The sequence below is a fragment of the Streptomyces sp. AC1-42W genome, from assembly GCF_003248355.1.
Lineage (GTDB): Bacteria > Actinomycetota > Actinomycetes > Streptomycetales > Streptomycetaceae > Streptomyces.
Genome location: NZ_QKWY01000003.1, coordinates 1 through 112,077, shown reverse-complemented (window position 1 = coordinate 112,077; position 112,077 = coordinate 1). Strand labels below are relative to the sequence as shown.

General features: G+C 71.6%; 107 protein-coding genes and 8 pseudogenes (1 of these 115 only partly in view). 61 read left to right on the top strand and 54 right to left on the bottom strand.

The genetic code is table 11. The annotated features are described in order from the left end of the window. The 5 genes from DNK56_RS33360 to DNK56_RS33340 all read left to right on the top strand — a co-directional run. Window positions 1-456, top strand: partial view of a hypothetical protein gene (locus DNK56_RS33360; protein ID WP_241990219.1) — the 3' portion only. The gene continues 99 nt to the left of window position 1, outside the view; the window shows 456 of its 555 coding nt (coding positions 100-555); its start codon lies off the left edge, out of view; its stop codon occupies window positions 454-456. A 191-nt stretch (window positions 457-647) separates the two neighbouring features. Next, window positions 648-995, top strand: coding sequence for a hypothetical protein (locus DNK56_RS33355; protein WP_111339802.1), 348 nt, complete (start codon window positions 648-650; stop codon window positions 993-995). A 127-nt stretch (window positions 996-1,122) separates the two neighbouring features. Next, on the top strand, window positions 1,123-1,968 hold the full coding sequence (locus DNK56_RS33350; RefSeq protein ID WP_111339801.1) for a hypothetical protein: 846 nt from the start codon (window positions 1,123-1,125) through the stop codon (window positions 1,966-1,968). 50 nt (window positions 1,969-2,018) lie between these two features. After that, complete coding sequence (gene fahA / locus DNK56_RS33345) at window positions 2,019-3,251, top strand: fumarylacetoacetase (protein WP_111339800.1); 1,233 nt, start codon at window positions 2,019-2,021, stop codon at window positions 3,249-3,251. Next, a complete protein-coding gene (locus DNK56_RS33340) occupies window positions 3,248-3,937 on the top strand; it encodes an IclR family transcriptional regulator (RefSeq protein WP_111339799.1) in 690 nt (229 codons plus the stop codon). The genes fahA and DNK56_RS33340 overlap by 4 nt, the downstream gene beginning before the upstream one ends. Before the next feature lie 43 nt (window positions 3,938-3,980). Here DNK56_RS33340 and DNK56_RS33335 read toward each other — a convergent pair whose 3' ends face one another. From DNK56_RS33335 to DNK56_RS33325, 3 genes are all read right to left on the bottom strand, one after another. Then, entirely contained in the window at window positions 3,981-5,141 is a 1,161-nt protein-coding gene (locus tag DNK56_RS33335; protein WP_111339798.1) for an aromatic ring-hydroxylating oxygenase subunit alpha, read from the bottom strand. A gap of 169 nt (window positions 5,142-5,310) precedes the next feature. Beyond that, window positions 5,311-6,894, bottom strand: a complete 1,584-nt coding sequence (locus DNK56_RS33330; RefSeq protein ID WP_111339797.1) for an alpha/beta hydrolase — start codon at window positions 6,892-6,894, stop codon at window positions 5,311-5,313. A 27-nt stretch (window positions 6,895-6,921) separates the two neighbouring features. Then, window positions 6,922-7,308, bottom strand: coding sequence for a DUF4190 domain-containing protein (locus DNK56_RS33325; RefSeq protein WP_241990218.1), 387 nt, complete (start codon window positions 7,306-7,308; stop codon window positions 6,922-6,924). Between the two features lie 144 nt (window positions 7,309-7,452). Here DNK56_RS33325 and DNK56_RS33320 point away from each other — a divergent pair, with 144 nt between their 5' ends. Continuing rightward, window positions 7,453-8,682, top strand: a complete 1,230-nt coding sequence (locus tag DNK56_RS33320; RefSeq protein WP_111339796.1) for a sensor histidine kinase — start codon at window positions 7,453-7,455, stop codon at window positions 8,680-8,682. Further along, complete coding sequence (locus DNK56_RS33315) at window positions 8,679-9,371, top strand: response regulator transcription factor (protein ID WP_111339795.1); 693 nt, start codon at window positions 8,679-8,681, stop codon at window positions 9,369-9,371. Before DNK56_RS33320 ends, DNK56_RS33315 begins: the two co-directional genes overlap by 4 nt. Window positions 9,372-9,395: 24 nt before the next feature. Here DNK56_RS33315 and DNK56_RS33310 read toward each other — a convergent pair whose 3' ends face one another. After that, window positions 9,396-9,926 (bottom strand): pyridoxamine 5'-phosphate oxidase family protein, encoded by a 531-nt coding sequence (locus tag DNK56_RS33310; protein WP_111339794.1) that lies wholly within the window; start codon window positions 9,924-9,926, stop codon window positions 9,396-9,398. A 44-nt stretch (window positions 9,927-9,970) separates the two neighbouring features. Continuing rightward, entirely contained in the window at window positions 9,971-11,428 is a 1,458-nt protein-coding gene (locus DNK56_RS33305; RefSeq protein ID WP_111339793.1) for an MFS transporter, read from the bottom strand. A 136-nt stretch (window positions 11,429-11,564) separates the two neighbouring features. Between DNK56_RS33305 and DNK56_RS33300 the strand changes: the two genes are divergently transcribed. Next, entirely contained in the window at window positions 11,565-12,455 is an 891-nt protein-coding gene (locus DNK56_RS33300; protein WP_111339792.1) for a LysR family transcriptional regulator, read from the top strand. 100 nt (window positions 12,456-12,555) lie between these two features. Further along, the gene (locus DNK56_RS33295) at window positions 12,556-13,020 is read left to right on the top strand and encodes a MarR family winged helix-turn-helix transcriptional regulator (protein ID WP_111339791.1); all 465 of its coding nucleotides are present in this window, start codon (window positions 12,556-12,558) and stop codon (window positions 13,018-13,020) included. Between the two features lie 313 nt (window positions 13,021-13,333). Here DNK56_RS33295 and DNK56_RS33290 read toward each other — a convergent pair whose 3' ends face one another. Beyond that, on the bottom strand, window positions 13,334-13,663 hold the full coding sequence (locus DNK56_RS33290) for a hypothetical protein (protein ID WP_111330414.1): 330 nt from the start codon (window positions 13,661-13,663) through the stop codon (window positions 13,334-13,336). Between the two features lie 87 nt (window positions 13,664-13,750). Between DNK56_RS33290 and DNK56_RS33285 the strand changes: the two genes are divergently transcribed. Together DNK56_RS33285 and DNK56_RS33280 are read left to right on the top strand one after the other, a co-directional pair. After that, a complete protein-coding gene (locus DNK56_RS33285; RefSeq protein ID WP_241989748.1) occupies window positions 13,751-14,917 on the top strand; it encodes an IS630 family transposase in 1,167 nt (388 codons plus the stop codon). After that, window positions 14,914-15,558: pseudogene (locus DNK56_RS33280) on the top strand (phosphatase PAP2 family protein); the annotation flags it as partial. The gene DNK56_RS33285 and the pseudogene DNK56_RS33280, both read left to right, overlap by 4 nt. 84 nt (window positions 15,559-15,642) lie before the next feature. Here DNK56_RS33280 and DNK56_RS33275 read toward each other — a convergent pair. Together DNK56_RS33275 and DNK56_RS33270 are read right to left on the bottom strand one after the other, a co-directional pair. After that, on the bottom strand, window positions 15,643-16,323 hold the full coding sequence (locus tag DNK56_RS33275; protein WP_111339790.1) for a response regulator: 681 nt from the start codon (window positions 16,321-16,323) through the stop codon (window positions 15,643-15,645). Window positions 16,324-16,330: 7 nt separating this feature from the next. After that, complete coding sequence (locus tag DNK56_RS33270) at window positions 16,331-17,731, bottom strand: sensor histidine kinase (RefSeq protein WP_446750455.1); 1,401 nt, start codon at window positions 17,729-17,731, stop codon at window positions 16,331-16,333. 138 nt (window positions 17,732-17,869) lie between these two features. Between DNK56_RS33270 and DNK56_RS33265 the strand changes: the two genes are divergently transcribed. From DNK56_RS33265 to DNK56_RS33220, 10 genes and pseudogenes are all read left to right on the top strand, one after another. After that, window positions 17,870-18,247, top strand: coding sequence for a hypothetical protein (locus tag DNK56_RS33265; protein WP_111339936.1), 378 nt, complete (start codon window positions 17,870-17,872; stop codon window positions 18,245-18,247). A gap of 155 nt (window positions 18,248-18,402) precedes the next feature. Next, a complete protein-coding gene (locus DNK56_RS33260) occupies window positions 18,403-19,803 on the top strand; it encodes an MBL fold metallo-hydrolase (protein ID WP_111339789.1) in 1,401 nt (466 codons plus the stop codon). 38 nt (window positions 19,804-19,841) lie between these two features. After that, a complete protein-coding gene (locus tag DNK56_RS33255) occupies window positions 19,842-20,417 on the top strand; it encodes a rhodanese-like domain-containing protein (protein WP_111339788.1) in 576 nt (191 codons plus the stop codon). A 144-nt stretch (window positions 20,418-20,561) separates the two neighbouring features. Further along, window positions 20,562-21,920: an MBL fold metallo-hydrolase gene (locus tag DNK56_RS33250; protein WP_111339787.1), complete on the top strand. Its 1,359-nt coding sequence runs from the start codon at window positions 20,562-20,564 to the stop codon at window positions 21,918-21,920. Window positions 21,921-22,023: 103 nt separating this feature from the next. Beyond that, complete coding sequence (locus DNK56_RS33245; protein ID WP_111339786.1) at window positions 22,024-22,443, top strand: rhodanese-like domain-containing protein; 420 nt, start codon at window positions 22,024-22,026, stop codon at window positions 22,441-22,443. After that, the gene (locus DNK56_RS33240) at window positions 22,440-23,183 is read left to right on the top strand and encodes a sulfite exporter TauE/SafE family protein (protein ID WP_111339785.1); all 744 of its coding nucleotides are present in this window, start codon (window positions 22,440-22,442) and stop codon (window positions 23,181-23,183) included. Before DNK56_RS33245 ends, DNK56_RS33240 begins: the two co-directional genes overlap by 4 nt. Before the next feature lie 125 nt (window positions 23,184-23,308). Next, complete coding sequence (locus DNK56_RS33235) at window positions 23,309-24,352, top strand: ABC transporter substrate-binding protein (protein WP_111339784.1); 1,044 nt, start codon at window positions 23,309-23,311, stop codon at window positions 24,350-24,352. Between the two features lie 29 nt (window positions 24,353-24,381). After that, complete coding sequence (locus DNK56_RS33230; protein ID WP_111339783.1) at window positions 24,382-25,392, top strand: FecCD family ABC transporter permease; 1,011 nt, start codon at window positions 24,382-24,384, stop codon at window positions 25,390-25,392. Further along, window positions 25,389-26,467 (top strand): annotated as a pseudogene (locus tag DNK56_RS33225) (FecCD family ABC transporter permease). Before DNK56_RS33230 ends, DNK56_RS33225 begins: the two are co-directional and overlap by 4 nt. Beyond that, the gene (locus DNK56_RS33220) at window positions 26,464-27,324 is read left to right on the top strand and encodes an ABC transporter ATP-binding protein (RefSeq protein WP_111339782.1); all 861 of its coding nucleotides are present in this window, start codon (window positions 26,464-26,466) and stop codon (window positions 27,322-27,324) included. The pseudogene DNK56_RS33225 and the gene DNK56_RS33220 overlap by 4 nt, the downstream one beginning before the upstream one ends. 37 nt (window positions 27,325-27,361) lie before the next feature. Here the strand turns inward: DNK56_RS33220 and DNK56_RS33215 are convergent. Further along, window positions 27,362-27,790: pseudogene (locus DNK56_RS33215) on the bottom strand (helix-turn-helix domain-containing protein); the annotation flags it as partial. A 389-nt stretch (window positions 27,791-28,179) separates the two neighbouring features. Here DNK56_RS33215 and DNK56_RS33210 point away from each other — a divergent pair. From DNK56_RS33210 to DNK56_RS33195, 4 genes are all read left to right on the top strand, one after another. Next, window positions 28,180-29,391 (top strand): helix-turn-helix domain-containing protein, encoded by a 1,212-nt coding sequence (locus DNK56_RS33210; RefSeq protein ID WP_111339781.1) that lies wholly within the window; start codon window positions 28,180-28,182, stop codon window positions 29,389-29,391. A 95-nt stretch (window positions 29,392-29,486) separates the two neighbouring features. Beyond that, the gene (locus DNK56_RS33205) at window positions 29,487-29,975 is read left to right on the top strand and encodes a hypothetical protein (RefSeq protein WP_111339780.1); all 489 of its coding nucleotides are present in this window, start codon (window positions 29,487-29,489) and stop codon (window positions 29,973-29,975) included. A 761-nt stretch (window positions 29,976-30,736) separates the two neighbouring features. Next, window positions 30,737-30,877 carry a hypothetical protein gene (locus DNK56_RS35145; RefSeq protein ID WP_158558566.1) on the top strand — a complete coding sequence of 47 codons (141 nt, stop codon included), beginning with the start codon at window positions 30,737-30,739 and terminating at the stop codon, window positions 30,875-30,877. A gap of 6 nt (window positions 30,878-30,883) precedes the next feature. Beyond that, a complete protein-coding gene (locus DNK56_RS33195) occupies window positions 30,884-32,068 on the top strand; it encodes a methyltransferase domain-containing protein (RefSeq protein ID WP_199563953.1) in 1,185 nt (394 codons plus the stop codon). A gap of 133 nt (window positions 32,069-32,201) precedes the next feature. On the opposite strand, the gene DNK56_RS33190 is transcribed toward DNK56_RS33195, so the two are convergent. The 3 genes from DNK56_RS33190 to DNK56_RS33180 form a co-directional block, all read right to left on the bottom strand. Then, window positions 32,202-32,543: a hypothetical protein gene (locus tag DNK56_RS33190; protein ID WP_111339779.1), complete on the bottom strand. Its 342-nt coding sequence runs from the start codon at window positions 32,541-32,543 to the stop codon at window positions 32,202-32,204. Next, entirely contained in the window at window positions 32,540-32,776 is a 237-nt protein-coding gene (locus DNK56_RS33185; protein ID WP_111339778.1) for a hypothetical protein, read from the bottom strand. The genes DNK56_RS33190 and DNK56_RS33185 overlap by 4 nt, the downstream gene beginning before the upstream one ends. Window positions 32,777-32,842: 66 nt before the next feature. Continuing rightward, window positions 32,843-33,193: a hypothetical protein gene (locus DNK56_RS33180; protein WP_111339777.1), complete on the bottom strand. Its 351-nt coding sequence runs from the start codon at window positions 33,191-33,193 to the stop codon at window positions 32,843-32,845. A 100-nt stretch (window positions 33,194-33,293) separates the two neighbouring features. On the opposite strand from DNK56_RS33180, the gene DNK56_RS33175 reads away from it, so the two are divergent. Continuing rightward, window positions 33,294-34,052: an alpha/beta fold hydrolase gene (locus tag DNK56_RS33175; RefSeq protein WP_111339776.1), complete on the top strand. Its 759-nt coding sequence runs from the start codon at window positions 33,294-33,296 to the stop codon at window positions 34,050-34,052. Window positions 34,053-34,105: 53 nt separating this feature from the next. Here DNK56_RS33175 and DNK56_RS33170 read toward each other — a convergent pair whose 3' ends face one another. The 3 genes from DNK56_RS33170 to DNK56_RS33160 all read right to left on the bottom strand — a co-directional run bounded on the left by DNK56_RS33170 (window position 34,106) and on the right by DNK56_RS33160 (window position 37,249). Next, entirely contained in the window at window positions 34,106-34,474 is a 369-nt protein-coding gene (locus tag DNK56_RS33170) for a hypothetical protein (protein WP_111339775.1), read from the bottom strand. A gap of 182 nt (window positions 34,475-34,656) precedes the next feature. After that, complete coding sequence (locus DNK56_RS33165) at window positions 34,657-36,279, bottom strand: carbohydrate binding domain-containing protein (protein ID WP_111339774.1); 1,623 nt, start codon at window positions 36,277-36,279, stop codon at window positions 34,657-34,659. A 211-nt stretch (window positions 36,280-36,490) separates the two neighbouring features. Beyond that, complete coding sequence (locus DNK56_RS33160; RefSeq protein ID WP_111339773.1) at window positions 36,491-37,249, bottom strand: lytic polysaccharide monooxygenase; 759 nt, start codon at window positions 37,247-37,249, stop codon at window positions 36,491-36,493. 303 nt (window positions 37,250-37,552) lie between these two features. Between DNK56_RS33160 and DNK56_RS33155 the strand changes: the two genes are divergently transcribed. From DNK56_RS33155 to DNK56_RS33140, 4 genes are all read left to right on the top strand, one after another. Further along, window positions 37,553-39,139, top strand: coding sequence for an amidase family protein (locus DNK56_RS33155; protein ID WP_111339772.1), 1,587 nt, complete (start codon window positions 37,553-37,555; stop codon window positions 39,137-39,139). A gap of 144 nt (window positions 39,140-39,283) precedes the next feature. Next, complete coding sequence (locus DNK56_RS33150; protein WP_241990216.1) at window positions 39,284-39,652, top strand: hypothetical protein; 369 nt, start codon at window positions 39,284-39,286, stop codon at window positions 39,650-39,652. A 121-nt stretch (window positions 39,653-39,773) separates the two neighbouring features. After that, complete coding sequence (locus DNK56_RS36370) at window positions 39,774-40,238, top strand: RidA family protein (RefSeq protein ID WP_241990215.1); 465 nt, start codon at window positions 39,774-39,776, stop codon at window positions 40,236-40,238. A 30-nt stretch (window positions 40,239-40,268) separates the two neighbouring features. Further along, a complete protein-coding gene (locus tag DNK56_RS33140; RefSeq protein ID WP_111339771.1) occupies window positions 40,269-40,568 on the top strand; it encodes a hypothetical protein in 300 nt (99 codons plus the stop codon). 90 nt (window positions 40,569-40,658) lie between these two features. Here the strand turns inward: DNK56_RS33140 and DNK56_RS33135 are convergent, their stop codons facing one another. The 5 genes from DNK56_RS33135 to DNK56_RS33115 all read right to left on the bottom strand — a co-directional run bounded on the left by DNK56_RS33135 (window position 40,659) and on the right by DNK56_RS33115 (window position 43,321). Further along, a complete protein-coding gene (locus DNK56_RS33135) occupies window positions 40,659-41,021 on the bottom strand; it encodes a hypothetical protein (RefSeq protein WP_111339770.1) in 363 nt (120 codons plus the stop codon). Further along, entirely contained in the window at window positions 41,018-41,443 is a 426-nt protein-coding gene (locus DNK56_RS33130) for a hypothetical protein (protein ID WP_146610543.1), read from the bottom strand. The genes DNK56_RS33135 and DNK56_RS33130 overlap by 4 nt, the downstream gene beginning before the upstream one ends. Before the next feature lie 232 nt (window positions 41,444-41,675). Further along, window positions 41,676-42,296, bottom strand: coding sequence for a GTP cyclohydrolase I FolE (gene folE, locus DNK56_RS33125; RefSeq protein WP_241990214.1), 621 nt, complete (start codon window positions 42,294-42,296; stop codon window positions 41,676-41,678). 1 nt (window position 42,297) lies between these two features. Continuing rightward, window positions 42,298-42,732: a hypothetical protein gene (locus DNK56_RS33120; protein ID WP_111339768.1), complete on the bottom strand. Its 435-nt coding sequence runs from the start codon at window positions 42,730-42,732 to the stop codon at window positions 42,298-42,300. Between the two features lie 64 nt (window positions 42,733-42,796). Beyond that, on the bottom strand, window positions 42,797-43,321 hold the full coding sequence (locus DNK56_RS33115; protein ID WP_111339767.1) for a DUF2231 domain-containing protein: 525 nt from the start codon (window positions 43,319-43,321) through the stop codon (window positions 42,797-42,799). A gap of 122 nt (window positions 43,322-43,443) precedes the next feature. Here DNK56_RS33115 and DNK56_RS33110 point away from each other — a divergent pair, with 122 nt between their 5' ends. Together DNK56_RS33110 and DNK56_RS33105 are read left to right on the top strand one after the other, a co-directional pair. Beyond that, window positions 43,444-44,199, top strand: coding sequence for a helix-turn-helix transcriptional regulator (locus tag DNK56_RS33110; RefSeq protein WP_342211080.1), 756 nt, complete (start codon window positions 43,444-43,446; stop codon window positions 44,197-44,199). Then, complete coding sequence (locus tag DNK56_RS33105; RefSeq protein WP_111339766.1) at window positions 44,196-45,353, top strand: threonine synthase; 1,158 nt, start codon at window positions 44,196-44,198, stop codon at window positions 45,351-45,353. Before DNK56_RS33110 ends, DNK56_RS33105 begins: the two co-directional genes overlap by 4 nt. A 21-nt stretch (window positions 45,354-45,374) precedes the next feature. On the opposite strand, the gene DNK56_RS35140 is transcribed toward DNK56_RS33105, so the two are convergent. Beyond that, window positions 45,375-45,878 (bottom strand): DUF1877 family protein, encoded by a 504-nt coding sequence (locus DNK56_RS35140; protein ID WP_158558567.1) that lies wholly within the window; start codon window positions 45,876-45,878, stop codon window positions 45,375-45,377. Window positions 45,879-46,218: 340 nt separating this feature from the next. On the opposite strand from DNK56_RS35140, the gene DNK56_RS33095 reads away from it, so the two are divergent. Then, window positions 46,219-47,460 carry an MFS transporter gene (locus DNK56_RS33095; RefSeq protein ID WP_111339764.1) on the top strand — a complete coding sequence of 414 codons (1,242 nt, stop codon included), beginning with the start codon at window positions 46,219-46,221 and terminating at the stop codon, window positions 47,458-47,460. A gap of 23 nt (window positions 47,461-47,483) precedes the next feature. Here DNK56_RS33095 and DNK56_RS33090 read toward each other — a convergent pair whose 3' ends face one another. Next, window positions 47,484-48,209 (bottom strand): dienelactone hydrolase family protein, encoded by a 726-nt coding sequence (locus DNK56_RS33090; RefSeq protein ID WP_111339763.1) that lies wholly within the window; start codon window positions 48,207-48,209, stop codon window positions 47,484-47,486. 146 nt (window positions 48,210-48,355) lie between these two features. Here DNK56_RS33090 and DNK56_RS33085 point away from each other — a divergent pair, with 146 nt between their 5' ends. Further along, entirely contained in the window at window positions 48,356-50,308 is a 1,953-nt protein-coding gene (locus DNK56_RS33085) for an APC family permease (protein ID WP_199563954.1), read from the top strand. Window positions 50,309-50,325: 17 nt separating this feature from the next. Here DNK56_RS33085 and DNK56_RS33080 read toward each other — a convergent pair whose 3' ends face one another. Further along, window positions 50,326-53,439: an FG-GAP repeat domain-containing protein gene (locus DNK56_RS33080; protein WP_146610544.1), complete on the bottom strand. Its 3,114-nt coding sequence runs from the start codon at window positions 53,437-53,439 to the stop codon at window positions 50,326-50,328. A 312-nt stretch (window positions 53,440-53,751) separates the two neighbouring features. On the opposite strand from DNK56_RS33080, the gene DNK56_RS33075 reads away from it, so the two are divergent. The 5 genes and pseudogenes from DNK56_RS33075 to DNK56_RS33055 form a co-directional block, all read left to right on the top strand. Further along, window positions 53,752-55,692, top strand: a complete 1,941-nt coding sequence (locus tag DNK56_RS33075) for a flavin monoamine oxidase family protein (RefSeq protein ID WP_111339761.1) — start codon at window positions 53,752-53,754, stop codon at window positions 55,690-55,692. 115 nt (window positions 55,693-55,807) lie between these two features. Continuing rightward, entirely contained in the window at window positions 55,808-56,533 is a 726-nt protein-coding gene (locus DNK56_RS33070) for a class I SAM-dependent methyltransferase (RefSeq protein ID WP_111339760.1), read from the top strand. A gap of 130 nt (window positions 56,534-56,663) precedes the next feature. Beyond that, window positions 56,664-57,464: an endonuclease/exonuclease/phosphatase family protein gene (locus tag DNK56_RS33065; protein WP_199563964.1), complete on the top strand. Its 801-nt coding sequence runs from the start codon at window positions 56,664-56,666 to the stop codon at window positions 57,462-57,464. Window positions 57,465-57,733: 269 nt separating this feature from the next. Next, window positions 57,734-58,390 (top strand): 50S ribosomal protein L11 methyltransferase, encoded by a 657-nt coding sequence (locus tag DNK56_RS33060; protein WP_111339758.1) that lies wholly within the window; start codon window positions 57,734-57,736, stop codon window positions 58,388-58,390. 26 nt (window positions 58,391-58,416) lie between these two features. Continuing rightward, window positions 58,417-58,539 (top strand): annotated as a pseudogene (locus DNK56_RS33055) (IS21-like element helper ATPase IstB); the annotation flags it as partial. A gap of 55 nt (window positions 58,540-58,594) precedes the next feature. On the opposite strand, the gene DNK56_RS33050 reads toward DNK56_RS33055, so the two are convergent. From DNK56_RS33050 to DNK56_RS33025, 6 genes and pseudogenes are all read right to left on the bottom strand, one after another. Beyond that, a complete protein-coding gene (locus DNK56_RS33050; RefSeq protein ID WP_111339757.1) occupies window positions 58,595-59,371 on the bottom strand; it encodes a class I SAM-dependent methyltransferase in 777 nt (258 codons plus the stop codon). Between the two features lie 167 nt (window positions 59,372-59,538). Beyond that, window positions 59,539-59,958: a DUF4259 domain-containing protein gene (locus DNK56_RS33045; protein WP_111339756.1), complete on the bottom strand. Its 420-nt coding sequence runs from the start codon at window positions 59,956-59,958 to the stop codon at window positions 59,539-59,541. 62 nt (window positions 59,959-60,020) lie between these two features. After that, window positions 60,021-60,485: pseudogene (locus DNK56_RS33040) on the bottom strand (ISL3 family transposase); the annotation flags it as partial. A 162-nt stretch (window positions 60,486-60,647) separates the two neighbouring features. Continuing rightward, window positions 60,648-60,845, bottom strand: coding sequence for a hypothetical protein (locus DNK56_RS33035; RefSeq protein ID WP_111339754.1), 198 nt, complete (start codon window positions 60,843-60,845; stop codon window positions 60,648-60,650). Window positions 60,846-60,848: 3 nt separating this feature from the next. Continuing rightward, a complete protein-coding gene (locus DNK56_RS33030) occupies window positions 60,849-61,001 on the bottom strand; it encodes a DUF6192 family protein (protein WP_241990213.1) in 153 nt (50 codons plus the stop codon). Between the two features lie 210 nt (window positions 61,002-61,211). Further along, window positions 61,212-61,823: a TetR/AcrR family transcriptional regulator gene (locus tag DNK56_RS33025; RefSeq protein WP_111339753.1), complete on the bottom strand. Its 612-nt coding sequence runs from the start codon at window positions 61,821-61,823 to the stop codon at window positions 61,212-61,214. Window positions 61,824-61,985: 162 nt separating this feature from the next. Between DNK56_RS33025 and DNK56_RS33020 the strand changes: the two genes are divergently transcribed. Further along, window positions 61,986-63,164, top strand: a complete 1,179-nt coding sequence (locus DNK56_RS33020) for an FAD-dependent oxidoreductase (RefSeq protein ID WP_111339752.1) — start codon at window positions 61,986-61,988, stop codon at window positions 63,162-63,164. Window positions 63,165-63,233: 69 nt separating this feature from the next. Here DNK56_RS33020 and DNK56_RS33015 read toward each other — a convergent pair whose 3' ends face one another. Then, on the bottom strand, window positions 63,234-64,307 hold the full coding sequence (locus DNK56_RS33015; protein WP_111339751.1) for an alkene reductase: 1,074 nt from the start codon (window positions 64,305-64,307) through the stop codon (window positions 63,234-63,236). A 156-nt stretch (window positions 64,308-64,463) separates the two neighbouring features. Here DNK56_RS33015 and DNK56_RS33010 point away from each other — a divergent pair, with 156 nt between their 5' ends. The 4 genes from DNK56_RS33010 to DNK56_RS32995 all read left to right on the top strand — a co-directional run bounded on the left by DNK56_RS33010 (window position 64,464) and on the right by DNK56_RS32995 (window position 67,880). Next, a complete protein-coding gene (locus tag DNK56_RS33010; RefSeq protein ID WP_111339750.1) occupies window positions 64,464-64,862 on the top strand; it encodes a MerR family transcriptional regulator in 399 nt (132 codons plus the stop codon). Window positions 64,863-65,042: 180 nt separating this feature from the next. Further along, entirely contained in the window at window positions 65,043-65,924 is an 882-nt protein-coding gene (locus DNK56_RS33005) for a CPBP family intramembrane glutamic endopeptidase (RefSeq protein WP_111339749.1), read from the top strand. Between the two features lie 31 nt (window positions 65,925-65,955). Next, window positions 65,956-67,182: a sensor histidine kinase gene (locus DNK56_RS33000; protein ID WP_111339748.1), complete on the top strand. Its 1,227-nt coding sequence runs from the start codon at window positions 65,956-65,958 to the stop codon at window positions 67,180-67,182. Window positions 67,183-67,187: 5 nt separating this feature from the next. Then, window positions 67,188-67,880 (top strand): response regulator, encoded by a 693-nt coding sequence (locus DNK56_RS32995; protein WP_111339747.1) that lies wholly within the window; start codon window positions 67,188-67,190, stop codon window positions 67,878-67,880. A 190-nt stretch (window positions 67,881-68,070) separates the two neighbouring features. Here the strand turns inward: DNK56_RS32995 and DNK56_RS32990 are convergent, their stop codons facing one another. From DNK56_RS32990 to DNK56_RS32970, 5 genes are read right to left on the bottom strand one after another with little or no spacing between them, the layout of a single operon-like run. Further along, window positions 68,071-69,279 (bottom strand): MFS transporter, encoded by a 1,209-nt coding sequence (locus tag DNK56_RS32990; RefSeq protein WP_111339746.1) that lies wholly within the window; start codon window positions 69,277-69,279, stop codon window positions 68,071-68,073. Window position 69,280: 1 nt separating this feature from the next. Continuing rightward, window positions 69,281-69,826, bottom strand: coding sequence for a GNAT family N-acetyltransferase (locus DNK56_RS32985; RefSeq protein ID WP_241990212.1), 546 nt, complete (start codon window positions 69,824-69,826; stop codon window positions 69,281-69,283). Beyond that, complete coding sequence (locus DNK56_RS32980; protein WP_111339745.1) at window positions 69,823-71,025, bottom strand: type III PLP-dependent enzyme; 1,203 nt, start codon at window positions 71,023-71,025, stop codon at window positions 69,823-69,825. The genes DNK56_RS32985 and DNK56_RS32980 overlap by 4 nt, the downstream gene beginning before the upstream one ends. Then, window positions 71,022-72,347, bottom strand: a complete 1,326-nt coding sequence (locus tag DNK56_RS32975; RefSeq protein WP_111339744.1) for a DUF6271 family protein — start codon at window positions 72,345-72,347, stop codon at window positions 71,022-71,024. The genes DNK56_RS32980 and DNK56_RS32975 overlap by 4 nt, the downstream gene beginning before the upstream one ends. Beyond that, window positions 72,329-73,384 carry a phytanoyl-CoA dioxygenase family protein gene (locus tag DNK56_RS32970; RefSeq protein WP_111339743.1) on the bottom strand — a complete coding sequence of 352 codons (1,056 nt, stop codon included), beginning with the start codon at window positions 73,382-73,384 and terminating at the stop codon, window positions 72,329-72,331. Before DNK56_RS32970 ends, DNK56_RS32975 begins: the two co-directional genes overlap by 19 nt. Window positions 73,385-73,779: 395 nt before the next feature. Here DNK56_RS32970 and DNK56_RS32965 point away from each other — a divergent pair, with 395 nt between their 5' ends. The 3 genes from DNK56_RS32965 (at window position 73,780) to DNK56_RS32955 (ending at window position 78,561) form a co-directional block, all read left to right on the top strand. Further along, a complete protein-coding gene (locus tag DNK56_RS32965; RefSeq protein ID WP_241990211.1) occupies window positions 73,780-76,113 on the top strand; it encodes an ATP-binding protein in 2,334 nt (777 codons plus the stop codon). Window positions 76,114-76,276: 163 nt separating this feature from the next. Then, window positions 76,277-77,704, top strand: a complete 1,428-nt coding sequence (locus DNK56_RS32960; protein WP_111339741.1) for an MFS transporter — start codon at window positions 76,277-76,279, stop codon at window positions 77,702-77,704. A 20-nt stretch (window positions 77,705-77,724) separates the two neighbouring features. Continuing rightward, window positions 77,725-78,561 carry a helix-turn-helix transcriptional regulator gene (locus DNK56_RS32955; protein WP_241990210.1) on the top strand — a complete coding sequence of 279 codons (837 nt, stop codon included), beginning with the start codon at window positions 77,725-77,727 and terminating at the stop codon, window positions 78,559-78,561. Here the strand turns inward: DNK56_RS32955 and DNK56_RS32950 are convergent. The 12 genes from DNK56_RS32950 to DNK56_RS32895 form a co-directional block, all read right to left on the bottom strand. Further along, on the bottom strand, window positions 78,555-79,853 hold the full coding sequence (locus DNK56_RS32950; protein WP_111339739.1) for a sulfate adenylyltransferase subunit 1: 1,299 nt from the start codon (window positions 79,851-79,853) through the stop codon (window positions 78,555-78,557). The two genes, DNK56_RS32955 and DNK56_RS32950, sit on opposite strands and share 7 nt — an antisense overlap. Before the next feature lies 1 nt (window position 79,854). After that, a complete protein-coding gene (cysD, locus tag DNK56_RS32945; protein WP_111339738.1) occupies window positions 79,855-80,787 on the bottom strand; it encodes a sulfate adenylyltransferase subunit CysD in 933 nt (310 codons plus the stop codon). After that, entirely contained in the window at window positions 80,784-81,359 is a 576-nt protein-coding gene (cysC, locus tag DNK56_RS32940; protein WP_241990209.1) for an adenylyl-sulfate kinase, read from the bottom strand. Before cysC ends, cysD begins: the two co-directional genes overlap by 4 nt. Before the next feature lie 61 nt (window positions 81,360-81,420). Next, complete coding sequence (locus DNK56_RS32935) at window positions 81,421-82,722, bottom strand: condensation domain-containing protein (protein ID WP_111339737.1); 1,302 nt, start codon at window positions 82,720-82,722, stop codon at window positions 81,421-81,423. Continuing rightward, entirely contained in the window at window positions 82,722-84,248 is a 1,527-nt protein-coding gene (locus DNK56_RS32930) for an AMP-binding protein (RefSeq protein WP_158558569.1), read from the bottom strand. The genes DNK56_RS32935 and DNK56_RS32930 overlap by 1 nt, the downstream gene beginning before the upstream one ends. Next, window positions 84,245-84,520 (bottom strand): phosphopantetheine-binding protein, encoded by a 276-nt coding sequence (locus tag DNK56_RS32925; RefSeq protein ID WP_158558570.1) that lies wholly within the window; start codon window positions 84,518-84,520, stop codon window positions 84,245-84,247. The genes DNK56_RS32930 and DNK56_RS32925 overlap by 4 nt, the downstream gene beginning before the upstream one ends. A gap of 68 nt (window positions 84,521-84,588) precedes the next feature. Continuing rightward, window positions 84,589-85,839 carry an MFS transporter gene (locus DNK56_RS32920; RefSeq protein ID WP_111339734.1) on the bottom strand — a complete coding sequence of 417 codons (1,251 nt, stop codon included), beginning with the start codon at window positions 85,837-85,839 and terminating at the stop codon, window positions 84,589-84,591. Window positions 85,840-85,914: 75 nt separating this feature from the next. Next, window positions 85,915-86,643 carry a sulfotransferase family protein gene (locus DNK56_RS32915; protein ID WP_111339733.1) on the bottom strand — a complete coding sequence of 243 codons (729 nt, stop codon included), beginning with the start codon at window positions 86,641-86,643 and terminating at the stop codon, window positions 85,915-85,917. Further along, window positions 86,640-87,728, bottom strand: coding sequence for a M20/M25/M40 family metallo-hydrolase (locus DNK56_RS32910; RefSeq protein ID WP_158558571.1), 1,089 nt, complete (start codon window positions 87,726-87,728; stop codon window positions 86,640-86,642). The genes DNK56_RS32915 and DNK56_RS32910 overlap by 4 nt, the downstream gene beginning before the upstream one ends. Beyond that, a complete protein-coding gene (locus DNK56_RS32905) occupies window positions 87,725-88,552 on the bottom strand; it encodes a [LysW]-aminoadipate kinase (protein ID WP_111339731.1) in 828 nt (275 codons plus the stop codon). Before DNK56_RS32905 ends, DNK56_RS32910 begins: the two co-directional genes overlap by 4 nt. Beyond that, entirely contained in the window at window positions 88,549-89,559 is a 1,011-nt protein-coding gene (argC, locus tag DNK56_RS32900) for an N-acetyl-gamma-glutamyl-phosphate reductase (RefSeq protein ID WP_111339730.1), read from the bottom strand. The genes DNK56_RS32905 and argC overlap by 4 nt, the downstream gene beginning before the upstream one ends. Next, window positions 89,556-90,416, bottom strand: coding sequence for a RimK family alpha-L-glutamate ligase (locus DNK56_RS32895; protein WP_111339729.1), 861 nt, complete (start codon window positions 90,414-90,416; stop codon window positions 89,556-89,558). The genes argC and DNK56_RS32895 overlap by 4 nt, the downstream gene beginning before the upstream one ends. A gap of 28 nt (window positions 90,417-90,444) precedes the next feature. Between DNK56_RS32895 and DNK56_RS32890 the strand changes: the two genes are divergently transcribed. Together DNK56_RS32890 and DNK56_RS32885 are read left to right on the top strand one after the other, a co-directional pair. Further along, entirely contained in the window at window positions 90,445-91,245 is an 801-nt protein-coding gene (locus DNK56_RS32890) for an ABC transporter substrate-binding protein (RefSeq protein WP_111339728.1), read from the top strand. A 6-nt stretch (window positions 91,246-91,251) separates the two neighbouring features. After that, entirely contained in the window at window positions 91,252-93,372 is a 2,121-nt protein-coding gene (locus tag DNK56_RS32885; protein ID WP_111339727.1) for a bifunctional serine/threonine-protein kinase/ABC transporter substrate-binding protein, read from the top strand. A 547-nt stretch (window positions 93,373-93,919) separates the two neighbouring features. Here the strand turns inward: DNK56_RS32885 and DNK56_RS32880 are convergent. Continuing rightward, the gene (locus DNK56_RS32880) at window positions 93,920-94,435 is read right to left on the bottom strand and encodes a hypothetical protein (RefSeq protein WP_111339726.1); all 516 of its coding nucleotides are present in this window, start codon (window positions 94,433-94,435) and stop codon (window positions 93,920-93,922) included. Between the two features lie 208 nt (window positions 94,436-94,643). Between DNK56_RS32880 and DNK56_RS32875 the strand changes: the two genes are divergently transcribed. Both DNK56_RS32875 and tcmP read left to right on the top strand, forming a co-directional pair. After that, entirely contained in the window at window positions 94,644-94,988 is a 345-nt protein-coding gene (locus tag DNK56_RS32875; protein WP_111339725.1) for a hypothetical protein, read from the top strand. Window positions 94,989-95,420: 432 nt separating this feature from the next. Continuing rightward, a complete protein-coding gene (tcmP, locus tag DNK56_RS32870) occupies window positions 95,421-96,587 on the top strand; it encodes a three-Cys-motif partner protein TcmP (protein WP_111339928.1) in 1,167 nt (388 codons plus the stop codon). A 48-nt stretch (window positions 96,588-96,635) separates the two neighbouring features. On the opposite strand, the gene DNK56_RS32865 is transcribed toward tcmP, so the two are convergent. Then, window positions 96,636-97,382, bottom strand: a complete 747-nt coding sequence (locus DNK56_RS32865; protein WP_111339724.1) for a DUF5131 family protein — start codon at window positions 97,380-97,382, stop codon at window positions 96,636-96,638. 589 nt (window positions 97,383-97,971) lie between these two features. Between DNK56_RS32865 and DNK56_RS32860 the strand changes: the two genes are divergently transcribed. Next, window positions 97,972-98,190: a hypothetical protein gene (locus DNK56_RS32860; protein ID WP_241990208.1), complete on the top strand. Its 219-nt coding sequence runs from the start codon at window positions 97,972-97,974 to the stop codon at window positions 98,188-98,190. A gap of 18 nt (window positions 98,191-98,208) precedes the next feature. On the opposite strand, the gene DNK56_RS32855 is transcribed toward DNK56_RS32860, so the two are convergent. After that, complete coding sequence (locus DNK56_RS32855; protein WP_446750456.1) at window positions 98,209-99,411, bottom strand: IS110 family transposase; 1,203 nt, start codon at window positions 99,409-99,411, stop codon at window positions 98,209-98,211. 269 nt (window positions 99,412-99,680) lie between these two features. Here DNK56_RS32855 and DNK56_RS32850 point away from each other — a divergent pair, with 269 nt between their 5' ends. Beyond that, window positions 99,681-100,055: a hypothetical protein gene (locus DNK56_RS32850; RefSeq protein ID WP_199563956.1), complete on the top strand. Its 375-nt coding sequence runs from the start codon at window positions 99,681-99,683 to the stop codon at window positions 100,053-100,055. Window positions 100,056-100,090: 35 nt separating this feature from the next. Here the strand turns inward: DNK56_RS32850 and istB are convergent, their stop codons facing one another. The 3 genes from istB to DNK56_RS32830 form a co-directional block, all read right to left on the bottom strand. Further along, complete coding sequence (gene istB / locus DNK56_RS32845; protein ID WP_111339722.1) at window positions 100,091-100,861, bottom strand: IS21-like element helper ATPase IstB; 771 nt, start codon at window positions 100,859-100,861, stop codon at window positions 100,091-100,093. 350 nt (window positions 100,862-101,211) lie between these two features. Beyond that, a complete protein-coding gene (locus tag DNK56_RS32835) occupies window positions 101,212-102,207 on the bottom strand; it encodes an IS3 family transposase (protein WP_274578715.1) in 996 nt (331 codons plus the stop codon). A 29-nt stretch (window positions 102,208-102,236) separates the two neighbouring features. Further along, entirely contained in the window at window positions 102,237-102,620 is a 384-nt protein-coding gene (locus DNK56_RS32830; RefSeq protein WP_111332239.1) for a transposase, read from the bottom strand. Window positions 102,621-103,402: 782 nt separating this feature from the next. Here DNK56_RS32830 and DNK56_RS32820 point away from each other — a divergent pair. From DNK56_RS32820 to DNK56_RS32805, 4 genes and pseudogenes are all read left to right on the top strand, one after another. Continuing rightward, entirely contained in the window at window positions 103,403-103,666 is a 264-nt protein-coding gene (locus DNK56_RS32820) for a helix-turn-helix transcriptional regulator (RefSeq protein WP_111339720.1), read from the top strand. A gap of 187 nt (window positions 103,667-103,853) precedes the next feature. Further along, window positions 103,854-104,105, top strand: coding sequence for a DUF6083 domain-containing protein (locus tag DNK56_RS36360; protein ID WP_342211094.1), 252 nt, complete (start codon window positions 103,854-103,856; stop codon window positions 104,103-104,105). A 711-nt stretch (window positions 104,106-104,816) separates the two neighbouring features. Next, window positions 104,817-106,254: pseudogene (locus DNK56_RS32810) on the top strand (UvrD-helicase domain-containing protein). A 156-nt stretch (window positions 106,255-106,410) separates the two neighbouring features. Next, window positions 106,411-106,638 (top strand): annotated as a pseudogene (locus DNK56_RS32805) (thiamine pyrophosphate-binding protein); the annotation flags it as partial. A gap of 454 nt (window positions 106,639-107,092) precedes the next feature. Here the strand turns inward: DNK56_RS32805 and DNK56_RS32800 are convergent. Then, on the bottom strand, window positions 107,093-107,980 hold the full coding sequence (locus DNK56_RS32800; RefSeq protein WP_111339719.1) for a protelomerase family protein: 888 nt from the start codon (window positions 107,978-107,980) through the stop codon (window positions 107,093-107,095). Window positions 107,981-108,404: 424 nt separating this feature from the next. Here DNK56_RS32800 and DNK56_RS32795 point away from each other — a divergent pair, with 424 nt between their 5' ends. The 4 genes and pseudogenes from DNK56_RS32795 to DNK56_RS36355 all read left to right on the top strand — a co-directional run. Next, window positions 108,405-109,406 (top strand): 5'-nucleotidase, encoded by a 1,002-nt coding sequence (locus tag DNK56_RS32795; RefSeq protein ID WP_199563967.1) that lies wholly within the window; start codon window positions 108,405-108,407, stop codon window positions 109,404-109,406. Between the two features lie 402 nt (window positions 109,407-109,808). Beyond that, window positions 109,809-110,357 carry a hypothetical protein gene (locus DNK56_RS32790; RefSeq protein ID WP_199563957.1) on the top strand — a complete coding sequence of 183 codons (549 nt, stop codon included), beginning with the start codon at window positions 109,809-109,811 and terminating at the stop codon, window positions 110,355-110,357. Between the two features lie 12 nt (window positions 110,358-110,369). Then, entirely contained in the window at window positions 110,370-111,137 is a 768-nt protein-coding gene (locus DNK56_RS32785) for a transposase (protein ID WP_111334259.1), read from the top strand. A gap of 282 nt (window positions 111,138-111,419) precedes the next feature. Further along, window positions 111,420-112,077: pseudogene (locus DNK56_RS36355) on the top strand (IS1634 family transposase); the annotation flags it as partial.

The window sequence follows — 112,077 nt, the reverse complement described above, 5'->3', positions numbered from 1 at the left end:
GCCCCGAACCAGCAGCAGACCTACGCCGCACAGGCACGGGCCGCCGGTCTCACCGACCAGCAGGCCAGACAGCTCCAGCGGCAGGTGGACGCGATGCTCGCCCAGGAGCCCCGCGCCCGCCAGACCTCGGCGAACGCCCTCGACATCCCCGGCGGAACCGCCACGCTCCCCGTCCCCGGACAGACCGAAACCCGCAACCTGGCCTCCCCGAACGCGGCACTGGCCTGCGCCAACGGGCACCTGTGCATCAGGGACGGCCGCGGCGTCGACTACGACTACTACTACTGCGGCTACTACGACTTCGACGGTGTCGGCGACGGCACCTTCAACAACAACCAGACCTCGGGCACCCGCGCACGCTTCTACAACAGCGACGGCAGCGAACGCTGGTCCCACGTGGCCAAGGGCTCCGGCACCGCCTCCTGGACCCCGGTCTTCCACATCCGCCCCTGCTGAAACCCGCGGCTTCCCCCACCCCTCCCGGTGGTGGGGGAAGCCCCGATCCCGCGCGACAGGGCCGGTCGGGGGAATGTCGAGGATGCAGTGTCGTTTCCGCATCATGCGTACGAGTGACAACGGGCCGGTGGGGGCAGAGCCGCGGGGCAAGATCGGCGCGGCAATCATCCCGTCAGCAGAAAGACTTGGTCATGCGTCTGCGCTCCGGCCTCACCACCGTCCTCGGTGCCGCCCTGCTCGCCATCACCGTCTCCGCCGCACCCGCTTCGGCCGCCACGGGCCAGTTCCGCTACGACTACGTGACCGTCGAGGGCTACGAGGCGTCGGGCTTCCTGAACAACCCCGACGACGACGTGTGCCTCAACCTTCCCGGCGTCGGCGAGGACAACCCCGAGCCGGCCTACTCCCCGAAGAACCGCACCGACGCCTGGGCCACGGTGTTCAGCGAGGCGAACTGCCAGGGCGATGTGTTCCGGCTGCGCCCCTTCACGGGTGGCGCCAGTGAGCGGCTGAAGGTGCGCTCCGTCGTCTTCGGCTGACAGGCGACCCCGGCCGGCTCTCCCGGGAGCCGGCCCCTGCCCCGGCCCGCTGCCCCAAGAGAACGGCATGCCCGATAAAAGAACGGTGGCTGTTCTTATTGCGAAGGCGCTCCGCTAGGGTGCGGATGTGCCCCTACCTCTCGCCTTCCGCCGTCTCGTGGACGACGCCGCCATCTTCCCGCCCGGTCTGGCCCCGCTCCCGCAGGCCGTCGCCGCGCACGCCGAACACCTCGCGTCCGCCCACGCCGGGCTCGTCGGCCCCTTCGTCATCGGCGCGGACCGGCTCGGCGAGCTGACCGGGCTCGCCGGCCCCGACCTGTTCCCCGACGGCATGCGGGTGAGCGTGGTGGCCGGACCCGCCGCGATCCCCGCCGCCCTGGCCACCCTCGCCGCGAGCGACCGCCTCGTTCCCGCCGCGCTGGAGATCAAACCGGACCCCGCGCAGCCCCTGCGCCCCCAGATCGACGGTCTGGCCGCGCTCGACCTGCCCGGCGCGGTGTACATCGAGGCCCCGCGCCCCGGCGCACCCGCGTGGGAACAGGCCCTCGCCTCCGCCGTACGCCACGGCTTCCGGCTGAAGTTCCGTACCGGAGGCACCGAAGCCGCAGCCTTCCCCACCGAGGACGAGGTGGCGGTGTGGATTCGCGACACCGTCGCGGCGGGCATCGCCTTCAAGTGCACGGCCGGGCTCCACCACGCGGTCCGGCACACCGCCCCCGCCACCGGCTTCGAGCACCACGGCTATCTCAACGTGCTCCTTGCCACGGCGCGGGCCTGCGCCGGAGCGCCCCTGCCCGTCGTCCGGGCCGACCTCACCGAGCGCGACCCGGAGGCGCTGGCCCGCGCGGTCTCCGCGCTCCCACCCGCCGAGATCATCGCGGCACGGGCGGCCTTCACCTCGTACGGCTCCTGCAGCGTGCTCGAACCGCTGGAGGACCTGGCGGCCCTGGGCCTCCTCGACCCCACCGCCTGACAGCCGCCCGACCGCCGCAACCCGCTTCCCGTCACCGAAGGGCTCCACACATGCACGCTCACCCCGTCACCTGGGTCGATGCCGCGGCCGGCAGCGGTTACGACGTCGACAACCTCCCGTACGCCGTCTTCTCCACCACCGGCACCACCCCCCGCATCGGCGTCCGGATCGGCGACCACGTCCTCGACCTCGGCGCCGCGGCCACCGCCCTGCGCCCCGACTGGACGCCGATCCTCGACGCCCCCGCGCTCAACCCGCTCATGGCCGCCGGACCGGCGACCTGGGCCGAGGTCCGCGCCTGGGCCACCGAACTGCTCACCGACACCGCGCACCGCGACGACGTGCGGCTCGTGCCGCTGGCCGACGCGACCCTGCACCTGCCCTTCGAGGTCGGCGACTACGTCGACTACTACGCCTCCGTGGACCACGCCACCAACGTCGGCCGGATCTTCCGCCCCGACGGCGACGCGCTGATGCCCAACTGGCGCCACCTGCCGGTCGCGTACCACGGCCGCGCGGGCTCCATCGTCGTCTCCGGCACCCCCGTGCACCGCCCCGCCGGACAGCGCAAGGCCCCCACCGACCCGGCGCCCACCTTCGGCCCGTCGCTGCGCCTGGACATCGAGGCCGAACTCGGCTTCGTCGTCGGCCGCACCGTCCCGCTCGGGCAGCGCGTCAGCACCGCCGAGTTCACCGACACCGTCTTCGGCGTCACCGGCGTCAACGACTGGTCCTCGCGCGACATCCAGGCATGGGAGTACGTCCCGCTGGGCCCCAACCTCGGCAAGTCCTTCGCGACCACCGTCAGCGCCTGGGTCACCCCCCTCGCCGCCCTCGAACACGCCCGCACCGAACTGCCCGGACAGGAGCCCGCCGTCCTGCCCTACCTGCGGGAGCAGGGCCCGTCCGGCTACGACATCGACGTCGAGATCGAGGTCAACGGCACCGTCGTCTCGCGCCCCCCGTACGCCTCCATGTACTGGTCGCCCGCGCAGATGCTCGCCCACCTCACCGTCAACGGCGCCTCGCTGCGTGTCGGCGACTTCTACGCGTCGGGCACCATCTCCGGGCCGGAGAAGGAACAGCGCGGCTCGTTCCTCGAACTGTCCTGGGGCGGCCGGGAGACCTGGAAGGCCGACGGCGAGGAGCGCACCTTCCTCCAGGACGGCGACGAGGTCGTCCTGCGCTACTCGGCACCCGGCGCGCGCGGCCGCATCGGCCTGGGCGAGGTCCGCGGCACGATCCTCCCCACGATCCAGCCGCTGCCGGACGAGACCCCGTGACCCCACCGAACGAACCGGAGGGCGGCGGCTCGCAGACCCTGGAACGCGGACTCGCGATCCTCGTCGAACTGGGCCGCCACCCCGAGGGGCTGAACACCAGCCAGGTGGCGGCGGCGACGGGCTTCCACCGCTCCATCGCGCACCGGCTGCTCGTCTCCCTGCACCGGACCGGGTTCGCCGCACGCGACGACGACGGCCGCTACACGGTGGGCCCGGCCGTGCCCGGCCTCGTCGGCGCGCCGGGCCCCAGCCTGCGTACCGTCGCCGAACCCGTCCTCCAGCGCCTCGCCCGCCGACTGGACGCCACCGCCAGCCTGGTCGAGGCCATCGGCGCCGTCGCCGTCACCACGGTCGTCGCCGAACCCCCCACGGACGGCCCGCTGTTCTGGTACCGCAAGGGCAGCCGCGACCCCCTCGACCATGGTTCCGGCGGCCTGGCCGCCCTGGCCTCCGGCCCCCCGCGCGCCGCCGAACCCGACCGCGTCCAGGCCATCCGCGAGGCCGGCCACGTCATCACCCACGGCGAGGTCAACGCCGGCGCCCACGGCATCGCCGCACCCCTGCCCGGTTGGCCGGTCCGCGCCGCGATCAACGTCGTCACCTCGGACCCGGAACTCGCCGAACGAGCACTCCCGTACGTACGGGAGGCCGCCGAGGCCATCGGCACGCCGGGCGACCACCTCTGAGCCCATGAGCGGCGCGCGGCCTCTCCCCGCCTGGCCCGGTCCCTCAGCGTACGGGCGCCGGGTCCGCCGACGACCGCACCGGGGTGCCGCAGACGCCGACGCCCCCGCAGGGTTCCGCCGCGCGCGGGCCCGCCGGGGCGGCCAGGGGGACGCCGTTGGCGCGCAGGGTCTCCCGTAGGTTCAGGATCAGGGAGAACACCTCGTGGTTGCGGTCCTCGCCCTGTTCGTCCCAGGCCCGCTGCTCCGCCTCGACCGCCATCCGGTCCTGCGCGAAGATGCGCTCGGTGAACCGTCTGATGAGGGGCGCGGCCAGGCTGAGCGCGGCCGGGACGCGAGGCTTCTTGATCATGAGGTGGCCGTAGACGCGGCAGGCTCGCTGGTCGGCGCCCACGGGCACGTACACCGCCCAGAGGCTGAAGACCGGCCGGTCGGCGCCCTCCGGCACCAGGTCGAGGGTCTGGTACGGGTACTCCGTGCGGATCGTCATCACATCGCTGGAGCCGCCCGAGATTCCCTCCGCCGCCAGCACGCTCGCACCGGCGTCGCGCCTGCCCCCGGTGTGGGTGAACAGGTAGCGGGCCTCCACCGACCGGGCGTCGCCGCTGTGGCCGAGGAGTTCGGGACGGAGCCGGCCGACGACGCCCTGGTGCAGGAACTGGTGGTTCATGTCCAGCAGGTTCTCGTGCATGAACGAGTAGTGGCAGCGGACGGTCCGGGCGTACGTCAGCGTCTTGTAGTGCGGCGAACCGTACGCCGGGAGCATCGGCAGCGGTGTCACGTCCGCCTTCTCCGGGTCACCGGGGAACACGAACACCAGGCCGTACGCCTCGCGTACGGGATAGCCGCGCACCCCGCGCGGCGGCCTGCGGTCGTCCTTCGTCAGATACGGGATCTGCGAGATGCGGCCGTCACCGCGGTACGCCCACGCGTGGTACCGGCACCGGAGCACATCACCCTCCACGACGCCCATGCTCAGCGGCACCTGCCGGTGCGCGCACCGGTCCTCCAGCGCGTGGACGGCGCCGTTCCGCCCCCGGTAGAGCGCGATCCGCTCGCCGGCGAACACGGCCGGCACCACCTTCCCGGCCCGCACCTCCCGAGCCCGCGCCACGGGATACCAGTGGTCCGGATGCGCGCCCACGCGCCGCAGGTCCACCGCACCGGAGACCTTCGGGCCCCTCGCGTCCGCGTCGGTCTCCTTCATGGTTCTCCCTCACAGCTGCGTCGGTGGCCTCCCCCATCCTGTCCGCGCCCGTCCCGGCCGCCCTTCCAAGCGCGTCCGGACCGGTGAACGGGGACGGCGACGCCCCGGCCCCACTGGCCCATCCGGGTGCGAACGCACGCTCGTCGCCCTGGACCTCGCCCGGCCCCGCTCAGGCGGTGCCCGTACCCGTACGCGGAGGTGCGGCCCGGCAGGTCAGGTCATGGTCCGGCAGGCGGCCCGTGAGCAGATACGCCGTGGCCGCCTCGTCCGCGCAGGCGTTGCCGTCCGGCGCGTACAGGACGCCGTGCCCCTCGCCACCGGTGACGGTGAGCATCCGGGAGCCGCGCAGGGCCCGGTGCATGGCCCGGCCGGAGGCGAGCGGCGTCTGCGGGTCCCACTCGTTCTGCGTGATCAGGGCGCCGACTCCGTTGTCGACCACGGTCTGCGGTTCGGTGCCCCGCTGCCAGAACGCGCACGGTGCGACGGCCGCCGCGAAGTCGCCGTACAGCGGATACCTGGCCTGGTCGCGGATCGCCTCGCGCCGGTACTGCTCGGGGTCGTGCGACCAGGAGCGGGAATCGGCGCACATGTAGGACCAGGCGGCCGACACATACCCGTCATCGGACGGGCCGGACGCCCCGGACTCCTCGGATTCGCCGGACGTCTCCGACCGGCCGGGCTCCTTCGCCCCGCCGTTCGCGGCCGCCTCCCTCAGCCCCGTGATCCACGCCGCCGCCTCCCGCACATGCACGAACACGCGGCTGTTCGACCGGATGTCGGCACCGCTCAGCGGCTGCCCCTCGAACAGGACCGGCTCACGGTCCGCCTGTGCGACCAGGTCCCAGAAGGCGGCGCGGACGGCGGCCGGGGTGGCGCCCAGCCCGTACTCCCCGTTCCGCCGGGCGGTCCAGCCGGCCCAGCGGGAGAAGGCGTCCTCGGCCGCCTTCGCCATGTCCTGGAACATTCCCCGGTAAACCCGCCCGGGATCGGTCGCGCTGTCCAGCACGAACCGGTCGGCGCGCCGGGGGAACAACTGCGTGTAGACGGCCCCGAGGTACGTCCCGTACGACACCCCCAGATACGAGATCCGCTTCTCGCCCAGCGCGGCACGGATGACGTCCATGTCGCGGGCGCTGTTACGGGTGGTGAGGTGGGCCAGCTCCCGGCCGGCGGCGGCCCGGCACTTGGCGGCGACCGTACGGGCCCACGCCACGTCCTTCGCGAACGTCGCGGCCCTGTACGGATGGTCGGCCTGCTCGCCGGCGGTGAGACCGCAGCTGACGGGGGCGCTGCGCCCCGTGCCCCTCGGGTCGAAGCCGATCAGGTCGTACCGCTGTTTCACCCGCTGGGGAAGTTTCAGCAGAGGATCGACGGGAAGCCCGAGGCCCGGCGCGCCGGGGCCGCCCGGATTGAGCAGCAGTACACCGCGACGCTTCTTCGGGTCGCTCGCCCGGAGCCGGGATATTGCGATGGCGATCTTTTTACCACCGGGCTTCATGTAGTCCAGTGGCACCTTTACCGTCGTGCACCGCAGGGCGCCCGGCTCCTTCAGGCCACCCTCCTCCTTCAGGTCGCACGGCTCCCACCGGAGCTTCTGCTGTGTGTAGACCCGCAGGGCGGCGGGTACGGCGCCGGCCTCCCCGGCCGACGTGACCGGCGCGGGCGGGGCGCAGGCCGCCGTCGCCGTCAGCAGGGTGGCCGCCGTGAGACCGGCGGCCAGGAGGCGGGCTGCGCGCGGGACTCCGTTACGCATGAGGTTCGTCCGTTCCCGTGTCATGTGTCAGTTGCCGTCGAGGTGCAGCCGGACGCACTGCGCGTACTGGTGCAGGCTGTCGGGGCGGTAGCACTCCTGCGTCCGGTTCGCGTACCAGAGCAGGAGGACGACGGCCAGCGCGGACACCAGGACCGCGAGCGACGAGGTCACCACCGCGGCGACGGCCCTGCCCCGGCCGGTCCCGATCCGCCCGGCCGTCGTCAGCGCGGCGATACCCAGGATCAGCCCGGCCACGGCGACGACACCGCCGATGAGCACGGGGGAGGTGAGGAGCCCCGCGATGCCCAGGCCCAGACCGGCCGCAGCAGGCCCGTTACGCCCGTTACGTGCTCCCACCTGGTTCGGAACGGCCCCCACGGGGTTCGGTGTTGTCTTGGTGACGCGGGTGTCCACAGGCCCGTCCTTCTCATTGCTCGACTGGTACGGGGCCCGATCATGGTTCGCGCGGAGCCGGGGGACATCGCGGCGACGCGGGAGAATGCCCTCCCCCGGTCGGGGGAGGGCACCGCAAGACGATCCGGTCATACTGACCGGATCATGTTCACGGGATTCCGGCCGCTGCTGCGCGGCTCCACGTACACGGGTGCGCTCTTCGCCTACTGCGGCGCGTTGGCGAGCCTCCCGCTGCTGCCGTTCGCGGCGCTGCCCGCGCTGGCCCTGCCGTCCATGCCGGAAGGGGCGGCGATCGCGCTCACCCTGCTGCTCTGGTCCGTCCTGATCGGCGTGACCGGACTGGCCCGCACCACACGGCGGGTGCTGGTCGCCTGCGCCCGGCGGATGCTCGCCGCGGAGCTGCCGGACCCGGTGGACCGGGGCCGGTCCACCGGCGCCGACCGTCTGCGCACCCCGCTCTGGCTGCTGGCGCAGGTGGCCCTCGGCTGGGCGGGGGCGCAGCTGAGCCTCCTCCTGCTCGTCATGGGGCTGTGCCTGCCCGGCGGCTGGGCCGGGGCCGAGGCGGGGATCAGCGTGTACGGCCGGTCGGTGCGGCTGGACAGCGGCTGGCAGAGCTGGGCGGCGGCGCTCGGCTGCCTGCTGCTCGCGGCGGCTCTGTGCCCGGCCGTGACGTACACCCTGCGGTGGCTGGCGCCCCGGCTGCTGGGCCCCTCGTCGGCGGAGCGGCTGGTGCTGGCGGCCGAACGCGAACGAGCCCTCGCCGCACGCAACCGGCTCGCCCACGAGCTGCACGACTCGATCGGGCACACGCTGACGGCCGCCACCATTCAGGCGGCGGTCGCGGGCGAGATCCTCGGCGCCGACCCGGTCGCGGCCCGCGCCGCCCTGCGCAGCATCGAGGAGTCGTCCCGGGCCGCCCTGGAGGACCTGGACTACGTCCTGGGCATGCTCCGCGAGGAGCCCGGCACGACGGCCCCGGCCCGCACCCTGACCGACCTCCCCGAACTCCTCGACCGGGCCCGCCACATGGGCGCGACCGTGGAGTCCGAGCTGTCCGGCGACCTCGCACACGTACGCGGGACACTCTCCCGCGCCGCGTACCGCATCCTCCAGGAGGGCCTGACGAACGCGGTGCGCCACGGAGCGGGCGGCCCGGTCCGGGTCACCGTGACCGCCGCGCCGGACGCGCTGGAGCTGACGGTGGTCAACCGCAGCGGTACGGGAACGGCTCCGGGCGCCTTTCCGACGTCCGGGCACGGCCTGCCGGGGCTCACCGAACGGGTGCGCCTGCTGCACGGCGAGATCGAGGCCGGCCCGGACGGCCCGGAGCACTGGCGGCTCGCGGTCCGGCTGCCCGTGCGGGTGCCCGCGTGAGCGGCCCGGACGCGCCCGGCGCGGACATCCCCGTCTCCCTCGTGATCGCGGACGACGACGAGGTCACCCGCAGCGGCCTGCGCACCCTGCTCGGGATGCAGCCGGGGATCACGGTGTCCGGCGAGGCCGCAGACGGCGTCGAGGCGGTCCGGCAGGCCCGGCTGCTGCGGCCGGACGTGGTCCTGATGGACGTACGGATGCCCCGCCTCAACGGCATCGAGGCCACCCGCCGGCTGCTCGCGGAACCGGGTACGGGTGCGCCGCCCAAGGTCGTGGTCATCACCACCTTCGAGAACGACGGCTACGTCACCGCCGCCCTCAGTGCCGGGGCCGCCGGCTTCGTCCTCAAACGGCTCCCCGTGCCCCGGATCGCGGAGGCGGTGCGGGTGGTGGCGGCCGGTGAGGCGGTCCTCTTCCCGGCGGCCCTGCGTCGGATGGTCACGGCCCGCCCGCTCACCTCCGCCGAGGCGCTGCCGCGCGCGGCCCTGACGGTCCGGGAGGAGGAGACGCTGCGGCTGATGGCGACCGGCCTGTCCAATCCGGAGATCGCGGAGCTGTGCCGGGTGAGCCTGGAGACGGTGAAGACGCATGTGGGCCATGTGCTGGCCAAGCTGGGCGCACAGAACCGGACTCACGCGGTGGTGATCGCGTACGAGTCCGGTCTGGTCGTGCCCGGTGTCGGGGACTGAGGGCCCGACGGGCCTGTGCGGGGCTCAGGCGGCGCGGGCCGCCGGGCCGGTCCCGGCGGCCCCCGCCGGGTCCGGTTCCCGCCTGCGCCACAGCGTGCCGTGGAGATCGGCGCCCCGGACGAGCTGGATGCGCCACGGGTCGATCCGCAGCACGTGGTAGCCGGGATCACCGGGGCCGCCCCGCCAGTAGCGGACCGGGTCGTAGCCCACGCCCGGCGGCCCGCCCCGCTGGTACAGCCGCCACGCGTGGAGCTTGGACTCCTCGTCGTCCGCCCACGTCGAGACGCTGTCCACGAAGACCGCGTTCTGCCGGGGGCTCCAGTAGGCGTACGTCGTGTGCGGGTTGTTCGCCAGGTGCGCGCTCTTCACCGGGGTGCGGTACGAGGCGAGCCAGCCGACCGGTACCCCGTCGACGATCTCCCACACGGGCAGCAGCACACGGGCGCGCGGGCGCTGTTCGCGGTCGACGGTGACCATCGTGGCGTACTTGATCTCGCGGACGTAGTCGAGGAAGGTGCCTTCGATCTCGGAGAACTCGCTGACGACTTCGGTCATGGGCCTGTCCTTTCGGTAGTTGCCGGCGTCCTGCCGGGGCGGGTTCAGTGCGATACGGGGGTGGCGGCGGGTTCCGCGGAGCCGGCGGCGTCCAGCGGCGCGGGCGCCGTACCACCGTCGCGGGAGCGCAGTCCGAACGCGCTGACGGCGGCTGCGACGACGGCCGCGGCGAACGGGACGAGCAGCCCGGCCCGGTAGCCGTCGAGCAGGCCCGCGGGCGTGTCCGTACGGGTCGCGGCCACGCTGACCGCGGTGACGGCGGAGAGGCCGATCGCGGCGCCGAACTGGAAGGCGGTGTACAGCAGACCGCCCGCGAGCCCCTGCTCCTCCTCCGCGACGCCCTCCGTCGCCACGATGGTCAGGGGGCCGTACGCCAGCGAGAAGGCGAGCCCGAGGACGATCAGGCTCGGGAACATCGCCGCGTAGCTCCAGTCCGCGCCGACCGGCAGGAACAGCCCGTAGGCGAGCACCGCGAGCAGGAGGCCGCCCAGGATCACCCTGGCGTTGCCGAAGCGGTCGACGAGCCGCGGGGTGAGCGTCGGCGAGAGGATCGCGTCGACGCCGATGACCAGCATCGCGAAACTGGTCTCCAGGGTCGACCAGCCCCGCAGTTCCTGGAGGTACAGCACCACCAGGAACTGGAACCCGAAGAACCCGGCCGCGAACAGCATCGCCGACAGGTTGGCCCGCACCAGCGGCCCGTGGCGCAGGATCGCCAGGCGTACCAGGGGCTCGGCGGACCGCCGCTCGATGAGCACGAACGCCACCAGGAACGCCAGCCCGGCCAGCAGGGTGCCCGCGCTGACGGCGACGCCCGCGTGGGCGGCGCGCTCGACGCCCAGCACGATCAGTACGAGGGCGGCGGTGACGGTGAGGGCGCCGGCCGCGTCCACGCGCTTGCCGGTCCGGTCCGGCCGCTCCGACCTGGGGACGAACACGAGGGCCGCGACGAGGATGAGGAGGGAGAGGACGACCGGGGCGAAGAACACCCACCGCCAGCCGACGGCGGTCAGCAGCCCGCCGGCCACCAGACCGACCGTGAACCCGCCCGCCGCGGTGCCGGAGTAGATGAGGAGCGCCCTGTTGCGCTCGGGGCCCTCGGCGAAACCGGTGGTGATGATGGACAGGCCCGCCGGCGTCATGAAGGCCGCGGCGACGCCCGTGACGAACCGGGCGAGGATCAGCGTCCACCCGTCGTTCGCGAGGCCGCCGAGCCCGGAGAACAGCAGGAAGACGGTGAGCCAGAAGACGAACATCTGACGGCGTCCGAAGAGGTCGGCGGCCCGTCCGCCGAGAAGCATGAAGCCGCCGTAGCCGAGGACGTAGGCGCTCATGACCCACTGCAGCTCGCCGGTGGACAGACCCAGATCGGTACGGATCGAGGGCAGGGCCACGTTCAGCATGGCCACGTCGATGCCTTCGAGGAAGATCGCGCCGCACAGGACGAGCAGGATGCCCCACTTGCGCGCGCTCAGTCCGCCGGTGGCATTCAAGGCACTCATGACGAGGAACTCCTTCCGGAGCAAGGGGTGTTGTCGGTGCCTTCAGCTTTCGCCACCGCGGGCGCGGGAACAACAGCGATCATCGCAACGTTCGTTCAGCTGGGCTTACCGATCAGCGCATACGGGGGAGACGGCTGTGGATCAGAGCGAACTGGAATGCTTTCTCGTGCTCGCGGAAGAGCTGCACTTCGGGCGCACCGCCACCCGGCTGCACCTCTCCCGCGCACGCGTGAGCCAGCTCGTGCAGAAGCTGGAGCGGCGCGTCGGGGCGCCGCTGTTCACCCGTACGAGCAGGAGCGTGGCCCTCACCGGACTGGGCCGGCGCCTGCGCGACGACCTCGAACCGCACTACCGGGGCATCGAGGAGGCCCTCGCCCGCGCCACCGCGACGGCACGCGGCATCGAGGGTGTCCTCCACGTCGGCTTCAACACACCGCTGGCCGGCGAGATGGTGATGAAGGCGACCGAGCGGCTGCGCATCAGCCATCCGGAACTCGCCGTCGAGGTCTGCGAGGTGCCGCTCTCCGACCCGTACGGCATGCTGCGCGCGGGCGAGTTCGACGTCCAGCTGACCGACTTCCCCGTGCACGAGGACGACCTGACCCGCGGCCCCACGCTCCTCACCGAGGACCGGGTCCTCGCCGTCGCCGCCGCCCATCCGCTGGCCGCGCGAGCCGCGGTGACGCTGGAGGACCTGGCCGGACTGCCCCTGCTGACCGTCGCGGGCGACATCCCGGAGTACTGGCTGGAGCACCGCCTGCCGATCCGCACCCCCAGCGGCGCGCCCATCGGCCAGGGCCCGTCCGTCACCAACCTCCAGGAAGCCCTGACCCTGGTCGCCGCCGGCAAGGGCGCCCTCCTGGCCGGCGCCCACATCGCCCTCTACCACGGCCGCCCCGGTGTCACCTACATCCCGGTGGAGGGCGACACCCCGCTCGGCTACGGCCTGATGTGGCGCTCGGACGGCGGCACCCGGGCGATAGAACTCTTCGCCCGCATGATCCACGAGGCGACCCGCACGATGTAGTGCGCGGTTTTCGGGCGGCGCCCGGTCCGCCTTGACCTCAACTGCGCTTGAGCTTCTACGTTGATCATATTCCGTTGATCACGAGGAGAGGCAGAGGGACATGGCCGTGACGCTCAAGGAGTACACGCGGGAGGAACTGGCCGCTCAGCCCATCGGGGCGTGGACCGGGACGGCCTGCCGGCTGGTGGTCGGGGCGATTCGCGAGCAGTTGGCGGTGGAGGACCTCACCCAGCCGCACTGGTGGACGCTGAACCACGTGGCCGGCGGGCCGGGCACCTGGACCCGTGCGGCGCTGACCGCGCGGCTGGCCAAGTGGGACGACCTGGGGATCGACTTCGAGGAGGTCTTCGACGACCTGGTCGCCCGTGGCTGGGTGACGGAGGAGGCGGGGCTGCTGACCCTGACCGCAGAAGGGGAGGCCGGCCGCGTACGGGCTCGGGAGCGCAATCTGCGCGTCCACCAGCAGGTGCACGAGGGCGTGGACACCGCCGACTTCGTGACCACGATCAACGTCCTGCGCCGCATGGTCGCCAACCTCGGCGGCGACGGCGACCTGCCCGTCTGACGGCAGCCGGCCACGCCGTCAACCCCGACGATCGTCAGGGGCCGGCGTGGCCGTTCGGCCCGGGTTCCCGGCCGCCCCCGCTCCTAAGGGCTGTCCCGTAATCCCCGGCGGGCGCACGACGACAGCTACGGCACCTCGCTGCGTTGTCGGAACGTCCGAATACGTCCAGTATGCGAACGCCCCTCCGCCTTGCGATGCACCGCATCTGACGCCGCGCGCTGATCCACCGGGGATTACGGGACAGCCCTTAGTGGTCGGCTCCGTAAGTCCTTCGGGGGTTGACTTCGGATCCGGCGTTGTGCCTGGTAGTGGGTCAGATGTCGACTGCAGCGATGTGGAGCTCGCAGGCGCAGTCGAGCGCCTCCGCGGGGGTGCCGGTGGGGCTGCCGGTGGGCAGCAGGGAGTCTTCGTAGCGGTCGCCACTGGCGTAGTAGGGGGCGAAGCCCCACCTCTTGCTGACGGTGCCGGTGTAGCGCAGTCGCATCAGCTTGACCCGTTCGCCGTCGGCCAGTTCGGCCTCCACGTAGGCGAACGCTCCGCGGTGTCGGACATGCAACTGCGCAATCTGGGGCCAGACGGCGCGGGCCTGCTCGCCGAGGCGGGCTTCCAGCGAGAGGCGGGTGTGTTCCGAGGGCGTGGGCATGGCGCCCATCCTGCCCGAGGGGCCACGGACCGGATACGGCAAGCTTCGGCCTGTTGTGATCCACTTCTCCGGATTGGCCCGCCTGCATTGCCTGTTGCCGTCGCCCGCACGATCACCCTGCGCGCCGCCGAGCGCGAGCGACTGAAGCTGATGGCCTACGGCCACAAGACCGAGTACCGGCTGCGGATGCGCGCGCAGGTGGTGCTGCACGCGGCGCGCGGACGCGCCAACGCGCGCATCGCCCGGGAGACGGGTCTGCATCTGGACACGGTCCGCCGCTGGCGCGGCCGGTTCGCCGAGCACGGGCTCGCCGGGCTGGGCGACCTCGACCGGTCGGGCAGGCCCCCCTCGTTCACCGCGCTCCAGGCCGCCCAGGTCAAGGCTCTGGCCTGCCGGCTGCCCGCCGAGACAGGGGTGCCGCTGGCGCGTTGGTCGTGCCCGGAGCTTGCCCGCGAAGTCGTCGCCCGGTCCATCGCCAGCTCGATCTCCGCCTCCACTGTCCGTCGCTGGCTGGGCGACGACGCGATCAAACCGTGGCAGTACCAATCCTGGATCTTCGTCACCGACCCGGACTTCCGCCCGAAGGCCGAGCGTGTACTGGACCTGTATGCCCGTACCTGGCGGGGCGTCCCGCTCGGCGACGACGAGTACGTCATCAGCGCGGACGAGAAGACCTCCATCCAGGCCCGCTGCCGCTGTCATCCGACCCTGCCGCCCGGCCGGGCCCGCGCGATGCGCGTGAACCACACCTACCGGCGCGGCGGCGCCCTGGCCTACCTGGCCGCCTACGACGTCCACTCCGCGAAAGTGTCCGGCCGCTGCGAGCCGACCACCGGCATCACCCCGTTCATGAACCTGGTCACCCAGGTCATGACCCGCGAGCCCTACGCCAGCGCGAAACGCGTGTTCTGGATCGTCGACAACGGCTCCTCCCACCGCGGCAAGAAGGCCGCCGACCGACTGTCGGACGCGTTCCCGAACGCGGTCCTGGTCCACACCCCGGTGCACGCCTCCTGGCTGAACCAAGTGGAAATCTACTTCTCCGTCGTCCAGCGCAAGGTCGTCTCGCCCAACGACTTCACCGACCTCACCCAGGTCACAGACCGGCTCCGAGAATTCGAAGACCGCTACAACGCCACGGCACAGCCGTTCCAGTGGAAGTTCACCACCTCCGACCTGGACGATCTGCTGGCCAGACTCGACCAGCACCCCGCCGGCCGACACGAAGAATCCTCCGCCGCCCCGGCACCATGATCAACCCCCGAAGGACTTACGGAGCCGACCACTTAGGTTCGGGCCTCATGGAAAGAGAACCGCGAAAGAAGCCCCGGCCCGGCCGGCCGCTCGGCGCACTGGCCGTCCTGGGCGCGGGAACGGGGACCGTCGCCCTGCTGTCCCCCGGCGGGCTCGGCGAGGCCGGCCCCGTCGAGGTCACCGGCGGCGCCTCGGCCTCCGCGTACCGCTCACTGACCGGCACCGTGGCGGACGCACCGGACTGGCTGGGGCCCTGCCTGGAGGTGGCGACCGAAGGCACGCTCGTGGCCCTCGGCCTGCTGCTGGTGTGGCTGTGCTGGACGGCGTTCCGCCGCGGCGACGCCCGTGCCGCCGGGGGCGCCGTCCTCACCGGGCTCGGCACCGTCGCCGCCTACGCGATCAGCGAGGCGGTGAAGCTCGTCGTCGACGAGGAGCGCCCGTGCCGTGCGCTGGGGGTGGCCGTCGAGTCCGTCGTCGAATGCCCCGCGGTGGGGGACTGGTCGTTCCCGAGCAACCACGCCACACTGGCCGCCGCCCTGGCCGTCGGGCTCGCCCTGGCACGTCCCCGCCTTGCCGCGCTCACCCTGTCGCTGGCGGGGGCCGCCGCGCTGCTGCGGGTGCTCGTGGGGGTGCACTACCCGCACGACGTGCTCGCCGGAGCGGTGCTCGGCGGCACGGTCGCGGCGGCGCTCCTCGCGCTCCTGCCCCTTGCTCAGTCGGCGGTCTCACGGCTGGGGCGGTTCGGGCGGTACGACCCCGGCCTCGTGGGCCACGACCGCAGCGGCGGCCCGGTTGTCGACGCCCAGCCGCGCCAGGATCGAGCTCACATGGGCCTTGACCGTGCCCTCCACCACGCACAGCCGCCGGGCGATCTGCCCGTTGGACAGCCCGCCGCCGAGGAAGGCCAGCACCTCCCGCTCCCGGCCGGTGAGGGCGGCCACCCGGTCACGGGCGGCGGTGCGCCGGCCGGCCAGGGCGCCCGCGCCCGTCGCGGCGAGGTGCGCGACGACCCGCGCCGCGACCTTCGGTGACAGATACGCGGCGCCCTCGGCCACCGCGCGTACCCCGGTGATCAGTTCCTCGGGCTCGCCCGACTTGATGAGGAAGCCGGCCGCCCCGCCGCCGAGCGCCCGGAGGATGTAGTCGTCCTCGCCGAAGGTCGTCAGCACGACGACCCCGGTGGACGGCACGGTGGCACGGATCTCGGCGGCCGCGCCGATGCCGTCGAGGCCCGGCATACGGATGTCGAGCACCGCCACCGAGGGCCGGTGACGCCGCACCAGTTCCACCGCCTCGTGCCCGTCCCCGGCTTCGGCGACGACCTCGATGTCCGGGGCGGTGGCAAGCACGGCGCGCACCCCGGCCCGGATCATCGGCTCGTCGTCGGCGATCAGGACCCGGATCATCGCGCGCTCACGGGGCGATCGCCTCCAGGGACACCAGGACGTCGTCCCGGAAGCACAGCCGGTAGGCGTCGCCCGACCGGTCGTCGAACCGGTCGGCCGTCATCGCGTAGTACTCGCACGTGGTGCCCTCTCCCTCCGGCTCGGCGCCCTTCGGCCGTACGCCCGTCTGCCGGTCCGGCAGCAACCGCTCCACCTCGGACCGATCCTGCCCCACGTGCAGCCGGGCGAAGTCACGCGGGTCGAGAACGGCCCGCGACGCGGAGAACATCTCCCAGCCCACGAGCGCCGCGCTCAACAGGGCCCCGGTCACCAGGGGCACCATGACCGCGGCGACGAGCGCCCGCCGCACCCGGCGCCGGGCCTGGAGGTGGGGCGGCGGCGCGGCCGTCACGGCTTCCGCGGGCGCGTGCGGGATGCGGGCGCCGACCGCGTAACCCCCGTCGCGCGGGCCGTGCTCGAACACCCCGCCCACCGACCGCACCCGCTCGTCGAGCCCGGCCAGCCCGCGCCCACCGCCCCGGAGCCCGCCCGGCGACCGGCGCCCGGCCGGGCCCGGCGGCGGCCCGTTCTCCACGACGACCCGGGTCTCCGCCCCCGTATGCCGCACGCACACCGTCGCCGCCGCACCGGCCGCGTGCTTGGCCACGTTGGTCAGCGCCTCCCGCACCACGTGGTGGGCCGCCCGCGCGACGACGGGCGGCACCTCGTCCGCCGCGCCCTCGACGCTCAGCTCCACGGCGAGACCGGCCGCCCGCGCCTGCGAGGTCAGCGCGGTGAGGCCGGAAGCGTCCGGCCCCGGCGGCGCGGCGTCGGCCTCCTCGCGCAGGACGCCGATGACCTCCCCGAGGCGCTCCACGGCGGCTGCGGCCCTGGCCCGGATGTCCCCGGCCGCCTTCCGGTGGTGCTCCGCGAGGTCCGGCGCGAGCTTGAGCGCACCGGCCGACAGGGCGATGAGACTGAGATCGTGACCGAGCACGTCGTGCATGTCCCGGGCGATACGGGCCCGCTCCCGCGACCGCACCCGCTCGGCGATCAACTCCTGCTCACGGCGCAGCTGTTCGGCATGCTCCCAGCCGGCCCGTACGAGCTGCTGGTACTGGCACCAGAACCGCCCCGCGAACCACGGCAGCATTGTGCCGGCGACCACCACACCCACGAACCGCCCGGCCGGCGGAAGCCGGCCCGGTACGACGGACAGGGCCACCACCCCGGCCGCGAGCACCGCCACCAGGACGAGCCCGGTCGGCGCCGTCCGCCCGGCCCGACGCCCCGCCAGAAACGCGGCACCGGCCGCCGGAACGGCCCACCACAGACTCACCACGCTCAACAGGGCCCCCACCACGGCAGCCCCCGCGAGCACACCCCCGGCCACCGACCGCGACCCCGCCCCGCTCACCACATCATCCACACCGACGACGCTACGGACCCCACCCCCCACCCGACCACTGCCGAAAGTCAAAGGCGCCGCCACGGCCGCATCGGGCCGTTGCTCGTGGTGCGGCCCCGCGCCTCCGTGCCTTCGCGCCCCTGTGACATCGTCGTGCCCATGGCAGAGTCCTGGGTGTTCGATGACGACCGTTCCGTTTCCGCGTCGGCCGCCGGTGTGGCGGAGATCCTTCGGGCGCGGATGGCGGCGGGGAGGCTGGAGACCTGGCTGGCCAGTTCGTCCGGGCGGGCGCTGGCGCTCGTGACGAACACCGAGCGCGCGATGGTCGTGCTGATGGAGGGCGAGGGCGATCCCGGCGAGCACGCCGTGGACCCCGGGGCCGAGGGGTGGAGCGACGGGTTCGTCCTGGCCAACGGGCAGGACGACGAATACCCGGACGAGGACACCGTCCCCGTCCGGGAAGCGTTCCGGCTGGTCGAGCACATCGTCGCCACCGGGGCGTGGCCCGACGACGCGCACTGGGTGGCCGACCGCTGACAGCGGGCCGCCCTTCTTGATACCCCCCTGGGTATTTGACAAGCGCGGGGAGGGCTTCGTACCGTCGAGTAGGTAATACCCCGTGGGGTATCACGGCCGAAAAAATACCCCCCTGGGTATCAAACCCCGAGAACCGTCCCGCTTCGGAGGCTTCCGTGTTCTTCTCGCAGTACTACCTCGAGTGCCTGTCCCACGCGTCGTACATGATCGCGGACGAGGGCACCGGCCGGGCGGTCGTCGTGGACCCGCGCCGGGACGTGTCCGAGTACCTGCGCGACGCCGAGGCGCGGGGCTTCACCGTGGTCGGCGTCATCAACACGCACTTCCACGCCGACTTCGTCGCCGGACACCTGGAGGTGGCCGACCGCACGGGCGCGTGGATCGGATACGGGCGCCGGGCCGAGACCGAGTACGCGATCCGCCCGCTGGCCGACGGCGACACCATCTCCCTCGGCGACGTGACGCTCAAGATCATGGAGACGCCCGGCCACACACCGGAGTCGATCAGCGTGCTGGTGTACGAGCGTGCCGAGGACAGCGTCCCGTACGGCGTGCTGACCGGCGACGCGCTGTTCATCGGGGACGTCGGCCGCCCCGACCTGCTCGCGTCGGTCGGGGTGACCGCCGCCGAGCTGGGCGCGATGCTCCACGACAGCGTGCAGCGCAAGCTGATGGGCCTGCCCGACGAGGTGCGCGTCTTCCCCGCCCACGGCGCCGGCTCCTCCTGCGGCAAGAACCTGTCCACCGAGCGGCAGTCCACCATCGGCGAGCAGCGCGCCACGAACTACGCCTGCGCGCCGATGAGCGAGCCGGACTTCGTCGCGCTCGTCACCGCCGGGCAGTCGGCGGCCCCCGGGTACTTCGCCTACGACGCCGACCTCAACCGCCGCACGCGGGAGCTGTTCGACCCGGCGACCGCGCCGCGCGCGCTGGACCCGGCGGACGTCCTGGCCCGGCGCGCGGCCGGCGCGGTGGTCGTGGACGCACGCGACCCGCAGGAGTTCGCCGCCGGCCATCTGCGCGGCGCGGTCAACGTCCCGGCGGACGGCAGGTTCGCCGAGCAGGCCGGCACCGTGCTGCCGCTCGGGGCCGAGGTCCTGGTCGTGGCGCCGGAGGGCCGCGAGGAGGAGATCGTCACCCGGCTCGCCCGGATCGGCTTCGACCGCGTCGCCGGCTACCTCGCCGCGCCCGACGAGGCGCTGGAGGCGATGGCCGACGAGGTCGTCCCCGCCGGCCGCCTCACCGCCGCCCGGCTGCGCGCCGAGCTGGACGGGGCCAACCCGCCGCTCGTCGTCGACGTCCGCAACTGCGGCGAGCGCGCCGAGAACGGGTCCATCGAGGGCGCGCTGCACATCGCGCTCGGCGAGTTGCCCGCCCGGCTGGACGAGATCCCGCGCGACCGGCCGCTGGTCCTGCACTGCGCGGGCGGCCACCGCTCCTCGATCGCCGCGAGCCTGCTGCGCCACCACGGCTTCGACGACGTCTCCGACGTACTCGGCGGCTGGGCCGCCTGGGCCCTGCTCAACACGCCGCTCAACACGCCCGCCGCCGCCTGAACCTCCCCCCCCTCTCAATCCCAAGGAGCGCACTCCGTATGACGACCGACACCCCCGCCTTCACGCCCGCCGCCCTTCAGCACCTGCTGGGGACCGGTGACGGCCCCCGCCTGCTGGACGTGCGGACGTCCGGCGAGTTCGAGGCCGGACACATCCCCGGCGCCTGCAACGTGCCGCTGGACACCCTGCGCGAGCACCGCATGGAGCTGGGGCGGCACCTGGACCAGGACGTGGTGCTGGTCTGCCGCTCCGGCACCCGCGCCACCCAGGCCGAGGAGGCGCTCGCCGACGCCGGCCTGCCGAACCTGCGGGTCCTGGACGGCGGCATGATGGCCTGGGAGGCGGCCGGCGCGCCGGTCAACCGCGGTCGGCGGCGCTGGGAGCTGGAACGGCAGGTCCGCCTCGTCGCCGGTTCGATCGTGCTGGTCAGCGGGGTCGTGGGCTTCTTCGTGCCCGGCGTGCACCTGATAGGCACCGCGGTCGGCGCCGGACTCACCTTCGCCGCGCTCAGCAACACCTGCGCCATGGGCATGATGCTCTCCAAGCTCCCGTACAACCGGGGCCCGCGCACCGACGTCCGTACGGTCATCGCCTCGCTCCGCGACGGGTCGTGAGCGGGCCGCACATGCCCTGACCAGCGGTTCCACCCCTCTCGGTGGAGATCTGCCGCACACCCCGCATGCCCGAGAAATACCCCCCTGGGTATAATTGGTTCCCATAAATACCCAGGGGGGTATCACGAGGAAAGGAGCAGCTCCGTGTTCTTCATCGACACCGTCGAACTGGAGGGCCTGGGCAACCGCCACTACCTGGCCGGCGGTACCGAGACGGCCGTGGCCGTGGACCCCCCGCGCGACTTCGACCAGATCCTGGTGGCCGCCGCCCGGCGCGGCGTACGCATCACCCATGTCGTGGAGACGCACATCCACAACGACTACGTGACCGGCGGCCTGGACCTGGCCAGGGCCACGGGAGCCTCCTACCTCGTCCCGGCCGGGGCCCACGTCTCCTTCGCCCGTACGCCGGTGGCGGACGGCGACACCGTGCCGGTGGACGCCGGCCTGGTGCTGCGGGCCGCCGCCACGCCCGGACACACCCCGCACCACACCGCGTACGTCCTGGAGGAGCACGGGACCCCGGTCGCCGCGTTCACCGGCGGCTCGCTGCTGATCGGCACCGTGGGCCGCCCCGACCTGGTGGAGCCCCGGCTGACCGAGGAGCTGGCCCGCGCGCAGCACGCCTCCGCGCACCGGCTGGCGGCCGGGCTGCCGGACGCGACGGCGGTGCTGCCGACCCATGGCTTCGGCAGCTTCTGCTCCTCCGCGCAGGCCGAGGGCGACCGTACGACGATCGGCCGGGAGAAGGCCGTGAACAGCGCGCTCACCACCGACGCCGACACCTTCGTCGCCGAGATCATGGCCGGCCTGGAGGACGTGCCCGCGTACTACGCGCACATGGGCCCGGTCAACGCGTCGGGTCCCGCCCCGGTGGACCTGACGCCCCCGCCCGTCGCGGCCGCCGCCGGGATCGCCGCCCGGCTCGCCGCCGGTGAGTGGGTGGTGGACCTGCGCAACCGCGTCGCGTTCGCCGAGGGCCATGTCGCCGGGAGCCTCAACTTCGAGGCGGACGGCAAGATCGCCACCTACCTCGCCTGGATGATCCCGTGGGGCAAGCCGGTGACCCTGCTCGCCGAGTCCCCCGGGCAACTGGCCGCCGCCCAGCGCGAGCTGGTACGGGTCGGCATCGACCGGCCGGCGGCCGCCGCCGTCGGCACCCCCCGGGAGTGGGCCGGCGAGGACAGCGCCCCGGCCTCCTTCCCCCGCTCCACCTTCGCCGGGCTCGCCGCGCGGGGGACCGGCGACGTCGTCGTGCTCGACGTGCGCCGCGACTCCGAGCGCGCCACCGGGTACGTCGAGGGGTCCGTGCACATCCCGGTCCACCAGCTGCACCAGCGCCTGGGCGAGGTCCCGGCGGGCACCGTGTGGGTGCACTGCGCGGGCGGCATGCGCGCCGCGATCGCCGCCTCCCTCCTGGACGCCGCAGGCCGCGACGTGGTCGCCGTGGACGACGGCTTCGACGCCGCCACCGCCGCCGGCCTCCCGGTCGTCACGGACTGAGCGGACCCGCCCGGCCGGACCGCCACCGTGCGGCGGACCCGGACGACCCATCCCCGTAACCCCCCGCCCCACCCCCGTACGACCGCACGTCGAGAGGCCCGTCATGCTGCCCCTGTTCTCCCGAAACACGACCCGGGACACCGGCCGGGACAAGACCGGCCGGGACACCGGTCGGGACAAGAAACGCGTCACCGTCGAGGAGGCCCACCGCCGCACCGACGGCCCCGACGCCCCGGCCGTACTCCTGGACGTACGCGAGCGGAACGAGTGGGACGCCGGGCGGGCCCCCGGCGCCGTGCACGCGCCGCTGTCCGGCCTGGCCGCCGGGGCGCCCCTGCCCCGGGCCGTCCGGGGGCGGCCGCTGGTGGTCATATGCCGCAGCGGGAACCGCTCGCAGCGGGCCGTCGCGCTCCTCGGCGCACGGGGCGCGGACGCGGTGGACGTCAAGGGCGGCATGAAGCGGTGGGCCGCCGCCGGACACCCGGTCGTCGCCGGGGCCGGACGCGAGGGCTGTGTGGCATGACCGCCCTGATCCTCGCGCTCGTCGCCGGAACCGTCGTCGGCCTGGCCCTCGGCGGCCTCGGCGGTGGCGGCAGCGTCCTGGCGGTCCCCGCCCTGACCTACCTCATCGGTATGCCGGCGGCCGACGCCATCACCGCCAGCCTGATCATCGTGACCGTGACGTCCCTGACCTCGCTCGCCGGGCACGCCCGCGACGGCAACGTGGCCTGGCGGACCGGGCTGCTGTTCGCGTCGGCGGGCATCGTCCCCGCCATGCTCGCGGGCCTGGCCGCGGGCCATCTGCCCCAGGCGCTCCTGACCTTCGCCTTCGCCGGTATCGCGGGCCTCGCCGCCCTGCGCATGCTGCGCCCCGCGGCCGCCCCGGCCACGGGCGAGGTGCGCCCCGCGAAGGCGGGCGCCGCCGGGGCCGGCCTCGGCGCGGTGACCGGGCTGCTGGGGGTGGGCGGCGGCTTCCTCGCCGTACCGGCGCTGGTCCGGGTGCTGAACCTCCCCATGCGCCGGGCCATCGGCACCAGCCTGCTGGTCATCACCGTCAACTCGATCGCCGCGCTGGGCGCCCGTGCCGGCAGCGGCATGCATCTGGACTGGGCCGTCATCGCTCCCTTCACCGCCGCCGCGATCCTCGGCGCCTGGGACGGCAAGCGGTACGCCCAACGCCTCAGTGGCAGCACCCTGCGACGCCTCTTCGCCTGGGCCCTGCTGGCGGTCGCGGCCTTCATGCTGGCCGACGCCCTCTTCTGACGGGCCGGAACCGGCCATCGGTCGATGGCTGGAACGTGTTACCCCGCCTGGTTCCGCGCCGATAACGTTGGCATAAAGTGAGGCTCGCCTAATTCTTTAAAGGTGAACCAACTGGAGATACGTTCATGTCATATCGGCGCCGTGGTACCGCCGCAGTAGCCCTCGCCGTCGCTGCCGCACTCTCCCTCGCCGCGTGCGGCGCCGATTCCTCCGGGGACGACCAGGGCTCGTCCGCCCAGGGGACGAAGGACTCCAAGTCCGTCGCCAAGGGCGGCAAGGACTTCGGCGACGCCGCCGAGAAGACCGCCGCGCTCGGCACCGACGCCCAGCCCGGCGAGTGGCCCCGTACGGTCAAGCACGCCATGGGCAGCACCGAGATCAAGGCGCAGCCCCAGCGGGTCGTCGTCCTCGACGTCGGCGAGCTCGACAACGTCGTCTCGCTCGGCGTGAAGCCGGTCGGCCTCGCCCCGACCGAGGGCTCGCCGGAACTCCCCTCGTACCTCAAAAAGGACGCGGGCACCCCCAAGAACGTCGGCACCATCAACAGCCTCAACCTGGAGGCGATCGCCGCGCTCAAGCCCGACCTGATCCTGGGCAGCCAGCTGCGCGCCGCCAACTCCTACGACGAGCTGTCGCAGATCGCGCCCACCGTCTTCTCCATCCGCCCCGGCTTCACCTGGAAGGAGAACTACCTCCTCAACGCCGCCGCGCTGGACAAGACCGCGCAGGCCGAGGCCAACCTCGCCGCGTACAAGAAGAAGGCCGAGGCCCTCGGCGAGAAGCTCGGGGCCGACAAGCCGACCGTGTCGATGGTCCGCTACCTGCCCGACGGGCTGATCCGCCTCTACGCCAACGCCTCCTTCATCGGCACCATCCTCAAGGACGTCGGCATCCCGCGCCCCGCGAACCAGGACATCCCCGACCTGGCCGCCGAGGTCAGCGCCGAGAACATCGACCAGGCCGACGCCGACTACATCTTCACCGGCGTCTACGGCGACGCGAAGGCCACCGACAAGAGCAAGGCCCAGTCCAACCCGCTGTGGAAGAACCTCAAGGCGGTCAAGGACGGGCACGCCTTCGACGTCCCCGACGAGACCTGGTACCTGGGCCTCGGCGTCACCGCCGCCGAAGCGGTCCTCGACGACCTCCAGAAGCACCTGACGGCCTGAGCACCGCAAGAAGAGAGCGAGCCCGGCGCATGCCGCCCTCCCCCCTCACCCGCCGGCGGGCAGCCTGGCTGCTCGGCGGCGCGGCGATGCTGCTGGTCGCCGTCCTCCTGAGCCTCATCGTCGGCAGCCGCCACGTCGCACCGGGCGCCGCGATCCAGGCCCTGTTCCACGACGGCGGCAGCGCCGACGCCCAGGTGGTCCGCGCCCTGCGCGTACCCCGCACGGTGGTCGGCATCCTGGCCGGCGCCGCGCTCGCTCTCGCGGGAACGGTCATGCAGGGCATCACCCGCAACCCCATCGCCGAACCCGGCATCCTCGGCATCAGCCAGGGCGCATCGGTCGGCGTGGTGACCGCCATCGCGTTCTTCGGCGTGCACTCGCTGGGCGGCTACGTCTGGTTCGCGTTCGCCGGCTCCGCCGTGGCCGGAGTGGCCGTGTACGCCGTCGCCAGCGGCGGGCGCGGCGGGGCGTCACCGGTCAAGCTCGCCCTCGCGGGCGCCGCGATGAACGCCTTCCTCGCCTCGGTCGTGTCCGGGATCGCCACCACCAACGCCCGCGCCCTCGACGAGTTCCGCTTCTGGCAGGTCGGCTCCATCAGCGGTCGCGACGGCGAGCTGATCGGCCAGGTCTGGCCGTTCATGCTCGCCGGAGTCCTGCTGGTCGCGGCCGTCGCTCGCGGACTCGACGCCCTCGCCCTCGGCGACGACGCCGCCCGCAACCTCGGCAACAACGTCGGCCGGCTGCGCGCCCTCGGCGCCCTCGGCGCCACCGTGCTCACCGGCGCCGCCGTCGCCGCGGTCGGCCCGATCGCCTTCACCGGACTGGCCGTCCCGCACATCGCCCGCGCCCTGGTGGGCACCGCCCACCGCTGGGTCCTGCCGATGGCCGCCCTGCTCGGCCCGGTGATGATCCTCGGCTCCGATGTGATCGGCCGCGTCCTCTTCCCGCCCTCGGAGGTACCGGTGGCGGTCATGACCGCCCTCATCGGCGTGCCGTTCCTGGTCGCGCTCGTCCGCCGCCGCACGGTGGTGGCCGCGTGAGCGACCCCGCGACCCTCGCCCCCGCCCGGCTGCGGCCCGCCGGGCACACCGTGCTGCGGCGCGGACGTGCCAGCCTCCTCCTCCACCGCCGCTCCGTCGTCGTCGCCGCCTCCCTGACGGCGCTGCTCGCCTGCGCGGTCGTGGCCTACCTGTGCGTCGGCGAATCGTTCGTCGCCCCCGGGAAGTCGTCCGCGTACTGTTCGGCCTGCCCAGCCCGGACGAACTCGTCGTGGGCACCCTGCGGCTGCCGCGCCTGGTCGTCGGCCTCCTCGCCGGCGTCGCGTTCGGCATCGCCGGGGCACTGGTGCAGACCGTCGCCCGCAACCCGCTCGCCAGCCCCGACGTCATCGGCGTCACCCACGGGGCGGGCGCCGCCACCGTCGCCGCGCTCAGCTTCAACCTGGTCGCCGCCGACGCACTGCCGTACGTCTCCGTCGCCGGCGGCATGGCGGCGGCCCTCCTCGTGTATGTGTTCGCCTGGCGCGGCGGACTGCACTCCTCGCGCTTCGTCCTCGTCGGCATCGGCGTCTCGGTCGCGCTCGGCTCGCTCACCCAGCTGCTTCTCACCAAGGGCGACTACCTGGTGGCCCAGCAGGCCAAGGTCTGGCTGACCGGCTCCCTCAACAGCCGGGGCTACGAGGAGGCGGGCCCGCTCCTCGTCGTCCTCGCGGTCGGTGTCCCGGCGGCGATGTGGGCGGCCCGCGCCCAGCGCAGCGCCTCCTTCGACGACGACACGGCGACCGCGCTCGGCGTCCGCCTGGGCCGGGTACGGCTCGGGCTGACCGCGCTCGGCGTCGTCCTCGCGTCGGTGGCCACCGGCGCGGTCGGCCCGGTCGACTTCGTCGCCCTGCTCGCCCCGCAGATCGCGCGCCGGCTCACCCGTACGGCACAGACCCCGCTGCTGTCGTCGGCGCTCATGGGGGCGCTGATCGTCGTCGTCGCGGACCTGCTCGCCCGCCGCCTGTTCTCCCCGATCGAGCTGCCGACCGGAGTCCTCACCGCCGTGGTGGGCGCCCCGTACCTGATGTGGCTCATCGTCCGCACCCGCAGCCGTACCGGAGGCACCTCGTCATGAGCCGTCCCGCCAGCCGCCTCTCGGCGCACGACCTGACCCTGGCCTACGAGGACCGCACCGTCGTCGAGGGTCTGGACCTGGAGATCCCGGACGGCCAGGTCACGATCGTCGTCGGGCCCAACGCCTGCGGCAAGTCCACCCTCCTGCGGGCGCTCGGCCGCCTCCTGAAGCCGAAGCGCGGCTCCGTGCTCCTGGACGGCCGCGAACTCGCCGGCCTGCCCGCCAAGCAGATCGCCCAGACCATCGGCGTACTCCCGCAGACCCCCACGCCCCCGGACGGCATCACCGTCGCCGACCTCGTCGCACGCGGCCGCCAGCCGCACCAGAAGTGGTGGCAGCAGTGGTCGGAGGCCGACGAACAGGCTGTCGGCGACGCCCTGGAGCGTACGAACACGGCCTCGCTCGCCGACCGGCCGGTGGACGAACTCTCCGGCGGCCAGCGCCAGCGCGTCTGGATCGCCATGGCCCTGGCCCAGGACACCGAACTGCTGCTGCTCGACGAGCCCACCACCTATCTGGACATCGCCCACCAGGTGGAGGTCCTGGACCTGGTCCGCCGCCTCAACCTCGAACGCGGCCGCACCGTCGTCGCCGTCCTGCACGACCTGAACCAGGCCGTCCGCTACGCCGACCACCTCGTCGCCATGAAGAACGGCCGCATCGTCGCGCAGGGGGCACCGGACGAGGTGGTCACCACCGAGATGGTCCAGGAGGTCTTCGGCCTGTCCTCCGTCATCATCACCGACCCCGTCACGGGCGGCCGCCTCGTAGTCCCGGGCTTCAGCGGGCAGCCTGCCGCGCCGGAGAAGATGGCGCGGAAGACGGGCCCGGAGACGGAGAAGGCGCCGACGGGCTGAACTGCCCCGACCCCACCGCCCCCAACAGGGCCAGCTGCACCCCGCCCAGCAGGGCCCGCGCCGCCTCGTTCTGCGCGAGGACGTCGCCGAGGTCGCCGATGACCTGGGCGGGCGTCGTCGGCAACTGGTCCAGCAGATGCAGCAGCCCGGGTTCGACATGGTCCCCGGCCGGGCCCCCGGCGGGCGGGCGGTGGCCGGCCAGCAGATGCAGATGGTCCCGCTCGTCACCGCTCAGCCGCAGCGCGCGGGCCAGGGAGGCCAGGATCTGCGGCGAGGGCTGCGGGCCGCGCGCCTGCTCCAGGCGGACGTAGTAGTCGGCCGACATCCCGGCCAGCTGGGCGACCTCCTCCCGCCGCAGCCCCGGCGTCCGGCGGCGCGGACCGATGGGCAGCCCCGCGTCCTGCGGGCGGACCCGGTCGCGTGAACGGCGCAGGAAGTCGGCGAGCTGCCGGCGGTCGATCGTCATGCCCGTCATCCTGCCGGACCGCCCCCGGCGCAACCAGGGACCGCCGGTCCCAGGCTCGGCGGGGCTCTCCCGGCCCCTTCCGTACGGCGGCAGAGTCAGCGGCACACCGGGCCGAACACCCCGGCCCCCAAGCCCAGTCACACAACTGTGAGCGCAAAGGGGCATCCCCACCAGGGCCAGTACCACGGCCCTACGACACACGGCGCCCCCGCTGGGAGAGATCCCCGCGGGGGCGTCGTGCATTCCGAGCCGGTGTTGGCGAGCCCAGGCCGGGCACACCATGAGGAGCAGGGGGTTACCGGCTCAACGAATCCCCAGCAGGCACACCCCCGCATGGACCTACCATCGAAGGGGAGCCATCGCGCCCGAGTCAACCCGCTGAGGTGAACGTGAGCAACTGGGCCGATCTGACGACAGGCAAGCGGATCAAGAACCTTCGGGGGAATGATCTGACACAGACGGAATTGGCGGAGGCGTCGGGACTCTCGTACGCGACGATCCAGAAAGCCGAGCAGGATCGGGGCGAGCTGTCCGTCGGTTCCCTGCTAAAAGTCGCGTCCGCGCTGAATACGGACGTGGCCGTGATCCTCGGCCAACAGGCACCGCGCCGAGGCATGGACCGAGGTAACCGCGCCGCTCTGCGCCGGCTGTCCGACGCGGTCCACGAGAGCGCCCTCGGAGAGTGGGAAGGGTTCGAGGACCCGAGCAGCGTCGAGGAGCTGGGCAAGGCCCGCGACCTCGCGTGGTCCGCGTACTGGGCGAGCGACACGGCCAAGGTGAGCACCCTTGCCGCGAAGGTGCTCATGGAAGGACAGGTCAGGTACGCCGCGGCGAACGCCACCGAGCGCGAGCAGCTGGGCGTGATCCTTGCGAGCACATACCGAGTGGCCGCGTCGTGCGCGAACGGTTTCGGGCAACGGGACCTCGCGTTGAGCGCCCTCACGTCTGCGAAGCTGCTCGCCAAGGACGCGGGCGATCCCGTGATGACGGCCCTGCTCGAATCCACGCTCTCTTGGGTCTACCTCCGAGGGGCGAAAATGCCGAGGGCTGTCGCCGTCGCCGAGCGTGCGGCCCTGGCGATTGAGCCGTCGTTCAGCAAGTCGCCGAAACCTCAGCTGCTCGCGTATGGACGGCTCATGATCTCGGCAGCTGTGGCGGCGTCGCGCCGCGAGGACGAGACAGCTGCCGATGACTACATTTCGCAGGCGCACGCCGCCGCCGCGCGGCTCGGTACCGACATGAAGCTGTACGGGACCAGCTTCGGCCCGACCGCGGCGAAGACGGAAGCCGTCGGGATTCACGTCGCGTTGAAGAACTACGGCCGGGCCCTACAGCTCGCCCGTCAACCCGACATGGCGACCCTGCCAGAGAGCATGTCCAAGGTGGCGCGGAACCGGTACAAGCTCGACGTTGCCCTCGCCCAGTGCTCGGCCGGTCTGTACGACCAGGCAAGCGACACCCTGATCGAGGTAGGTCTCGACGCCCCGGAATGGGTCAAGCACCAGGCGTTGCCCGGCGTCATCGGGAAGCGTCTCGCGAAGGTGTCGACCGCCCGCGTGCGGAACATCAGTGAGCTGATTGGCGTACCGCTGATCGCATGACTCCTACGGAGCGTAGGAGTTGACGGCCTGCCAACTTGCGCCGGTCCTACGCTCCGTCTCTTCACCTAGCGTGTTCAATGGAACACGATTGACGCATGGTCAGCACCGAGAACGAACTCAGGCAGGGGCCAACTCGGGCCCGTCGTACCGAGGGTGACCGCAAGCGTCGTCGGGCCCTCGCGGATCACTCCGCCGGGCACGTGCCGGGCGAGGGGGACATCCCGACCGAGTCGCGGGTCGACCGCTTCCGCGTCGTTATCTATCTGTGCGGGGCTCCGAACTCCGACATCAGCGGGCCGCGTCGGGAGTGCGAGGAGTACGCCGCCGTGTTCGGCTGGGAGATTATGGGTGTGATCGAGGACCGCGTCGGCCTGCTCCCGCCGGATGGCCGCGAGGGTCTGACGCAGGCTCTTGCGCACGTCGAGAGCAAGCAGGCGGGTGCCGTCCTCACCGCGTGGCGCTCGATGATCTCGACGATTCCGCAGGAGTACGACGAGGTCGCGCGGGAGGTCGAGAGCCGGGGCGGGTTCCTGCACGTGATGGACACCGACCGCCACCGGGGGCGGCGGGCCGAGCGGTGCTGACCGCGCCGACCACGCTCGGCATGGCCGGCTACTGGTGCGAGTGGCTGGTCGCTGATGAGTCCTCGCCGAGCCCGCGGCCGATTCGGTACGCGCCGGTCGCCGCCCCGGCGAACGCGCTCCGTTGGGCGCGGGTCAACGTGACGACGATCCTCTCGGCGCTCGACGAACCGGTCTCGGGATACGTCGATGGGTGGTTGGCGTCCGACCTGCGGCCGACTGAGGAAGACCTCGCCCAGGGGGAGCCGTTCACGCTGGCGGTGTCGTGCGGGAGCGCGCGGTTTGAGTGGACGGCGCGACGTACAACGTTCCTCCCCGTGATCGGCGGTTTCCCTCTACCTCACGGCGCGCGGGGGTGCGCCGTGGGAGTGAGGCCCATGGAGCTGTGGGCGCGGTTCGATTTCCAGCGCGGTTCGTGCCATCGGTGCGAGCGCACGAACCTGGCCGTGGCCCGTCTCGGGACGATGGAGGCGCGGGGGGTAACCGTGGAATTCCGAGCCTGTCACTGGTGCATCTTCCGTATCGAGCAGCTGCATTGGGTTGAGGCCGAGCGCGCCCGGCTTCGGGCGGGTGGCCCTGCGAGGGCGCAGCAGCCTGCGGCGCGACCGACCCGCCGGGCCCTGTGCGTGCCTGGCCTGCCTCTGCGCATCGGACGCTTGAGGGCGTCCGCCTGGTCTCCGCCTCTTCCGGGTTCGACAATGGGTCATCTGGTTGAGGCGGGCGTCAGAAGAACACAAGCGAACGACCAACACAGGAGGTTCAACGTGAACGCTCAGCCGTGGATCATCGCCGCCGACGGGGGCAACCCGCAGGACGACAGCGACAGCGGCAACAAGCACGGCGGTGGTGGTTCGGACGAGGGAGGCAACTCCTCGGACGGCCAGGGCCCGGCGGACGGTCGCTGACCGACGATGCCCGACAGCCTCAGCACGAAGGAGGCCGGCCCGGGAGGGCTGGCCTCCGTGCTCATGGAAAAGGGCGCCCTGTCTACGGACTGGCTGCCCGCCTTCAAGGCCGTGCCTCGTGATGCGTTCGTTCCCGACAGGGTTTGGCCGGGGCAGGCGAACGGCACGCGGCAAGGCGAGTGCATCAACCGAAGCGAGGACCCCGGCCGTTGGTGGGGGAAGGTCTATTCGGATATCCCTCTGACGACTCAGTGGGATGACGGCGGACACCAGGGAACGGACAAGGGCCGGTCGCCCACGTCGTCGAGCAGTATGCCGAAGATGGTGTTCTCGATGCTGCGCGAGCTGGATGTCGAGCGCGGTAACAGGGTGCTGGAGATCGGGACCGGGACAGGGTGGAATGCCGCCCTGCTCGCGTACCGGCTCGGTCCGGACAATGTCGTGACGATTGAGGTTGACCAGGCCGTCGCGGAGGAGGCCCGGCGCCGGTTCGACCGCATCGACCTTGAGCCCGTGACCGTCGTTGGTGACGGCGCTCTCGGTCATGCGGCGGGGGCACCGTACGACCGGGTTATCGCTACGTGCTCGATCGCGAAGGTGCCGTTTTCGTGGGTCGAGCAGACGCGCCCCGGCGGGATCATCGTTGCCCCTTGGGGACCGGCTTACGGCGGGCAGGGCATCGCCCGGTTGACGGTCCTCGACGACGGCACGGCGGCGTCCGGTCCGTTCGTCATGTCCTCGGCGTTCATGAGGTTGAGGGACCAGCGCGAGCAGTTCCCCCCGACGGCCCACTATCTCGGCGGTAAGGACTGGCCGGCGGGCGGGGACAGGGGCGTGACGACCTTGTCGCCGGACGACATGGGCGACTGGCACCACATGTTTACCCTGGGCGTGCAGATACCGGATCTGTTCTGCCGCGTCGACTGGGGGAACAACGGGGCGTACCGGCTTTGGTTGTTCGACATGGGCGGTACGTCGTGGGCGTCGGCGGACTATGAGAAGGGGCGGACGGAGTACGGCATCGTCCAGGCGGGCCCGCGGCGCCTGTGGAATGAGGCCGAGTCCGTGATGGCCTGGTGGCGCGAGCAGGGCGAGCCGCGGTTCGACCGGTACGGGCTGACGGTCACTCCGAAGAGCCAGTACGTGTGGCTCGACAACCCGGCGAACCTGTTGCCCCTCCTCGAACCGTAGGACTCCGTCGCGTCCCGTGCCCCCGTGCGGGATGAGGCGGACAGCGCGGGCCCGCGTCGCGCCCGTGGGCCCGCGCACACGAAAGAGCGCCCCCCGCACCGGCCCCGTGGCCGGTGCGGGGGGCGCGATGCGTCTACTGGCTGGTGAGTTGCCACAGGGACAGGACGAGACCAGCGACGGCGACCAGGGCGGCCACGGACGGGAGCGGCCACCGTGCCCGTTCGAGGGCGTCGAGCCGGGCGTCGTTGCGCTTCTGGCGCTCGGTCTCGCCTCGCTCGACGGTGTCGAGTCGGGCGTCGTGGCCGTCGACCTGGCGGGCGTGCGTCTTGAGCGCTTCGTCGGTCTGGTCGTGGCGTTGTACGAGCAGGGCGAGGCCGCCGTCGGTGCGCGTGAACCCGACCTCGGTCGTCCGCCTGATCCGCTCCAGTTCAAGGGCGACTGCGGCCGGTTCGGACGGCGAGGGCTGGGTCGTCACGGCGCGGTGTGCTCCTTGTTGTCGTCGACCAGGCCGAGGCCGAACCGGTCGAGCAGGGCCTCGACGCTCGGCAGGGCCATGACGCGTGCGAGGCCGCCGGCTGCGGCGAGAGCGGCGACCCACGGCAGGGACTCGGGTACGCCGGACGCGTCCACGATGGCGGGCAGGGCGACGGCGAACCCGACGATGCCCTGTAGGACGGTCCGCGCGGTGCGCTTGTTGGCGTCGGTCATGTGGTGGTGCTTCTGTTCCGGGTGGGCCCGCCCCGGTTGAGGCGGGCCGGGTGAGGGGGGGCGAGGTCACGCGGTGACGGTGAACCCGTGGTGCTTCGCGAGGATGTCGAGCGAGGCGCGGCCGGGCAGTCCGTCGGCGTCGGCGCCGTGGTACCCGCAACGGCGCTGCCACGCGGCGTACGCGGCCTTGGTCTGAGTGCCGAAGTGGCTGTCTACGTATCTCTTGGCGAGCAGTCCCTCGGCGGCGAGTGCGTCCTCGACGATCCGGGCGCCCGCGTACGAGACCGGCGTACCGGACTTGGCGGGGTCGGTCCGGGCGGCGGCGAGCAGCTTGGACAGGTCGACGACCTTCGCCGCCGGCTTCGGCCTGCCGGGCAGGGTGCCGAGCAGCTTCCGCAGAGTTGTTTCCCCCGGCACGCCGTCGGCGTTCGCTCCGGAGTAGCCGAGGCTGCGCTGATAGTCGGCGTAGTTCTGTGTATCGGCGTCCGGCCAGGTCGGGCCGGGGGCCCTCGGCGTAGTGCTTGCCGAACCCCTTCGCGACCAGGGCGCGGCCGACCTTGGTCACGTGGTCGCCCTTGGCACCGTATCCGTAGGCGAGGCCGCCGATCGTGCCCCGGCAGCGGGCGACGGTCGGCTCGCTTGGCGAGGTGCTGCCGGTGAGCTTCTTCGCCCGGCGGACGATCTCGGGCAGCTCAGCATCGAAGGACTCGCCGAACAGGTGATCGCCGTCATCGAGGACGCCGGCGCCGGACCGGTGGACCTGCTCGGCTTCTCCCTCGGCTCCCCGGTCTCCGCCGCCGTCGCCGCCCGGCGGCCCGACCTGGTGCGCCGACTGGTCCTGGTCGCGGGCTGGGCCCACACCGACGGGGACGAGTACCTGCGCAACCTGTTCACGCTGTGGCGGCGAATCGGCGACAGCGACCCCGCCGCCTTCGGCCGGAGCGTGACGATGACCGGGTTCAGCCGGGCCTTCCTCAACGCCGTCGGACGCGACGAGGTCGAGGCGATGATCCCCAACCTGCCGCCCACACCGGGCACCCTGCGCCACGTGGACCTCAACCTGCGCGTCGACATCCGCGCCCTGCTGCCGCGCATCGAGGCGCCCACGCTGGTCATCGGCAACACCCGGGACGCCACCGTCCCGGTCGACCACAGCCGCGCCCTGCACGAGGCGATCGCCGGCAGCGTGTACACGGAGATCGACGCCGGACACGTGGTGCTCTTCGAGCGGACGGCCGAGTTCACGGACCGGGTGGCCGCGTTCCTGGCGCGGTGAGGGTCCGATCGGAACGGGTTGCCGTGGACCCGGGCCGGCTGGGCGTCAGGTTGTCAGTTCAGGGGCGCGGGCGGGGGTGTGCCGTAGAAGGTGAGCGGGGGCCAGCCCTTGGACTGGGCGAGCGCGGAGAGCGCCTGGGCGACCTCCAGGGAGGTGATGTGCTGGGCGGATGGGTAGCCGTTCGGCTTGTCGACGCGGACGCTGAAGCTCATCTCGATGCGCAGGTCGTTCTCGCCCATGGTGTGGCCGGCCCGGAACTCGGTGCCGTCCTCGAACACGGTGGACGTCGTGGTGCTCTGGGCTTCCTGGCCCGAAGCCGCATCCCGTCCCGACGCCTCGGCCGTACCGGCGCTCGCGAACACCGCACCGGCCGCGGCCGTCCCCGTATACCCCAGCAACGATCGTCTGGACAGCTCCGACATGGTCCCCTCCTCCTGTCCGGGCCCCGGCGGCGGCCGGGAGCCGGATTCGAGCATACGAGCGAATGTCACGCGGTGGAGCGGCTTCGCCGCATTCGGTTGCCGGACGGCCGCCCGCAACGACGGCCGCGCCGGCCCCGGGAACCTTCCCGAAGCCGGCGCGGAACGTGCGTCGCGTACGGGGATCAGCCGGTGAAGCCCGCCGTGATGGAGGTGAACTGCCAGGCCGGCCGGTCCCGGTTGACCGCCCAGAAGGCGAGCCGGCCGATGTCGTGGCTGTTGGCCCAGTCGCGGATCTGGGTCCAGATCTGCGGAGTGGTGACCTCACCGGCGTCGCTGGAGTCGTTCATGCCGGAGATGCCGATGTGGTTGTACGCCTGCTGGTCGGTCCAGCCGAAGGTGGAGACGAGCTTGGTCTTCAGCCCCTCGGTGGCCTTGATGGTGTTGCCGTACATGTCGGCCGCGCCGCCGAAGTTGAACGGCATGATGGTGAAGTTGTCGATGTCGGCGCCGAGGGCGTGGGCGCGCTCGATCAGCCGGTTGCCCCAGGAGTTGGGCCCGGTGTTGAGCGTGGGGATGGTGACGATCGTCCGCAGACCGGGGTTGTTCTGCTTGACGATCTTCAGCGCGCCGAGGATGCGGTCCTGCACGGCGGCGTTCTCGAACTCGTCGGTGTTCTCGATGTCGATGTCGATCGCCTTCAGGTCATAGGCGTCGATGACCTTCTGGTACGCGCCGGCGAGCGCCTCCGTCGTCGAGCAGTTGGGGCCGAGCTTGTTGCCGCTCCAGCCGCCGATGGACGGGACGATGTCACCGCCGGCCGCCCGGATCGCCTTGATGGCCGCCTCGTCCTGGCCGCCGAGCAGCGGACGCTGGCTGTCCCAGGCGGGGTTGCAGCCGTTCTGCGCGAGGATGAACGCCATCGTGTACCACTTGATGCCGGTGGCCTGCATGACCTCGGTCGGGCTCGGCGGGTTGCCCCAGCCGAGGTAGAGGTACGGGGCGGCCTGGATGAAGCGGTCGCCGCTGCCGCCGTCCTTCCCGGTCGTCGCGGTGACGGTCGCGGAGTCGGGGGACACGTTGCCCGCGCGGTCCTTCGCCCGGACGGTGAAGCGGTACGTGGTGCTGGGCGTCAGCCCGCCGACGGTGGCGGAGGTCCCCGTCACCGAGGTCGCCAGGGTGCCGTCCCGGTACACGTCGTAGCCGCTGACGCCGACGTTGTCGGAGGCCGCGTCCCAGGCGAGCGAGACGCTGTTGGCGGAGGTGCCGGTGGCACGCGGGTTGCCGGGCACGGAGGGCGCCTCGGTGTCGTCGCTGCCGCCCGGACCGTCCAGGCTGATGTCGTCCGCGTAGTACGTGCCCTGCCCGTACCAGCCGTGCAGGTAGACCTCGGCGCTCTGCTGGGAGGACCCGGTGGTGAAGGAGACCGTCAGCTGCTTCCAGTCCGAGGCGGAGCCCGTCCAGGTGGACGTGCCGCCCTGGACACCGAGGTACGTGTACGAGCCGCGCACCCACGCCGAGAGGGTGTACTTCGTGCTGGGCTGCACGGACACCGTCTGCGCGCACCGCGCCGTGTCCGAGTTGCTCACGGCGGCGGCCAGCGCGCGGCTGCCGCCGTGCACGGGGCTGCTCACGATCGAGCCGGCGTTCCCGGCACAGGACCAGCCGTCGAGGGTGCCGGCCTCGAAACCGGGGTTGGTCAGCAGGTTGGCCGCTTGCGCCGTGGCGGCGGTCGGGGCCATCAGCGCGCCGGCGCCGCCGAGCAGGGCGGCGGTGGCGCAGGCGAGCAGGCGATGCCGAGTTCTCACGCTGTCTCCTGGTAGTGGGGGGCGGTGCTCCGATGAGGGGGACGTGCGGAAACGGCCGGCGCAGGCTCCTTCCGGGGTCTGCGCCGGCCGGTCGTGCTCGAGCGGTCGCGCTCGGGGGTGCGGGTGGATCGGCCCGCTACGGGCTCAGGGCCGCTGAGGGATCAGGGCCGCTGGGGGGAGGGCCCGCAGGGGAGGGGCCGCCGCGCGGGGCTCAGCAGGCGCCGAGGTCCTCCCAGACGCCCCACTCGCCGGTGGTGCCGGGCTCTTCGCCGGTCACCCACCACTTGGCCCGCCAGTTGTGGCCGTTGTGCGAGACGGTCTGGCCGCCGGTGTAGATGCTGCCGGCGCTCCAGGCGCCGGTCGTGCAGTCGCCGGGCTGCTCGCCGCCGTTGTCACCGCCGCCGTCGTTGCCGCCGTCGTCGCCACCGCCGTCATTGCCGCCACCGTCGTTGCCGCCGCCGATGTTCACGTCGATGCAGGCGTAGAACGCGTTGGCGGTGTCCGCGATGTTCCAGACGGCGAGCAGCTTCTGCTTGCCGCTGAACCCGCTGAAGTTCAGCTGGTGGCTGACCGAGGCGGCGGGGATGCGGCCGCCGTCGTTGAACTGGGCGATCTTCTGGTCGCCGATGAAGTACTGCCAGTTGCTCGTGGCGTGGCGCGCCTCGATCGTCCACGTCAGGGTCTGCGTGGTGCCGACCGGGGTGACCTTCCAGCCCTTGGCGTCGTTGTCCAGGTCCGCCCAGCGGGAGTCGCCCCCGCTACAGGTGCGCAGCCCCTTCGGGCCCTCGACACTCGCCGGCTCGTATTTGATCGGTCCGCACTGGATCACGCGGTTGGCGCACTGGTCCTGACGGCTGGACGGCGTGACCACCCAGCCGTGGGCGCTCGCCGAGGGGGCGGGGAGGCTCAGGGCCACTGCGGGAGCGACCAGGGCGCCCAGGGCTGCGGCCCACGTTTTCTTCATGCGCATGACATCCAATTCCCTTCGTGCACGCCGGGTCCGCCCAGGTGAACGTACGACGTTGCCGGTGAGGCAACTTCCACATGCGAAGGTCTAGACCGACGCTCGCAGGTCTAGACCTTAGCGAAGGAGGGGAGCCCGTCAAGAGGGTGAGCGCCGCCTCGTACCGCTCGGCGCGGCTGCGAACGCCCGTCTACGCGCGAGGACTTGAGTCGTATACGTGCGAGGACTCGAGTCGTAGGGGCGGACACGCCGGGGCGGTCGGCGAGGGCCCCTTGTGCCGCACGGCCCCCGTGTAGTGGGGTGTGCGGCATGAAGAAGAGAAGCATGGCGGCCCTGACCGCGATCCTGGTCGTGGCCCCGTTGGTCGCGGTGGCGCCCGGCTCGCAGGCGGCCCCCCAGAACCGTTCCGGCGGCTCGGCGCGATCCGCCGAATCGACGCTGGTCGGCGGCATCGACCTCGACACCGTCACCATCCCCGAACTGCAGGCCCGCATGGCCCGCGGCTCGCTGTCCTCGGTCCGGCTGACCCTCGCCTACCTGCGGCGGATCAAGGCCATCGACCCCAAGATCAACGCCGTGCTGCACACCAGCCCGACGGCCCTCGGGCAGGCGGCGGCCAGCGACATCAGGCACCGCCTCGGCCGCACCCGCGGCCCGCTCGACGGCATCCCCGTCCTGCTCAAGGACAACGTGGACACCCGCGACATGCCGACGACCGCCGGGTCGCTCGCCCTGGCCGGGAAGCCGCCGCGGTCCGACGCCGAACTCGTCGCGAAGCTGCGCGCGGGCGGCGCGGTGATACTCGGCAAGGCCAACCTCTCGGAGTGGGCCAACTTCCGCGCCGCGTCGCCGACTTCGGGCTGGTCGGCGGTGGGCGGCCAGACCCACAACCCGTACGTCCTGGACCGCAACCCGTGCGGCTCGTCCGCCGGCTCGGCCGCCGCCCTCGCCGCCTCGCTGGCGCAGGTGGCGATCGGCACCGAGACGGACGGCTCCATCGTCTGCCCCGCCGGGATGAACGCCGTCGTCGGCCTCAAGCCGACCCTCGGCGTGGTCAGCCAGTCGGGCGTGGTGCCGATCTCCGCGGAGCAGGACACCGCCGGCCCCATGGCCCGCAACGTCGTCGACACCGCGCTCACCCTGTCGGTCATCGGCGGCGCCCCCGCGGCCCCGGACTTCGCCGAGCGGGCGACCCGCCCCGGCTCGCTGCGCGGCAAGCGGATCGGCCTGTGGCGGCTGCCGGTGCTCGGCACCGAGGTGGACGCCCTCATGACGAGCACCGCCGAGCGGCTGCGGAGCGCGGGCGCCGAGGTCGTCGAGGTGGACCTCCCGTACCAGCGGCGCCTGGGCGAACTCGAATTCCCGGCCCTGCTCAGCGAGTTCCACCGGGACATCAACGCCTACCTCGCCACCCGCAAGGGCCCGCGCAACCTCGCCGAGCTGATCGAGTTCAACCGGACGCACCCGCAGGAGCAGACCTGCTTCGCCGGCCAGGAACTCTTCGAGGAGGCCCTCGCCGCACCGCCCACCACGGACCCCGAGTACCGGGCGATGCGCACGGAGCTGAAGGACCTGTCCCGCCGCTCCATCGACGAGGTCATGGCCGAGCACGACCTGGACGCGATCGCGTCGCCGGCGAACCCGCCCGCGTGGACGACCGACTGCGCGCGCGGCGACAACGACGTGATCCCGTCGTCGACGCCCGCCGCCGTGGCCGGCTACCCCTCGCTGTCGGTGCCCGCCGGCTTCGTCGGCGAACTGCCCGTGGGCCTGCTCCTCATGGCGGGCAACGGCCAGGACGCGGACCTGCTGAGCCTCGGCGCGGCCGTCGAACACCGCCTGGACGGCCGGCACGCCCCCCGCTACCTGCCGACGCTCCCGGACACCACCGGCTGACGTGACGCAGGGCGACGGCACCGGGCCCCCGCGCCCCGGTGCCGTCGCCGTACGCGGGGGCCGGCCCTGCCTGAGTACACGCGCCCGCCGGGTTGAGTAGCGGGGCCCATGAGCACCCCGCCCGCTCCCGGCGACCATCGGTCCATGAACACACGGACCCGGACCACACCCCCCACCGCCCCGTGGGCGCCCGTACCGAAGGCGGCGGCGCCCCGACCCGCCACGGTCTTGCTGACCGTCCTGCTCGGCGCCCTCACGCTCATCTCGGTGGCCTGGATCACCTTCCTGGTCTGGATCGTCGCGGTGTGGGGCGCGGCGGCGGGAGAGCCCACCGGCGGCTACCTCGCCCTCTACGCGGCCTGCCTGGCCACCGGAGCCGCCCTCCTCGCAGCCCTCGCCACCCGCCCCGCGATGCGCCGCATGCCCCCACCCCGCCGCGCCCTGCTCCTGAGCGCCGTGGCCTGCCCGATCCCGCTCACACTGGCAATCCTCACCTGGACAACCACCGGCTGATCCGCACCGCTGCCGCGCTCGGGCCCGGTCCGGCGTCGGTGGCTCCGTAAATGCGGACGGTGCTTCGGTTCGGGGAGGCAGGATGTCCTGGTCCGGAAATCGAGGGAAGGAACCCCTGGCCGTGGCTCGTGCCGTTACGCTGATTCGCTCCGCCTCCCTGTCCGACATCGCCGAGTACGCCTACGCGGCCACGGCGCCCGCCGAGGCCCGGCTGATCTTTCTGGCCGGGGCGTGTCCGCTGAACGGCGACGGCTCGACGGCCGCGGTCGGGGACTACGCCGGGCAGGCCCGGAAGGCCGTCGAGAACATGCGCACCGCCCTCGCGGACGCCGGCGCGACCCTCCAGGACGTCATCAGCACGCGCGTCCTCGTGGCGTCGGCCCGGCGCGAGGACCTGGTGACCGCGCCGTACTCGACGCGTAGCGGCCCCACCGGCGCATATTTCCATCGGGTACAAATGGCGTGCGTGGCCGGTCGGTTCGGGGCCGAATTCCGGGCAGGTGATCGGGTAATTCGAATATTCACTCGGGTGGGCGGCTTTGATCCGATGGGAGCATGGACTCACCCGGCCAGGAAATGCCCTTGAGGGGAGATTCCCCGGGAGAGGAGCATGGAAATGGCTATCGAGGCCTACGAGAACCTGCAGATCGTCCGAGGGACGGTCGCGGCCGACGGAACCCGGACCGCCGGCTACGGGTTCAAGGTGACGAAGATCAGCGCCGGTACGTACACCCTCACCTTCAACAACGACTTCGTGGAGAAGCCGTCGGTCGTCGCCACGCTGGACGGTGACTCCTGGTCCCTCCTGGACAACGCGCATGTCACGGGCGCCACGACGGAGCGGGTGACCGTCAGGACGGGCAACTCGGACGGGGTCGTCGCGGACCGCCCGTTCCACTTCGTCGCCATGGGCTGACCGGGGCGGAGGGCTTCCCCGGCCGTGGACGCCGGCCGGGGAAGTTTTCATAGTGGCAGAAGAACCGGCCGGTCGAAGGGCGCGATCCGGCTATACGGACCCGAGCGCTTCCGCCACGGCCATCGCCGAGGCGAGTGGGTGCACCTCGGGGGTGTCGTCGAGCGCTTGCCGCAGCCTCGCCAGCGACCGCTGCGAGGCATCGCCGGTCGCGCTGATCTCGTCCTCGACTTCGGCGAGCTCGTTGTCCAGCGCGTCGGTCCGGCCGGTGGTGACCAGTCGCTGCATATCGGCGCGCAATTCCCTGATCCGGTTCAGCAGTTCCCGCATGTTAATTTCCACGCGGCCGACGACGTGGTTGCTGCCCATAACGTTGCTATGCGTGTTGGAGATGGCGCCGATGAGGCCGCCGACGACCCTCTGGCCGAAGTTCAGGTTCCCGCTGTCCCTGCTCATGCTGCCCCACCCTCTTCTACGGCTTCCGCCGCCGGTGCGGCCGCGGACGTGTTCTGCGTGTCCTCGTTCCGTTGCCGGGACATCGGCTGAGTGACCGCCTCACGGATCTGGCGGATCTGCCCCAGCTGTTGCAGCAGGGCGGGCGCGGCGGCCCCGACCGTCAGGGCGGCGAATCCCCCCGTGGCCTGTCCGCTGGTCCCGAACGCGGTGGCGGTGGCCCCGCCGAGCACCAGCCGCGCGACGGCGATGGCCACGATGGGAGGCAGGTCGATGAAGCTGAGGAAACTCGGCGGATTCTTGCGCCTGCCGCCCGAGGGAGTCAGCCGGGCCGCGCGCCACTCCCCGAGCCGGCTGAAGAACGCGACCGCTTCGATGAGTGCCCCGCCCGCCCCGCCGAGGAGCATGTAGTCGACCACCGTCACCTTGGCGCCCCCGCCCGCACGTCGAATGACCGTCCCTTCATGGTGCCACGGCACCGAGGCGCCCGAGGAGCCTTTGACGCCCCGGACATGAGTGCCCATCAGCCGGTCGGCGGTCGGCGCGGGCCGTCTCCGTAAGGGGCGACCGCCCACAGAGCCCCGACCCGGCCGGCCCGGCGGCGCCGCCCCCGCCGCAGTGCGGGAGCCGGCCCCGTCCCCCTGGGCCCCGTGGGGGCTACCCCGGTAGTGCGGTCAGGGTGAGGAATTCGCTGCGGGAGCGGGCGTCCGTGCGCAGGAGGCCCAGGAGGGTGGAGGTCATCGTGGTGGTGCCGGTGGCCTGGACTCCGCGCAGGGTCATGCAGGTGTGTTCGGCCTGGATGACGACGCCGACGCCCTTCGGCTCCAGCTGGGTCTGCAGCCAGTCCGCGACCTGCTTGGTCAGGCGCTCCTGGACCTGGGGGCGGCAGGCGAAGTGTTCGAGTATGCGGGCGAGTTTGGACAGGCCCAGGATGCGCCGGCCGGGCAGGTACCCGATGTGGGCGGTGCCCGTGAAGGGCAGCAGGTGGTGCTCGCACACGGAGCGCAGCGGGATGCTGCGGGCCAGGACCAGCTCGTCGTACCCCTCGTCGTTCGGGAACGTCGTCAGGTCGAACGGGCGGGGCGTGAAGAGCTCCGCGTAGGCGCGGGCCATCCGGCCCGGCGTGCCGCGCAGGCTCTCCGAATCGGTGCTGATGCCGAGGGCCCGCAGGAACTCTCCGGCGGCCTGCTCGGCGGCCACCAGGTCCGCCGCCCGCCCGGTCGGCACCACGCGCAGGGCCGCGGGCGGGGGCGGCGCGGCGATGGGCTGCTGGGCCATGTCAGTTGCCCCCGACACCGAGGGCGCTCAGCAGCACCAGGACCACCGTCACGACGGCCAGCAGCCCGTGCGCGAGGACCACGGCGACCGGGAAGTTCCGCTCGGCCGGGCCGTCCTGCGCCGCGCCGCCGCCCTGCGCCCCGGCGGCCGTCCGCGCCCGGTACACGGGAATCCAGCGGGCCAGCATCACGAACCCGAGCAGCGCGACCGGCACCAGCAGTACGAAGGCGATCCAGGCCAGCGCGTCCGTGTCGGCGACGAGGTAGGCGATCCAGACGACGAGGCCGATCGCGGCGAGCGCGAAGTGGCCGAAGACGACGGGGACCGGCAGATGGCTGTTGCCGCCGCGGGCGCCACCGCGCGCGAGCCAGGTGCCGAGCATGTAGAAGCCGCCGAGAGCGGTGATCACCCAGGTGACCAGTGCGGCGATGTCCATGGGAACTCCAGGGGTGAAGAGGGTGTGAGGGCTGCGGGCAGGGGAAGAGGCGGGCGGCGGCCGGTCAGCCGGTGGGACGTGCCGGGGTGAACCCCTCGGCCTGGACCGCCTCGTCCGCGACGCGTACGCCGTAACGGAAGGCGAGCCTGCCGCCCAGCCACCCGCCGGCGCCGAGCACGGCGAAGGAGACGGCGGCGAGGGCGAGCTGACCGGCGCCGACCCGGCCCACGGGACCGGAACCGGCGTGCCGCCACAGGAAGTTGCCGGTGTACGCGGCGGTCGCCAGCACGTTGAGTGTCATGTGGAGCAGGGCCACCCGGAAGGCCCGCGTTCCGGTGGGGACGGCGAACAGGTCCAGGCAGCCGACCAGCGCGGCGGCCAGGGCGCCGATCACGCCGACGGCGATCAGCCACATCGACCCACGGGCCAGGAACGCCGGGTCGTCCGCGAACCGGGAGGCGATGTCGAAGACCAGGCTGCCGGTCCACGCCCCGAGGGGAACGGTGACCAGCATCGGATGGAACGGATGCCCGTACGGGCCGGCGAGAGCGGCGCTCACGGGCTGCTTGGCCTGCTGCGGTTGGGCCATCGGGCCCACCTCCTTATTTTCGCCAACAAATATTGGTCTTATTCGGGAGCCCGGTCAAGTCCGCAGACCAGAGCCCCTGCGCGTACCCCTCGACCCACGCGCGTCGGCGTTACCGTGAAGGGGTGACCTCCGACATGACCCCGCCGGCCTCCCCCGACGACGCCGCGATCGACTCCCTGAGCGCGCTCGGCGAGGGCACGCGGCGGCAGATGTTCTCCTTCATCCGCCGCGCCCACCGGCCCGTCACCCGCGACGAGGCCGCCGCCGAGGCGGGCATATCGCGCAAGCTCGCGGCCTTCCACCTCGACAAGCTCGTCGACGCCGGCCTGCTGCGCGCGCGCTACGGCTCACCCACCGGCGTCCGCAAGGTGGGCCGCCAGCCCAAGGTGTACGAACCCACCGACACGCCCATCCGGGTGAGCATCCCGGACCGCCGCCACGAGCTCCTCGCGGACCTCCTGGTCCAGGCCGTCGTCACCGAGGGCGACGACGAGACGGCCGTGCAGGCGGCGATGCGCACGGCGGGCCGGCGGGGCGAGGAACTCGGCGCGGAGGAACGCGCCCGGCTGCGCCCCGGACGCCTCGGCGCCGAACGCGGCCTGACCCTGTGCGAGCGCATGCTCGACGGGCACGGCTTCGAGCCCACCCGCGAGGCCCCCGACCGGCTGCGGCTGCGCAACTGCCCCTTCCACCCGCTCGCCCACCAGGCCCCCGACCTGGTCTGCGGAATGAACCACGCCTTCCTCACGGGCTATCTGCAAGGGCTCCGCACCCCCGCCGTCGAGGCCGTCCTGGCCCCCCGCCCCGGCGAGTGCTGCGTCGAGATCCGCCACGCCCCGGCCGGCGACGACGACACCGGTACGCTCAACGGTTCATGAGCCCCGAACAGCCCTCGCCCACCGCCCCCTGGCTGTACGACCGGTCCGGGACCCGCTACCCGCTGGACGACCCGCGCTGGCGCGGCGAGGACGGCGGCCCGCTCGCCGTCAGCGCCCTGCCCGGCCTGCGGCCCGAGCAGATCGACACCGCCGAACGCTCCCTGTGGCGCTACCGCGCGGTCCTGCCCGTCCCGGCCGACCGCCGGGTGAGCCTGGGCGAAGGCTGTACGCCGATGATCCCGCTCGACTGGGCCGGCCGGCGCGTCCACTTCAAGCTGGAGTGGTTCAACCCCACGTCCAGCTTCAAGGACCGGGGCGTATCGGTGATGATCTCCCACCTCGCGGCGCTCGGGGCCGACCACGTCCTGGAGGACAGTTCGGGCAACGGCGGTTCCGCGGTGGCCGCGTACGCCGCCGCGGCCGGCATCCGCGCCAAGATCATCGTCCCGGCCGGCACCTCGGCGGCCAAGGTCCTCCAGGCCCGCGCCTACGGAGCCGAGATCCAGCGTGTGGCGGGCACCCGCGACGAGGTCGCGGACGAGGCGGTCCGGCAGGCGCGGCAGATCCCGTACGCCAGCCACAACTGGCACCCCATGTTCATCCAGGGCACCAAGACCGTCGCCTACGAGATGTGGGAGTCCCTCGGCTTCACCGCCCCCGACAACGTGGTGCTCGTGGCCGGTGCCGGCAGCAACGTCATCGGCTGCGACCTCGCCTTCGGCGAACTCCTCGACGCCGGCCGGATCGAGCGGCGCCCGCGCCTGTTCGTCGGACAGCCCGAGCACTGGGCGACCATCGCGGACACCCTCAACGGCGTCGACCCGGACCGCCGGGGCGAGCGCCTGCCGACGATCGCCGAGGGCGCGTCCATCGCCCGCCCGGTCCGGCTGCCCGAGGCGGTGGACGCCGTCCGCCGCTCCGGCGGAGCCGCGTACGCCGTCCCCGAACCCGAGATCCGCGCCGCCGTGCGTGCCCTGAGCGCCCGCGGCCTGTACGCCGAACCGACCAGCAGCGTCGCGGCGGCGACGCTCGACCACTACATCGCGACGGGCGACATCGCCCCGGACGAGACGACGGTCGTCGTCCTCACCGGCGCGGGCCTGAAGTCCGCCGAGAGGATGGCGACGCTGTTCGCCGACCACGAGCCCGGGTGACCGTACGGCACACGCTGACGGTCAGTCGACCCACACCACCATCGCCATCCCCTTCGCCGCGGCGGCGGCGTAGAAGCTCCGGAGCAGGGCGAAGTGGTCGCGGAGGTACGCGGCGGGGTCGCCCGTGAAGCCGGGGAAGCCGCCCTCGCGGCGGTAGGCGGGGAGGGTGGTGAGCAGGGAGTCGATCTCCATGGCCGCCAGCGCGCGGGCCACCCCCGTCACCGCCGCGGGGGACAGCAGGGACGGCGGGCGGTCGATGCGGTCGTAGACCTCGATGTGGTCGAGGAAGGCGACCGGGGCGCTGCCGTCGCCGTGGATGCTCCGTTCGAGGACGGCGATGTCCGGCGACTCCGGACGCATCCGGCGGTAGAGGCCGAGCAGTTCCCACACGGCCCAGTCGAGGTCCAGCACGTCGTCCGCCGGCGGATTCCAGCGCGGGTCGCCGTCCGGCGCGGAGCCGGCGGTCTCCCGGCACCGGTCGAGGTACTGCGGCGTGACGCGCGCCAGCTGTTGGGTCAGGGCCATGCGCCGCAGTATGGCGCCCCGGTCACCGCGTGACGCGACCGCCCCCGCGCCGGGCGGCGGGCTGGGCGTCGAGTGGCCGAAAACGCGCAGGTGGTGGTGAGTCGTCAGATGGCCGACACACCACGCCTGACGCTCCGCCACCATCCGTTGTGAGCAAGCTCTCCGGGGCGAGATGCCCCGAACGCCCCGTATCCGACCCATGGATGGTGGCCATCGGGAAAACAGATGATCCAAAAGATGGGCCGTACGCCCGAAAGCGCGCGTATTCGAGGCACAATCGCCCCGTCCTGGGCACGTCGTCCCCGAAGAGGTGCCCCTCCGCCGCCCTTGGAGTGCCGTCATGTCCGCCCCGCTCGCCTCGCCGCCCGCTGCCCCCGGCACCCCGCCCACTGGGCGACTTCCGGCCGTCATGCTCATGGCCGGAAGCTGTCTGCCCGTCCTCGGCGCGGTGCTCCTCGCCCCCGTCCTTCCCCGGATGCAGGACCACTTCGAGGACGTACCCGGCAGCGAGGCGCTCGTCCCGGTCGTGCTCACCGTCCCCGCGCTCGCCCTCGCGCTCCTCGCGCCCTTCGCGGGGATGATCGTCGACCGGCTCGGCCGCAAGCGCCTGCTGGTCATCGCGACCGCCCTCTACGCCGTGTTCGGGACGGCCCCCCTGTGGCTGGAGTCGCTCCACGCCATCCTGATCAGCCGCGTCCTCGTCGGCATAGCCGAGGCGGCCATCATGACCGCCTGCACCACCCTCATCGGCGACTACTACAGCGGCGAACTCCGGGACCGCTATCTCGCCCTGCAAACGATGTGCGCCGCCGCGTCGGCCACCGTCTTCTTCGTGCTCGGCGGCGCGCTCGGGGCCGCCGACTGGCGCGCGCCCTTCTGGCTGTACGCCGTCGGCCTGGTCGTCGCGCCCCTGATGGCCCGCATCCTTCCCGCACCGCTGCCGCCGGCGCCCGACGCGGGCGAGCGGGCGTCGCTGCCGCAGCGGCCGTTCCCGGTCCGGCGCATGGCGGGCATCTGCCTCCTCACGGTCTTCGGCGCCGTGGTCTTCTACACCGTCCCGGTCGAGATGGCATACCTCCTCGACGACCTGGGCACCGACTCCACCGCGACCATCGGCGCCGTCACCGCGGTGGCCAGCGCCGCCACGGTCCTCGGCTCGGTCCTGTTCACCCGCCTCTCCCCGGACCACCGCCACCGGCTGCCGGTCCTGTTCGCGCTGTGTGCCGCGGGCTTCGTGCTGATGGGCCTCGCGGACGGGCTCCCGCTCCTGATCGCCGGAGCCGTCATCAACTGCGTCGGCACCGGCCTGCTGCTGCCCGCGCTGGTCACCAAGGCCATGTCCCTCCTCCAGTACGAGGACCGGGGCCGGGGCATGGGCCTGTGGACCGCGGCCTTCTTCCTCGGCGAGTTCCTCTGCCCCCTGGTCCTCCTGGCCGCCAAGAGGCCCGCGGGCAGCCTCGCCACCGCCGTCGTCTGCCTCGGCGCCGTCACCGCTCTCATGGCCGCCACCCTCTTCACCGCGGCCCGCACCCGCGCCCGCACCCCCGACCCCGCGGAGGACCCCACCCCGACGAAGGCCTGAGCCCACCGGGAGGGCCGGCCGGCTCAGTCCGTGACCGGTACGCACTCGGCGAGCAGGCCGACGATGTCGCGCCAGGCCCGCCGCGCGTGCCGGGGGTGATGGCCGACGCCCGGAAGCACGGTGTGGTCGACCGGCGGGTGGTGGAAGGCGTGCAGGGCGCCGCCGTAGACCACGAGCCGCCAGTCGACCCCCGCGGCCTGCATCTCCGCCGTGAACGCCTCCCGCCGCGCGGGCGGCATGATCGGGTCCTGCGAACCGACGCCGGCCCAGACGGGGCAGCGGATGCGTGCCGCCTCGCCGGGCCGGCCCGTGGTCAGCCCGTTGACCGTCCCGATCGCGCGCAGGTCGGCGCCGTCGCGCCCGAGCTCCACCGCGATCGCGCCGCCCGTGCCGTAACCGATGGCGGCGACCCGGCCGGGATCGACGCGCGGCTCGGCACACAGGACGCCGAGCGCCGCGCGCCCGATGCCCCGCATCCGGCCGGGGTCGTCGAGCAGCGGCAGACAGCGGGCCAGCATCTCCTCCGGGTCGCCCAGGTAGCGCCCGCCGTGGAGGTCGAAGGCCAGCGCCACGTACCCCAGTTCGGCCAGCGCCTCGGCCCGGCCGCGCTCGACGTCGCCGAGCCCCATCCCCTCGGGGCCGATCAGGACAGCGGGCCGGCGCCCGGCGCCGGCCGGGAGCGCGAGGTGGCCGCTCATCGTCAGCTGGTCGGCCGGGTACGTGACCGTGCGGGTGGTGACCGTCGTCATGGGACCGGACGTTAGTGAACGCCGCGCCCGCGCGGGCCGGCGTTCACCCATGGCAGACAGCGCCCACCCCGGCCGCTTCGGCCGGCAGGGGGCCTCCCCGTGGTGTCTGCGCGGTCCGCGGCCGGCCGGCCGCTGTGATGGGGCGTATGACCCTCGACCAGCCGCTGTACCGCGTCAAGAGGCGGCTTCTGGGCGAGCCGCTCACCACCGAACGCGCCGGCGAGGAGAAGCTGGGCAACCGGACGGCGCTCGGCGTGCTCGCGTCCGACTGCGTCAGCTCGTCGGCCTACGGCTCCGAGGAGATGCTCCGCGTCCTCGTACCGGTGATCGGCACGGCCGCCTTCACGATGGTCATGCCGGTCACGGGCGCGATCCTGCTCGTCCTGCTGCTCCTGACGCTCTGCTACAGCGACGTGGTCACGATCTACACCCGCGCCGGCGGCTCCTACGTCGTGGCCAGGGAGAACTTCGGACCGAAGGTCGCCCAGGTCGCCGCCGTGGCCCTGCTGGTCGACTACGTCGTCACCGTCGCCGTCCAGGTGTCGGCCGGCACCAACGCCCTGATCTCGCTCGCCCATCTGGCCGGCAACGGCTGGACCGGGCTGGACCACCTCCAGCTGCCCGTCTCCGTCCTGGTGATCGTGCTGCTGGCGTACGGGAACCTGCGCGGCGTCCGCGAGGCCGGCCGGATCTTCGCCCTGCCCGCCTACCTCTTCATCGCCGCGATGACCCTCGTCTTCCTCGTCGCCGCCGTACGCGCGCTGACGGGCGGACTGCCCCACGCCGACCTGCGGGCCCCCGGCGTCGTACCGCTGGGCACCCCCGGCGACGGCTGGCTGCAGGGCGCGTCGCTCTTCATCGTGCTGCGCGCCTTCGCCAACGGCGGCTCGTCCCTCACCGGGCTCGAAGCGATCTCGAACGGCATCTCCGCCTTCCGTGAACCCCAGGGCCGCAACGCCCGGCGCACCCTGATCGCCATGAGCTGCGTGCTGGCCTTCCTGGTCCTGGGCGTCTCCACCCTCGCCCACATCACCCACGCCGTCCCCTACACCGACGGCACCCCGACCGTCATCGCGCAGGAGGCCAGGCTCGCCTTCGGCAGCGGCACGCCGGGGACGGCCGGACTCGTCCTCGTCCAGCTCGCGACCGCGCTCGTCCTCTACACCGGCGCCAACACCCCGTTCACCGGCTTCCCGTTCCTGGCCGGCTTCGTCGCGCAGGACCGGTTCCTGCCCCGGGTGCTCACCCGGCGCGGGCACCGGCTGGCCTTCTCCAACGGCATCGTCACCCTCGCCGCCCTGTCGCTGGCCCTGCTGCTCGTCACCGGCGCCACCGTCGACCGGCTCGTGGCCCTGTACGCGATCGGTGTGTTCACCGCCTTCACCATGGCCGGGTCCGGTCTCACCGCGTACCACCTGCGCAGACGCGAACCGCTGCGCCGGCTGAAGATCACGGGCAACGCCCTGGCGGCGCTCGTCTCCGCCGCCGTGGTCCTGATCTTCGCCGTCACCAAGTTCACCGAGGGCGCCTGGCTCGTCGTCGTGGTCTTCCCGCTCGGGGTCTGGGTACTGATCCGCATCAACCGCGAGTACCGGCGCGAGGCCGCGGCCCTGGACCGGCTGCCCACGGGCGCGGACCGGCCGCGCACCCGCCGCCACCACGTGTTCGTCCTCGTCGAGGCGCTGGACCTGGCCACGCTCAAGGCCCTGCGGTACGCGCACGAGCTGCGCCCGGACACCGTACGGGCGGTGCACTTCGCGGTCGACGAGGCCCACGCACGCCGGCTCGCCGCCCGCTGGGCATCGACGTCCGCGACCTCGATCGAGCTGGAAGTGGTGGCGTGCCCCGACCGCAGGCTGCGCCACGCCATGCGGGAGCTGGCCCTGCGCACCACCCGGGACGACGACACGTCGCTGACGGTCCTCGTGCCGAGGCGGATGTACTCCAACGCCCTCGGCAGACTCCTGCACCGGGGCACCGGCGAGAAGATCGCGAGGACGCTGGAACACCTGCCGCACATCGCGGTGACGATCCTGCCCTTCGACGTGTCGCACGCCATGCGGACCGTGGAGTCCCACCGCACGCCCGACCCGGACTGACGCCGGCCCGCCCGGCGTCAGTACAGACCCGCGTACGCGCTCCAGCCGCTCGTGCCGATCTCCGCCGGGCCGGAGAGCGTACCGGCCCCCGTGCCGCTGAAGCGGTACAGCTTGCCGCTCCCGTCGCGGGCCACGATGTCGGCGCGGCCGTCGCCGGTGAGATCGCCCGCCCCCACGACCGTCGTGTAGGCGGCACCCCAGTTCGACGCGATCTTCGTACGCGGTGTGACGGCGCCGGCCGCCTTGCCGTAGTAGCGCCAGAGCGCACCGGACTTGTCGACCGCGAGCAGATCGCCCCTGCCGTCGCCGTTCAGGTCACCGGCCCCGACGATCTTCGTGTAGAGCCGCCAGTCCGTCCCGATCCGGACCCGGGGAGTGAGCTTGTGCGTCGAGGTCCCCGCGTAGAAGTACATGTCCCCGGTGGTCGTCTGACGTGCCACCAGGTCGTTGATCCCGTCACCGTTCACATCGCCCGGCGACACGATGACGTTGTACTGCGCCCAGCCGGAGCCGATGAGCGTGGACGGGGACGAGGCCGACACGATGCCGTCGCATCCGGGCCGGTAGGCGCGCAGTTCGTTCCCCTGGCGCACGAGCACGTCGTTGCAGCGGTCACCGTTCGTGTCGCCGAACGGGACGAGGAGCGTGCCCGCCGGGAACAGCTTGCCCGACGTCGCCTGCCGGGCGCGCAGCCCGCCGGTTCCGGTGCCCCGGTACGAGTAGACGAGGCCGGACGAGTTCAGCGCCAGCAGCTCCCCGATTCCGTCGTCGCCGACGAGGTCCCGCCACACCGGCCGGGCACCGACGAGCGCCACCCTGCCGGTGACGTGCAGCGGGTCGCCCTGCCCGTCCGCCGGGGCGACGGAGAGGACCCAGTCGTACCGGCCATTGGGCAGGAACGCGTCGCCGGAGCGGGACGGGTCGTCGCCGTGCCACCCGACATCCAGCGCGCCGCGCGCGGCGCCGCCGTGCACGGTGTCGACGATCGCGCCGGTCGTACTGCTGCGCACGGTCAGGGTCCAGCCGGCGGACGGCTTGGACAGCAGCAGGCGGGTGACCGTGCCGGGGGTGACGTCGAGCGTCGTCGCCCGGACGGTGCCGGCGTTCCCGGCCGCACCCAGCAGGCGCAGCGGCTGCGCCGGGGTGCCCGCCGGGACGAGGTGGACACGTTCCTCGGCATCGACGTACGCGGCATTCGCGCCGGCCTCGTCCACGGTCCAGCGGACATCACGCTGCGAGACACCGGTGTCGGGCAGCGCGCCGATGACCCGGCCGGCGGCCTTGCCGTCCGTGACGGTGGTGAGGGTCAGCCGGCCCGCCGACCGGTCGTGCGTGACCACGAAGCCGTCGCCGAGCCGTGCCTCCCCCGGGGGCACCGGGACCGACTTCTTCGCGGTGCGGTCGTAGACGCCCGCGCCGCCGTCGGGGCCGCAGTTCCAGTACAGCCAGCGCCCGGCGGACTGCAGTTCCCGCGGCACGCAGTTCGCGTCCGTGGTGAGGGTGGCCGTCGCCTTCCCCGTGGACAGGTCGATGCCGGTCACGCTGCCCGGTACGGTGCCGGCGGTCAGCAGGACGTCGTCCTGGAGCGCGGAGGCACCCTCGGGGCTGGTCACGGGGGCGCCGGAGTCGTCCAGCCGGTAGACGTAGCCGCGGGTGCCGTCCTCGTAGAGGACGTAGTCGCCGGACACGTCCGTGATGTGGCCGCCGGCGGGCACCGCGCGCTCGAAGAGGGCGCGGGGAGCGGGGCCGGCGACGCGCAGCCGGTCGTAGCCCGAGGCCCCGTCGCGCTCCAGCCAGGCGATCCGGCCGTCGGCCGTGCCCCGGATCGCCGAACAGCCGGCGTCCCGGTCCGGGCAGGGGGCCATCCGGACGCCGGAGTCGGTGAAGGCGGAGCGCTCACCGAACTCGGGGGTGCCGGACGGTGCGACGGTACGCAGGTAGGCGTCCCGCTGTCCGGTGCCGGAGTCGGCCACGACCAGCCTGCCCTGCTCCAGGGACAGGCCCCGCACCTCGGCGGGGGGCTTGATCAGCGGCTTGACCGTGGTGACCGCGGGCGCGCCGTGGTCGGCGCCGGGGACCAGGCGCAGGATGCCGTAGACGCTCTCGGCGTTCGCGCGGCCCACCACCACCGCCGAACCGTCGGGCGCCGAGGAGAGACCGTGGGCGGCCGAGAAGACGACCCTGACGGCCGCCCCGCCGGCCAGCGGCTTGGCCTGGATCGTCACGCCGCAGCGGTAGACCACCCAGTCACCGACGACCGCCAGGTCGTCGGCGGGGCTCACCCCGCCGCAGCCCACCGTCAGTTCGGCCGGGGTGGCCGTCAGGTCGTCGCGGGGCAGGATCAGCAGCTTCGGATTGTTGGGGTGGAACAGGACGACGTGGTCCTCGGAGATCCGGACCAGGCTGTTGCTCACGGGAACCGGCTGGGTCCAGTTCCGCACCTCGCCGGTCGCCCGGTCCACGGAGACGATGCGGTACGTGCCGTTCCAATGGCCGAAGAACAGCAGACTCTTGGCGTCCGCGGCACGGACCGCGCTCAGCTTCAGCCCGGCCGGCATGCCGGTGACCAGGACGTCGCGTGTGGTCCCGTCGGGTCCGGGGGTGAGCAGATGGTGGACGCGGGTGGACGTCCCGTCCTCCGCGAGGACCGGGGCGAACGCGACGACCGTGCTGCCGTGGATGCTCAACAGCTGCAGCCCGGACGGGATCTGGACGACGCGCGTGGTGTTCTCCACCGCGTCCCACAGCTCGACCCGGCCGTCCTTGGCGACCTGGGCGAAGACGTCGCTGCCCGTACCCGGCTGCCGGGCGCCGGCCTCCGGGGCCGGGGGAACGGGAAGGGTGGTGCCGTCCGCGTAGCGGGTCCAGACGAGGCCCCGGTAGCCCTCAAGGCGGTGGAAGACGCCCTGCGCCCCGGCCCCGTCGCTCCCCGTCTGCGTGCCGGCGTAGTGGAGCGACGCGGACTGGTACGTGGTGCGCTGGGTGGCCGGTACGACGGTCTCCTGCGCGGTGTCCGCCGTCGTCGCCCACGCGGGCGACGACAGGAACCCCGTCGCGAGCCCCAGCGACGCGACCACGGCCGTACTCGCTCCGACCCACCGGTGCGGGCGCACACCACGACGACGACTCATCCGAAAGACCCTCCCCAGGTCTCATGAGCGGTGCGCCGCCGACCCCGTCGGCCCGGCCCCCGGCCGGTGCCGCACCCTCAGAGGCGATCACTCTATAACCTGATCATCGCTCTCCTTCGACCGCGTCGGCGCGCCAACGCCCGGTGCCCCGCAGCCCGTTGCCGGACGCTCCGGCCGCAGCAGCACCTCACTGCCGACCGACATCGCGCGGGAGTAGGAGGGGCTCCGTTTCCTCCCCCTCACGTGTGATTCCGGGGTGATCTACGCGCGTTCGCGTAATGCGCCCCGTTTCGCGCCCCCCAGGGTGTCGGCATGACTACCGAACCCACCGGACCCACGTCCGACCTGCCCTCCCGCCGCACCCTGATCGCGGGCGCCGCCGCAGGCGCGGCGGCCGGTGCCGCCGCCCTCACCACCACCGCGACCCCGGCGAGCGCAGCCGTTCCCGCGGCTCCCGCCGTCGCCCCGCTCGCGGCCCCCGGCTCCGACTGGAGCGCCTGTCTGGGCGTCGCGCGCGCGATTCTCGTCCGGGACGAGCAGGACCGTTCCCTCATTCCGCACTACCGCGACGTCCTGCTGACCAAGGGGCTGCCGCGCAGCCGCAAGTCGCCCAAGAAGGTGCTGATCGTCGGTGCGGGACCGGCCGGACTCGCCTCCGCGCGGCTGCTCCACGACGCCGGTCACGACGTCACCGTCATCGAGGCCAACGGAAACCGGGTCGGTGGCCGGATCAAGACCTTCCGCACCGGCGGCCACGAGCACGCCAAGGCGCCATTCGCCGATCCGAAGCAGTACGCCGAGGCCGGGGCGATGCGCATTCCGGACAGCCACCCGCTCGTCACCGGGCTGATGGACAACCTCGGCCTCAAGCGCCGCCGCTTCCACCTCGTGGACGTGGACCCGGCCGGGAAGCCCGTCAACCACACCTGGATCCACGTCAACGGCATCCGGGTCCGCAAGTCCGACTACGCGAAGAAGCCGCAGGCGGTCAACCGTTCCTTCGGAGTCCCCGCCGCCTTCGAGAACAAGACCGCCGCCACCATCGTGCGCGAGGCATTCGCCCCCGTGCGCGCGGAGTTCGAGGGCAAGGAGGGCTCGGAACTGGTCGAGGGCTGGGCCCGCGTCATCCAGCGCTACGGGCACTGGTCGATGTTCCGCTTCCTCACCGAGGCCGCCAAGCTCGACGAGCGCACCATCGACCTGATCGGCACCGTCGAGAACCTCACATCCCGGCTCCCGCTGGCCTTCGTCCACAGCTTCATCGGCGCCGCCCTGATCAGCCCGGACACGGCCTTCTACGAACTGCCCGAGGGCACGGCGACGCTGGCCGACGCCATGTACGCACCGGTCAGGAAGCTGGTGCACCTGGACCGCCGGGCGGCCCGCATCAGCTACGGCGACCACGGGGTACGGGTCGAGACGGTGTCGGAGGGCCGCGACGGCAAGGTCGTGCGGCAGACCTTCACCGGAGACCGGGCGATCATCACCGTGCCGTTCTCCGGACTGCGCCACGTCCCGATCGCGCCCCCGCTCTCGTACGGCAAGCGGCGCGCGATCACCGAGGTCCACTACGACGCGGCCACCAAGGTCCTGCTCGAATTCAGCCGCCGCTGGTGGGAGTTCGAGGAGAAGGACTGGAAGAGGGAACTGGACGCGATCCGGCCCGGCCTGTACGACGCCTACCGCCTCGGCAAGGCCCCGGCGGACGGCTCGCTGCTGGGCGCCCACCCCTCGGTCCCGGTCGGCCACCTGCCGCCCAACCAGCGCGTCCACTACGCCGCGTACCGGGCGACCGCGCGCAACCAGCCCGAGGCCGCCCACGTCATCGGCGGCGGCTCGGTCACCGACAACGCCAACCGCTTCATGTACCAGCCCTCCCACCCGGTCCCCGGCAGCAAGGGCGGCGTCCTCCTGGCCTCCTACAGCTGGGCCGACGACGCCCTGAAGTGGGACTCCCTGGACGACGACGAGCGCTACCCGCACGCCCTGGGCGGCGTCCAGGACGTGTACGGGCAGCGGATCGAGGTCTTCTACACGGGCGTCGGCGCCACCCAGTCCTGGATGCGCGACCCGTACGCCTACGGCGAGGCGTCCGTGCTGCTCCCCGGCCAGCACACCGAACTCCTCGCCGACGTGCGCTCGGCGGAGGGGCCGCTGCACTTCGCGGGCTGCCACACCTCCGTCAAGCCGGCCTGGATCGAGGGCGCGCTGGAATCGGCGGTGCGCGCGGCCCTGGAGGTGCACGCGAGCTGACGCACGACGGAGCGCCGCCGCGCGGGCGGCGCTCCGAGGCGGCGCTCCGAGGGGGGCGGCGCTCCGTACGAAACCCGGTGGCTCCGCGGAGCCGGCGCCGCATACGTTCGGCCGCATGGCTGACGACTGCTTCGGGCATCCACGACTCGCCGCGATCCACGACCCGCTCGACCCCGACCGCGGCGACCTCGACGCCTACCTCCGGATGGCGGAAGAGTTCGGGGCCCGCCGCGTCCTGGACATCGGCTGCGGCACCGGGGTGTTCGCCCTCCTCCTGGCCGACCGCGGGATCGACGTCGTCGGCGTCGATCCCGCCCGGGCGTCCATCGACGTCGCCCGGACCAAACCGGGCGGCGAACGAGTGCGCTGGATCTGCGGGGACGCCACGGCCCTCCCGCCCCTTCGGGCCGACCTCGCGACGATGACGGCGAACGTCGCCCAGGCCATCGCCGACCCCGACACCTGGCACACGACGCTGCGGGCGACCCACGAGGCGCTGCGGCCCGGCGGGCACCTGGTCTTCGAGACCCGCGACCCGGCCCGACGCGCCTGGGAGGAGTGGACCCGCGAGAACTCCTACCGGGTGACGGAGATCCCGGGCGTCGGCTCCGTCGAGAGCTGGGTCCGGCTGATCGACGTGAGCCCGCCTCTGGTCACCTTCCGCTGGACCTATGTCTTCGCCGTGGACGGACAGGTGCTGACCTCGGACTCGACCCTGCGGTTCCGGGAGCGCGACGAGATCGAGGCGGACCTGGCCGCCCACGGCTACGAGGCGCTCGACGTGCGCGACGCGCCCGACCGGCCGGGCCGGGAGTTCGTCTTCGTGGCACGACGCACCTGACCGCCTCATACCGCCCGCACCCCGCCGCATAGGCTCGGGCGGCACGGCCCCCGGGGACGGGGGTGTGTCTACTGTCAAGGAGCCGAAGGTGACCCGAACCGGCGCGCGGTGGCTCGCGGGCGCGCTGATCATGGCCTGCCTGCTGCTCGTCGGCCCCAGCGTGTCGAGCAGCGCCTACACGCCCGGACCGCTGCCGGCCGGCGCCCCCGACGAGGTCGTGCCCAACCGCGTCATGACCTGGAACATCTGCAACCCCTGCCGGGGCGGCGGGCAGAACGGCGGCAGGGCGGCGGAGATCGCCACGTACGCACCCCAGGTCATCGGCCTGCAGGAAGCGTGCGTGGGCGATGTCGAGAGAATCCGCGACTACCTGCGGTACCGGTACGGGCTGGCCTACCACGTCGAATACGGCTCGGTGCTGCCCAGCTGGAGCCGGTGCGGAGGCGTGCCGTGGGCTCCGGGGGGCTACGGACAGGCGATCCTCTCGGCCGCCCCGATGACCGACCCGGTGAAGGTGGAGTACCCCGACGGCGGGTCCGAGGACCGCGGCTACCTGGCCGTCACGACCCTCGTGGACGGCCTGAGCGTCCGGGTGTTCAACACGCACCTGGCCGAGCGCAGACAGCAATCGGTCCGCGTGGAGCAGACCGCCGTACTGGCCGAGGCGATCGCCCCGTACGACCGCACGATCGTCCTCGGCGACTTCAACGCGGTGCCGCCCGCCCCCGAACTCACCGTGATGTGGGACCTGGCCGAGGACGCGGACCCCGGATGCGGCCCCTCCGGGACGGGCATGTGCGAGCCGACCACCGATTGGCGCAGCAAGTTCGACTACATCTTCCTGCGCGGCTTCGCCTCGCAGGAGCAACGGGTACATCTCACCCCGTGGTCGGACCACGACCTGGTACAGGCCGACCTGAACCGGCTGTAACGGGGCACACCCACTGCCGGCCCACGGCGACACGGCCGGCACTCCTGCGCTCGCCGAACCACACCGACGCCCTGCGCCGTCTCCCGGGCACGCGCGTCCACACGGAACTGGCCGACCTGGCGGGGCCCGCACCGCGGGAGCACCTGTCCGGCCCGTCCGGCTCCCGCCTCGTCCTCACTGTCCTTGTCCGGGAGCCGTCCAGCCTCCAGCGTCGTGGCCGCGGTGCCCCCGGGGATCGTGGCCGGCAGCATGCCTGGCAGCATCGCTATATGGAGATTCTGGAGATAGGACCGTGGCTGGCGCTTGGCCAGAAGCTGACCGCCAGCGAAGGCGTGCATCGGCCTTCCACCTTTTCCGCTGTGCTCGCCGCAACAATGAGCGACTGCGAGGGCCAGGTTGTCGTCGATGCCGGCTGCGGAGCCGGGCTCGTCACCGTTGCTGCTCTCGCGGCGGGGGCCCGACACGTCATAGCGCAGGACTACGACCGTGCCGCGCTTGTCGACACTGCCCGCAATGTCTCGGAGCACCTTGGCTCTGAAGCCCGAGGCCGTCTGACCTTGTGGGAAGCGGACTGGAGTCAACTGGCGCCCATGCGCGCTGACGTACTTGCCGTGAATCCGCCGCAACGCCCGGCCCGCTTGCTGCCTGACGTCCCTGCGGACCAGCAACATCTTCACTCCGGGGGCGGGGCTGACGGCCTGGACGGCATACGACTCATCCTGAAACACGCCCGAACCGACCGGGTGCGCACGACCGCGGCGGCTGTTTTGGACGTCGGCCCGATCGCGCTGCCGTCGCAAGGTGCGATGCGTCTGATCGCCGGCGCAGAGGTCTCCTTCGATCCGGCGTGGCGCACCGTTCTTCCCGGATTGTATGGCCGGGTCAACGTTTGGGAGTTCAGCAGAGACCATGGCGCTTGCGGGTGAGCCGTCGGTCACCCGGATCTCCTACGCGGCTCGGCGCGGCCATCGTCGGCCGCCTGACCTTCAACGGCACCATCATCGAAACCGGCACCGACTCCTACCGCCTCGCCAGCACCCGCGCCCGCGCCGAAGAACCCGCCAATGCTGGCTGACACCCACCGGTTCTGGCTCGGCCGCTGCCCTCACGGCCGGCGGTGAAGGAATCGCTTAATCGCCGGCGCGGGCCATAAGCAGCGGCTGGAAGAAGCCTGTCTCCTGCGGCATCCGCCACCGGGCGTCGACAAAGCCGGCCTCAGCTGCGAGGCCGGCCAACCGGTCCTGGCTGACGGCCCAGTAGGTGGTCCGGCGGACCTGGACGCGCCATTCTCCGCCTGCCGGAAGAAGTTGGAAGTGCTCCAGGTCGTAGTGCTCTCCGTCCTCGTGCCAGTGCCAGAGCTGGAAGGTGACCGTTCGTTCTCCGCCGTCGGCGCAGTCGGCGGTCTGGTGGACTTGTGGGGGCGTCGAAACGGGGTGGTCGCGCAGCAGGTCGTCGTAGTGGCGAGTGCTGACCAGCAGCAGGCCGTCTGGGCGCAGCACTCGGCGCATCGCGGCCAGGGCGGCGCGCACATCCTGCTCTGTCAACAGGTGGGGCAGCGAGTTGTCAGCGCAGACGACGACATCGAACCGGCCGTCGGGAAACGGGAGGCGTCGCATGTCGGCAGCCGCCGTGCGCAGACTGAGGCTCCGGCGGGCGGCCTCACAGCCGGCGCGGGCGGCGGCGCGCGGGCTGAGATCGGTGCCGGTGACGCGGTGCCCGCGGAGCGCAAGGCCGATGGCCTGCGTGCCGATTCCGCAGGAACAGTCGAGCACCTCGACGCCACCCTGACCGATAAGGGCGTCGAGGGCGTCACCCTGCCGACGAATGCTGGCGTCCCAGTCGGAGTAGATCAGGTGGTAGTCGTCGGCCAGTTCGTCGTAAAAGTGCGCCACCGATGTCTCAGGCAGGGCCAGAGGCTACCGGGGCCTGATCGTCCGGAGGCACTGGTCGCCTCAGTGGTCCGCGCGAACGCCCTCACTGACGACAGTGCCGTCATTACCCGTGAACATCTCCGAGCACGTTGATCGTCAACTGCTGTCGAAACCCAGGCTCTGGTCCACTTCGTGTGGCGCGGTTACTGTTCGTGATCAATCGGTCCCAGGGCTTCCGCGATCTGTTGGACTTCGTGGCGCCACTGAGCGGCGTCGGCACTGTCCACCCAGCCGGTCAGCAGTTCCGATCCGTCCTGGAGTACACGTTGCAGAGCGAGCACGGCTGACGAGCGGAGAGCCGGCGGAAGCTGCGGCAGAGGTTCTCTGGGTCCGTCATCAGGGTCGATCACAATCCTGCTGCCCGGGACGGTGCTGGCAACGAGAGCCGCGGCGGCGACCGCTTCGGTGCCGTCACCGCCATCCACGCGTGCTCCGGAATCCGTGACTCGCTGGAATGCTCGCTCGAGCACTTCGATGACCTTCTGAGAAGTCAGTCCCTCGAGTTCGTCGACGAAGTCGGCAGCGAGATCGCTGTCGAATGGGCCTGTTCCCCACGTCCCCATGTACGGCTCCTGGTATCGCTCTCGCGGACGGAACCAGCATTCCAGCAGACACTGACACGCGCTCAGGTGGCCAGGAGGACTCGTTTACGAAGCAAGGCGAATCCCGCGCGGCCGAACATCTGTCGCTTGAGCATTTTGATCCGGTTGACATGGCCCTCCACCACGCCGGAGTTCCAGGGCAGGGTGAGACCGGCGGGGACAGCTTCGAGATCGCGCAGGAGGTGCTGAGCGAAGTTGCGGAGGCTGGGCAGTTCGGTGGTGGCGCTGGCTGCTTCGATCCATTCGGGCAGCTGGTCGCCGTCCAGGTGCGTGAGGGTCCAGCGGGTGACGGCGCGGGCGGATGGCGGCCGTGGACCGACCTGTTGGGGCTTGCCGCGAAGGGTCCTGCTGACGTAGTCGCTGACGCTTGCGTATCCGCGTGGATAGCCCTGTTCCCTGATCTCCTCCCAGAGTTTCCAGGCGTTGGTGCAGCCTTCCTGCCAGCGCTGATCGAGGTAAGGCTTGTAGTCGTCGAGTCTGGTCGCACGGCTTTGCCACTGCCCGGTGAACATCTCCTCCGGAGTCGTGGCGCGATCGACAGTCACCCTGCGTACGCGCCCACAGAAGGTGGACCAGAGCCGAAACCCATCGACAAACGCTGCCGCTGAACGTGAACGAAGCCAGTTGGCCATGGCAGGTCTCGTCGCGGGTCAATTGGGTGGTGGCAGTGGTGCCGGCGAGCCACTTGGCCAGCTGGGTGAGGGTGGAGCGCACGCCGGTGAGAGCAGGAGCTGCTTCTTCTCGTACTCGATCCAGTCCGCAGGGTCGTCGGAGAACATGTAGCCGTCCTTGCGGCGCCAGATGATCGGGGTGAGGTGCTCGGCGAGCGGGAGGGTCGGGCGGGCCATGGCCTACTCGCCCCTGAGCAGCTGCGCGAGCTGCTCGTCCAGGGTGAACTCGCCGTTGTCGAGGGCTCCTTCGAACCAATCGGCCGCGGCCCTCACTCGTCCGATCTGACGCCGCACGGTTTCGCGTTCGTCGTCGGTGAACTCCAGGCCCCTCATCGCGGGACGAGCCGGCCCAAAGTGGTGACGAAGCTGTGGCACCAGGTGGACCGCGTCACCGGCCGCCGGCTGGGAAACCCGCACCGCGAGGGAGACGGCCGTGTCCCGCTCGCCTCGGCGCGGCTCTCCTCCATCGCGGAAACCCGCTACGTCAACGGCGAGCACGCGAGCCTGCCCAGCCTTCCCGAGGTGCAGCGGGATGTCTGCGGCTCAGTCGCGGGAGGCGAGAGCCTGCCAGCCCGCTTCCAGCAGGTCGAAGGCGCGGATGACGGCCTGGCGGGGGTCGTCGTGGCCGCGGGCGGCCCGGGGGGCTTCGAGGGCGAAGTGGGCCAGGGCGGTGCACGCGGGGTCGTCCTCGGGCAGCCCGCTCTCCTCGGCGATGGCCCGGGCCAGGGCGTCGGTGTGGCGCAGCCACATGGCCTGGACGTAGTCGCGCAGGGCGGGCGTGCTGTTGACGAGGTCGAAGAACGCGGTGAAGCGGGCGCCGCTGTCCGCGGCGGCCAGCCGGTGACGCAGCGCGTGCTCGCGCAGGGCGGCGGGAATGGACCGGCCTTCGGGGCGCTCGCGTACGGCGGCGAGCAGTTGGGACTCCTGGGCGGTGTCCTCGTCGAAGACGAGGGCCTCCTTGACCGGGAAGTGCTTGAAGAGCGTGGTGGTGGACACGTCGGCGGCGTCCGCGATCTCGCGGATGCCGACGTCGTCGTAGCCGCGCTCCAGGAACAGGCGCAGCGCGGTGTCGGCGATGGCCTGGCGGGTGGCGGCCTTCTTGCGCTCGCGGCGCCCCATCGGGGCGGGCGCGGCACTGGGCTCGGTCTCGGGCATGCCCCGGATTCTACCCTTCGGTTGCTCAGCTAAAAAAGTGCATCTGTTGCACTAAGTGAGTCGTTGTGTTTTTCTTGGGGGGTGGGCGCGGGGCGCCGCGCGCCGCCCGATCGCCATCGAAGCCCGCTGCGGAAGACCCCCACTCACGAACGGAGCACGACCATGAACGTCCGACCTGCCCCCCGAATCTCGGTCATCGGAGCGGGCCCCGGCGGGCTGACCTGCGCCCGCATCCTGCAGAAGCACGGCATCGCGGTCACCGTCTACGACCGCGACCGGGACGCCCACACCCGTGATCAGGGCGGCAGCCTCGACCTGCACACCGAGGACGGCCAACTCGCCCTGCGCGAGGCGGGGCTGATCGGGCGTTTCCGGGAGCTGGCACGCCCGGAGGGGCAGCGGATGCGCCGACTGGACGCCGCCGGCCGGGTTCTGATGGACCGGATGCCCGACGAGGGCGACCCCTCCGAGCCGGAGATCGACCGGGGCCAACTGCGTGATCTCCTGCTCGGCTCCCTCGCACCGGGCACGGTGCGGTGGGGCCGCGCCCTCGCCTCGGTCGACGGCCCCGCCGAAGGGCCGCGGACGCTGCGCTTCACCGACGGGACGAGCGTCGAGACCGATCTGGTCATCGGAGCCGACGGCGCGTTCTCCCGGGTCCGCGCGGCCGTCTCGGCAGCTGTCCCGTACCACTCCGGGATCACCTTCACCGAGGCGTGGTTCGACGACGTCGAAAACCGCCACCCCGCCCTGTCGGAGCTGGTCGGTGACGGCAGCGCCGCCGCGGCGGACGGCGAGCGCGCGCTGTTCGCCCAGCGCAACAGCGGTGGGCACATCCGGGTCTACATCATCCGCCGCGCCCCGGCCGACTGGATCACCGCGGCCGGTCTGACCCCCGGGGACACCACCGGCGTCCGCGCCCACCTGCTGGACGAGTTCGCCGGATGGGCGTCCGGCATGCGGTACATGATCAGTAACAACGACGGCCCCTACGCCGACCGGCCGCTGTTCGTCCTCCCGGCGCCGCACACCTGGGACCACGTACCCACGGTGACCCTGCTCGGTGACGCCGCACACCTCATGCCGCCGCTCGGCGTGGGCGTCAACCTGGCCATGCTCGACGCCCACGACCTCGCCCTCGCCCTGGCCACCCACTCCACCGTCGGCGAGGCCGTCCGCGCCTACGAGAAGACCATGCTGCCCCGCTCCACGGACCTGGCCGAAGCACTGGTCGGCGGCGCCGCGTTCCTCCTGGAAGCGGACGAGGAGCCGGACGGCCGCGACGAGGCCCGCGCCCTGCGGCGGAGCCTCGACGAGCGCAGGGCGGCCGCGGGAGCCTGAAACCGCACGGCGGCGGGGGCGCCGTCGCGTACCCGCCCGGCGATCCGTGCCCCGGTCCCCGGCCCCCGGTCAGGCGGTGTGCCGGTACGCCGGGTAGGTGAGGTATCCGTCGTCGCCGCCCTGGTAGAAGGTGTTCTCGTCGGCGGGCGCGACGGGCAGGCCGGTGCGCAGGCGTTCGACGAGGTCGGGGTTGGCGAGGAAGGCGCGGCCGAAGGCGATCAGATCGGCGCCGAGCCCCAGCCAGTGGTCCGCCTCGGACCTGCCGGTCTGCTTGGCTCCGCCGGGCATGGTGGGGCTGACGATCAGGGTGCCGGGCCAGACGTCCCGCAGCCGCAGGAGGGTGTCCTCGCCGGCGGTGCCCTCCAGGTGCACGTAGGCGAGGTCCAGGCGGGCCAGTTCGGTCAGCAGGGCGGTGTTCAGCTCGACGGCGTCGTCCTCGACCGCGTCCCAGATGCCGCCCCCGGGCGACAGGCGGATGCCGGTACGGGCGGCGCCCACGGCCTCGACGGTGGCGGCGGCCGCCTCGACGGCGAAGCGTATGCGGTTGGCGATCGAGCCGCCGTAGCGGTCGTCGCGCAGGTTGGCGTTGGAGGAGAGGAACTGGGAGATCAGATAGCCGTTGGCGCCGTGCAGTTCGACGCCGTCGAAGCCCGCGTCGACGGCCCGGCGCGCGGCGTGCGCGTAGGAGCGGACGTGCTCGGCGACCTCGTCCGTGGCCAGGGCGCGCGGTACCGGCATCGGCTGGGGGCCGCTCGGTGTGAAGACGCTGCCCGCGCCGGCCACGGCCGAGGGGCCGACCGGCCGGAAGCCCGTGGTCTCCGGGTGCGAGACCCGGCCGCCGTGCATGATCTGGGCGAAGACGCGTCCGCCGTTGGCGTGGACGGCCGCGGTCACCTGGCGCCAGGAGCCCGTCTGCTCGTCGGTGTGCAGGCCGGGCGTCCCCGGATTGGACTGGCCGACGAGGCTGGGCTGGACGCCCTCGGTGACGATCAGGCCGGCCGTGGCGCGCTGCGCGTAATAGGTGGCCATCGAGGGGGTCGCCAGACCGCCGGCGGCGGCCCGGACGCGGCTCATGGGGGCCATGACGGTCCGGTTGGGCAGCGAGAGGCCGCCGAGGCGATAACTGCTGAACAGGGACGGCATGTCGGTTCTCCTCACCTACATGTGTGCCCCGGTCGCCGGGGCACACATGTACGCTAAAACCTGACGCCAATGTCAGGATCAAGCGGAGAGCACCGCAGACTCCCGTGAGGTGCGTCACAGGGAGTGCGGCGGTGCGGCGCGGGAACGGAGTCGTCCATGCGGATCGGGGAGCTGGCGGACCTCGCCGGAGTGAGCGTGCGGTCGCTGCGCTACTACGAGCAGCAGGGACTGCTCACCAGCACCCGTACACCGGGCGGGCAGCGCCGGTACACCGAGCACGACGTGGACCGCGTCCACTTCATCCAGGGGCTGTACGCGGCGAACCTCTCCAGCCGCACCATCGCCGGACTCCTGCCCTGCGCCGACGCGCCGAGCGTGCACAACTCCGACGCCGCGCTCGAACGGCTGGCCCACGAGCGCGAGCGGATCACCGCGCAGATCGAGGAACTGCTGCGCGCCCGCTCCACGCTCGACGAGATGGCCGCCGCGGCGCGGGCCCACCGCGCATCCCTGCTGCCCGGAGCCGAACGGACCGCGGCCGCCACGTGCCGGTGACATCGGTGCGCCGGCCGGAACCGATCGGGTCGTAGCGGCCGGGCGCCGCCCCGTACGTCCGGCGCATCCCCCGTGAGAGCTACCCGTGCTGTCCCTGCGCGGGTGACTCGCGCACGTCCGCGGATTCCTAGCGTGGTTCCCAGGTCGCCACAGGGGTGACCCACTACACGGGAGGCCACCATGGGCATGAAGTCCGCCCTACGACACCGCGCGGATTCCGGCCCGGACGGGGGCCGGGAAGGAGACGGCGGCGGCCGTCTCGGCCGGATCGCGCGCTCCCCGCTGGGCTGGATGCTGACGGGAATGGCCGGCGTCGGAGTGGTCTCGGGGCTGACGGCCACCGGGCCCGGTCCCGTACCGGTGCTGGGCGCGGCCGCCGCGGTGGCCGTGTACTGCTACGTCATGCGCCGGGTGGCCCGACGCGCGACGCCGGAGATCGCCCGGTCCGGGGCAGGCCGGGAGGTGCTGCTCGGCGGTGCGATCGGGCTGGGCTTCATCCTCGTCTCCGCCCTGCTGATCACGGCGTTCGGCGGCTATTCGTTCAACTGGGCGGGCGACGGCGTCATGTCGGTCGTGTGGACGACCATCGCGCTCCAGATCGGCGCCGCGGTCACCGAGGAGCTGCTGTTCCGCGGCCTCGCCCTCCAAGCCCTCGAACAGCTGTGGGGCAGCCGGGCCGCCATCGTGATCACCTCGGTGTTCTTCGGCGTCGCCCACCTGGGCGCCGAGGGCGCGAACGCCTGGAGCGGACTGGCGATCGCCCTGGAGGCGGGCGCCCTGCTCGGAGCCGCGTTCCTGTGGCGACGTAGCATCTGGTTCGTCGTGGGGCTCCACTTCGCCTGGAACACCACGGAGCAGCTGCTCGGCATCCCCGTCTCCGGGCACGCCCCCGAGGGCCTGTTCGACGTGGACGTCCACGGCTCCGCCCTGCTGACCGGCGGCGGCTTCGGCCTGGAGGCGTCGATCATCCCCGTCCTCATGGGCGTGGCCATCGCCGCCACCATGCTCGTTCGCGCCCACCGCAACGGCGACATCGAACCGCGTCCACGCGCGGGCCGCTGAGCCGGGCCGACCACCGGAGGAATCCGCAGTGATGCCCCTTCAGAAACTCCGCGGCGGCGGAGGCGTCCCGCTGCTCCGGGCGTCGCTCGGCCGGTGGCGGGAGCGGGACGCCCTCGTCAAGGACGGCGTCCTCGCCCTGACGCTGACCCTGCTGGCCTTCGTACCGCCCCTCTCCGAGGTCGGCGCGCAGATCGGCGACCTGCCCGAGCGGGCGCCGAGCGTCCTCGGCGGCGGGCTGGCGCTCGCCCAGACCGTGCCACTGGCGGTCCGCCGCAGGTGGCCCGCGGCCTGCCTGGCCGTCGTCGCGGCGGCGTTCGCCGTGCACCAGGCGCTGGGCTTCGCCACCACGTTCGCGAGCGTCGGGCTGTACCTGGCCCTGTACTCCGCCGGCGCCCACCAGGTCCGGCGCCGCACCGGCCTGGTCGTCGCGGCGGGAGCCGGTTACGCGGTGCTGGCCGTCGTCCTGCACCGCGCCGGCTCACCGAACGGCATCCCGGACTACCTCGCCTTCTCGCTGGCTCTGGCAGCCGCGTGGCTCGTGGGGAGCATGGTGCGTACGCGGCGCACGGAAGAGACCAAGCGCCGGCAACTGGCCGCCGAGGTGGCAACGGCCGCCGAGCGGGCGCGCATCGCCCGCGAGCTGCACGACGTGGTCACCCACCACGTCACGGCCATGGTGGTCCAGGCCGACGCGGCGCAGTACCTGCTCACGTCCACGCCGGAACGCGCCGCCGAAGGGCTGACCGCGGTGAGCGACACCGGCCGCAGGGCGCTGAAGGAACTGAGGCACCTGCTCGGCGTCCTGGAGGCGACCGGCGAAGCGGCGTCCGCGGAGCCGGCGGGCGCGGACCGGGCCCCCGCCCTCGGCCAGGTGGGGGACCTCGTCGAACAGGCCCGCAGATCGGGCCAGCCGGTCGAGTTCGGCGAGCACGGCGAGCGGCGGCCCCAGGGCGTGGACGTGGAACTGGCCGCCTACCGGGTCGCGCAGGAGGCGCTCACCAACGCCATGAAGTACGCGCCCGGGAAGCCGACACGGGTCCTCATCGGGTACGGCGACGAGCACATCGAGATCGTGGTGACCACCGAAGGGCCCGCTGCCGCACCGGCCGCGCGGAAGCCGGGCGCCGGAGGCGGCCGGGGACTGGCCGGGCTGCGCGCACGTGTGCGGATGCTCGATGGTGAACTGACGTCGGGACCGCGGCCCGGAGGCGGGTTCGAGGTCCGTGCCACGATTCCGTCCAAGCCTGTTCAGGAGTGAACCCCTTGAGCGACACGCCGTCTCCGATCCGTGTACTCGTCTGCGACGACCAGGCGCTGGTGCGGACCGGCTACGTCACCATCTTCTCCGCCCAGCCCGACATGGAGGTCGTCGGAGAGGCCGAGAACGGGCACGAGGCGGTCGCGGCCGCGCGCCGACTGCGCCCCGACGTGGTCGTGATGGACATCCGGATGCCGCTGCTCGACGGCATCCGGGCGACCCGGCAACTCGCCGGCCCCGACACCGAGAACGCGCCGAAGGTGCTGGTCGTGACCACGTTCAACATCGACGCCTACGTCTACGACGCGCTGCGCGCCGGAGCGAGCGGCTTTCTCCTCAAGGACGCCCCTCCGGCGGAGCTGGTCAACGGTATCCGCACCGTCGCACGCGGCGAGGCCCTGCTCGCCCCCGCCGTCACCCGCCACCTCATCGGCCACTTCGCCCAGCACCTGCGGCCGGCCGACACCTCCCGCCCGGCCCGGCAGGACATCGTGCACGCGCTGACCCCCCGCGAGCTGGAAGTGCTCCAGCTGATCGCCGAGGGGCTGTCGAACGCGGAGATCGCCGCCGCGATGTTCATCACGCCCGAGACCGTCAAGACCTACGTGTCGCGCATCCTGGCGAAACTCGGCCTGCGCGACCGCGTCCAGGCCGTCGTCCTCGCCTACCGGGTCGGCCTGGCCTCCGGCACACCGTGACCGGCGGGGGCTTCATTCATCGAACGTCCGAACCGTCGTTGACGATGAGGCTCTGTGGCTCGGGGAACGCACGTGGAGTACGGAATGAAACGCCGTGCCCCGGCCGGCAAGCACTGTGGTGCGACGCACCGAAGGGCCGGCTTCGGCACGTCGCACCAAGCGGGTGGTTCCGGCGGTGGGCCGGGGGCGGTCAGCCGGCGTCGGCCCGTTCGGACGGCTGGGGGGCGGGCTCCGGGGCCCGCCACTCGATGCGCGTGCTGCACAGCGCCACCGCCAGAGCCGCCGCCGCCACACAGGCGAGCCCCCACACCAGACTGCTCGCGCCGGCGACGAACCCGATGAGCGGGGGACCGGCCAGCAGCCCCGTGGTGCCCATGGCGGCGACGAGCGTCAACGCCTTGCCGCCATGGTGCGCGGCGGCCACATAGACGCACGGAGTGACGGCGGCCACCCCCAGGCCGACGCAGGCGAAGCCGAGGAACGCGGGGACGATACCGCCGGCGACCAGCGCGAGGGCCAGGCCGACGCCCGCGAGACCGCTCCCCACGAGCACCACACGCCCGTCACCCCAGCGTTCGCGCCAGCTGTCCGCGCGCAGCCGGGCGAGGACCATCATGCCGGCGACGACGGTGATCCCGAGCGGGGCCACCTTCTCCGAGGCGCCCGCCACGTCCTCCAGATACAGGGCGGACCAGTCGTTCATCGCCCCTTCCACGACGGTGCCGAACATCATGGCGCAGCACATCCACCCCACCACGCCGACCAGGACGGTCCGGGGTCCGGCCGGGGCGGCGACGGTGTCGTCCCCGTCCTGCGTGGACGGCGCCTCCTCCGTATCGGCGAGCAGCCCCGTCCCCGCCCCGGCCGCCAGGAGCAGCAGGAGCGCTGCGGCCACGGTGAAGTGCGCGAGGAGGGAGGAGGTCACCAGGTGCATCCCGGAGGCCAGCAGCCCCGCCAGGAAGGAACCACCGCTGAACACGGCGTGCAGCTTGGCCATCGTGCGGCGCTTGTGGTGCGCCTCCAGCGCGGCACCCTGCGCGTTCATCGCCGTGTTGAGGCAGCCGACGACGACCCCGTCCACGCAGACCACGACCAGGGCGACCGGGTACGTGGGAGCGGCGGCGAGCGCCACGAGAACGGCCGCCAGGGCGACGGTGGAACCCAGCGCGAGCCGGCGGGAACCCAGACGGTCCATCAGGAACGCCACGAGCGGGAAGGCCGCGCACGCCCCGACCCCGGCCGCCATCAGCAGGATGCCGACTTCGGCCGCGTTCAGACCGAGCCCCGACTTGAGCGCCGGAATCCGGGACACCCAGGTGGCGTACTGGAAGCCGAGGGCGCAGAACAGCGCCGCCGTCGCGAGTTGCCCGCGACGGAACGAATGGTGGGTGAACGACACGTCAGTGACTCCGTGGAGTATCGGAAGGTGAACCGGGGGACGGTGGAGCGGGCGGCAGCGAGCGGGACATGTAGACGGCCGAGCGCCCGTAACCGGCGGTCGGCACATGGGGATCGGGGGCGTACCCGCACGCCGACCAGTAACTCCCGGCCCCCGCGACCGCGATCAGCGAGACCTCCTCGTAGCCCCGCGCCGCGGCGGTGCGTTCGAGGTGGGTGACGAGGCGGCGCCCCAGCCCGCGTCCGCGGTACTCCGGGGCGACGACCATGTCGTGCAGATGCAGGTTGCGGGAGTGGAAACGGGCCGGCGCCGTGCTGCCCAGGGCGGGTGCCCGGCGCGGGGGGTAGGGCAGGGACAGCAGATAGCCCGCCACCTTTGGGCCCGACCGGAGGACGAAGCAGGTCTCGGGGGACACCGCTTTGGAACGGAGCGCCTCGCGGCCCTCCGCCAGGCCGAGCGGCCCGTAGGCGTCGGACTCCAGCGCGGCGATCGCGTCCCAGTCCGGCGGAGTGGGAGGGCGGATGGTGATGACGTCGGCCGGTGTCACGGAGCCTTCCCCGGTTCGCCGCGGTCCGGCGGGCCACCCGTGAAGACCACCGGCAGCGGCATGAAGCCGTTGAACCCGCGTGTCGTGTAGCTCAGCGCGTAGGCACCGCAGGCCAGCACCTCGACCGGGTCCCCCGAGGCGAGCCCCTCGGGCACCCGCACGAGGCCGCGGTCGTGCGGGTAGGCGTCGTCGCTGTCGCAGGTGGGGCCGGCGACGACCGCGGGGACGAGCGGGCCGGCCGGGCCCGCGGGGAAGCGCAACCGGTACTGGATGGCATCCATCTCGTACAGTCCGTTGAACTTCCCGCAGCTCAGGTACAACCAGTGCTGCGACGAGCCGTCCGGCATCTGCCGCCGGGTCAGGCGGACCACGCGGGCGTGAATGGTTCCGTGGTCCGCGACCAGCGACCGCCCCGGCTCCATGACGAGGCGGAGATGCTCCCCGTGGACCGCGCGCAGGCCCTCGATGCCTTCCCGCAGAGTGGCGAAGATCTTGTCCAGGGGCGGGTCCAGGGGAACGCCGCCGCTGTCGAGGTAGCCCCGAGCGGGCAGACCGCCCCCCAGATTCACATGATCGAGGACGATGCCGTGCTCCTCAAGCGTGATCATCACCGCGGAGAGGCGCTCGAAGGCCCGGTGCCAGGCGTCCGCGTCCATCTGCTGCGACCCCACATGCACCGAGAGCCCGGACGGTACGAGGCCGAGGCGCCGCGCGGTGCGCAGGATGTGCACGGTGTCGGCGGCGGAGCACCCGAACTTGTGCTTCAGGCCCCACAGCGCGCCCTCGCCGTCGACGGCCAGCCGGCAGAAGACCCTCGCCCCGGGGGCGTGGCGGGCGAGGGCCCGCACGTCCTGCACGCTGTCCGTCGCGAAGGTACGCACCCCGAGGGCGTAGGCATCGGCGATGTCCGTATCCGACTTGACCGTGTTGCCGTAGTGCGTGGCCTCCACGGAGATACCGGCGCGCAGTGCCTGCCGCAGTTCCTGCGGCCCGGCGGCGTCGACCCCGGCACCGGCGGCGCCGAGTGTCCGCAGGATCTCGTCGGAGGGCGCGGCCTTCATGGCGAACCGTACGACGGCATCGGGAAGTTCCGCGCGGAGTTCCGCGTACTGTGCGCGAATCCCGTCGAGGTCGTAGACGAGCCGGTCCCCGTCCGGCGCCACGGGTATGCGCGGGCGGCCCCGGCCGGCGGCCGTCATGAGGCACCCGCCGGACCGCCGGCCGCCGCGAGGCCGACCGCACCGGCCGACTCCATGAGGTCCCCCCACGACTCGATGAGCAGCGCGTAGTCCGTGAAGTCGGCGCGGGCCTCGTCCAGCAGGCTTTCGCGCAGCGGCCGCAGGTGGTCGGCGAGATCCGCGTACCGGCCGCCGAGTCCGCGGTAGACGGCGTCCGTACGGTCCAGCCGCGTCACGTTGTCCGACTGCTCCAGCGACGTGCTGCGCCGTACGATCCGGGCCACCCGGTCCGCGTCGACCGTGCCGTCCGGGCGCAGCAGGCCGGGTCCCGCCGCCTTCAGTTCGGCGTACACGTAATGGAAGCGCAGCATCGACAGGAGGAACTTCACGAACCTGGTCTGGTACGCCACGAACCCCGCCGCGGTACGCCGCTCGCCCGTGTAGTAGTTCACGATGTCGCGGTTGTGGAGGACGCCGGGCAGTCCGGCGTGGTGGACCAGGTGGATGAGGAAGTAGTCGCTGCCGATCGTGTCCGTCGCCGGGGGCAGCGGTACCTGCTCGTGCACCCCGTGGAAGGCGATGTTGCACATGTCCACACGCATGGGGTCCACGCGGGTCAACACGGAGTGGTCGCCGTCGAAGGCATGCCGGCCCGCGCCGAGGAAGGACTGCGCCACGAGGTCCCGCTTGCTCGCCTCCGGGGCGTCGAGCGGCGCCCACAGGCTCACCAGGTCGTCGTACGCACGGGGGTCGAGCGCCGCGATCTCGGCGAGGTCCACGGAGGGTTCGCCCGTGAAGGACGCCCCCACCATCGCGACGGGACGCCGCATCTCGGCCGCGGTCAGTTCGCAGACGTCGACGTGCCGGGCCGCCTCGGAGGCGGTGGCACCGAGGCTGAGCAGTTCGTGGTGGATCGGGAAGACCGTCGAGCCGTCCTTCTCCTGGTAGCGGCTGTCGGAGTCCCTGCGGTGCACCGAGGCGCAGCCGAGGGCCCGGCCGACGAGGAAGGCCCGGTCGGTGCAGGCCCCGTAGGAAAGACGCGAGGGAAGCAGCAGGTCCAGCAGCCACTCCGCCTTCGGGCTCCGGGCCCGGTCGATGACACGGAGCAGGAATTCCCGCTGCGCGGCCTCGTCCAGGTGGTGGATCACCACTCCGGGGCGCGGCTCCAGCCCGTGGACCGTCGCGGCGTGCGCCGCGTGGACGGCGGGCGGGCACGAGTCGAGGACGAGCAGGTGGACCTCGACGCCGAAGCGGTCGGCGGCGTACGCGGCCTCCTCGGCGAGCAGCCGGATGGTGGCCGAGCACTCCCGGTTGGTCGGCAGGGTCAGGCAGATTCGGCGCACCGGACCCCTCCGTACGTGTCCGCGTCGTGCCAGGACTTCAGGCCGAGCAGCCGCTCGCCCAGCTCGTTCAGGCGGGCGCGTCCGTACCGTTCGGCCTCGGGCCGCACGGCGTCGCCGAGCAGGGTCTTGTTCCACGTCGGCGTGGACAGGGTGCGCCAGGACTCGATCCGGGAGCGGCGCAGCTCCTCGTGCTCCTCCAGGGCGGGCATCATCGACAGGTACTGCACCGCCCGTGCTCCGGCGGCGGAGATGTTGGGCGCCACTCCGTGGGCGAGGTGCCCGTTGAAGATCAGCAGGTCGCCGGCCTCCAGTTCGGGGTGCACCACCGGCATCACGTCACGGTCGACGGCCGGGCGGATGGGGTCCCGGTCGGCGGGCTGGTGGGCCTTCCAGTGGTCGAACTGCCGGAAGAGTTCCGGGCAGCACTGGAAGCCGCCCTCCTCCGGAACGGTGTCGTTGAGGACGAGGATGCCCTGGACCCGCTGCGGGGGGACACTCCGGACGGTGTCGACGTCCCAGTGCAGTTCGATGTCGAAGCCCGTGGGGCGGAACTCGATCAGGGACCGGTCCCGTGTCTTCATGTTGGGCGGGTTGAGGTTGAGCCGGTCGAGGGTGACCCACAGCTCCTCGCAGTCCCACACGTCCACGAAGGCGTCGTACACGCGACGGCATTGCCGGTTGTCCCACATCAACTGGTGGTGGTAGGCCTCGACGAACCCGTAGATGTGCAGCTCCTGGTCCAGCTCCGACCGGTACTCCCGCTCCTCGTACCAGGTCTCGGGGCGGTCCGGGTCGAGACCCTGGAAGTCCCAGGCGAAGGTCAGTAACCGCTGGGCGTCCTCACGGGGTACGGCCCGCTTGACCACCACGTACCCGTAGGTCTGCCAGAAGGCGAACTGCTCCTCGCTCAGCACCCGGAGCGGGCGCCTCTTGCGCAGGTCACGCAGGGAAGTGTGGGACAGATACGTTTCGCCGTCCTCGCTGAAGTAGGGACGGTCCGTGGCGGCACGGTGCAAGTAGGTGTCAGTCATGGGCATGGACGTACTCCGAGACTCGCTGTGAACAAGAGCGGCCGGTGGGAGAAGACGGTGATCGGCGGACCGGCGCAGGCCACCGTGACGAAGATCATCTGCACAACTGTTTGACGAGCGGTGTGCCGGGCAGGACCCGCACGGATCTCATGCTGAATTTGCCCTTCCGGAAGCGGGAACGAAGTGCCGGCCGCCGGGGAGGCCAGCTGGTTCCCGCCTGACCAGCCGGTTCGTCTGCTCCGAGCCGGGCCACGGGTGCGGCGCCAGGTTTGCGGACGATGAGCACAAGGGGGCTTCGTGAACAGCACTCGCCACCCGATCGGGGTGGCTGCGACCAGTAGACGCGCTCGTCACGAGCGATGCCCAGGCACAACAGCAGGCACAAGTGACGCGGGTACGGGATGCCCGTGCGCATATTCGGCGGGGAGTGGACGTTGGACAGCTCGTTAGGGGCGCTCCTACGGCGCCTTCGGCATGCCGCCCGTATGACCATCGAGGAGTTGTCGCACGCTTCCGGAGTAAGCGTGCGAGCGATCGGCAACCTGGAGCGCGGCAAGAGCCTCGGGCCGCAGCGCACCACCGTGATCGCACTCGCGGACGCCCTGCGACTGACCGGCGTCCACCGCGACGAACTGCTGCGGGCCGCCCGCGCCGGCCGGCGCCGCAGCCCGGCACCGGCCCCGGATCTGCTGGCGATGCCGCGAGGGGTGGCCGACTTCACCGGCCGCGGCCGGGAAAAGGACCAGCTGGCCTCGCTCATGGACACCGCGCCGGGCGAGCCGGCGCCCACCGTCGTGATCTCCGGACAGCCGGGGGCCGGCAAGACGAGCCTGGCCGTGCACGCCGTCAGCGGGCTGGCGCACCGGTTTCCCGACGGGCACTTCTTCGTCGATCTGCGGGGCCTCGACACACGGCCGCTCGATCCCGGCGTCGTTCTGGAACGGCTGATCCGCACCCTGGTACCGGCTTACGGCCGGCTGCCGCTCGATCTCGGCGACCGGGCTGCCCTGTACCGGTCCGTGGCGGCCGCGCACCGGATCGCCGTGGTGCTGGACAACGCGGCGGACGAGGCCCAGATACGTCCCCTGCTGCCGTCGACCGGCGGAGTCCTGACGGTGATCACCAGCCGCCGGCTGCTCACGGGCCTGGAGGGGGTGGTCCGGCTTCCGCTGTCGCCCCTGCCCGACGCGGAAGCCCGCGATCTGCTGGAGCGGCTGATCACGGGATTGCCCGCGGCCGGCCGCACCACCCGCGAGGTGGCCAGGCTGGCGCACTTGTGCGGCAACCTCCCGCTGGCCCTGCGAATCGTCGGCAACCGGCTGGCCGGCCGCCCCGACTGGTCGCCCGACCGGCTCGCCGCCCGTCTCGAGGACGAGGAACGCCGTCTGGACGCGCTGACGGCGGGCGACCTGACGATCACCGCGGCCTTCGAGCTGTCCTACACACAGCTGTCCGGCGCCGCGCGGCGGCTCTTCCGACGGCTCTCCCTGATGCCGGGGCCCGACTGCGGCACCCAGCTGGCCTCGGTCCTGGGCGGGCTGCCGGACGCCGAGACGGATGACGCCCTGGACGAGCTGGTCGAACTGGGCCTGGTCCAGTCGGGCTTCACCGCACGCTACCGGCTGCACGACCTCATCCGGGACTTCGCCAGGCGACGGCTGGAGCGGGAGGAGACCGAGGCCGAGCGCGCCGCCGTCGAGGCGCGAGCGGTGGACTGGCTGCTGGACACGGCGATCGCGGCCGGCCGCCGGTTCGAACCGGACTACTGCGAGGCCTTCCCCGAGCACCGGGCCGACCATGTGCGGCTGGACACATCCGAGGCCGCACAGCAATGGTTGATGACCGAGGCCGACAGCTGGCTCGCCGCGCTGGAACTGGCCACCGCCACCGGAAGGTGGCAACGGGTGGTCGACATGGCCGAAGCGATGCACTGGTTCTCCGACCGCTGGATCCACTGGGGCTACTGGCCGCGAGTCTTCACCCTGTCCAGCACCGCCGCCGCCGAGTTGGCCGACCACGCCGCGGCCGCAACGCACCTGAACTACCTCTCCTGGGCGTACGAGAAGTGCCTCGACGACATCGAGGGAGCGATCGGCTGCGCCCGCCGGGCCCACACGGAGGCGGTCAGGGCCGGGGATCTGCGACAGCAGGCATGGGCCGACTCGTACCTGGCGGTGGCGCTGTTGCGGGCAGACGACGCCCAGGGCTCCCTGACGCTGGCCTCCCGGGCGGTGCGAGGCTTCCACAGCGTGCAGGACCGGGTGGGCCTCCTGTCGCACGCGCTGCCCGCCCTGGGCAAGGCACTCGAACGTACCGGCAAACCCGACGAGGCGCTACGGGCCTACAAGTACAGGCTCGCACTGGCGTCCGACTCGGCTGTCTCGACGTCGCCCGTGATCGCGGGAATGGCACGGGTATCGGCGGCACGCGACATCGGCCTGCTCCACATCGCGCAGGGGAAGTGGCGGGAAGCCGTCGACACACTTGAGCCGGCCGTCACCTGGGAACCGGCCTCGAACATTCCCCAGTGGCAGGCGGAGATGTACGCCGCGCTGGGCCGGGTACGCCGTCAGCTGGGACAGACCGAAGGCGCGCTGGCCGATGTGAGCCGTGCCATCGCGGTCTACCAGCAGATCGGTGACGACAACGCCATGGAGGCCATCCAGGCCCTGCGCAACGGGCTGGAAGGGGGCGACGCCGAGACCGCCGAAGCTCGTGTCACACCCGTCACCTGAGTTTCCGCTGCTGCGACGACTCGGGCGGGCCCGATGCCGGTGCCCGCTCCGGAGGATGCCCCACGCGTACGCCGTCGAGGGTGGCACTGCCAGTGCCACCCTCGACGGTGATGGTCTCAAGTGAGGACTGGTTGGCCCGTCCCGGGCACTCCAGGCTGAAGCAATGACCAGCATCGAAACCGCGCGGCCGACGGCCTCGGCATCCCCGACCGTACAGATGAGCGGCCGACAGACGGCGGCCCTTGTCGTTCTTCTGGCGTCCCAGTTCATGATGGCCGCCGACTTCTCCGTGCTGAACGTGGCCCTTCCCGAGGTCGGGGTCTCGCTCGGCTTCTCGACCGGCAGCCTGCAGTGGATCACCACGATGTTCGCGCTGTGCGCGGCGGGCTGCACCCTCGTCCTCGGCCGGGTCGGTGACTTCGTCGGACGGCGGCGCATCTTCACCATCGGCATGATCGTCCTCGCCGTCTCCTCACTCCTGGGCGGCGTCGCCGACACGCCGACGATGCTCCTCGTGGCCCGTACGCTCCAGGGTCTGGCCACCGCCGCTGTGACGCCGGCCGCCCTCGCCCTGCTGACCACCGCGTTCACCGAACCCGGTCTGCGCACCCGCGCGCTGGGCCTCAACAGCGTCATGATGAGCGCCGGGTTCAGCGTCGGCGCCATCCTCGGCGGTGTGCTCACCGACGTCCTGTCCTGGCGCTGGGCGTTCTTCATCAACATCCCCGTGGCGATCGCGGCCGTCATCGTCGTGCCCCTGGTCGTGGACGAGAGCCGGGCGGAGCGGCGCAGCCGGATCGACCTGCCCGGTGCCGTGCTGATCACCCTGGGCATGTTCGCCGGGATCTACGGTGTCACCCGGATCGGCGAGAACGGCCTGGACGCCGTCGCCGGGGCCTGCCTCGTCGTCGCCGCCGTCCTGCTCGGCGTGTTCTGGACGGTCGAGAGCCGTACGGCCGACGCGCTGGTCCCGGTGCGGATTCTGAAGAAGCCGGACATCGCCTTCGGGAACCTGGCCGCCCTGTTCATCTTCGGCGGCGAGACCGCGCTGATCTTCTTCACCGGGCTGTACGTACAGAACGTGCTGGGCCTGTCGTCCCTGCTCGCCGGGCTGGTGCTGCTCGGCATCGGCGTGGGGCAGATCATCGCCGGCGTGGTGGGCCCCCGCATCCTGCACAAGGTGTCGCCGCGGTCGCTGCTGGGCGTGTCACTGTTCCTCCAGGGCGCGTTCATGCTGTTCGGGGCCTGGGCGTCGGACGATCCCGCGTGGCTGGTGCCGCTCATCGTCACGCAGTTCGTCAACGCGTTCTTCTCCATGCTCGCCGCGCTCTGCTTCATGGTGATCGCCACGTCGTCCGCCGACGCCGACTCCCAGGGCATGGCCACCGGTATGGCCACCCAGAGCCAGCAGGTCGGCATCGCGATCGGCATCCCGCTGATCAGCGCGGTGTTCGCGGCGGTGATCGGCTCGGGCACCCCCACGGTCGCCCGGGAACTCTCCGGCATCCACACCGCGATCGCCGTCACCGGCACGGCCCAGGCCGTCACCGGCCTGCTCCTGTGGCTCGTACTGCGCCGGCCCCACTCATAATCGGAGAGGTGGACCATGTCATGAACGCGAACCTCGGCAGCTACCTACGGCAGATGCGCGAGCGGGCCCAGCCGGAACAGAGAGGGCTTCCCGCCGGGGGCGCACGCAGGGTACCGGGGCTGCGCCGCGAGGAGGTGGCGGCCCTCGCGGGAGTCAGCCAGACCTACTACACCCGGCTGGAACAGTCCCACACCGCCCACGCGTCCCCCCAGGTGCTGCTGTCGATCGCGCGGGCGCTGGAGCTGAGCGACGACGAGCGGGACTACCTGTTGAAGATCGGTTCCGCGGAACAGCCGGGGCAGCCCAGGCCGGCTCAGGACGGACAGCTCGGCGTACCGGCGCGCATGCTCCTGGCATCCCTCGACGGGGTGGCCGCCGCGGTGCTCAACTACCGCTGCGACATCGTCGGCTGGAACCCGCTGTTCCATTCGCTGCTCGCCCCGCACCTGGACTTCGCTCTCACCGACGACCCCGAGCTGCGGCCGAACATCATCAAGCTGAACTTCCTCGACGAGAAGGTGCGCTCGCTCTACGCGGACTGGCGCACGGAGTCCGAAGCCAACGTCGCCTATCTGCGCTTCATCTCCGGCGCCCACCGCCACGACCGGCGGTTCGCCGAGCTGATCGGCGAACTCATCATCCGGAGCAGCGAGTTCGGGAATCTGTGGCCCCGGCAGGACGTGGCGAACTGCGTGGAGGGCACCAAGCTCTTCCACCACCCCGTCGTGGGCGAGCTGGACCTGATGTACCAGTCCGCCCAGCTCCCCGACGGAAACATCCTGAAGTTCTACCACGCCGAACCGGACTCCCCGCACGAGGCGTCGCTGCGTCTGCTGCGCGAGGACCGGCGCTACTGAAGCCGGGGCTCCGCGACTCGAACAGGGGCGAAGGCGTCGCCCGCCATGCCGGCGGTGAGCGTGGTGCCGTCCGTCGGGTCGATCAGGAGGAACGACCCGGTGCGCCGGGAGTCCGCGTAGGAGTCGAGCGCGAGCGGCTCGGCCGTACGGACCCTGACGCGGCCGATGTCGTTGGCGACGAGCCGGCCGGGGTGCGGGTGCTGGGAGAGGTCGTCGAGCGTGAGCCGCGACGGAATGTCCTCCACGATCGCCCTCACGGTGCGGGTGGTGTGCTTGAGCAGCACCCGCTGACCGACCGTGAGCGGTGTGTCCGCGACATGGCACACCGTCGCGTCGATCTCCCTGGCGATCCGCGGCGGCAGCGGCCCGGCGGTGAGCATGTCGCCCCGCCCGACGTCGATCTCGTCGGCGAGCCGGACGCTGAGGGAGGAGCCCGCCGGCACCGCCCTTGCAGGGCGGCCGAGGACGTCGAGCGAGGTGATGGTGGTGACGCGGCCGGAGGGCTGCACCGTCACCGTCTCCCCGACCCGGAGCAGGCCGGTGAGCAGCCGGCCCGCGTAGTAGCGCTCCCCCTCGTGCCGGATGACCGTCTGGACGGGGAACCGGGAGGAGACATCCGCCGCCCGGTCCCCCGGTTCGACCGACTCCAGGTGCGCGAGGACGGTGGGGCCGCCGTACCAGTCCATCCGGGTGGAGGGTTCGACGACGTTGTCGCCGGCCAGTGCCGACAGCGGGATCGCGACGACGTTCTCGACGCCGAGGGAGGCCGCGTACGCGGTGAACTCCCCGGCGATGCGCTCGAACACATCCTCCTGGTAGCCGACGAGGTCCATCTTGTTGACGGCGAGCACCACGTGCGGGACGCGCAGGAGCGCGGCGATCGCCGCGTGCCGGCGGGTCTGCTTGACGACGCCGTTGCGGGCGTCGACCAGGACGACCGCGAGGTCGGCGGTGGAGGCGCCGGTGACCATGTTCCGGGTGTACTGCACATGGCCCGGCGTATCGGCCAGGATGAACCGGCGCCGGGCGGTGGCGAAGAAACGGTGGGCCACGTCGATCGTGATGCCCTGCTCGCGCTCGGCCCGCAGCCCGTCGGTCAGCAGCGCCAGGTCCGGCGTACCGGAGCCGCGCGAGCGGGAGGCGTGCTCGACGGCCTCCAGCTGGTCGGCGAGGACGGACTTGGAGTCGTGCAGCAGCCGGCCGACGAGGGTGGACTTGCCGTCGTCGACGGAGCCCGCGGTCGCGAAGCGCAGCAGGGTGGTGGCGCCGACCTGCTCGGTGGTCGTGGTCATCTCAGAAGTACCCTTCGCGTTTGCGGTCTTCCATCGCCGCTTCGGAGAGCCTGTCGTCGGCCCGGGTCGCGCCCCGCTCGGTGAGGCGGGACGCGGCGATCTCGGCGATGACGCCGTCGACGGTCGTCGCCTCCGATTCGACCGCGCCGGTGCACGACATGTCACCCACGGTCCGATACCTGACCTGCCGGGTTTCGACCGTCTCGCCCTCGCCGGGGCCGCCCCAGTCGCCCGCGGTCAGCCACATGGAGCCGCGCCGGAAGACGGGCCGCTTGTGCGCGTAGTAGATCTCGGGGAGGGCGATGCCTTCGCGGGCGATGTACTGCCAGACGTCCAGCTCGGTCCAGTTGGAGAGCGGGAAGACGCGGACGTGCTCGCCGGGCGCGTGCCGGCCGTTGTACAGGTTCCACAGCTCGGGGCGCTGGCGGCGCGGGTCCCACTGGGAGAACTCGTCGCGCAGCGAGAAGACGCGCTCCTTGGCGCGGGCCTTCTCCTCGTCGCGCCGCCCGCCGCCGAGCACCGCGTCGAACCGCTCGCTGCGGATGCGCTCCGTGAGCGGCAGCGTCTGGAGCGGGTTGCGGGTGCCGTCGGGACGCTCCCGGAGCTTCCCGGCGTCGATGTACTCCTGGACGGAGGCGATGTGCAGCCGCAGCCCGTGCTCCGCCACCACGCGGTCGCGGTGGCCGATGACCTCGGGGAAGTTGTGCCCGGTGTCCACGTGCAGCAACGGGAACGGCACCGGGGCCGGGGCGAACGCCTTGAGCGCCAGACACAGCATGACGATCGAGTCCTTGCCGCCCGAGAACAGCATCACGGGCCGTTCGAACTCGCCCTCCACCTCGCGGAGGATGTGCACCGCCTCGGACTCCAGCGCGTCCAGGTGACTGAGGGCGGTCCAGTGGCCGGCGAAGGGGTCGCCGGGGCGGGAACTCATATCAGCCGCCTCTTCGCCAGCAGGCCGAGCAGCGCCGCCGCGGACTCGGCGACGGACTGTTCGTGCGCGGGAATGCGCAGGTCCGGCGCGTGCGGCGGCTCGTAGGGGTCGTCGACCCCGGTCAGTCCGGTGAGCTCGCCCGCGGCCTGCCTGGCGTACAGCCCCTTCACATCGCGTTCCGCGCAGACGCCCGGCGGCGTGGCGACGTGGACCTCCAGATAGGGAGTGCGCGAGGTGTCATGACGCTCCCGCACGGCCTGTCTGCTGTCCGCGTAGGGGGCGATGGCCGGCACGAGCACCAGCACCCCGTTGCGCGCCAGCACCTCCGCGACCAGCCCGATGCGCTGGACGTTCGTGTACCGGTCCGCCCGGCCGAAGCCGAGGCCGGCCGAGAGGGTCCGGCGGAATTCGTCGCCGTCGAGCACCTCCACCCGGCGCCCCGCCGCACGCAGCCGGTCGGCCGCGGCGCGGGCCACCGTCGTCTTTCCCGAGCTCGGCAGGCCCGTCAGCCATACCGTCCCGCCGCACGCGCAGTCGCGCGCGGTCACGCTGGTTCGCAGCTCCGTCTTCACGGTGTCGCTCTCCCTTCCGGAGGTCCGGCGTCGTCCGCCTGCGGCAGATCCACCTGTGCGGTCATCCGAGCGCGGCCAGCCGGTCGAACAGCTCGCGCACCGGCACACCGGGGTCGTCGGTGGCCGCCGTCAGCGCGGTCAGCCACTGCCGCAGCACGAGCGCGGCCTCGTCCTCGGTGAAGTAGTCCGTGGCGTAGTCGGCCCGTACGTCCCAGCCGCCGCCGTCCGCGACGACGTACTGGAGCCAGTCGAACTTCGCCGATGCCCCGCCCACGTGCACCCGTTCGCACCGCAGCCCCGGCAGCTCCAGCCGGCTCGGCGCCTGGTCGAGGACGAGGCAGACGCGGGCCAGGTGCTCGCCGGACAGCACGCCCCGCTCGCGGGTGACACCGCCGCCGATGCGGGCGTACGGCACGTTGCGGTGACGCAGTACGTCCAGCGACCGGCGTTTCGCCTCGGCGCACACCTCGCCGAACGTGGCGGTGGCGGGGACCAGGTACCGCACCGGCAGGAGATCGGTCAGACAGCCGAAGACGGCGTCGAGATCCGGCTCGCCGCGGCGGGAGACCGGGCTCCCGATCACCACGTCCTCACCGTTGACCGCGGCGGCGGTCAACGCCATGCAGGTGCTCATCAGCACATGCGGCGTGGTGCGCAGCGCGCGTGCCGCCGCTCGTACGGCGTCGCCCAGCGCGGCCGGAACGGTGGTACGCACGCACGCGCAGACGGGTCCGCGCCGGGCGGCGAGTGGACGGCGCACCGGCGGGAGATGGGCGAGCGCCGGCGCCCCGTCCAGGAACCCCGCCCAGAACGCGAGGTCGTCCGGCGCGATCCCGGCCTTCCGGGCCCGGACCGCGTGTTCGCCGAGCGACAGTCCGGGCGGGGCGAGCCCGGCCGGCCCGCCCCCGGCCTCCTCGGCGTAGAGGGCCGACAGCTCGTGGTCGAGGAGCACCAGCGAGGCGTCGTCCACGGCGACATGGTGGATCTGCAGGAGCAGCACGTACTCGCCCGGCGCCCGGTCGTACAGGGTCAGCCGGGCCGGTGAGACGGCCAGGTCGAGCGGGCGCTGCCCGGCCCGCCGCAGGGTGTCGCGCAGCTCGCCGCCGGGCCACGGAAGGCGCTCCAGGGGCACCGTGCCGGACGGGTCCACGCACTGCACCGGGCCCTGCTCGCCGAGCGTGAAGCCGGTGCGGAGCACGGCATGCCGTTCCACCAGCGTGGCGAGGGCCCGCTCCAGCGCGGGGACATCGAGCGGCCCCACGATGCGCTGCGCCCACGTCTCCAGGAACGGCGAGGGATCGGCCATGAACTGCTCGGCGATCCAGAGCGACTCCTGCTCGAAGGTCTGCGGGTACTCACGCATCAGCCGGTGCGCCTCTCCAGTGCCCGCAGGTCGACCTTGCCGTTGTCGCGCAGGGGCAGTGCGTCGACCTGCTCGAACCTGGCGGGTACGGCGTACGCCGGAAGCCTCGTGGTGAGTTCCTTGCGGATGTCACGGGGGGCCGGTCCGGCGCCCTCGACCAGGGTGTAGACGAGCAGGATGTGGGTGACGGTCCCGCCGGGCCCGGTGCGCGGGACGGCGGCGCAGGTCCGGATCTCCGGGATCGCGGACGCGGCCGCCTCGACGTCGCCGAGTTCGATGCGGTTCCCGCTGAGCTTGATCTGCCGGTCGCGGCGGCCGAAGTAGTGCAGGACCCCGTCGTCGTCGACCATGCCCATGTCGCCGGTGCGCAGCACGCGCCGCTTCTCGCCGGCCAGTTCCAGGACCGGGAAGCGTTCCCTCGTCCGCGCCTCGTCGTTCAGGTAGCCGAGGGCCACGCCCGGACCGGCCGCGACGATCTCACCGCGTTCGCCGCGCGGTGCGGGCGATCCGTCCTCCCGCAGCAGCACCACCGTCGTGTGGGGCACGGGGACGCCCACCGGAATGCCGGCGGGCGCGGCGCTGTCGGCAGGCCGCATCCGGTGCACCGTCGTGAGCATGCAGTTCTCGGCCGGGCCGAACCCGTTCCACAACGGCAGGTCCGGAAAGCGGTCCAGGAACAGCGCCACATGCCGGGGGGACTGCTTCTCGCCGCCGACGTACAGCGTCCCCAGCCCCTCGAACGCGTCCAGATCCTCGTCGACGATCAGGTTGAACAGGGAGGTCGTCAGCCAGACCGTGTCGACGCCCTGGTCGGCGACCAGGGTGCGCAGACGGCTGGGCATCAGATGGTTCTCGCCGACCACGACGCAGGCGCCGCCGGTGGTCAGCTGGCCCCACAGCTCGAACGCGTACATGTCCCAGGCGCCGGGCGCGACCTGCGCCGTGATGTGCCCCGGCCCGAATCCGTCCAGCCCGCCCGGACCGAACATCCGGGTGACGGCACGGTGCGGGACGAGCACCCCCTTGGGGACGCCCGTGCTGCCGGACGTGAAGAACACCATGGCCGGATCGTCCAGCCCGGTCCGCACCGGTTCGGGCAGACCGGGCCCCGCGCCCTCCGCGATCACGGACAGCGGCGCGGCGTCGAACGTACGGGTGACGCCCGGCGGCTCGCCACCGGTCAGGCCGACGACGACCGGGTCGTCGAGCTGGTCGAGGACGGCGGCGACGCGGCCGGCCGGCCAGCGCGGATCGAGCGTGGCGTACGCCGCACCGCTCATCAGCACCCCGAGCTGAACGGCTATCAGATGCACACCGCGCGGGACCAGCAGCGGGACGACGTCCCCCGGCCGCACGCCCCAGCCGGCGAGCCGGGCCGCCAGCACCCTCGCCGCCGCCGTGAGCGTCCGGTAGTCGACGCGCTCCTCGCCCTGCACGAGCGCGAGGTCATGGGGCGCCCGCTCGGCGTACGCGGTCACCGCGGCGTGCACGGTGCGCAGCGGCGGCACGCGCCGCGCCCCGGTCACGCCGCACCGAGCCGGATCTGCTCGGCGAAGTCGGCCAGCTCGTCGTGTTCCAGCAGCCACGCCGGGTCGACGCGCAGCCCGAGGCGGCGCTCGATGCGGGCGCAGATGCGGATGGCCGCCAGCGACGTGCCCCCGAAGTCGTAGAAGCTGTCGCGCCGGCCCACCAGGTCGACGTCCAGCACCTCGGCGATGACGCAGGCGACCTGCTCCTCCAGCTCGTCGGCAGGCCGCTCGTACGCGGCCTTGCACACGGCGGCACGGTTCTCGGTCACGGGATCTCCTGTTCTCGTCTGCTCGGCCGGTCGTGGCCGCGCGCTCTTCACGGACATGGGGGCGGTGTTCAGGAGATCTGTTCGGTGGTCGTGGACTCGTTGTCGCGCTCGGCCTCCCGCAGGGCCCGGGTCGACACCCGCGAGGCGAACACGCACGCGGCGAGGGCGAGTCCGATGCCGCACACGACGAAGGTGGACTCCGGGCCCAGCCAGCGGCCCAGCCCGCCGCCGAGCAGCGCGCCGACCGGCACGGCGCCGAGCACGATCAGCCGGTATCCGGCGGTGACCCTGCCGAGGAGCGCGTCGGGAACCGCGGCCTGCCGCAGCGTGCTCACCACGATCTGGTTCAGGGCCGTGGCGATGGCGGCGAAGAACATGACGACCTCGGAGAGGACGACGCTGCCGCTGACACCGAGGACGACGTAGCTGGCGGCGGGCACCAGCGCCGCGAGCCAGGTGACGGGCCCGCCGCCGATGGCCGGAACGACCCTCGCGGCGATCAGCGAGCCGATGACGGCGCCGACGGCCGGCACCGCGATGAAGATGCCGTACCAGGACGCGGAGACACCCAGCGGCCCCGTCGCCAGGAGGACGAGCAGACCGCCGGTGGCGGAGGAGAACAGGTTGATCGAGCCCGAGATGAACGCCACCCGGCGCAGCAGCCGGTGGTTCCAGAAGTAGGACCAGCCCGCCCGGATACTGCGGACGACCTCGCCGGGGGTGTGCTCGGAACCGCTGGTGTCGCTCGCGGTGGGCAGCATCCGGGGGAGGGTGAACGCGGCCAGGGCGCCGAGGGCGAAGAGCGCCGCGGTGGAGGAGAAGACCATGATCGCCGACATGGCGAACAGGGCGGCGCCCGCCGTGGGGCCGACGAAGTTGTTGATGGCGGACTGGGTCGCGAACAGGCGGCCGTTGGCCCGCTCCAGGTCGCCGCGCTCGACCAGGCGGGGCGGCACGGTCAGCGCCGCGTTGTCCACCAGCGTCTCGGCCGTCCCCGCGAGGAACACGGCGAGGTACAGGATGAATATGCTGCGCAGATCGGCCACGAGCGTCAGGACGAGCAGACCGAACCCGACGGCGCGCAGCGCGTTGCCCCACACCATGATGAGACGCCGGTCGATGCGGTCGGCGAGCGCCCCGGCCGGCAGCGTGAAGACCAGCCACGGCAGGAACTGCGCCACCGTCATGCCCGAGACCAGCAGCGGGTCGCGGGTCATCGTCACGGCGAGAAGGGGCACAGCCGCCAGCACCAGGCCGTCAGCCAGGTTGGACAACCCCTGCGACCACCACAGCTTGGTGAAACTACGGCCCAACGTCATGTGTCCGCTCCTCTGTCGTCCTTGCGCATACGCATTGCTCCATGGGTCGAGCACCCGCCATGATCGACGGGGTTCCTAGCGGGTGGCTCCGCCCAGTGCCGCCGTAATCCGTTCGTAGTAGGGGAGTTGATCCCGCTCGAAGGCGAGGGCGATCTCCTCCAGACTCTCCGGGAACCGCTTCCTCCCGGCCGGGGCGGCGCCCAGGGCGTTCGACTCGCTCGCACCGGCGTGCCAGCGTTCCGTGGCCTTCCAGCTCGCCGGCGGCTCCTTTCTGAAGTCGAGCGACGAGGCGAGGAACTCGATCCCCATGGCCGCGCAGTAGCGCCGCATCTCCGTCTCCGGGTCGCCGGCCACCCGGTCGCCGTCGACGAGATGCATCGGATGCCCGGCGGACGTCACGGTGGAGACGATGTCCCACAGATGCCCGAACCCCATGGCCGGGGACGTGGCGTCGGCCTGCATCACCAGGTGCGAGCGCACGGTGTCGCGGGGGTTGCGGACCATCGCCGCATGGCGGCAGCGCCGCAGGAAGTCCGGCCTCGCGCCCAGCCGGTCGAGCCGGAAGTCGGTCGTGTCCTTGAAGAAGACCGGCCGGTCCGCCGCCGTCTCGGTCAGGGCCGTCATCACCTCCTCCTGGCTCGCGCAGCTACGGCCCGCGACCTCGGCCTCGCCGAAGTCGCACACGCGGGAGAACGGCTCGTGGACGACGAGGAGGTCGCCGCGCTCGTACATGGCACGCTCGAACGCGGTCGACCGCGACCGCGGCACGCACCACAGGGCCAGCAGACCCGGCTGATCCGTCATGACGCGGCCTCCGGAAGAGTCCTGTCCAGCTCGCCCAGGGCGGCCCGCAGGACGTGCGTTCCGTCGAGGTACTCCCGGATCAGGATGTGCTCGTCGTCGGTGTGGTCCTGACGGGAGTCGCCCGGCCCGTAGGTGGCCATCGGCACCCGCCAACTCCTGCTCAACGTGTTCATGTCGCTCGTTCCGGTCTTGAGCTTGTGGTTCGGCACCTGCCCCCGGAGCGCGATGGCGCGGGACAGCGCGCGTACGCACACCGAATCGCGCGCCACCACGACGGCGGGGACGTCGTACACCGCCGACACCCCGACCGCCTCGCCGAGAACCGCCGCGACGTCGCGCCGCAGCTCCTCGGGCGACGTACCGGGCGGTGTGCGGAACACCAGCGAGCACACACTGGAGAACGGTTCGAAACGGCCGTCCCGGACGACCATCCCTACGTCCCCGAAGCGGTCGTTCCCCCGCGTCCCGTACCTGTCGAAGAGCCGGGCGAGAGCGCGGACCAGGATCTCGCTCGACTTCGGTCCGGGCGTCGCGGTGTGGGTGCGCGCGACCTCGCAGCGCGCCTCCAGCTCGACCATCCCCTTGTAGCCGATGGTCACCGACGAGGCCCCGCTCGGCTCCCCCACGATCACGGCGTCGGGCACGGGCACGCTCGTACGGACGTACTCCGCACCCCGGGACCACAGCGTCTCCTCCTCGACCACGCCCACCCAGTGGACGCGCAGCCCGAGGTGGCGGCTGGTGAGCGCGGCGACGAGCATGGCCGTCAGCGCCCCCTTGGCATCGGCGGCCCCACGACCCCGGACGAGATGCTCGCCGTGCTCGTAGGGGACGTCGCCCGCCACGGTGTCCAGGTGGCTGAGCAGCATGACCGTACGCGTTCCCCGCCCGACCACGGCGTGGACGTTGCCCACCTCGTCCAGGTGGCTCTCCGCGCCGAATCCGGCCGCGAAGTCCCGTAACCGCTCCGCGAGCTTCTGCTCGCTGCCGGACACGGACGGGATCGCCACCACCTCGGCCAGCAACGCGACCGCGTCATGGTCGGTCAGCCGCCTCTCCCGGGGTCTTTCCTGATGAGTCGTCAAGATGTCACGGCCTTTCCGATCAGGGTTCCGCTGCCTCGTAGAGCCGCTGCGACGGGCGCGTGGACCCGGCCGTCGCAGACCTGAACCGCCTGTGCGCCCCCGCCCAGTGCCTCCACCGCGGCGGCGACCTTCATCCGCATGCCGCCGCTCAGTTCCGGCAGCAGGCTCCGGGCTTCCTCCCGGCTCAGCGAGGCGATCGTGGAGCCCGGGTCGTCGCGGTCCGTGAGCACGCCCGGCGTGTCCGTGAAGAGCAGCAGCCGGTCCGCGCGCCACGCCGCCGCGATCGCGCAGGCCATCCGGTCCGCGTCCACATTGGTCGGCTGCCCGCCGGACGTCATGCCCGGCGGACACGCGACCGGCAGCATCCCGCAGGCGTGCAGCGCGTCCAGCACACGGGTGTCCACGCCGACGATCCGGCCGGCGAGGTTGTCGCGCACCACGCGGACGCTGTCGCCGAACACCGCGCGGACCGCCGTCTTGCGTTCGGTGCGGACCAGGCCCCCGTCCATGCCCGACAGGCCGACGGCCGTGACGCCGCGCGCCGCCAGCTCCGAGACGATCCGCGGCTGGGTCCGCCCCCGCATCGCCATCATGAGCGCGGAGAGGGTCGGCGCGTCGGTGTACCGCGTCACCATGCCGTCCGGGGACGTCAGGGTGCGCCGCGACAGCCCGAGCTCCGCGACGGTCTCGTCGATGTCCCGGGAGCCGCCGTGCACCACGACGATCCGGTGCGCACGCCACAGGGCGGCGATGTCGTCCGCGATCGCCCCGCCGTTCTCCTGGAGGCTGCCGCCCCACTTCACCACGATCCTCGGCACGGTCATACCGGGTGCAGTCCGGGAAAGGTCAGCCCGGACGTCTCCGGCAGACCCAGCATCAGATTCATGCACTGCACCGCACCGCCCGCGGCCCCCTTCATCAGATTGTCGAGGCTCCCCATCACGAGAGCCCTGCCGCGCCGGTCGGCGACGACACCGACATCGCAGTAGTTCGAGCCGAGCAGCACCTTCGGATCGGGGTAGCGGTAGGTGCCCCGCGGGCTGTTGACCAGGCGGACGAACGGCTCCGCGCCGTAGTCCTCGCGGTACATGGTGAGCAGCTCGCGCTCGGTCACCTCCCCGACCGCGACCCTCGTCAGCGTCTGCACGCCGCGCACCTGGGGGGTCGCCGTCACCGTCATCGACGCGTCGACCCGGAGCGCCTCGGACACCTCGGCCTCGTGGCGGTGGTCGAAGGGGGCGAACACCCGCATCACCCCGCTGCGCAGCGCGTGGGAGTTGCCGGCGCCGCCGGAGGCACCGGCGCCGCTGCTGCCGGTGCGCGCGTCGACCTGTACGTCCTTCAGCAGGCCGCGGGCCGCGAGCGGAGCGAGGCTCAGGATCGCGCTGGTGGCCATGCAGCCCGGAACGGCGACCCGGTCCGCGCCGGCGATCTGTTCCCGGTGCAGCTCCGGCAGACCCCGCACGAACGCCTTCGCCCGCGCCCCCCGGCGGCTCCAGCCGTAGTAGCGCTCCATGAGCGCGGCGTCCTCGATCCGGAAGTCCGCCGTGAGGTCGACGATCTTCGGCGCGAGCGCCGCCATGTCGTCGAGGATCTCCGCCGTGGAGCCGTGGACACCCGCGAGGAACACCAGGTCGACGGGGGCCAGATCCGCGCGCCCGCTGTACCGGAGACCGCTCCCGCGCAGCGGCGGGTGGGCGTTCTCCACGGCACGGCCGGCATGCGTGTCGGAGGTCACGGCGGCGACCTCGACCCCGGGATGGTGGACGAGCAGGCGCAGCAGCTCACCCCCCACGAACCCTCTGCCGCCCACAACTGCGATGCGCTTCATACCGGTTCCCTCACCTCGGTCGTCCCGGCCGTGCAGACCTCGACCATGTGTGCGGCGACGTCGACACCCGTCGCCCGCTCGAATCCCTGGAACTCCACCCGCGCGTTCACCTCGATCACCGTGTGCACCCCGTCCGCCCGTTCCACGAGGTCCACCCCGGCGATCCGCGCGCCCACGGCGGCGGCCGCCCGCACGCACAGCCGGTGCAGCTCCTCGTTCGGCGCGAGCCGCTCGACCGTCGCCCCCCGGGCCACGTTGTTCCGCCAGTCGCCGCCCGACCGGCTGATCAGGCCCAGGCAGACACCGTCGACCACGATGCCCCGGATGTCCGGCGAGCCGGGCCGGACCGCCTCCTGGACGATCACCGTTCTCGCGACCGCCGACGGCAGCGCGGCACAGGTCTCCAGGACGGCGTCGGCCGCGTGCCGGTCGGTGATCAGGCCGACCCGGTTCCCCCAGGACGAGCTCAGGGGCTTGACCACGGCGGGGTAGCCGACCGCGGCGATGGCCGCCCTGCCGGTCTCGGGGGTCGGCGCCAGCAGCGTCACCGGCGTCGGCACACCGGACCGCGTCAGCCGCAGATAGGTGGACCACTTGTTGCCGCAGACCCGGGTCGCCGACGCGTCGTTCAGCGGCCGGGCCCCGAACGCCTCCAGGGACTCGGCCGCGAGCGCCGCGCGCTGGCTGGAGATCTCACGGTTGAGCACCGTCATCCCCCGCAGCCCCCCGGTGTCAGCGGGCCCGAACGACATGGTGCGGGCGTCCAGCCGGACCACCGGGATCTCGCGGTGCTCCAGTTCGGACAGGAGCCGCCGCTCCTCGTAGCGGACGGTCGACAGCAGGACTCCGACCGGCACCGGCCCCGTCGGAACCTACGACGAGGCGATGCTGCCGCTCGTCACCGTTTCGTCCCAGCAGCTCAGCTTCGCCGTACGGTCCATGAGGTCCTTCTTCCAGGCAGTCCCGTCCGACGTCGCGCTGGCGTACCCGATCCGCAACCGGCTGGTGCTCCGGCCCGACGTGCAACGGCTCGGCGTGCTCGTCGACCGGGCCGGCGGCCAGTCCGCATACCTGACCGGCTACTTCCTGAACCGGATCGTCGTCAATTCCACGGACGGGACCACCTACCCGCGCGTGGTGCCCGCCGGCACCCGTGACCTCGCCCCGGTCGTCGCCGACCTGCTCGCACACCACAGCGACGCCTTCTTCCACGCCGGGGACCGGGCCGGGGCAGCCCGCGCCGCCCGGACACTCGCCGCCACCTCCTACAAGGGCCCCCGCATGGCCATGCACTCGGCCATGGGCGCCCGCTTCCTGAAGGACGCCGGGGCCGCCGCCGAGAGCTGGGAGTTCGTCTCGCCCTGCATCGGGGTGACGGCCCCTGCCACGAAGCAGTTCGCCGCGGCGCACCGGAAGAAGTACGGCGCCGCCCCCGCTCTTTGGGCCGCCGAGGCGTACGACGCGGCCGGACTGGTTCTCGCCGCCCTCACCGCCCGCTCCGGGAAGAACCGGCCTCCCGCACGGGCCGACCTGGTCGCGAAGATCGCAGCCTCCTCGTACCACGGCATCTCGCGCGACTACGCCTTCGGTGAGGGCAACCGGCTCAAGGGCCAGGCAGCCCACCTCCACGGTGTTCGCGGCGGCACGTTCCGCTACCTCGGCCCGCTGGCCACGAGCAAGAACTGACCCGGTATGCGACCCCTCACCCCGGACGACCCCCGGACCGTCGGCACCCACCGCGTCCTGGCGCGACTCGGCGCGGGTGGCATGGGCGTCGTGTACCTGGCCCGAACGTCCGGCGGGCAGCTCGTGGCCGTGAAGGTCATCCGGGCCGAACACGCCGCCGACCCCGGCTTCCGCGCCAGGTTCCGGCGCGAGGCCCAGGCCGCCCGCCGGGTCACCGGCCCCTGGGTCGTCCCGGTGACGGACGCCGGCACCGAGGCCCGTGAACCGTGGCTCACCACCGTGTTCGAACCGGGCCCTTCGCTGGCCGAGGTCGTCCTCGCCGAAGGCCCCCTGCCGCCCGCGACCGTCCGCGCGCTCGGGGCCCGCCTCGCCGACGCGCTCGACACGGTGCACGAAGCCGGTCTCGTCCACCGCGACGTGAAGCCGGCGAACGTGCTCCTGGCGCTCGACGGGCCCCGGCTCATCGACTTCGGCATCGCCCGCCACCAGGGCGCCACCGCTCTCACCGCGACCGACGCCGTCATCGGCACCCCCGGCTATCTCGCTCCCGAGCAGGCATCGGGAGGGCGAGCCGGACCCGCCTGCGACGTCTTCGCCCTGGGATGTGTCCTCGCGTACACGGCGACCGGCCGCCGCCCGTTCGGAGACGGCGGGGCCGCGTCCGTCCTGTTCCGTACCGTGCACGAGCCACCCGTCCTGCACGGCCTGCCGCCCGCCCTTCTGCCGCTCGTCGAGGCATGCCTGGCGAAGGACCCGGCGGACCGGCCCACGGCCCGGGACGTGGCCCGGCTCCTCGCCACACCACCCGGCGAGGACCCGGGCGCCTGGGCGCCGCCCGGACTGGCCGCGCTGATCGCCGCCCGCTCCGCCGCCGCCCTCGACGTCACCGCCCCGGAACCGCCCACCACCGTCGGGGAATCCGTCCCGCCCCGACCCGCCCGGCGGACCGTGCTGATCGCCGGAACGGCGGGGATTCTGCTGGCGGGCGGCGCGGTGGCGGCACGGACGACGGTGCGGCGCCCCGGCGCCGGGGCGCCCCAGGCCACCCGCACCCCGCCCACCCACACCATCGGCCTGCACGCGGACCTCACCGGACCGGGCCGGGCAGCCGGCCTCGCGCACCAGCGGGGCATGCGGATCGCCGTCGACGACCACAACGCCCGCGCCGACGCCCCCTTCCGGCTGGCCCTGCGCACCGAGGACGACGCCGGGAACCCCACCCGCGCGCTCCGGGCCGCAGACCGGCTGGCCGCCGACCCGGAGGTGCTGGCCGTCGTCGGCCCCACCGGCGACGTCCTCGCCGCGTCCGTCGTCGAGCGCTACGAGAAGGCCGACCTCGCCCAGGTCGTCGTCTCGGCCGGGACCACCACCGCCGAGAGGTCGGCCACGCACACGCTCTGCGTGGCCCGCCCCCTCGACAGCGCGCTGCCCATCGGTATCGCCCGCTACGTGTTCCAGGTCCGTCCCGCCGACCGGGTGGCGATCGTGGAGGACCACGCCGATATCAAGGGTGCCTGGGCCAGCACGAAGACCTTCCGCGATCCCCCGCCCGAAGGCGTTGAGGTGATCGTGCACCCGGTCGCGGCGGACACCGAGGACTTCGGCCCGGCGGCCCGTGCGGTGGTCGCCGGGAACGCGGACGCCGTCGTCCTCGCCTCGACGTCCCCGGCCCGGGGTGCCCGCTGTGCCGTCGCCCTGGCAGCCGCCGGATTCACCGGAACCCGCGTGTCCACCGGGCCGGTCCTGGCACCCGCCTTCCTCAAGGGTGCCGGGAAGGCCTCCGAGGGCTGGGTGTTCGCCCAGGCGTACAGCGACCCGGCGGCGGTCCCGGCCGCGAAGGCGTTCACCGCCGCGTATCGCAAGCGCTACGGCACCGCACCCGCCCGCTGGGCTGCCGAGGCGTACGACGCGGTCGGGCTGATCGCCCGCGCGGCCCGCACCACCAGCGCCACCGGGGCGGAGCGCGAAGGCATGGCACAGCGCCTCTTCCTGACCACCCACCCGGGGATCACCCGGACACTGTCCTTCGACGCCGTGCGACGGGTCCGGTACGAGGACGACGGGATCTTCCTCTACCGGATCGAGGACGGCCGGGCCCGCCTGCTGGGGACGTACACGAACGTCTGAAGGCGAACTCCGGGCGCGCCTCGGCGCACACCGGGTTCTGACAGGTCTAAGCCGATCAATGACACCCAGGCCGCCCGGCTTCAGAACCTGCGCTCCTTCTGCGACCGGCTCAACCGCGACGAGGTGCCCTACGCCTTGCCCGAGATCCACTGCGTCGAGCGGCACGGCCCGCTCCCTGTCGCCCGCGGGGCCTCTTGCCCGGCTGGCCCACGGGGAAATGCCGGCGCGTCGGGGGAGAGCCGGGAGCAGATCAGGAGCGAACTCGATGCCAGCCAGACCCGGGGGCTGGTCCGGGCGAACCAGGTCATCTCTGCGATCGCCGCCTCTTCAGGGCGGTAGCCGTCACGCCTGCGTGGAAGGCGAAGGCGGCCGCTCCGTGGGCGGTGGCAACAGCCTCTGTGCCCAGAGGCACTCCGTGCCCGGTCACCAAGGTAGACCTACGCCGTTCTCCACCAGGTCGCCGTATTCCGGCTGGAGCAGCCGACTGCCGGGACGGTTACGGCTGTAGGATGCTCACCCGCCCCGGCCGGTGGCCTGCGGCGGACGCCTACTGGTGCTGAGGGATCGTGCATTTGACGCGGTTACAGACCTTCTTGTCGCGCTTGACGGCCCTGCAGCGCGCGGCATGCACTTCGCAGCGGTCACTGCCCTCTACCGGGGCACCACGGCAGATCCGGCGAGTGAAGGCAGCCCGCTCGCCGGCCGGATTGACGTAGGTGCAGCGCCCCAGCTCGGCCGCCCGCTCGGGAACATGCGCCTCGCACGGCACGCCGTCCCTCTGGACCGGTGTGCCGCACCATCGTTGCGGCATGGTGCCCGGCATCAGGACGGGGTCGAGCGGCTCCATGCACAGCGGATGCGACAACCGTTCCAGACGGGCGGCCAGTTCGTCCGAGCCTTGTGCGAGCGCCAGCTGGGCCAGGGCCCGAAGCAGTGCCGGCTCGGCCTCGACGTACCACTGGCTGTACTCGTCGCCGTTGATGTAGCTGGGGGTCGGGGCCAGGTCACCGGCGGCGTTGAGGACGGTCGTGATGACGTCAGGGGTCTGGGGCGGCCGGGTCATCGGATGCAGCTCTCTTCGGGCGGGGCTCAACACGGGTCAGGTCTGGCTATGACAACGAGTGAGCTTGGGCTCCGGGCAACGGCCAGGGGCCGTTCAGGACCGCGAGGGTGGCTCACCGTGATCTGACCAGAGCACTGAATTAACGTGCCTGAGCTTGGCCTTCACATCTTAGGGCGGCGCAGGATCGAGTGTTACGGAGGAAGCGAACATGTGGGACGGGCCCTTCTATCGAGTCAAACGCGATAGATACGAGATCTGTTTCGTACCTGGAGCAGGAGAGGATCTGGACGAGGTCTGCAACGTGGACATGTGGGTCGTCCGTGAGGACGGCGAACGCTGGTCCGGGACTGTGTTCACGCTCGACGAGGTGTACCGCGTCATGGACCGCCAGTGCCAGGCAGGAGCCCCGGAAGGCGACTACTGGTGGTGCTGGGACGGCCTCATCGTTCGTGACCCGGGCGTGGCGTCTATGGCTGCGGTCATCGACAGACTCGTCTCCTCCGGCGAGTACAAGACGGTCCTTCGTCATGTCGGCCCCGAAGAGGACATCTGAACGGCGTTCTCGATCCACTGGCCTCCCACGCTGGAACGATTGGTGGAGGCGATCAAGCTCTGCTCGGCCCCGATCAAGCGTAAAAGTTCGGCGCGGTGCTCCGGTCGGCCGAAGATTCCAAGGACCAGGTGCGAGATTGGCATGCAGCCGCCGGACCGTACGTCGTTCTGCAGTACGGCACATATGCGAGCACAGCAGGTCTCCGTGCGCGGAGGTACTTGCACAGGGCTCCTCCGACAAAACGACCCGCAGAGACCCGGAGCGGGTCGGTGCCCCCTAACCGCGCTTCCGCTCGATGTTGCCTTGCCACAGTTCCACCCCCGGTGATGAATGGAGACTTTCGCATCTGGCCCGGTTGTGCTCTTGCGCTCGGGCCCGCCCCCATGCATCACTACCTGTGATTACTCGGATACGAGAGAGTCGGGGGCAGTGATGTCGTCGGGTACGGGTGGGCAGTACTGGGCGGACAAGGAACTGCCCAGTGTCTTCAAGCACGAATTGCTGCGGCGGTACCTACCACAGTTCGGCGGGATGACGGGTACGCAGTCGCACGACAGCCGCGTGGTCTATCTGGACGGGTATGCAGGTGAAGGCCGTTACAAGAACGGTCAGCCGGCCTCCGGCGAGATCGCCTTGCGGGTTGCCTCGCACCTGCGGGCCAGGGCGGGGCTGACGCTGGAGTGCTTCTTCTCGGAGGCGCAGGCGAAGTCGTACGACCGGCTGCAGGATGTCATCGGGCAGTACCAGGCATCCGGAGTGCGGGCTCACGCCCACCGCGGCGAGGTCGACAGCGTTTTGGACCAGGTCGTCGAACGTGCCGTGCGGGAGCCGCTGTTTCTTTTCCTGGACCCCTGCGGGCTCGTTCTGCCCCAGGACCGCCTGGTGGAAGTGCTCGCGCGCAAGCGCCCGCAGAAGCGGCCGGCGACGGAGCTGCTGATGAACTTCAGCATGATGGCGGTGTGGCGCCTGGGCGGCCACGTCCGTTCCCCGAAAGGGAACGAGAAGTCACTGCAGAGGTTCGACGATGTGTGTGGCGGGACGTGGTGGCGCGAGTACTTCGCCGACGCGGTCGCCTCCCACGGCAGGGACGGTGCGGCCGAGGACGCCATCGAGGCGGTGGCGGCCGAGTACGCTCGACGGCTTGCCCGCCGCACGGGGATGGTCGTGCAGTCGGTTCCGGTGTCGCACTCGCCGCGCAAGCGTGCCGTGTACCGGTTGGTGTTTGCCACCCGCAGCCCGTACGGGCTGTGGGTCTTCGGCGACGCCGTTGCCCGGGCACGCGCCACGTGGTGGGAGGAGCTGGAGGAAAGGGAGGAGGACGCGCTGTTCTCGCTGGCGCCCGATCCGAAGGAAGTCGAGGCCAGGGCCCTTCCGGAGATCGCGGACAACTTGGAGAAGCTGCTGCTGCGGACACGGCGCCCGGTGAAGCTGGTGGACCACACGCTGGAGATCTTCGGGTCCTACTACGGGCAGGTGACCGAACCTGTGGCGCGCCAGGCGGTACGGCTCCTGCACCAGCAGGGTAAAACTCCCAGCAACGGCGTCGGCGTGAAGCGGACCCGGGAGATCACCGTCGCTCCCGGCGTTCTGTCCGCCTGACCGCTGTGGCCGGGCCCGTCTCGGGCCCGGCCACCTCTGCTTTGTGTGTCAGGCCGGGACGGGCAGCGGCATCTGATCCCAGGTGCGGCCCTCCAGGAGCCGGCCGCCGGCCTTCGGGGTGCGCCCGCCCCACTGCTTGAAGAAGAACGCCACGTCGGCCTCCTGGCAGGCATCGCGGATCTGCGTCACCCACGCCTGGTCCAGGCCCCGGTGGTTCGGGCCGGACTCGCCACCGGCGATGACCCAGTGAATGCCTTCCAGGTCCAGTCCGGACAAAGGCCCCAGCAGCGGCTCGCAGGACAGGAACCGCACGGCAGCCGGCACCCGGCGCAGGTCGTCGACGCGCGGCAGTTCGGCTTCGGACTCGACAGAGACGCCCATCCAGAGGTTCGCCGGCCAGTCCAGCTTCGGTGCGAGCTGGCGCAGGCGCCGCGCCCGCTTGGTCAGCACCTGGTAGGTGTGCTGCGGCGTATCGGCCATGACCTGAAACACCTGGCGGACGAAGTCCAACGGCACCCTGGCGTGGAACAGGTCCGACATCGAATTGACGAACACCACCCGCGGTGCCTTCCACTCGTACGGGATGCGCAGGGAGTCCGGATGCAGCGTCACATCGAACCCCGGGCCGGACGTTCGCGGATCCCCGTCCCGCTGGTACTTCGGCGCGCCCATGGCCTTGAGCCGTTTCGCAAGTGCCAGGGCATAGCAGTTGTCGCAACCGGAGGAGACCCTGTCGCACCCGGTCGTGGGGTTCCAGGTCGCCTCGGTCCACTCGATGGCGCTGCGGTTACTCACCGGATTCCTCTTCCTCCCCCTCAGATCCCCGAGGCCACCCTGTGGCAGGCGATCTCGGTGTGCTGCCTAACGATGCCGTCCCCACGGGAGTACCGGGGTGCATATGCCGGCATTCAGTCGGACTCGTCTCTCTGACGTGAAGCACCTGATCGAACCTCTGTGTGAAAGCTACTGGGTGTGCTCGCCCACGTCGATCACCGCACACGGATCGTCCCGCTCGGATCACGTGCTGGACAGGTCGGCGAAGGGGTGATTTCCGGTTTCGAAGCGCACGGGGCCGGCGCGGTGGAGTGTCTGCCTCGGGCGCCGACGAGGCCGGCTTCGCCGCGAGGCAGCGGCGAACGCTCACCTGCGGCAGACCGGTTTACCAGCCCCCGTATTCCCCGTCCGGATCGACAGGCTGAGGGTCCAGGACACGGACAGGTCTTCCTGCCCAGTGGTGTGAAGTGGTGGTGGCGATCTCCACCCGAAGCAGGCCCCGGGCTCCGGGGGGGGGTGCCCCTATGTGTTTGGTCAAGGTCCAAGGCCAGTAGGTTCGTGTGGTCAAGGGCGGGCCGAGCCGTAGGTGGCGTGCATGAGTGATAGTCAGGTGACGATCAAGCTCACAAGTGACGAGGCACTGGTGCTGTCGCACTGGCTGGAGAAGCTCCAGATGACGGACCTCAGCCGCGTTGTTGACGATCCGGCGGTCTGGGCGCCGATCCATCGGATTGCCGGAACGCTCGACAAGGCGCTTCCTGAGCTGTTCGCACCTGACTATGACCAGCGGCTTGAGGCCGCTCGTCAGCGGCTTCGGCCGGAGGACTGATCGAGCAGCCTGGACCCCTCACCTGGCCGCAGCGGGCCGGGGTTCGCAGAAGGTTCCGTCGCGGAGCATCGCGAACAGGACGTCGGCCCGGCGTCTGGCGAGGCAGAGCAGGGCCTGGGTGTGGTGCTTCCCTTGGGTGATCTTCTTGTCGTAGTAGGCCCGCGATGCCGGGTCGCCGAGTGCGGCGAACGCGGAGAGGAAGAAGGCCCGTTTGAGCTGCTTGTTTCCCCTCCGGGAGGGCTGTTCGCCGCGGATCGAGGAGCCCGAGCTCCGGGTTGCCGGGGCGAGACCTGCGTAGGCGGCGAGGTGGCCGGCGGTCGGGAAGGTGCTGCCGTCGCCGACCTCGATCAGGATCCGGGCTCCGGTCCTGACACCGACTCCCGGCATCGACGTCAGGACCTTCGAAAGAGGGTGGTCCTCCAGGAGTTCCTCGATCCGCTTGGCCAGCAGTTTCCGCTGGTCAAGGACGGCGGCCAGGGATCCGGCCAGGCTCGGGACGATCAACGCGGCCGCCTCGGTCCCCGGAACGGTGACGGTCTGCTCGTCCAGGGCGGCGAAGATCTCCTCGATCAGGCGCTCGGCCATCCGCGGTGCCTTCGGCCGCAGCAGGGTGATCAGCCGTCGGCGTCCGGCCTTGCGTATCTGGGCCGGGGATCCGAACCGTTGCAGCAGTGTGAGGACGGCCGGGTGCTGCAACCGCGGTCCCAGCACCCGTTCCAGCGAGGGATGGATCTGGGTCAGCAGGCCGTGCAGCCGGTTCGCGACCCGGGTTGCTTCCCCGGCGAGGTCGTCGTCGAAGCCGACGATCATCTCCAGCTCGGCGATCGTCTCGTCCTCGCCGTCGATCGTCCGCAGCGTGTGCGGCATCGCGCGGGCCGCGTCCGCGATGATGAACGCGTCCTTCGCGTCCGTCTTGGCCTCGCCCGGGTAGAGGTCGGCGATCCGGCGCATCGTCAGGCCGGGCAGGTGGGCGACCGGGCAGCCCACGTCCTGGGCGACCGCCAGCGGCAGGGCGCCGATCGAAGCCGGCTGATCGACCACGACCAGCACTGTCCCGTGCTTGGCCTGGAGTTTCGCGAACAGCTCGCGGAGCTTGGGTTCGGTGTTGGGCAGGCGCTTGTCGAAGGCTTTCTTCCCGGCCGGGGTGACGGCGGTGGCGTGGTGTTCGCCCTTGCCGACGTCCAGGCCGAGGAAGACGTCGATGTCGCCGGTGTCGATCACGTGCAGGCCCCTCCGCTCACGTTCTCGTCCGGCCTTGCCTGGGCACCGAGCTGCCACATCCACGTTACGGAGAGCTCTCCCGGCTCGGGTGAAACCGGTGCTCAAGCCCCTCATCAGCGGTCCGTCGATGCCTCCGGGCCCGGTGTCGGCGTACGGACTTTTCTCCCCAGTTGTGTACGGACGAACGTCCCCGGCTCTGGCCGCGGGCAGCGGCAACGGGACAGAGGATCTCGGTTGAGATCGATGACCTGGGCAGGGACACTCACGCGATGAGCCCCAGCACATCGTCGGAGCCGATCGAGCGAGGCTGGGACGAGCCCTGGTATCGGGTCCGCATGGAGAACTTCCAGGCGTCGTTCCTGCCCAGCGACGGCGAGGACTTGGACGAGGTCTGCAACGTCGATGTCTTCGTGACCCTGCAGGACGGATCCTGTTGGACCGCGACCGTGTTCACCGTCGCGGAAGTCGAGCGCCTGATGAAGCTCTGGGCAGGGACCGACGAGGCTCTCGGGGGTCGGTATTTCTGGGTCTCGGACGGCCTGATAGTCAGGGATTCCGGCATCGGCAGCATGACCGGCTTGATCGCCGGCCTGATCGAGAACGGCGAGTTCTCTGGGATCTTTCAACGGGTGATCAACGACTGACCAACATGCTCGGCCGCCGGAAGCGTCGTGGATGGTCAGGCCATGTCGTTTTCTCGCTCGATGGCCTTGAGGCGGTTCTTGAGCCGGTAGCTGGGGCCGTTGATGGAGATCACTTCGCAGTGGTGGAGGAGCCGGTCGAGGATGGCGGTGGCGAGGACCTCGTCGCCGAAGACCTGGCCCCATTCGCTGAAGGTTTTGTTCGAGGTCAGGATGATCGAGCCCTTCTCGTAACGCTTGGAGATGACCTGGAAGACCAGGTTCGCTTCCGCGCGTTCGAGGGGCTGGTAGCCGACCTCGTCGACCACGAGAACGCTCGGTCGCAGGTAAGTGCCGAGCTTGTTCGTCAGCCGTCCGGCGGCCTCGGCGGCTTTGAGGTTGCGGACCATGTCGTCGAGGCTGGTGAAGTAGATCGAGTAGCCGGCCCGGCAGGCCGCGACCGCCAAGGCGACGGCGATGTGCGTCTTGCCGACCCCGGGCGGCCCGAGCAGGGCGGCGTTCGCCTTGTCCTCGACGAACGAGAGGGTGGCAAGGTCCTTGACCTTCCGCGGGTCGAGGTCGGGCTGGAAGGCGAAGTCGTATTCGTCGAGCGTCTTGTGGTGCGGCAGCCGGGAGAGCCGTAGGCCCTGGCGGAAGCGGCGGTCGTCGCGGACGGCGAGTTCCTCGGACAGGACCAGGTCGAGGAAGTCGTGGTAGCCCATCTTCCCCTCGTCGGCCCGGCGGGTAAACTCATTGATCGTTTCGGCCAGGTGGGGCAGGCCGAGCTTGCCGGCCGTGATGCGGATGCGGGTGGAGACCAGCTCGCTCAAGACGTTTCCCTCGTGCTCGGACGGGTGGTGAAGGGACGGGTTCCGGTCAGCTCGTCATAGACCGACAGTGGCCGGCGACCGACCTCGACGCGGGTGGCCGCGGCCCGGTTCAGCAGGGCCTGCAGAGGTCCGGCCTCCTCGCCCAGCGGACGCTCTTGGCGGGGCTGGGGCAGGACGTCTCCGGTTGTGGTGCGACGTCCTCTGCCGGTGGGCAGGCCGTCCCAGTGGGCCTCTTCGACGACGCGGACCCCGCGGCCGATCGCCCGAGGGTGGGTCGCCAGCAACGTCTCGCCGCTGCTGGCCGCGACGGTGGAACGGTAGCTGTCAAGTCAAATGAAACGATTGTGCGGCTATGAACTGTGTTGTTGTGATTCGTGTCGTCGGGTGGGGTCGTTGATCCATCCCTGCTGGGGGATCTTCGGTGGCACGGGCCGGTGGTTGAAGCGTTCGGGGTGCTGCTCGAACGCGACCGTGAGGGTGGCCGCCCGTTGCTCGCGGACGAGGTCGGCGGTGCCGAAATGGACGCTGGCCGGGGTGTGGTAGCCGATCCCGGAGTGCCGGTGGACGTGGTTGTAGTGCGAGATGAACGCGTCCATCCACTCGCGTGCGTGGGCGAGGGAATCGAAGCGTTCGGGGTAGTCCGACTGGTACTTCGTGGTGCGGAACCGGCTCTCGCTGTACGGGTTGTCGTTGCTGACCCTGGGTCTGGAGTGGCTTCGGGTGACGCCCAGGTCGAGAAGCATCTGGGAGACCTGCCTGGAGGTCATCGAGGTGCCGCGGTCGGCGTGAACGGTGTGCGGCACGATCCCGTTGCGGTCGATCGCCTCTTGGATCAACTCCTCGGCTCGCGCCGCTGATTCGGCCTGCTCGACGGTGTGGCCGACGACATAGCGGGAGTAGATGTCGAGGATCACGTAGCCGTGGAACCAGACTCCCTTCGCCGGGCCGGCCAGGCGGGTGATGTCCCAGCTCCAGACCTGGGAAGGCCCGTCGGCGACGAGTTCGGGAATGGTGCGGGGAGGATGGGTGGCCCGCCGGCGGCGTTCGCCGTCCTGACCGGCTTCCTTCAGGATCCGGTACATCGTGCGCTCGGAACAGTGGTAACGGCCCTCGTCCAGCTCGCGGGCATAGACCTGCGCGGGCGGCAGGTCCACGTACTCGGGCCGGTTCATCAGCTCCAGCACCGCCCGCCGCTCGGCCGCCGACAGCGCGTTGACCGGCGCCGGACGCGGAGCCTTCGGCCTGGGCGGGGCCGGGTTGAGCCGCCGGTGGTGGGTGGCCCGGGAGCGTCCCGTCAGACGGCACGCCACCACGATGCCCACGTGCGGAGCGAGCTGCTCGACCAGGGCGTGCAGATGATGTTCGAGGACGTCGTTCAGTCCGCGCTGTCGGAGACCGATTCCAACAGCGCGACAGCTTTTCCCAGCACCTCCACCGCGGCGCGGTTCTTCGCCAGCTCCTTCTCCAGCCGTTCCACCTGCCTGCGCAGCCTGTCGTTCTCCGCCTCGGCCGGGTGCTTCCTCGGGCGGGCGGGGCTGGTGCGGTGATCGGTCAGCTTCTCCAGCGCGCCCGCATCCCTGGCCTGCCGCCACTCGATGATGTGCGAGTGGTACAGCCTCTCCCGGCGCAGGACAGCGCCCTTGTCCCCGGCGGGGGCCGCGTCGTACTCGGCGACGATCCGCAGCTTGTACTCGGGGGCGAAACGGCGGCGCTTCGGCTTCGGCGCCGGATCCTGCCCGGCGGGCTTGGTGCTGGTCATGCGGGTGGTTCTCCTGTCGTACCCGCCCACAATATCTGATCATTTCGGGGCGTCTCACCCAACGGTGTCAGAGAGGGCAGGACGCACTGCAGGGCCACCAGCCGTGCCTGCGGGCTGATTCCCGCGGGGAGCGAGGTGGCGAGGTGGCTGAGCATGTTGCGCACCAGGCTCCTGTCCACGTCCTGAAGGCCGGCCGGTCTTCTGCCGGCCGTGACCGGTCTGTTCGCGCGGCGGGCCGCCGGGGGCATGGTGAGCGTGGTGTCGGGGACGATGCAGGCGTCCTTCATGGCCCGGGCGCAGGCGGTGCAGCTGTCGGCGAGTCGCCAGAGTCGGCCGCCGTGCTCGCGGGAGAGGACGAGCAGGAGCGGACCGTCGCAGCCGCGATGGCGTGGATGCCAGCGGCAGCCGCGTTCGTGGCACTGGCAGGTCCGCAGGTGCTGGGGGAGGAGCGAGAGGCGGGCGTGCCGGGCCAGATGGGCCAGGGCCGCGGACCGTGCGGTGCGTCCCTGGAGGGTTTTGGGAGTGAGGCCGCACTGGGCGCAGACGAGGCGCGGGCCCTGCGGCTGGGGCCGTAGTTCGACGGTCCACGTGCGGGACGCCGGCGGGCGCGTGGTGCACGGCCTCATCTGCCGCTGGTCTCTTCTCTGCCGTGTCCCGCCCGGCCTGACACGGCCGGCGGGGAGGTGTTGTGACGGCCGCACACCGTAGTGCAGACCTCTGCCCTTCCGTTGGAGTGGCCATCCACGCGAATAGGGCAGGGGTCTGCACCGTGCGATGGGCGGGTGACGATCTTGCCGCCCGACCCCGACCTCGACGCGCTGCGCCTCGAACTTGCGCGCCTGCGAGGCGACCGCGGCTGGAGCTACGACGAACTCGCCACCCGAACCGGCCTGTCCAGACGTACCCTCATCGAAATCGAGCAAGGCCGCACCATCGGATCCCTCGCCACCTGGCACGCCCTCGGCCACGCCTTCGACGTCCCACTCGGCGGCCTGTTCGCGGCCCTCTGCACCGGCCACGAACCCCCCGGCGGCAAACCCGCATGACCCCCGGCCGGGGGGCGAAGATCACCCGAACCGGTCACCGGTCGGGAACTGCCAATCGAACCCCCGAACACCCGAGCCCGCCGCATGAGCCGGACGAGGGAAAACGCCGGCGTGGACACCACAGACGCGGCGCGCCGGGTGGAACCTTCGCCCTCATGCACCCCACCCACCGCCCCGCGCCGCGTCACTGGGACAACGGCCCCTCACCCCGCACCGCCGCCGGGCCCTGACCATCGCCGCCAACAGCCCCACCAGCCTGCTTCTCGTCGCCCAGCACGGCTCATGCCGCGACTGCGGCAACCGCATCGACTGGCACACCACCACCGACGAACACCCCGTCGCACTCCACCCCGCCGAGCTCCCGGCCCGGGCCGTTCCACAGGCCCTCCGCTGGCACCTCGCCTCTGGCACCGCCCACCCCGCCGACGACGCCAGCTGATGGCGCCGCATCCCCCGCACAGTCCTGTGCTCCACCTGCACCGCCCCCCAGCCCCTCCCACCCGCCCTCGACGACCTCCGCCGGCGCCTCGCCCTGCGCACGCGAAGGCTCCTCGACGCCGGAGCCCTCAACCCCAGCGCACCCGCCACGGCAACCGGCGCCGCATGCCGGCCGGAGCGCCCCGTCGTCCAGCTCCGGTACGGCCGCTACCTCGCAGCCCGCCCCATCGAAAACATCCAGTGCGTCGCCCAGACCCGCCACCGCACCCGATGCCCCCAGCCCGTCCTCGACCCCACCACCCCCGGACACTGGACCCTCACCCCCACGGCCCCGCACAGGCGCCGCCCATCCGCCCTGCCGGCCACCGACATCGCCGTTTACGACCTCAGCAGCCTCCCCTGCACCGAACAGTTGCGCTGGCGCACACAACGCTGCACCACCCACGCCGTCACCACCGGCGCAGCAGACCTGGCCCTCGCCGAATGGGAACCCTTCGGCCCCCTCAAACACCACGCCCACCTCGTGACTCGACTGCCTCAAGCCGCCCGCCAGCCCACACGCTGAGCACAGGGCAACCCCTGTCGGCGACGGCCGGCCCAGACGCCGAACGCCCATCCGCCGCCGTGCACAGGCCCCTCGCCTCGCCAGGAACAGGCCCGCGACGCCGGCCACCCAAACACCCCTTCGTACCCGCCGATCCGGAGCAGCAACGTGTTCACCCCGACCGACGAACAGACCCACGCAGCCGACCGCTTCCACGCCGGCGACCACATCGCCCTCCAAGCAGGCGCCGGCACTGGAAAGACCTCCACCCTCGCCCTCCTCGCCACCGCCACCAAACGCCGCGGCCGCTACCTCGCCTACAACCGCGCCATCGCCCACGACGCAGCCACCCGCTTCCCGGGCATCGGCCACCGCTACGCCCGCCGCCTCGACGCACCCCGCCGCCCCGCCTGGCGCTCCGGTCAGGACCTCGGTATCACCAAACCCGTCCGCATCGGCGACCACGACATCACCCCCACGACCCTGTCCAACACCGTCCTGCGCACCATCACTCGCTTCTGCCACTCCGCCGACCCCACTCTCACCTGCCGTCACGTCCCACCGCTGCGCGGCCTCGACGCCCCCGAACACCACCGCGAACTCGCCGACCTCGTCCTGCCCTACGCCGACAAAGCCTGGGACGACCTTCAGAACCCCGACACCGCCGCCGTCAGGTTCGACCCCGACCACTTCCTCAAGATCTGGTCCCTCACCAACCCCAGGATCCCCGCCGACTACCTCCTGCTCGACGAAGCCCAGGACACCAACCCCGTCGTCGAGCACATCTTCAACAACCAGCGCGACCACGCCCAGCTCGTCCTCGTCGGCGACTCGGCCCGGGCCATCTACCACTGGCGCGGCGCCAAAGACGTCATGACCGGCTTCGACGGCACCCACCTCACCCTCTCCCGCTCCTTCCGCTTCGGCCCCCTCCTGGCCGCGGAAGCGAACCGATGGCTCACCATTGCCGGCGCACCCATCCGGCTGACCGGCACCGACGCCATGCCCACGGAACTCGGCCCCCTCGCCCACCCGGACGCCATCCTGTGCCGCACCAACGTCGGCGCCATGAAACACGTCATGAACCTCCTCGCCACCGGCGCCAAAGTCGCCCTCGTCGGAGGCGGAGACAGCCTGCGCGCCCTCGCCCTGGCCGCGCGCGACCTCAAGGACCGGCCGCCGCACCCACACCCCGAACTCGTCCTTCTTCCCCACCTGGGGAGCCGTCCAGGACTATGCCGCCCACGACCCGTGCGGACGCGACCTGCAGCCCTTGGTCGACCTCGTCGACACCCACGGGACCGACGCCATCCTCGCCGCCGTCAGCAGCCTCAGGACGGAAGACCACGCCCAGGTCGCCGTCTCCACCGCCCACAAGGCCAAAGGCCGCGAATGGGCGCGCGTGCAAGTCGCCGACGACTTCAGCCCGCCCAAGGACACCGGCGGACAGGACAGCCAAGGGCGGCCCGTTCCAGGGCCCATCGACGACAGCGAAGCCCGCCTCGCCTACGTCGCCGTCACCCGCGCCCGCACACGCCTCGACATCGGAGGCCTCGCCTGGATCGACAGCCACCCCGACGGAGGCCCCTCGTCCCTGGACGGGTGATGCCATCAACTCCCAAGGGGGCGCGGCCAAGGCCGCCGACACCGCTGGCGACGTTGGGCCGCCACACCGGCGCACCATGCGCCGTCCGGCCCCGAGCGGTCTCTCTCCGCGGGCCACCTGATCGTCGCGCAACTGGAGCGTGAAGGCGTCCGGCGGGTGTGCGGAGTTCCCGGCGAGTCCTTCCTCGACGTGCTCGACGGGCTGCACGATTCGCCGATCTCGACGGTCGTGACCCGGCACGAGGGCGGCGCCAGCTTCGTGGCACTGGCGGAGGGAAGGCTGACAGGGCTGTCCGGGGTGGCGATCGCGACCCGAGGGCCAGGCGCCGCGAACGCGTTCATCGCCGTCCATGCCGCGTATCAGGACGCGACACCGATGGTCCTCTTCGCGGGACTCATTCCGGTGTCCGACCGTGGCCGGGAGGCGTTCCAGGAGTTCGACCCGAGCGGTTGGTTCAGCAGAACGGCGAAGAAGGTCGTCACGCTGGACGACCCCGCCGCCGCTGCCCGGGTCGTCTCCGAGAGCCCGAGGATCGGCGAGGGATCGCGGATTTCCAGGACGTCGATCTCGAACCCCGCGAGGATCCCGCGCTCGATCGCCTCAGAGGGCCCGAGATCGGCGAGCCACGCCCCGTACGTGCCGTCCGGGTCGTTGGCCGTCGTCGCGATCTCCAGCTCGCGCCCGTCCTTGCCCCCGGGGGTCCCGCCGATCCACCCCGACAGCCAGTCGGATCCGTCGTCGCGCGCAGACTTCGCTCGACCGCCGGCCAGCGGCTGACTCGGCCCGTGCGCCCCCGCCCGTTGGAGGGATCTCGGCCTGCCCGGGCGAAGGTCATGCATCACTGCAGTTCGTTGCTGTCGTTGATGTAGAAGGCGAAGTAGAACAGGGAGGTGTTTAGGTCGGTTCCCTGGTGTCCGAGGACCTCGTTGTAGAACTGCACCTCGGAGATCTTCCGGCTCGCGAACTTGCGGTACGCGACGGCGGCGTACGCCTCGCGCAGTTCTCGTGGAGTGATCGGCTGTCTGTCGGCGTCGGTGAACGTGCGCTTGGCGACGATGCCGACCTCTTTGCCGAAGCGCTGCGAGTAGGTCTTGTTGTCCAGAGCGGGGTCGACCTCCTCGCGGATGCGGACGACGGTCTCAAGCACGAGATCCCGCTCCGCGAGCACCGGGACGGAGTAGGCGGTGGCGGCGCGTTCGGTCTCACGCGTCTTGGTTTGTCCGCTGAACAGGACCCGCGGCGCGTCAGTGGGGTCAGGCTCGAAGCCGCCCACACAACCCACTTCGTAAGGGCGGCGGCCGGTAAGGGCCACGACGCCGGCGATGGCCGCGGCGTTGGACCACCGGACCTTCGCGTTGTAGCCCAGCAGCGCCACGGCCCGCTCGATGTGCTCCTGCGCGTTCAGCGGCCTCTGATTGCGGTGCCGTTCCTCGCGCTGCTCCTGCTGGTGCTGGCGGTACTCCGTCACGCGGGCAGCCGAGTACTTGAACTTCTCCAGGACGGGGGCGTCCTCGCCCAGTTCGGCCTTGATCACGTTTCGGTAGTCGGTGATCAGGCTGCGGTTTGTGGTCGGGGCGTACGGCTCGCCCGTCTTCGGGTTGACTCGCCGGTGAATGGCCGACAGCTCGGTGAGCACGGCCATGTGCATCCGCTGCTCGTCGGAGCCGGCGTCGCGGATCTTGGCCACGAAGCGGTCGATCCGCTCCTTGTCAGCCGGAGTCAGCATGTGAGGCCTTTCGGGTCGCGGTTTCTTCGGGGTGGCCGGGGCGGTGCGTATTGAGCAGGCATCGGGCCGGACAGCTCCCTTGTATCTTTGGTGGTATGCCCCAAAGATACAAGGGAGCTGTCCGTAGTACAACTGCGCCACGCCACGCCGCGCTGCCCGCACAAACTCTTCACGCCCGGAGGTCCACACAGAGTCAGCCCCGCGGCGCCAGAACAGAGCGCTCGCCACGGCGGCGACCGCAGCTGCAGCCAGAGAACGAACGTCTCACGGTGGTCGCCCAGAGTTCCTTCCGGAACCCTCGCCCGACACAGGCCCGATGGCGGACGCCGTGCCCCGCCCCGGCCGCGGACGCCGCACTGGCCGGCCCACATCAGTCCTCAGGGCAAGCGACATGCGCCGCAGGCTGCACGCAGAGGCTGATGCGATGATTGAGGACACAGAGAACGGGCTGATCAAAGGGGTTGCTGTGGCCGCGTACGAACTGGCGAACCGGCTGGTCATCGGCATCGCCTCCAGCGCACTGTTCGACCTCGCAGAGTCCGACGCCGTATTCCGGGAGCAGGGCGAGGAGGGCTACCGCGCCTACCAGGCAGAGCACCTCACCGACACGCTGTGCCCCGGCGTCGCGTTCCCGTTCATTCGCCGCCTGCTCTCGCTGAACGACCTGAGCGAAGCGGACGACCCCCTGGTCGAGGTCATCGTCCTGTCCCGGAACGACCCCGACACCGGGCTTCGCGTCATGCGGTCAATACAGACACACGGGCTGCAGATAAGCCGCGCCATCTTCATGCAAGGCCGCTCGCCCTACCAGTTCATGCCAGCCCTCAACATGTCGCTGTTCCTGTCGGCGAACGCCGGAGACGTACGCGAGGCCGTCTCCCGCGGACTGCCCGCAGGGCACGTCCTGGGCGAGCCCCACGAGGACGACACCAGCGACCGCGACCTGCGCATCTCCGTCGACTTCGACGGCGTCCTCGCCACCGACGAGTCGGAACAGGTGTACAAGACCGGAGGCATCGAGGGGTTCCGTGCCCACGAGGTACTCAACGCCGCGGTGCCGCATGACGCGGGACCCCTGAAAGACTTCCTGGCCAGCATCAACCGAATCCAGCAGCGGGAAGAAGAAGAGCGGCAGAAGGACAGCGACTACCGGATTCGCCTCCACGTATCACTCGTCACCGCACGCAACGCCCCCGCACACGAACGGGCAGTGGTCAGCCTGAAAAACTGGGGAGTGACCGTCAATGACGCCTTCTTCCTCGGAGGCATCGACAAGGGCGAGATCATGAAGGTCCTCAAGCCGCACATCTTCTTCGACGACCAGGAAAGCCATCTGGCCAGCACCTCACGGACTACCCCCAGCGTTCACGTCCCCTTCGGCAAGCTCAACGAGCACACCGCTCCCGAAGACCTGACGAAGTCCTGACACCGCACGCACAGCACGGCTGCGCCCATCAACCGAGCAGCGCTGCTGAGGGCTCGCGACCTGGCCGCAGCCGAACGGCAGGCAAAAGGCCGCAGCCTCGACGAGCCGGCTCCGGCCGAAGCAAGTCACCACAGCTCCGGCTACGGGCAAACCCCCAACCAGACCCCTTACACAGGCGCCGACAGTCCACGGATAGCGACTTCGTGAAGGCTGACGGTGACACCGGGACGGGTGCTACGTTGTGCCGCAGGGGAGTGGCACAGCGCATCACACCAGACCAAACAGCCCCAGGGCGCTGATCCGGTGCGGTCCGCAACAGGGGTGGGACTCGCGCCGCTCGGACAAGCACGATCAGTAGTGGGGAACGTGGCACGAGCAAGGTCGCACTCGGCGGCAGGGCAGATGACCGGGTACCTCTACCAGTGCGAGCTCGCTCTGCTCGAGCTCGCCCGCCGCAGCTGGCACGACCCGACCGCCGAGGTCCGCATGGAACTCCTCGACGACATCGAGTTCCTCGACCAGGACAAGACACCGCGGGAACTCCTGCAGGCCAAGCACCGTGAAGCCGCCGGCCCGCTCAGCGAGACCGGGAAAGACTTCTGGCGATCGGTCGGATCCTGGATCGACGCCCTCAGAAAGCTCTCAGAACCCTCGGGCGCCGCCATGCCCATCCTGCGCCTCGTCTCGACCCAGACCGTTCCACCGGACACCTTCTTCCACTACCTCAGTGCCGGCCCGGACAGAGACGAAGCCAAAGCGCTGCAGCGCATGGAACAGACCGCCAGCGACGAGGAAGGGCCCGACACCACCGCCAAGGACCGCCAGCTGTTCATGAGCCTTACCCGCGCCCGACGCCAGGAACTCGTCAGCGCCATCACCGTCAACGGCGGCGCTCCGCTGATGTCAGACCTCGACCCTAAGGGTTGTCCCGTAACTGCTGGTCACGGGTGAGATGATCTTGCGGTGGCTGGTGTGATCACGGCGTCGGAGCCGTCCTGGATAGCCCCGTTCACCGGGCTGAGCCCTCGCCTGTTCGGCAAGCTGGTGACCGTACTGCGGCGCGAGGGTGCGGATGCGGTCCGCAGGGGCCGGCCGTGGAGCCTCCCGCTGGAGGACCGGGCTCTGCTGGTCGCGGCGTACTGGCGCACAAACTTGACGATGCGCCAGCTCGCCCCGCTCTTCGGGGTGTCCAAGTCGGCAGCGGACCGCATCATCGACCACCTCGGGCCGATGCTCGCGCTCCAGCCCCGCAAGCGGTTCGCCAAGGACACCGTCCTCATCGTGGACGGCACCCTGGTCCCCACCCGGGACCACACGGTGGCGGAGCAGTCCAAGAATTACCGGTACTCGACCAACCATCAGGTCGTCATCGACGCCGACACCCGCCTGGTCGTCGTGGTGGGCCGGCCGCTTGCCGGAAACCGCAACGACTGCAAGGCATGGGAGGAATCCGGCGCCAAAGCCGCCGTCGGCAGAACACTCACGATCGCCGACGGCGGCTATCCCGGCACCGGGCTCGTCATGCCCCACCGCCGACGCAAGGGCGAAGACCTTCCGGACTGGAAGGAAGCACACAACAAGTCCCACAAGCAGGTCCGCGCCCGCGTCGAGCACGTCTTCGCGCGCATGAAGACCTGGAAGATCCTCCGCGACTGCCGCCTCAAAGGCGACGGAGTCCACCACGCCATGCTCGGCATTGCCCGGATGCACAACCTCGCCCTCGCCGGATAGACGCACGGCCCGCACAACGGCCAACCACGCCCAAGGCGGCTCAGAGATCATTTACGGGACAGCCCTTAGTCTGGCCAAAGAACTGGGGATCACGCCGAGCGACCATGCTCAGGACGCCCTCGAACCTGCGTTCCGCAGCTAATCGGGGATCCTGGACACGGATGACGGCGTTGTCGCAGGTCACTGGGTTCCGGCCTGGTGGAACAACCGGAATCTCCTAGTAACACGTTCTGCGCGACTTCCCTGTATTGACCTGTGGTGTTGCTGTTAAGGTCTGGAACCATGTACGTACGGGCGACGACGCGGAAGAACAAGGACGGCTCGTCCGTGCGCTATCTGCAGCTGGCGCACAACCAGTGGGACGCTGCCGCCGGCACCTCGCGCCCGCAGGTCCTGCACAACTTCGGCCGCGAGGACCGTCTGGACCGGGCGGCCATCGAGCGGCTGGTCACCTCGCTGACCAAGCTGCTCGAGCCGGCTGCCGCACTGCGGGCCACATCCGGCTCGGAGCTGACGTTCCTGGCCTCCCGCCCGATGGGCGGCGCCCACGCCCTGGACGGCTTGTGGCACCGCATCGGGATCGACACGGTGATGAAGAAGCTCCTCAAGGGCCGCCGCCTGGACCCGGCCGCGGAGCGGGTGCTGTTCGCGCTGGTCGCCAACCGGGCCCTGGCCCCGAGTTCCAAGCTTGCCGCGACTCGCTGGATCGAGCACGACAGCCACATCCCCGGCCTGCCCGCCACCAGCGAGGACGCCTGCTACCGGGCGATGGACTGGCTGCTGACCATCGAAGACAAGCTTGCCGAAGAGGTCTACTGGTCCGTCGCCGACCTCCTCAACCTCGAAGTCGACCTGCTGTTCTTCGACACCACCAGCACCTACTTCGAGACCGGCGAGCCCGACACCCCCGCCGCCCGCGACGAGCACGGACGCCTCCTTC

What these genes read in the sequence shown, in the direction of transcription:
- DNK56_RS32970 (WP_111339743.1), bottom strand. Translation starts at nt 73,384, where the DNA reads ATGCCCATGACTGACACCTACTTGCACCGTGCCGCCACGGACCGTCCC.
- DNK56_RS33195 (WP_199563953.1), top strand. Translation starts at nt 30,884, where the DNA reads ATGCCCGACAGCCTCAGCACGAAGGAGGCCGGCCCGGGAGGGCTGGCC.
- DNK56_RS33035 (WP_111339754.1), bottom strand. Translation starts at nt 60,845, where the DNA reads ATGGCCCGCCCGACCCTCCCGCTCGCCGAGCACCTCACCCCGATCATC.
- DNK56_RS35140 (WP_158558567.1), bottom strand. Translation starts at nt 45,878, where the DNA reads ATGGCCCTGACCCAACAGCTGGCGCGCGTCACGCCGCAGTACCTCGAC.
- DNK56_RS32980 (WP_111339745.1), bottom strand. Translation starts at nt 71,025, where the DNA reads ATGACGGCCGCCGGCCGGGGCCGCCCGCGCATACCCGTGGCGCCGGAC.
- DNK56_RS33160 (WP_111339773.1), bottom strand. Translation starts at nt 37,249, where the DNA reads ATGCGCATGAAGAAAACGTGGGCCGCAGCCCTGGGCGCCCTGGTCGCT.
- DNK56_RS33150 (WP_241990216.1), top strand. Translation starts at nt 39,284, where the DNA reads ATGAACACACGGACCCGGACCACACCCCCCACCGCCCCGTGGGCGCCC.
- DNK56_RS33020 (WP_111339752.1), top strand. Translation starts at nt 61,986, where the DNA reads ATGAACGTCCGACCTGCCCCCCGAATCTCGGTCATCGGAGCGGGCCCC.
- DNK56_RS33235 (WP_111339784.1), top strand. Translation starts at nt 23,309, where the DNA reads ATGTCATATCGGCGCCGTGGTACCGCCGCAGTAGCCCTCGCCGTCGCT.
- cysD (WP_111339738.1), bottom strand. Translation starts at nt 80,787, where the DNA reads ATGAGTTCCCGCCCCGGCGACCCCTTCGCCGGCCACTGGACCGCCCTC.
- tcmP (WP_111339928.1), top strand. Translation starts at nt 95,421, where the DNA reads ATGTCGTCGGGTACGGGTGGGCAGTACTGGGCGGACAAGGAACTGCCC.
- DNK56_RS33000 (WP_111339748.1), top strand. Translation starts at nt 65,956, where the DNA reads ATGCCCCTTCAGAAACTCCGCGGCGGCGGAGGCGTCCCGCTGCTCCGG.
- DNK56_RS32960 (WP_111339741.1), top strand. Translation starts at nt 76,277, where the DNA reads ATGACCAGCATCGAAACCGCGCGGCCGACGGCCTCGGCATCCCCGACC.
- DNK56_RS33005 (WP_111339749.1), top strand. Translation starts at nt 65,043, where the DNA reads ATGGGCATGAAGTCCGCCCTACGACACCGCGCGGATTCCGGCCCGGAC.
- DNK56_RS33095 (WP_111339764.1), top strand. Translation starts at nt 46,219, where the DNA reads ATGTCCGCCCCGCTCGCCTCGCCGCCCGCTGCCCCCGGCACCCCGCCC.
- DNK56_RS33080 (WP_146610544.1), bottom strand. Translation starts at nt 53,439, where the DNA reads ATGAGTCGTCGTCGTGGTGTGCGCCCGCACCGGTGGGTCGGAGCGAGT.
- DNK56_RS32965 (WP_241990211.1), top strand. Translation starts at nt 73,780, where the DNA reads ATGCCCGTGCGCATATTCGGCGGGGAGTGGACGTTGGACAGCTCGTTA.
- DNK56_RS33025 (WP_111339753.1), bottom strand. Translation starts at nt 61,823, where the DNA reads ATGCCCGAGACCGAGCCCAGTGCCGCGCCCGCCCCGATGGGGCGCCGC.
- DNK56_RS33355 (WP_111339802.1), top strand. Translation starts at nt 648, where the DNA reads ATGCGTCTGCGCTCCGGCCTCACCACCGTCCTCGGTGCCGCCCTGCTC.
- DNK56_RS32920 (WP_111339734.1), bottom strand. Translation starts at nt 85,839, where the DNA reads ATGACGTTGGGCCGTAGTTTCACCAAGCTGTGGTGGTCGCAGGGGTTG.
- DNK56_RS32875 (WP_111339725.1), top strand. Translation starts at nt 94,644, where the DNA reads ATGTGGGACGGGCCCTTCTATCGAGTCAAACGCGATAGATACGAGATC.
- DNK56_RS33290 (WP_111330414.1), bottom strand. Translation starts at nt 13,663, where the DNA reads ATGCCCACGCCCTCGGAACACACCCGCCTCTCGCTGGAAGCCCGCCTC.
- DNK56_RS33185 (WP_111339778.1), bottom strand. Translation starts at nt 32,776, where the DNA reads ATGACCGACGCCAACAAGCGCACCGCGCGGACCGTCCTACAGGGCATC.
- DNK56_RS33065 (WP_199563964.1), top strand. Translation starts at nt 56,664, where the DNA reads ATGGCCTGCCTGCTGCTCGTCGGCCCCAGCGTGTCGAGCAGCGCCTAC.
- DNK56_RS33230 (WP_111339783.1), top strand. Translation starts at nt 24,382, where the DNA reads ATGCCGCCCTCCCCCCTCACCCGCCGGCGGGCAGCCTGGCTGCTCGGC.
- DNK56_RS32885 (WP_111339727.1), top strand. Translation starts at nt 91,252, where the DNA reads ATGCGACCCCTCACCCCGGACGACCCCCGGACCGTCGGCACCCACCGC.
- DNK56_RS33330 (WP_111339797.1), bottom strand. Translation starts at nt 6,894, where the DNA reads ATGCGTAACGGAGTCCCGCGCGCAGCCCGCCTCCTGGCCGCCGGTCTC.
- DNK56_RS33070 (WP_111339760.1), top strand. Translation starts at nt 55,808, where the DNA reads ATGGCTGACGACTGCTTCGGGCATCCACGACTCGCCGCGATCCACGAC.
- DNK56_RS32830 (WP_111332239.1), bottom strand. Translation starts at nt 102,620, where the DNA reads ATGACCAGCACCAAGCCCGCCGGGCAGGATCCGGCGCCGAAGCCGAAG.
- DNK56_RS33275 (WP_111339790.1), bottom strand. Translation starts at nt 16,323, where the DNA reads ATGATCCGGGTCCTGATCGCCGACGACGAGCCGATGATCCGGGCCGGG.
- DNK56_RS32790 (WP_199563957.1), top strand. Translation starts at nt 109,809, where the DNA reads ATGACCGGGTACCTCTACCAGTGCGAGCTCGCTCTGCTCGAGCTCGCC.
- DNK56_RS33060 (WP_111339758.1), top strand. Translation starts at nt 57,734, where the DNA reads ATGGAGATTCTGGAGATAGGACCGTGGCTGGCGCTTGGCCAGAAGCTG.
- DNK56_RS33140 (WP_111339771.1), top strand. Translation starts at nt 40,269, where the DNA reads ATGGCTATCGAGGCCTACGAGAACCTGCAGATCGTCCGAGGGACGGTC.
- DNK56_RS32850 (WP_199563956.1), top strand. Translation starts at nt 99,681, where the DNA reads ATGAGCCCCAGCACATCGTCGGAGCCGATCGAGCGAGGCTGGGACGAG.
- fahA (WP_111339800.1), top strand. Translation starts at nt 2,019, where the DNA reads ATGCACGCTCACCCCGTCACCTGGGTCGATGCCGCGGCCGGCAGCGGT.
- DNK56_RS33105 (WP_111339766.1), top strand. Translation starts at nt 44,196, where the DNA reads ATGAGCCCCGAACAGCCCTCGCCCACCGCCCCCTGGCTGTACGACCGG.
- DNK56_RS33305 (WP_111339793.1), bottom strand. Translation starts at nt 11,428, where the DNA reads ATGAGTGCCTTGAATGCCACCGGCGGACTGAGCGCGCGCAAGTGGGGC.
- DNK56_RS33075 (WP_111339761.1), top strand. Translation starts at nt 53,752, where the DNA reads ATGACTACCGAACCCACCGGACCCACGTCCGACCTGCCCTCCCGCCGC.
- DNK56_RS33030 (WP_241990213.1), bottom strand. Translation starts at nt 61,001, where the DNA reads ATGAGGGGCCTGGAGTTCACCGACGACGAACGCGAAACCGTGCGGCGT.
- DNK56_RS33155 (WP_111339772.1), top strand. Translation starts at nt 37,553, where the DNA reads ATGAAGAAGAGAAGCATGGCGGCCCTGACCGCGATCCTGGTCGTGGCC.
- DNK56_RS33265 (WP_111339936.1), top strand. Translation starts at nt 17,870, where the DNA reads ATGGCAGAGTCCTGGGTGTTCGATGACGACCGTTCCGTTTCCGCGTCG.
- DNK56_RS33320 (WP_111339796.1), top strand. Translation starts at nt 7,453, where the DNA reads ATGTTCACGGGATTCCGGCCGCTGCTGCGCGGCTCCACGTACACGGGT.
- argC (WP_111339730.1), bottom strand. Translation starts at nt 89,559, where the DNA reads ATGAAGCGCATCGCAGTTGTGGGCGGCAGAGGGTTCGTGGGGGGTGAG.
- DNK56_RS33135 (WP_111339770.1), bottom strand. Translation starts at nt 41,021, where the DNA reads ATGAGCAGGGACAGCGGGAACCTGAACTTCGGCCAGAGGGTCGTCGGC.
- DNK56_RS33310 (WP_111339794.1), bottom strand. Translation starts at nt 9,926, where the DNA reads ATGACCGAAGTCGTCAGCGAGTTCTCCGAGATCGAAGGCACCTTCCTC.
- DNK56_RS33245 (WP_111339786.1), top strand. Translation starts at nt 22,024, where the DNA reads ATGCTGCCCCTGTTCTCCCGAAACACGACCCGGGACACCGGCCGGGAC.
- DNK56_RS33045 (WP_111339756.1), bottom strand. Translation starts at nt 59,958, where the DNA reads ATGGGGACGTGGGGAACAGGCCCATTCGACAGCGATCTCGCTGCCGAC.
- DNK56_RS32955 (WP_241990210.1), top strand. Translation starts at nt 77,725, where the DNA reads ATGAACGCGAACCTCGGCAGCTACCTACGGCAGATGCGCGAGCGGGCC.
- DNK56_RS32890 (WP_111339728.1), top strand. Translation starts at nt 90,445, where the DNA reads ATGCTGCCGCTCGTCACCGTTTCGTCCCAGCAGCTCAGCTTCGCCGTA.
- DNK56_RS33010 (WP_111339750.1), top strand. Translation starts at nt 64,464, where the DNA reads ATGCGGATCGGGGAGCTGGCGGACCTCGCCGGAGTGAGCGTGCGGTCG.
- DNK56_RS33085 (WP_199563954.1), top strand. Translation starts at nt 48,356, where the DNA reads ATGACCCTCGACCAGCCGCTGTACCGCGTCAAGAGGCGGCTTCTGGGC.
- DNK56_RS32800 (WP_111339719.1), bottom strand. Translation starts at nt 107,980, where the DNA reads ATGCTGACTCCGGCTGACAAGGAGCGGATCGACCGCTTCGTGGCCAAG.
- DNK56_RS33205 (WP_111339780.1), top strand. Translation starts at nt 29,487, where the DNA reads ATGGTCAGCACCGAGAACGAACTCAGGCAGGGGCCAACTCGGGCCCGT.
- DNK56_RS32935 (WP_111339737.1), bottom strand. Translation starts at nt 82,722, where the DNA reads ATGCGTGAGTACCCGCAGACCTTCGAGCAGGAGTCGCTCTGGATCGCC.
- DNK56_RS32950 (WP_111339739.1), bottom strand. Translation starts at nt 79,853, where the DNA reads ATGACCACGACCACCGAGCAGGTCGGCGCCACCACCCTGCTGCGCTTC.
- DNK56_RS33295 (WP_111339791.1), top strand. Translation starts at nt 12,556, where the DNA reads ATGGCCGTGACGCTCAAGGAGTACACGCGGGAGGAACTGGCCGCTCAG.
- DNK56_RS33090 (WP_111339763.1), bottom strand. Translation starts at nt 48,209, where the DNA reads ATGACGACGGTCACCACCCGCACGGTCACGTACCCGGCCGACCAGCTG.
- folE (WP_241990214.1), bottom strand. Translation starts at nt 42,296, where the DNA reads ATGGCCCAGCAGCCCATCGCCGCGCCGCCCCCGCCCGCGGCCCTGCGC.
- DNK56_RS33335 (WP_111339798.1), bottom strand. Translation starts at nt 5,141, where the DNA reads ATGAAGGAGACCGACGCGGACGCGAGGGGCCCGAAGGTCTCCGGTGCG.
- DNK56_RS33220 (WP_111339782.1), top strand. Translation starts at nt 26,464, where the DNA reads ATGAGCCGTCCCGCCAGCCGCCTCTCGGCGCACGACCTGACCCTGGCC.
- DNK56_RS32905 (WP_111339731.1), bottom strand. Translation starts at nt 88,552, where the DNA reads ATGACCGTGCCGAGGATCGTGGTGAAGTGGGGCGGCAGCCTCCAGGAG.
- DNK56_RS33120 (WP_111339768.1), bottom strand. Translation starts at nt 42,732, where the DNA reads ATGGACATCGCCGCACTGGTCACCTGGGTGATCACCGCTCTCGGCGGC.
- DNK56_RS33240 (WP_111339785.1), top strand. Translation starts at nt 22,440, where the DNA reads ATGACCGCCCTGATCCTCGCGCTCGTCGCCGGAACCGTCGTCGGCCTG.
- DNK56_RS32915 (WP_111339733.1), bottom strand. Translation starts at nt 86,643, where the DNA reads ATGACGGATCAGCCGGGTCTGCTGGCCCTGTGGTGCGTGCCGCGGTCG.
- DNK56_RS33115 (WP_111339767.1), bottom strand. Translation starts at nt 43,321, where the DNA reads ATGGCCCAACCGCAGCAGGCCAAGCAGCCCGTGAGCGCCGCTCTCGCC.
- DNK56_RS33015 (WP_111339751.1), bottom strand. Translation starts at nt 64,307, where the DNA reads ATGCCGTCCCTGTTCAGCAGTTATCGCCTCGGCGGCCTCTCGCTGCCC.
- DNK56_RS32795 (WP_199563967.1), top strand. Translation starts at nt 108,405, where the DNA reads ATGATTGAGGACACAGAGAACGGGCTGATCAAAGGGGTTGCTGTGGCC.
- DNK56_RS33170 (WP_111339775.1), bottom strand. Translation starts at nt 34,474, where the DNA reads ATGTCGGAGCTGTCCAGACGATCGTTGCTGGGGTATACGGGGACGGCC.
- DNK56_RS32880 (WP_111339726.1), bottom strand. Translation starts at nt 94,435, where the DNA reads ATGACCCGGCCGCCCCAGACCCCTGACGTCATCACGACCGTCCTCAAC.
- DNK56_RS33255 (WP_111339788.1), top strand. Translation starts at nt 19,842, where the DNA reads ATGACGACCGACACCCCCGCCTTCACGCCCGCCGCCCTTCAGCACCTG.